69 protein-coding genes and 1 pseudogene are annotated in these 82,144 nt (G+C 70.9%); 30 read left to right on the top strand and 40 right to left on the bottom strand.

The window, feature by feature from the left end; translation table 11 throughout:
• Positions 1 to 160 precede the first annotated feature (160 nt).
• A complete protein-coding gene (locus tag ABT137_RS42565) occupies positions 161 to 1,468 on the top strand; it encodes an MFS transporter (protein ID WP_351717572.1) in 1,308 nt (435 codons plus the stop codon).
• Here the strand turns inward: ABT137_RS42565 and ABT137_RS42560 are convergent, their stop codons facing one another.
• Positions 1,469 to 1,702 (bottom strand): hypothetical protein, encoded by a 234-nt coding sequence (locus tag ABT137_RS42560; RefSeq protein WP_351717570.1) that lies wholly within the window; start codon positions 1,700 to 1,702, stop codon positions 1,469 to 1,471.
• A 58-nt stretch (positions 1,703 to 1,760) separates the two neighbouring features.
• On the opposite strand from ABT137_RS42560, the gene map reads away from it, so the two are divergent.
• Positions 1,761 to 2,618: a type I methionyl aminopeptidase gene (map, locus tag ABT137_RS42555; protein ID WP_351717568.1), complete on the top strand. Its 858-nt coding sequence runs from the start codon at positions 1,761 to 1,763 to the stop codon at positions 2,616 to 2,618.
• A 166-nt stretch (positions 2,619 to 2,784) separates the two neighbouring features.
• Positions 2,785 to 3,462, top strand: coding sequence for a biliverdin-producing heme oxygenase (locus tag ABT137_RS42550; RefSeq protein WP_351717567.1), 678 nt, complete (start codon positions 2,785 to 2,787; stop codon positions 3,460 to 3,462).
• Here ABT137_RS42550 and ABT137_RS42545 read toward each other — a convergent pair.
• Complete coding sequence (locus ABT137_RS42545) at positions 3,452 to 4,252, bottom strand: site-2 protease family protein (protein WP_350785125.1); 801 nt, start codon at positions 4,250 to 4,252, stop codon at positions 3,452 to 3,454. The genes ABT137_RS42550 and ABT137_RS42545 overlap by 11 nt on opposite strands.
• 170 nt (positions 4,253 to 4,422) lie before the next feature.
• On the opposite strand from ABT137_RS42545, the gene ABT137_RS42540 reads away from it, so the two are divergent.
• The gene (locus ABT137_RS42540) at positions 4,423 to 4,896 is read left to right on the top strand and encodes a DUF6578 domain-containing protein (RefSeq protein WP_351717564.1); all 474 of its coding nucleotides are present in this window, start codon (positions 4,423 to 4,425) and stop codon (positions 4,894 to 4,896) included.
• A 68-nt stretch (positions 4,897 to 4,964) separates the two neighbouring features.
• Entirely contained in the window at positions 4,965 to 8,240 is a 3,276-nt protein-coding gene (locus tag ABT137_RS42535) for an AfsR/SARP family transcriptional regulator (protein WP_351717562.1), read from the top strand.
• A gap of 23 nt (positions 8,241 to 8,263) precedes the next feature.
• On the opposite strand, the gene ABT137_RS42530 is transcribed toward ABT137_RS42535, so the two are convergent.
• The 4 genes from ABT137_RS42530 to panB all read right to left on the bottom strand — a co-directional run bounded on the left by ABT137_RS42530 (position 8,264) and on the right by panB (position 12,674).
• A complete protein-coding gene (locus ABT137_RS42530; protein WP_351717560.1) occupies positions 8,264 to 9,079 on the bottom strand; it encodes an ABC transporter permease in 816 nt (271 codons plus the stop codon).
• On the bottom strand, positions 9,076 to 10,083 hold the full coding sequence (locus ABT137_RS42525) for an ATP-binding cassette domain-containing protein (protein WP_351717558.1): 1,008 nt from the start codon (positions 10,081 to 10,083) through the stop codon (positions 9,076 to 9,078). Before ABT137_RS42525 ends, ABT137_RS42530 begins: the two co-directional genes overlap by 4 nt.
• A gap of 161 nt (positions 10,084 to 10,244) precedes the next feature.
• Positions 10,245 to 11,477, bottom strand: coding sequence for an MFS transporter (locus tag ABT137_RS42520; RefSeq protein WP_351717556.1), 1,233 nt, complete (start codon positions 11,475 to 11,477; stop codon positions 10,245 to 10,247).
• Positions 11,478 to 11,798: 321 nt separating this feature from the next.
• Entirely contained in the window at positions 11,799 to 12,674 is an 876-nt protein-coding gene (gene panB, locus ABT137_RS42515; RefSeq protein WP_351717555.1) for a 3-methyl-2-oxobutanoate hydroxymethyltransferase, read from the bottom strand.
• 242 nt (positions 12,675 to 12,916) lie between these two features.
• Between panB and ABT137_RS42510 the strand changes: the two genes are divergently transcribed.
• The 4 genes from ABT137_RS42510 to ABT137_RS42495 all read left to right on the top strand — a co-directional run bounded on the left by ABT137_RS42510 (position 12,917) and on the right by ABT137_RS42495 (position 17,914).
• Entirely contained in the window at positions 12,917 to 14,515 is a 1,599-nt protein-coding gene (locus ABT137_RS42510) for an MFS transporter (protein ID WP_351717553.1), read from the top strand.
• A gap of 173 nt (positions 14,516 to 14,688) precedes the next feature.
• Positions 14,689 to 15,312: a TetR/AcrR family transcriptional regulator gene (locus ABT137_RS42505; RefSeq protein WP_351717551.1), complete on the top strand. Its 624-nt coding sequence runs from the start codon at positions 14,689 to 14,691 to the stop codon at positions 15,310 to 15,312.
• 180 nt (positions 15,313 to 15,492) lie between these two features.
• Positions 15,493 to 16,545 (top strand): endonuclease/exonuclease/phosphatase family protein, encoded by a 1,053-nt coding sequence (locus ABT137_RS42500; protein WP_351717549.1) that lies wholly within the window; start codon positions 15,493 to 15,495, stop codon positions 16,543 to 16,545.
• Between the two features lie 148 nt (positions 16,546 to 16,693).
• Positions 16,694 to 17,914 carry an MFS transporter gene (locus tag ABT137_RS42495; RefSeq protein WP_351717547.1) on the top strand — a complete coding sequence of 407 codons (1,221 nt, stop codon included), beginning with the start codon at positions 16,694 to 16,696 and terminating at the stop codon, positions 17,912 to 17,914.
• 49 nt (positions 17,915 to 17,963) lie between these two features.
• Here the strand turns inward: ABT137_RS42495 and ABT137_RS42490 are convergent, their stop codons facing one another.
• The 3 genes from ABT137_RS42490 to ABT137_RS42480 all read right to left on the bottom strand — a co-directional run bounded on the left by ABT137_RS42490 (position 17,964) and on the right by ABT137_RS42480 (position 19,362).
• Positions 17,964 to 18,650, bottom strand: coding sequence for an alpha/beta hydrolase (locus ABT137_RS42490; RefSeq protein WP_351717545.1), 687 nt, complete (start codon positions 18,648 to 18,650; stop codon positions 17,964 to 17,966).
• 110 nt (positions 18,651 to 18,760) lie between these two features.
• Entirely contained in the window at positions 18,761 to 19,138 is a 378-nt protein-coding gene (locus ABT137_RS42485) for an ATP-binding protein (protein ID WP_351717543.1), read from the bottom strand.
• Entirely contained in the window at positions 19,135 to 19,362 is a 228-nt protein-coding gene (locus tag ABT137_RS42480; RefSeq protein WP_351717541.1) for a hypothetical protein, read from the bottom strand. The genes ABT137_RS42485 and ABT137_RS42480 overlap by 4 nt, the downstream gene beginning before the upstream one ends.
• A 112-nt stretch (positions 19,363 to 19,474) precedes the next feature.
• Between ABT137_RS42480 and ABT137_RS42475 the strand changes: the two genes are divergently transcribed.
• On the top strand, positions 19,475 to 20,359 hold the full coding sequence (locus ABT137_RS42475; protein WP_351717539.1) for a helix-turn-helix domain-containing protein: 885 nt from the start codon (positions 19,475 to 19,477) through the stop codon (positions 20,357 to 20,359).
• Positions 20,331 to 20,528, top strand: coding sequence for a DUF397 domain-containing protein (locus ABT137_RS42470; RefSeq protein WP_351717537.1), 198 nt, complete (start codon positions 20,331 to 20,333; stop codon positions 20,526 to 20,528). The genes ABT137_RS42475 and ABT137_RS42470 overlap by 29 nt, the downstream gene beginning before the upstream one ends.
• Before the next feature lie 68 nt (positions 20,529 to 20,596).
• Here the strand turns inward: ABT137_RS42470 and ABT137_RS42465 are convergent, their stop codons facing one another.
• The 3 genes from ABT137_RS42465 to ABT137_RS42455 all read right to left on the bottom strand — a co-directional run bounded on the left by ABT137_RS42465 (position 20,597) and on the right by ABT137_RS42455 (position 24,166).
• Positions 20,597 to 22,522, bottom strand: coding sequence for a S53 family peptidase (locus ABT137_RS42465; RefSeq protein ID WP_351717576.1), 1,926 nt, complete (start codon positions 22,520 to 22,522; stop codon positions 20,597 to 20,599).
• 335 nt (positions 22,523 to 22,857) lie between these two features.
• Entirely contained in the window at positions 22,858 to 23,493 is a 636-nt protein-coding gene (locus tag ABT137_RS42460) for a DUF305 domain-containing protein (protein WP_351717535.1), read from the bottom strand.
• A 1-nt stretch (position 23,494) separates the two neighbouring features.
• The gene (locus ABT137_RS42455; protein WP_351717533.1) at positions 23,495 to 24,166 is read right to left on the bottom strand and encodes a thioredoxin-like domain-containing protein; all 672 of its coding nucleotides are present in this window, start codon (positions 24,164 to 24,166) and stop codon (positions 23,495 to 23,497) included.
• A 169-nt stretch (positions 24,167 to 24,335) separates the two neighbouring features.
• On the opposite strand from ABT137_RS42455, the gene ABT137_RS42450 reads away from it, so the two are divergent.
• A complete protein-coding gene (locus ABT137_RS42450; RefSeq protein WP_351717531.1) occupies positions 24,336 to 24,779 on the top strand; it encodes an Rrf2 family transcriptional regulator in 444 nt (147 codons plus the stop codon).
• Positions 24,780 to 25,034: 255 nt separating this feature from the next.
• On the top strand, positions 25,035 to 25,559 hold the full coding sequence (locus ABT137_RS42445) for a hypothetical protein (protein ID WP_351717529.1): 525 nt from the start codon (positions 25,035 to 25,037) through the stop codon (positions 25,557 to 25,559).
• Between the two features lie 74 nt (positions 25,560 to 25,633).
• Here the strand turns inward: ABT137_RS42445 and ABT137_RS42440 are convergent, their stop codons facing one another.
• Positions 25,634 to 26,851 (bottom strand): globin domain-containing protein, encoded by a 1,218-nt coding sequence (locus tag ABT137_RS42440; protein ID WP_351717528.1) that lies wholly within the window; start codon positions 26,849 to 26,851, stop codon positions 25,634 to 25,636.
• A gap of 340 nt (positions 26,852 to 27,191) precedes the next feature.
• On the opposite strand from ABT137_RS42440, the gene glnA2 reads away from it, so the two are divergent.
• Positions 27,192 to 28,553 (top strand): gamma-glutamylpolyamine synthetase GlnA2, encoded by a 1,362-nt coding sequence (gene glnA2, locus ABT137_RS42435; protein WP_351717526.1) that lies wholly within the window; start codon positions 27,192 to 27,194, stop codon positions 28,551 to 28,553.
• 45 nt (positions 28,554 to 28,598) lie between these two features.
• Here the strand turns inward: glnA2 and ABT137_RS42430 are convergent, their stop codons facing one another.
• The 5 genes from ABT137_RS42430 to ABT137_RS42410 form a co-directional block, all read right to left on the bottom strand.
• Positions 28,599 to 29,765 (bottom strand): PP2C family protein-serine/threonine phosphatase, encoded by a 1,167-nt coding sequence (locus ABT137_RS42430; RefSeq protein ID WP_351717524.1) that lies wholly within the window; start codon positions 29,763 to 29,765, stop codon positions 28,599 to 28,601.
• Positions 29,766 to 29,861: 96 nt separating this feature from the next.
• Positions 29,862 to 30,881, bottom strand: coding sequence for a TolB family protein (locus ABT137_RS42425; RefSeq protein ID WP_351717522.1), 1,020 nt, complete (start codon positions 30,879 to 30,881; stop codon positions 29,862 to 29,864).
• Entirely contained in the window at positions 30,878 to 32,155 is a 1,278-nt protein-coding gene (locus ABT137_RS42420; protein WP_351717520.1) for an MFS transporter, read from the bottom strand. The genes ABT137_RS42425 and ABT137_RS42420 overlap by 4 nt, the downstream gene beginning before the upstream one ends.
• Position 32,156: 1 nt before the next feature.
• Positions 32,157 to 33,029, bottom strand: coding sequence for an alkaline phosphatase family protein (locus tag ABT137_RS42415; protein ID WP_351717574.1), 873 nt, complete (start codon positions 33,027 to 33,029; stop codon positions 32,157 to 32,159).
• Positions 33,030 to 33,171: 142 nt separating this feature from the next.
• The gene (locus ABT137_RS42410; protein ID WP_351717518.1) at positions 33,172 to 33,672 is read right to left on the bottom strand and encodes a pyridoxamine 5'-phosphate oxidase family protein; all 501 of its coding nucleotides are present in this window, start codon (positions 33,670 to 33,672) and stop codon (positions 33,172 to 33,174) included.
• 157 nt (positions 33,673 to 33,829) lie between these two features.
• Here ABT137_RS42410 and ABT137_RS42405 point away from each other — a divergent pair, with 157 nt between their 5' ends.
• Positions 33,830 to 36,853, top strand: a complete 3,024-nt coding sequence (locus tag ABT137_RS42405) for a bifunctional [glutamine synthetase] adenylyltransferase/[glutamine synthetase]-adenylyl-L-tyrosine phosphorylase (protein ID WP_351717516.1) — start codon at positions 33,830 to 33,832, stop codon at positions 36,851 to 36,853.
• Here the strand turns inward: ABT137_RS42405 and ABT137_RS42400 are convergent.
• The 3 genes from ABT137_RS42400 to ABT137_RS42390 form a co-directional block, all read right to left on the bottom strand.
• A complete protein-coding gene (locus ABT137_RS42400; RefSeq protein ID WP_351717514.1) occupies positions 36,841 to 37,974 on the bottom strand; it encodes a sensor histidine kinase in 1,134 nt (377 codons plus the stop codon). The genes ABT137_RS42405 and ABT137_RS42400 overlap by 13 nt on opposite strands.
• Before the next feature lie 70 nt (positions 37,975 to 38,044).
• On the bottom strand, positions 38,045 to 38,713 hold the full coding sequence (locus ABT137_RS42395; RefSeq protein WP_351717512.1) for a VanZ family protein: 669 nt from the start codon (positions 38,711 to 38,713) through the stop codon (positions 38,045 to 38,047).
• 86 nt (positions 38,714 to 38,799) lie between these two features.
• Positions 38,800 to 39,405: a TetR/AcrR family transcriptional regulator gene (locus ABT137_RS42390; RefSeq protein ID WP_351717510.1), complete on the bottom strand. Its 606-nt coding sequence runs from the start codon at positions 39,403 to 39,405 to the stop codon at positions 38,800 to 38,802.
• A 179-nt stretch (positions 39,406 to 39,584) separates the two neighbouring features.
• On the opposite strand from ABT137_RS42390, the gene ABT137_RS42385 reads away from it, so the two are divergent.
• Together ABT137_RS42385 and ABT137_RS42380 are read left to right on the top strand one after the other, a co-directional pair.
• Positions 39,585 to 41,036 carry an APC family permease gene (locus tag ABT137_RS42385; RefSeq protein WP_351717508.1) on the top strand — a complete coding sequence of 484 codons (1,452 nt, stop codon included), beginning with the start codon at positions 39,585 to 39,587 and terminating at the stop codon, positions 41,034 to 41,036.
• 77 nt (positions 41,037 to 41,113) lie between these two features.
• A complete protein-coding gene (locus ABT137_RS42380; protein WP_351717506.1) occupies positions 41,114 to 42,688 on the top strand; it encodes an amidohydrolase in 1,575 nt (524 codons plus the stop codon).
• A 118-nt stretch (positions 42,689 to 42,806) separates the two neighbouring features.
• Here ABT137_RS42380 and ABT137_RS42375 read toward each other — a convergent pair whose 3' ends face one another.
• Positions 42,807 to 43,664, bottom strand: coding sequence for a phosphatase PAP2 family protein (locus ABT137_RS42375; protein ID WP_351717504.1), 858 nt, complete (start codon positions 43,662 to 43,664; stop codon positions 42,807 to 42,809).
• An 82-nt stretch (positions 43,665 to 43,746) separates the two neighbouring features.
• A complete protein-coding gene (locus ABT137_RS42370) occupies positions 43,747 to 44,769 on the bottom strand; it encodes a LacI family DNA-binding transcriptional regulator (RefSeq protein ID WP_351717502.1) in 1,023 nt (340 codons plus the stop codon).
• Positions 44,770 to 45,152: 383 nt separating this feature from the next.
• Here ABT137_RS42370 and ABT137_RS42365 point away from each other — a divergent pair, with 383 nt between their 5' ends.
• From ABT137_RS42365 to ABT137_RS42345, 5 genes are all read left to right on the top strand, one after another.
• Positions 45,153 to 46,427 (top strand): extracellular solute-binding protein, encoded by a 1,275-nt coding sequence (locus ABT137_RS42365; RefSeq protein ID WP_351717500.1) that lies wholly within the window; start codon positions 45,153 to 45,155, stop codon positions 46,425 to 46,427.
• Positions 46,428 to 46,527: 100 nt separating this feature from the next.
• A complete protein-coding gene (locus ABT137_RS42360; protein WP_351717498.1) occupies positions 46,528 to 47,532 on the top strand; it encodes a carbohydrate ABC transporter permease in 1,005 nt (334 codons plus the stop codon).
• A gap of 13 nt (positions 47,533 to 47,545) precedes the next feature.
• Positions 47,546 to 48,457, top strand: coding sequence for a sugar ABC transporter permease (locus tag ABT137_RS42355; RefSeq protein WP_351717496.1), 912 nt, complete (start codon positions 47,546 to 47,548; stop codon positions 48,455 to 48,457).
• A 260-nt stretch (positions 48,458 to 48,717) separates the two neighbouring features.
• Complete coding sequence (locus ABT137_RS42350; RefSeq protein WP_351717495.1) at positions 48,718 to 50,379, top strand: glycoside hydrolase family 13 protein; 1,662 nt, start codon at positions 48,718 to 48,720, stop codon at positions 50,377 to 50,379.
• Between the two features lie 182 nt (positions 50,380 to 50,561).
• The gene (locus tag ABT137_RS42345) at positions 50,562 to 51,935 is read left to right on the top strand and encodes an alpha-amylase (RefSeq protein ID WP_351717493.1); all 1,374 of its coding nucleotides are present in this window, start codon (positions 50,562 to 50,564) and stop codon (positions 51,933 to 51,935) included.
• On the opposite strand, the gene ABT137_RS42340 is transcribed toward ABT137_RS42345, so the two are convergent.
• Positions 51,911 to 52,786: a helix-turn-helix transcriptional regulator gene (locus ABT137_RS42340; RefSeq protein WP_351717491.1), complete on the bottom strand. Its 876-nt coding sequence runs from the start codon at positions 52,784 to 52,786 to the stop codon at positions 51,911 to 51,913. The two genes, ABT137_RS42345 and ABT137_RS42340, sit on opposite strands and share 25 nt — an antisense overlap.
• Positions 52,787 to 52,872: 86 nt before the next feature.
• Between ABT137_RS42340 and ABT137_RS42335 the strand changes: the two genes are divergently transcribed.
• Positions 52,873 to 53,649, top strand: a complete 777-nt coding sequence (locus ABT137_RS42335; RefSeq protein ID WP_351717489.1) for an SDR family NAD(P)-dependent oxidoreductase — start codon at positions 52,873 to 52,875, stop codon at positions 53,647 to 53,649.
• 1 nt (position 53,650) lies between these two features.
• On the opposite strand, the gene ABT137_RS42330 is transcribed toward ABT137_RS42335, so the two are convergent.
• Both ABT137_RS42330 and ABT137_RS42325 read right to left on the bottom strand, forming a co-directional pair.
• Positions 53,651 to 54,265: a DUF4232 domain-containing protein gene (locus ABT137_RS42330; protein WP_351717487.1), complete on the bottom strand. Its 615-nt coding sequence runs from the start codon at positions 54,263 to 54,265 to the stop codon at positions 53,651 to 53,653.
• A gap of 135 nt (positions 54,266 to 54,400) precedes the next feature.
• A complete protein-coding gene (locus ABT137_RS42325; RefSeq protein ID WP_351717485.1) occupies positions 54,401 to 56,476 on the bottom strand; it encodes a carbohydrate-binding module family 20 domain-containing protein in 2,076 nt (691 codons plus the stop codon).
• 201 nt (positions 56,477 to 56,677) lie between these two features.
• On the opposite strand from ABT137_RS42325, the gene pulA reads away from it, so the two are divergent.
• The 3 genes from pulA to ABT137_RS42310 all read left to right on the top strand — a co-directional run bounded on the left by pulA (position 56,678) and on the right by ABT137_RS42310 (position 64,140).
• Positions 56,678 to 62,044 carry a pullulanase-type alpha-1,6-glucosidase gene (gene pulA, locus ABT137_RS42320; protein WP_351717483.1) on the top strand — a complete coding sequence of 1,789 codons (5,367 nt, stop codon included), beginning with the start codon at positions 56,678 to 56,680 and terminating at the stop codon, positions 62,042 to 62,044.
• A 73-nt stretch (positions 62,045 to 62,117) separates the two neighbouring features.
• The gene (locus ABT137_RS42315) at positions 62,118 to 63,740 is read left to right on the top strand and encodes a SpoIIE family protein phosphatase (RefSeq protein ID WP_351717481.1); all 1,623 of its coding nucleotides are present in this window, start codon (positions 62,118 to 62,120) and stop codon (positions 63,738 to 63,740) included.
• 34 nt (positions 63,741 to 63,774) lie between these two features.
• Complete coding sequence (locus ABT137_RS42310) at positions 63,775 to 64,140, top strand: 5-carboxymethyl-2-hydroxymuconate Delta-isomerase (protein ID WP_351717479.1); 366 nt, start codon at positions 63,775 to 63,777, stop codon at positions 64,138 to 64,140.
• A gap of 81 nt (positions 64,141 to 64,221) precedes the next feature.
• Here the strand turns inward: ABT137_RS42310 and ABT137_RS42305 are convergent, their stop codons facing one another.
• The 4 genes from ABT137_RS42305 to ABT137_RS42290 form a co-directional block, all read right to left on the bottom strand.
• Positions 64,222 to 64,911 carry a TetR/AcrR family transcriptional regulator gene (locus ABT137_RS42305; protein WP_351717477.1) on the bottom strand — a complete coding sequence of 230 codons (690 nt, stop codon included), beginning with the start codon at positions 64,909 to 64,911 and terminating at the stop codon, positions 64,222 to 64,224.
• Positions 64,912 to 64,967: 56 nt separating this feature from the next.
• Positions 64,968 to 65,999: a PDR/VanB family oxidoreductase gene (locus ABT137_RS42300; RefSeq protein ID WP_351717475.1), complete on the bottom strand. Its 1,032-nt coding sequence runs from the start codon at positions 65,997 to 65,999 to the stop codon at positions 64,968 to 64,970.
• Positions 65,999 to 66,895 (bottom strand): metal-dependent hydrolase, encoded by an 897-nt coding sequence (locus ABT137_RS42295; RefSeq protein WP_351717473.1) that lies wholly within the window; start codon positions 66,893 to 66,895, stop codon positions 65,999 to 66,001. The genes ABT137_RS42300 and ABT137_RS42295 overlap by 1 nt, the downstream gene beginning before the upstream one ends.
• Before the next feature lie 92 nt (positions 66,896 to 66,987).
• The gene (locus ABT137_RS42290) at positions 66,988 to 68,916 is read right to left on the bottom strand and encodes a hypothetical protein (RefSeq protein WP_351717471.1); all 1,929 of its coding nucleotides are present in this window, start codon (positions 68,914 to 68,916) and stop codon (positions 66,988 to 66,990) included.
• Between the two features lie 163 nt (positions 68,917 to 69,079).
• On the opposite strand from ABT137_RS42290, the gene ABT137_RS42285 reads away from it, so the two are divergent.
• A complete protein-coding gene (locus ABT137_RS42285; protein ID WP_351717469.1) occupies positions 69,080 to 69,487 on the top strand; it encodes a hypothetical protein in 408 nt (135 codons plus the stop codon).
• Positions 69,488 to 69,578: 91 nt separating this feature from the next.
• On the opposite strand, the gene ABT137_RS42280 is transcribed toward ABT137_RS42285, so the two are convergent.
• The 7 genes from ABT137_RS42280 to ABT137_RS42250 all read right to left on the bottom strand — a co-directional run bounded on the left by ABT137_RS42280 (position 69,579) and on the right by ABT137_RS42250 (position 77,203).
• On the bottom strand, positions 69,579 to 71,135 hold the full coding sequence (locus ABT137_RS42280; protein WP_351717467.1) for a DUF1996 domain-containing protein: 1,557 nt from the start codon (positions 71,133 to 71,135) through the stop codon (positions 69,579 to 69,581).
• Between the two features lie 173 nt (positions 71,136 to 71,308).
• Positions 71,309 to 71,959, bottom strand: a complete 651-nt coding sequence (locus tag ABT137_RS42275; RefSeq protein ID WP_351717465.1) for a response regulator transcription factor — start codon at positions 71,957 to 71,959, stop codon at positions 71,309 to 71,311.
• Positions 71,944 to 73,224 carry a sensor histidine kinase gene (locus ABT137_RS42270; RefSeq protein WP_351717463.1) on the bottom strand — a complete coding sequence of 427 codons (1,281 nt, stop codon included), beginning with the start codon at positions 73,222 to 73,224 and terminating at the stop codon, positions 71,944 to 71,946. Before ABT137_RS42270 ends, ABT137_RS42275 begins: the two co-directional genes overlap by 16 nt.
• Before the next feature lie 484 nt (positions 73,225 to 73,708).
• Complete coding sequence (locus ABT137_RS42265; protein WP_351717461.1) at positions 73,709 to 74,302, bottom strand: winged helix-turn-helix domain-containing protein; 594 nt, start codon at positions 74,300 to 74,302, stop codon at positions 73,709 to 73,711.
• 377 nt (positions 74,303 to 74,679) lie between these two features.
• On the bottom strand, positions 74,680 to 75,711 hold the full coding sequence (gene glnII, locus ABT137_RS42260) for a glutamine synthetase (RefSeq protein WP_351717459.1): 1,032 nt from the start codon (positions 75,709 to 75,711) through the stop codon (positions 74,680 to 74,682).
• A gap of 297 nt (positions 75,712 to 76,008) precedes the next feature.
• On the bottom strand, positions 76,009 to 76,713 hold the full coding sequence (locus ABT137_RS42255) for an SCO2207 family protein (RefSeq protein ID WP_351717458.1): 705 nt from the start codon (positions 76,711 to 76,713) through the stop codon (positions 76,009 to 76,011).
• Between the two features lie 121 nt (positions 76,714 to 76,834).
• Entirely contained in the window at positions 76,835 to 77,203 is a 369-nt protein-coding gene (locus ABT137_RS42250) for an arsenate reductase family protein (RefSeq protein ID WP_351717456.1), read from the bottom strand.
• 230 nt (positions 77,204 to 77,433) lie between these two features.
• Here ABT137_RS42250 and ABT137_RS42245 point away from each other — a divergent pair, with 230 nt between their 5' ends.
• Positions 77,434 to 77,754, top strand: a complete 321-nt coding sequence (locus ABT137_RS42245; RefSeq protein ID WP_351717454.1) for a hypothetical protein — start codon at positions 77,434 to 77,436, stop codon at positions 77,752 to 77,754.
• Positions 77,755 to 77,963: 209 nt separating this feature from the next.
• Here ABT137_RS42245 and ABT137_RS42240 read toward each other — a convergent pair whose 3' ends face one another.
• A complete protein-coding gene (locus ABT137_RS42240) occupies positions 77,964 to 79,148 on the bottom strand; it encodes a winged helix DNA-binding domain-containing protein (RefSeq protein WP_351717452.1) in 1,185 nt (394 codons plus the stop codon).
• Positions 79,149 to 79,298: 150 nt separating this feature from the next.
• Between ABT137_RS42240 and ABT137_RS42235 the strand changes: the two genes are divergently transcribed.
• Complete coding sequence (locus ABT137_RS42235; RefSeq protein WP_351717450.1) at positions 79,299 to 80,639, top strand: DUF2252 domain-containing protein; 1,341 nt, start codon at positions 79,299 to 79,301, stop codon at positions 80,637 to 80,639.
• A 28-nt stretch (positions 80,640 to 80,667) separates the two neighbouring features.
• Here ABT137_RS42235 and ABT137_RS42230 read toward each other — a convergent pair whose 3' ends face one another.
• Complete coding sequence (locus ABT137_RS42230; RefSeq protein WP_351717449.1) at positions 80,668 to 81,402, bottom strand: alpha/beta hydrolase; 735 nt, start codon at positions 81,400 to 81,402, stop codon at positions 80,668 to 80,670.
• Between the two features lie 252 nt (positions 81,403 to 81,654).
• Here ABT137_RS42230 and ABT137_RS42225 point away from each other — a divergent pair, with 252 nt between their 5' ends.
• Positions 81,655 to 81,939, top strand: coding sequence for a hypothetical protein (locus ABT137_RS42225; RefSeq protein WP_351717447.1), 285 nt, complete (start codon positions 81,655 to 81,657; stop codon positions 81,937 to 81,939).
• Between the two features lie 21 nt (positions 81,940 to 81,960).
• Here ABT137_RS42225 and pspAB read toward each other — a convergent pair.
• A pseudogene (gene pspAB, locus ABT137_RS51140) lies at positions 81,961 to 82,065 on the bottom strand (PspA-associated protein PspAB); the annotation flags it as partial.
• Positions 82,066 to 82,144 lie beyond the last annotated feature (79 nt).

Genomic DNA, 82,144 nt, shown 5'->3' with positions numbered 1-82,144 from the left:
TGATCCGCATCTTCGACCGCTTCTACCGAGCCGCCGACGCCCGCTCCCTCCCCGGCTCCGGCCTCGGCCTCTCCATCGTCCGCGAGGTCGCCCCCCACCGGGCCGCACCCGGGCGAAAAGTGTTTGCTGCCGCCGAGCGCAGCGTTCAGCATGGCCCAGCGTGAGCCTCCTCCCCGACCTAGCCCCCTGGAAGGCCTCCGTCGACTTCCGGCGGCTGTGGGTCTCCGGTCTGATCAGCACCTTCGGGAGCTTCCTGACGTTCGTCGCGCTCCCGGTGCAGATCAAGGACCTCACCGGTTCCGCCGCCGCCGTAGGAGCCGTCGGCGCCGTCGAACTGCTCCCGCTCATCCTCTTCGGCCTCTACGGCGGCGCCCTCGCCGACGCCCTCGACAAGCGCGCCCTGATCGTCCGGACCGAGGCCGCTCAGGGGCTGCTCAGCGCCGGGCTGCTGGTCAACGCCCTGCTGCCGCACCCGGCCGTATGGCCGCTGTACGCCGTCGCCGCGCTCTCGTCCGCGCTGGTGTCCCTGCAGCGCCCCGCCCTCGACTCCCTGCTGCCGAGGATCGTCGCCCACGACGACCTCCCGGCCGCGGCGGCCCTCAACTCCTTCCGCTGGACGGTCGGCGGCGTCGCGGGCCCCGCCGTCGCCGGCCTGGTCGTGGCGTACGCGGGCCTCGGCTGGGCGTACGGCGCCGACCTCGTCACGTTCCTCGTGTCGGTCGTACTCATCCTCCCCATCGCCCCGTCGCCCGCCTCCCACGAGGCCGCCGCCCCCACCCTCCGCTCGGTCGCCGAGGGCGCCCGCTACGCATGGAGCCGCAAGGAACTCCTCGGCACCTACGCCGTCGACCTCGCGGCGATGTTCCTGGCGATGCCGCTCGCCGTGCTGCCCTTCCTCGCCGACGAGTTGGGCGCCGACTGGTCGCTCGGCCTGATGTACGCGAGCATCCCGGCCGGTTCGCTCCTCGTGAGCCTGGTGAGCGGCTGGACCTCACGGGTGCGCCGGCAGGGGCGGATGGTGGTGCTGTCGGCCGCGCTGTGGGGCCTCGCGATCGCGGCCGCCGGCGCCGTGGCGAACGTATGGCTGGTCCTGCTCCTTCTCGCCGTCGCCGGCGGCTGCGACATGGTCAGCGGGATCTTCCGGGCCGCGATGTGGAACCAGACGATCCCCGACGAGCTGCGCGGACGCCTCGCCGGGATCGAACTGCTGTCGTACTCCGTGGGCCCCACCCTGGGCCAGGTCCGCTCCGGCGGCATGGCCGGATGGCTCGGCGTACGGACGTCCGTCGGCGCGGGCGGCCTGCTCTGCACCGGCGCGGTCGGCCTGCTGGCCCTGTGCCTCCCCGCCCTGATGTCGTACGACGCGCAGACGAACGAGCACGCCGTACGACTGCGCGCCCGGCGCACCGCCGAAGCCGCACCCGAAGCCGCACCCGAAGCCGCGGCCGGTCCCACCCAGCCCTCCTGATCAGTCCTCGTCCGAGGAGTCCTTCGCCGGCGCGTCGTGCCACCGCGGATCGTTCTCCCACTGGAGGTTGCGCTCCCGCGCGATCTCCATCGCGTGCTCGGCCTCCTCACGGGTGGCGTAAGGGCCGAACCGGTCCTTGGCGGGGCACTCGGGCCCTTCCTCGACCTTCTGATGCTGCAGGCAGTAGTACCACTCGCCCGCCTTCGCGACGGTCCGCTTCTTGAACAGGGCCATGACCGGCTCCTTTCGCCATCCACATGTTCCCGCATGCCTGCTGGTTAGACTCGCTGGCATGTCTGGCCAGTCGCTGCTCGTACCAGGGGAGCTCTCTCCCACCCGTTCGGTACCCGGAAACATCCGCCGCCCCGAGTACGTCGGCAAACCCGCGCCGACCCCGTACACCGGGCCCGAGGTGCAGACCCCGGAGACCATCGAGGCGATGCGGATCGCCGGCCGCATCGCCGCGCAGGCGATGGAGGAGGCCGCGAAGCTCATCGCGCCGGGTGTGACGACGGACGAACTCGACAAGGTGGCGCACGCGTACATGTGCGACCACGGGGCCTACCCGTCCACGCTCGGCTACCGCGGCTTCCCCAAGTCCCTGTGCACCAGCGTCAACGAGGTCATCTGTCACGGCATTCCGGACTCGACGGTGCTCCAGGACGGTGACATCGTCAACCTGGACGTGACCGCGTACATCGGCGGGGTGCACGGCGACAACAACGCCACCTACCTGGTCGGGGACGTCGACGAGGAGAGCCGGCTCCTTGTGGAGCGGACCCGGGAGTCCCTGAACCGGGCGATCAAGGCGGTCCGGCCGGGCCGGCAGATCAACATCATCGGCCGGGTCATCGAGTCGTACGCCAAGCGCTTCGGCTACGGGGTGGTCCGTGACTTCACCGGCCACGGCATCAACTCGTCGTTCCACTCCGGGCTGATCATCCCGCACTACGACAGCCCGCAGGCGACGACCGTCATGCACCCCGGGATGACCTTCACGATCGAGCCGATGCTGACGCTCGGGACGTACGAGTACGACATGTGGGACGACGGCTGGACCGTCGTCACCAAGGACCGCAAGCGCACCGCGCAGTTCGAGCACACGCTGGTGGTGACGGACACCGGCGCGGAGATCCTGACCCTGCCGTAACCCGGAACCGGTACCCCCTTGCCCCCTCGGCCGCCCGGCCCGTCCTCCCCTCGGAGGGCGGGCCTTTTTCCGGTACTCTTTTGCCGACAAGGTGTCGGTAACGTTACCGACGAAGCGTCGGCAAGAGCATTGACTTAGGTAAGCCTTACCTTAGAGGATGTTGCCCATGGACTCCTTCTCGACACTCATCCGCACCGCGTCCCACGAGCAGCACGTGGAGGCGGAGACCTCGACGTTCATGAGCGACCTGCTGGGCGGCCGGCTCGGCGTGGAGGCGTACGCCCGCTACACCGAGCAGCTGTGGTTCGTGTACGACGCGCTGGAGGGCGCGGCCGGGCGGCTGGCGTCGGACCCGGTGGCCGGGCCGTTCGTGCGGCCCGAGCTGTTCCGGCTGGCCGCACTGGAGCGGGACCTGGCACACCTGCACGGGGCCGGGTGGCGGACCGGGCGCACGGCGCTGCCGGCGACGGAGGAGTACGCGGCGCGGGTGCGGGAGTGCGCCGAGAGCTGGCCCGCCGGCTACGTCGCCCACCACTACACCCGCTACCTCGGCGACCTCTCCGGCGGCCAGATCATCCGCGACAAGGCCGAGCGGACCTGGGGTTTCGAGCGCAAGGGCGACGGCGTCCGGTTCTACGTCTTCGAGGGCATCGCCAACCCGGCCGCCTTCAAGCGGGGTTACCGCGAACTGCTGGACGCGGTGAACGCCGACGACCTGGAGAAGCAGCGCGTCGTCGCCGAGTGCAAGCGGGCGTTCGCCCTCAACACGGCGGTGTTCCGGGAACTGGGCGAGGAGTTCCCGCTGTCCGCCCGATCCCTGTCTTCTCCTGTCGTCACTGGCTGATCGAGCAGAACTCGTCCGACCCCTGCCAGAACCGGTAGAGCTGCTGACCGCAGTACTGGTCCAGGTCGCCGACGCCCAGGTGGCGCAGCAGCGCGTCGATCACGTCGAAGAACGCGCTGTTGATCGACGGCACCCACAGCAGCGCGAACACGAAGAGCAGACCGAACGGGGCGAACGGCTCCACCTGGCGCTTGATGTTGTACGACAGCCAGGGCTCGATCACGCCGTAGCCGTCCAGCCCCGGCACCGGCAGGAAGTTCAGGATCGCGGCCGTGACCTGGAGCAGGGCGAGGAAGGCGAGCGCGAAACGGAAGTCGCGCGGGACGCCGTCCAGGGCGTCGAGCCAGAAGGGGGCGGTGCAGACGGCGGCGAACAGGACGTTCGTCAGCGGACCGGCGGCGGAGATGAGGCTGTGCCGCCAGCGGCCCCGGATCCGGCTGCGCTCGATGAAGACCGCGCCGCCCGGCAGACCGATCCCGCCCATGATCACGAACAGCACCGGGAGCACGATGCTCAGCAGGGCGTGCGTGTACTTCAGGGGGTTCAGCGTCAGGTAGCCCTTCGCGCCCACCGTGATGTCCCCGCCGTGCAGGGCGGTGCGCGCGTGCGCGTACTCGTGCAGGCAGAGCGAGACGATCCAGGCCGCCGTCACGAACAGGAACACGGCGACCCCGGGCTGCTCGGCGAACCCGGACCAGGTGGCCCACCCGGTGACCGCGGTGACGGCGAGGATCCCGACGAACACGGGACTGATCCGCCGGTCACTGGGGCGGGTGGTGGTGGCGGTCATGGTGCGGGGCTCCTGGAGGACTGGGACGAGGGCTGCGGGGGGCTGGGACGGTCGACGCGGGTCCGACCGTACCTGGCGCGGCGGAAAAACGCCTCGGGTGCTGGGGAAATACCTCTCGGCGCAAGTGAAAACGGATCGCGACCGGCATTCGGTTCCTGGAGGCTGGGACCATGCGGCTGCTGAAGGTGTTCTACGAGGACTGGCAGATGGAGTGCTGCGGCACCCCGTTCACGGTCGGCGACGAGGTGACCTGGAAACTGGTCGCCTACGAGGCCGGAGCCCGGCGGGAGAACGCCGGTTACGGCGCCGAGGCCTGGGTGGAGAACCACGGCGGCCCGGACCGCCCCACCACCGGCCGGGTCCGCGCCGTCGAGCTGGTCCACGAGGAGTTCCGGTTCCGCCTGCGGGCGCCGGACCCGGTGGTCGCGGAACCGGGGGAGGGGGTCGTGATCCGGGCCGCCGGACGCGGCCGGGAGCCGGTGCCCGGCACCGTCGTGCTGGAGCCCGCCGACAGCTGTCCCAAGTGGTTCGGGGAGACGGACCTCGGCAGGGTGGACGGCCTGGGGCGGGTCCGCCGTACCTGCGGCGCCCTCGTCACACTCGACGCGCCGGACACCTCGGACATCCTGCACGTGCTGCCCTGACGCCCGCCGGCGGCCCCGACACCCCCGTCCGCGAAACCCCGTGACCGCTTCTGACGTCCCCAGGGACAATGGACCCCGTGCGCTACGCGATCCTCGGCACCACCCAGGCACTCCGCCCCGACGGCACGGCCGTCCCCGTGGGCGGTTCTCGGCTGCGTGCCCTGCTGACCGTGCTGGCGCTGCGGCCCGGCCGCGCGGTGCCCGCCGGGCTGCTCGTGGACGAGGTGTGGGGCGACGAACCGCCCGCCGACGCGACCGGCGCCCTCCAGGCGCTGGTCGGCCGGCTGCGCAGGGCGCTCGGCGCGGACGCGATCGGGTCCACCGACGGCGGCTACCGGCTCGCCGCCGCCCCCGACGACGTCGACCTGCACCGATTCGAGCGGCTCACCGGCGAGGGGCTGCGCGCCCTCGCCGACGGCGACCCCGCCAAGGCGGCCACCGTCCTCGACGACGCCCTCGCCCTGTGGCACGGCCCGGCCCTGGCCGACCTGCCCGACCGCACCGCCGAGGCGGCCCGCGTCGACGTCCGCCGCCTGGACGCCCTGCGCGCCCGCCACACCGCCGCCCTCGCCCTCGGCCAGGCCGAGCAGTCCCTGCCCGAGCTGACCGCCCTGTGCGACGCCCACCCCCTCGACGAACCCCTCCAGGCCCTGCGCCTGCGTGCCCTGCACAGCACCGGCCGCACCGCCGAGGCGCTGGCCGCGTACGACGACGTACGCCACCTCCTCGCCGACCGCCTCGGCTCCGACCCAGGACCCGAACTGCGCGCCCTGCACGGCGAGCTCCTCGACCCGGCGCCCACGGCGGACGCACCGGCCCGGCCCGGCAACCTGCGCGCCCGGCTCACCTCGTTCGTCGGGCGCGAGGCCGACATCAAGGCCATCCGGGGCGACCTCGCCGCCGCCCGGCTCGTCACCCTGCTCGGGCCCGGCGGGGCCGGCAAGACCCGGCTGTCGCAGGAGGCCGCCGAGACCGTCCGGTACGCCGCCCGGGACGGCGTCTGGCTGGCCGAGCTGGCCCCCGTCGACGACCCGGCCGACGTCCCCGAGGCCGTGCTCAGCGCGCTCGGCGCCCGCCAGGCCGTGCTGTACGGCGGCGGCGCCGAAGCCATGCGGGCCGCCGCCGACCGGCACGACGACCCGGTCGAGCGGCTCGTCGACCACTGCGCCCGGCGCCGGATGGTGCTCGTCCTCGACAACTGCGAGCACGTCGTCGACGCGGCGGCCGACCTGGCGGCCCGGCTCCTGGAGCGCTGCCCGGACCTGACGATCCTGGCCACCAGCCGCGAACCCCTCGGTGTCCCGGGGGAGTTGCTGCGTCCGGTGGAGCCGCTGCCCGAGCCGGTGGCGCTGCGGCTGCTCGCCGAGCGGGGCGCCGCGGCCCGCCCCGGCTTCACGGTCGACGCCGACGACGGGACCGCGGCGGCCTGCGCCGAGATCTGCCGCCGCCTGGACGGACTGCCCCTCGCCATCGAACTGGCCGCCGCCCGGCTGCGGATGCTGACCCCGCGCCAGATAGCCGACCGGCTCGACGACCGCTTCCGGCTCCTCACCTCCGGCAGCCGCACCGTACTGCCCCGGCAGCAGACCCTGCGCGCGGTCGTCGACTGGTCCTGGGACCTGCTCGACGCCGGCGAACGCGACGTCCTCGGCCGCCTCTCCCTCTTCGCGGGCGGCTGCGACCTGGCCGCCGCCGAGGCCGTCTGCGGCCCCGCCGCCCTCGACGCGCTCGGCACCCTGGTCGACAAGTCCCTGGTCGTGGCGGCCCCTTCGGGCGAGGCCGTGGACGGCGGGATGCGCTACCGGCTCCTGGAGACCGTCGCCGAGTACGCCGCCGAGCGCCTCGACGAGAGCGGCGAGCGCACCGCCGCCGAGCGCGCCCACCTCACCTACTACCGCGAACTCGCCCGCACCAACGAACCGTTGCTGCGCGGCCCCGGCCAGCGGGCCGCCATCGTACGGCTGCAGCTGGAGTACGAGAACCTGCGCACCGCACTGCGGCACGCCGTCGCCGTACGGGACGAGCACGAGGCGCTCTGTCTGCTCCACTCCCTGTTCTGGTACTGGCAGATGCACGACCAGCGGATCGAGACCCGCACCTGGTGCGCGGACGTCATAGCCCTCGGACCCGACCCGTTCGCCGCACCGCTGCGCCGGGCCGAGCCGGTGTGGCAGCGCTGCACCGACACCCCGCCGCCGTACGCCGGAGAGCTCCTCGCCGAGGCCCGGCGCGGCCTGCACCTGGCCCATCTGGCCTGCATGGACACCGAGTTGGACGTCTGGCAGACGCCCGAGGCCCAGGCGAAGCTGCACGCCGTCACCGAGGTCTACGAACCCGGCATTCCGCAGACCTGCCGGGCACCGGGCATGTTCTGGTTCTTCGCCGTGATGCTGACCGGCGGCATGGACCGGCTGCGCGAGATCCTCGACGCCGCCGTCCGCACCTGCCGCGAGACACCCGGCTACGAGTGGGAGCTGGCCGGGTCGCTCGCCATGCGTGCCAACCTGCTCGCCAACCGGGCCGCCTGGGCGGGCGACGCCACCCGGGACGCCGACGAGGCGCTGGAGATCTTCCGGCGCCTCGAGGACGACTGGGGCACCGCCGAGGCCTTCTCCGGGCGCGCCGAGGCCCGGGAGCGCAGGGGCGACTACCTGGCGGCGGCCGTCGACTACGAGGCCGCCATCGAGCGGGTCGGCCGGCTCGGCGCCCGCGCCCAGGTGGCCGTGCTGAACGCCCGCCTGGGCAGCGTGCTGATCGAGTCGGGCGACACCGAGCGCGGGGAGCGGCTGCTGCGCCAGGTCATCGCCGACAACGAGAGCCTGAGCAACGAGTCGATGCCCGCCGCGCGGCTCTTCCTCACCACCTGGCTCCTGCTGAGCGGCCGCATCGCCGAGGCCCGTGAGCAACTCCGGCTGCTGCGCGCCGAGTTCAAGATCTCCCACTTCATCGTCTTCGACGCCCTGATCCTCACCCAGGAGGCCTGGGTGGACGCCCTCGACGACCTGCACGCGGAGGCTCTGGCCAAGCTGCGGGACGCGCTGCGGCTCGCCGCCGACCCGCTGAGCGAGGCGATCACCCCGCATCTGCCGTCCGTCTGCCTGACCGTCGCCGCGGTCGCCCTGGCCGGCCTCGACGGGGGAGTGCGCGCCGTGGACGCCGCCCGCTGCCTGGGCGCCGCCGACGCCCTGGTGCCCCCCGGCCACGTCCAGGTCGGCCTGGAGCGCACGGCACGCGAACGGTCCGAGGCCCGGGTGCGGGCCGCCCTCGACGACGACCGGGCCTACGAGTCGGCGTACGCCGAGGGCGGTGGCCTCTCCCGCGCGGAGGCCACCGCCCTGCTCTGACGTCGGTCGTGCGTGGCTGGACGTCAGCTCTTCGTACGGAACTTGTAGATCGCGTACGGTGCCGCGATCGCCGTGATCCCCACCGACCAGGCCAGCGTGATCCACAGGTCGTGGGCGACCGGGCCGCCGACCATCAGTCCGCGCGCCGCGTCGGCGAGCGTGGACAGCGGGTTGTAGTCGGTGAAGGCCTGCAGCCAGCCCGGCATCGACTTCGTCGGCGCGAAGATCGACGAGCCGAACTGCAGCGGGAACAGCACCAGGAACCCCATGGCCTGCACGGACTGGGCGTTCTTCAGGATCACGCCCAGGGTGAGGAACACCCACATGATCGAGGAGGCGAACACCGCGGACAGGCCCACGGCGGCGAACAGCCCGCCCCAGTGGTTGATGTGGAACCCGACGAGCACGGCGACGATCATCAGCACGGCGGTGGCGAACAGCATCCGCACCAGTTCCACCGAGATCTTCGCGAACAGCACCGAGCCGCGCCCGATCGGCAGCGACCGGAACCGGTCCATCACACCGGAGTTGAAGTCCTGGCTGAACCCGGTGCCGACGCCCTGCGAGAGCGTCATGCTCATCATCGCGATCATGCCCGGGATGACGTACTGGACGTATCCGTCCTGACCGCCGCCGAGCGCCTGCCCGATCGAGCCGCCGAAGACGTACACGAACAGCAGCGTGAAGACGATCGGCATCAGCAGCGCGTCGAACATCGACTCCGGGTCCTGCCGGATCCACAGCAGGTTGCGGCGGATCAGGGCGCCGGTGTGCCGCAGGTGCCCGCGCAGCGGGATCCGGGCATCGGTGGCGGTGGCGGTTGCGGTCGTGGCGCTCATACGGCGACCTCCTGACGGTCGTCGGCGGTCTTGGCGTCCTGCGGGGCACTGGCACGGTGGCCGGTGAGGGACAGGAACACCTCGTCCAGGCTGGGCAGTTCGGTGACGATGGAGCTGATGGTGATACCGCGGGCGGTGACGGCGCCGACCACGGCGGTCAGCTGCTCGTCGCTGAGGATCGGCACCAGCAGCGTGCCGTTCTCGCCGTCCACGGTGGTGCCGGCGAGCCCGGTGATCCCCAGCTCGTCGATCATGGCGGCGAGCGGCCGGACCTGCAGCGGGTCGACGGGCCGCACCCGCAGCGTCCGCCCGCCGACCTTCGCCTTCAGCTCCTCCACCTTGCCGCCGGCGATGACCTTCCCGCGGTCCACGACGGTCAGCTCGGAGGCGAGGTACTCGGCCTCCTCCATGTACTGGGTGGTCAGCAGCACGGTCACCCCGTCGCCGACCATGGCCTTGACCTCCTGCCACACCTCGTTGCGGGTGCGCGGGTCGAGACCGGTGGTCGGCTCGTCCAGGAACAGCACCTGGGGGTGCCCGATCATCGAGGCGGCGAGGTCGAGCCGGCGGCGCATACCCCCGGAGTAGGTGCTCGCCGGGCGCTTGGCGGCCTCGGTCAGCGAGAACCGCTCCAGCAGCTCGTCGGCCCGGGCCCGGGCGTCCTTCCTCGGGAGGTCGAGCAGCCGCCCGATCATGTACAGGTTCTCCCAGCCGGGCAGCTTCTCGTCCACGGAGGCGTACTGCCCGGTCAGCCCGATCACCCGGCGCAGCTGGCGGGGCTGGCGCAGCACGTCGTACCCGGCGACGGTGGCCTCTCCCGCGTCGGGCTGCAGCAGCGTGGACAGGATCCGCACCAGGGTGGTCTTGCCGGCCCCGTTCGGACCGAGCACACCCATCACGGTGCCCTGGCGGACGTCCAGATCAACTCCGTCGAGTGCCTTGGTGTCGCCGTAGTGCTTCACCAGCCCCCGTACGGACACGGCGTTGTTGTCGATTCGCGTCATGGGAAGTACCGTGCCAGGCCCCACCGACAAACCACCGACAGGCCGCCGACACCGGCCTACAGTCCACCGATAGCCCGCCGATACACCATCGATAGCTCGCCGAGGGATCGGCGACGATTCGGCGACGATTCGGCGATAGACGGCACCGCAGGCCGGCGCCCTCAGTTCCCGGTCGGCTGTACCTCCGTCGTGCGCAGCAGGCGCAGACCGACGAGGCTCTGGAGGGTCAGTGCGGCGGCGGCCGCGGCGGTGACCGCGAAGCCACCGGCTGGCCCGAACGCGTCGACCGCCCGGCCGGAGACCGCCGCCGCGGCGGCCGAGCCCGCCGCGCTCGCGGCGCCGAGCCAGGAGAACGCCCTGGTCAGAACGGCCTGGTGGACGGTCGACTGGGTCAGCACGGAGAAGAGCACCAGCAGGGGCGGGATCGCGGCACCGGTCAGCACGACGACCAGTCCGAGCCCGAGCGGTGAGCCGACCGTGAGCAACAGCAGGGTGCCGAGCATCAGCGCACCGCCCGCCGCCGGCAGCTGCACCCGGGGTGCGGTACGCCACCGGCGCAGCCCGTACAGCCATCCGGACAGCAGCCCGCTGCAACCGGAGACGGCGAGAACCGGGGTGGCGGCGCCCGGCGCGCCGTGCGCCACGGAGAAGGCGGTCACCGACACCTGCATGGCCCCGAAGAACACGCCGATGGCGAGATTGAGGCCCATCAGCAGGACGACCTCGCCGCGCAGCAACGACCGGTCCTCGCGGACGGCCACCGGGTCGTCGTTCGTCGGGCCGTCGGCCATGGGCGGGGGTGCGCTGCCGTGCTGCGCCGCGAGGACCAGCCCCCCGGCCACCGAAAGGGAGGCGGCCAGCACCGTGCCGGCCACCGGACGCCCGGCCGCGGCGAGGGAGCTGACCAGCACCGGGCCCAGCAGGTAGCCCGCCTCGTTGCTGACGGACTCCAGGGCGAAGGCGCTGGGCAGTTCAGCCGCCCGGCCGGTGCGCAGCAGCGCCGCCCAGCGGGCCGCGGACATCGCGCCGAGCTGGGGAACGCAGGCGCCGGCCAGCACCCCGCCCAGAGCCAGCACGGCGGCGGGGGCGCCGGCGGCGACCAGCGTCACCAGGAGGGCCACCGCGAGCGCGTGGGCGAGCAGTACGGGCGGCAGGACGCGGGTCTGCCCGAACCGGTCCACGAGCCGGGCCACCTGTGGCGCCCCGAGCGCCTCGGCCACCGCGAAACAGCCGCCGACCAGGCCGGCCGAGGTGAAGGTGCCGGTACGGCTGTGGACGAGCCAGACGATGCCGGTGCCGGTCATCGCGACGCCGACGCGTCCGAACGACGCCGGCAGGAAGAAGGCTGCGGCTCCCGGGGTGCGCAGCAGGGCACGGTAGTTCGCCGAGGGCACGGCGAGTCCTGTTCGCTGCCCGGCGGGACGGCCCACCTGGGTCGTCGGTGCCCGGATGTACCGACCCGTGGTCTCCGTCTGGAACCGTCCAGTGCTGGCGCGGGGAGGGGACACGCGCCCCGCACCGACTCCGTCACCGGGCAGAAGTCTTGACGTGTTGTGAGCGGCCATTGTCTTCGCCGGCTCCGGCGATGTCCATCGGGTCCGGCGATGTCCGTCACGACGCGGGACAGCCCGCCGACGGGGGAAGATCGGCGGGCTGTCCTTGGTGTTGCCGCAGTGGCTCTGGGTGGTGCGGTGGTGCGGTGGTGCGCGGTGCGGCTAGTGGACGGAGTGCTCCTCCAGCGGGAACGTTCCGCCGACGACGTCCTCGGCGTAGGCCTTGGCCGCGTTGCCCATGACCTCGCGCAGGTTCGCGTACTTCTTCACGAACTTCGGGACCCGGCCCGAGGTCAGGCCGAGCATGTCCGTCCAGACCAGGACCTGCGCGTCGGTCTCGGGACCGGCGCCGATGCCGACGGTCGGGATGTGCAGCACCCGGGTCACCTCGGCCGCGAGCTCCGCCGGGACCAGTTCGAGCACGACCGCGAACGCGCCCGCGTCCTGGACCGACTTGGCGTCGCGCAGCAGCTGCTGGGCCGCCTCCTCGCCGCGGCCCTGCACGCGATAGCCCATCGCGTTCACGGACTGCGGGGTCAGGCCGATGTGCGCCATCACCGGGATGCCGGACTCGACGAGCAGGCGGATCTGTTCGTACGACCGCTCGCCGCCCTCCAGCTTGACCGCGCCCACGCCCGCCTCTTTCACCAGCCGGGTCGCCGAGCGCAGCGCCTGCACCGGGCCCTCCTGGTAGGAGCCGAAGGGGAGGTCGCCGACGATGAGGGCGCGCTGGGTGCCGCGGACCACGGCCGCCGACAGCATCGTCATTTCGTCGAGAGTCACGGGGACCGTCGACTCGTAGCCGAGGTGACAGTTGCCGGCCGAGTCGCCGACCAGCAGCACCGGGATGCCGGACTCGTCGAAGACGGAGGCGGTCATCGCGTCGTACGCGGTGAGCATGGGCCACTTCTCGCCGCGCTCCTTGGCGAGAGCGATGTCGCGAACCGTGATGCGGCGGGTGCCCTTCCCCCCGTACAGCGCCTTGCTGCCGTCGGAGGGGCTGTTCTGCACAGTCTGGGCAGCCGAAAGCTGCGTCATGACAACGGCTCCTTCAAGTCATCTCGAGGCACCCTCACGGTGTCCCCGGATCCCTCTCATGGTGGCACTTCGTGCCGCCGTCGGCCAGAGGACCTCCGTGTGATCCATCGGTCACCGTCCGCCGTCCACCGTCCGCCGCCCTCCCCGGGCGGACCGGTCCCCCTGTCGCGTTGTGTAAGGCCTGGGTAAAGGAATTCAGATACGAGACGGTGCCGTATTGAAATGGTCTTAGGCTCATCCGCATGACAACTCCTGCCGACGACGCTCCACCCGGCTCGCGCATACCTGAGGCGGTGTACCGGCGCCGCTGGGCGATCCTCGGCGTGCTCATGTTGAGCCTGCTGATCGTGGTGCTCGACAACTCGATCCTGAACGTCGCCGTCAAGACCATCTCCACCCCGGCCCCGGTAGGCCTCGGCGCCACCCAGAGCCAGCTGGAGTGGGCGATCAACGCCTACACCCTCGTCTTCGCCGGCCTGCTCTTCACCGCCGGCCTCGTCGGCGACCGCCTCGGCCGCAAGAAGGTGCTCATCGGCGGCCTCGTGGTCTTCGGCGTCGGCTCGGCCCTCGCCGCCGAGTCCGGCTCCGCGGACCAGCTGATCGCCTTCCGCGCGCTGATGGCCCTCGGCGCCGCCTTCGTGATGCCCGCGACCCTCGCCGTCCTGATGAACGTCTTCGAGCGCCAGGAGCAGCCGAAGGCGATCGGCATCTGGGCCGGCGGCGTCGGCCTCGCCATCGCCATCGGCCCGATCACCGGCGGTGTGCTGCTCGACCACTTCTGGTGGGGCTCGGTCTTCCTCATCAACGTGCCGATCGTGATCATCGCGCTCGCGCTGATGTTCTGGCTGGTGCCCGACTCGCGCGACCCGCGTCCCGGCCGCCTCGACCCCGTCGGCGTGGTGCTCTCCGTCGTCGGCCTCGTCCTGCTGGTCTACGGCATCATCAAGGGCGGCGAGCTCGCCGACTTCACCGACGCCAAGGTGCTCGCGACCACCTTCGCCGGCATCGCGGTCCTCGCCGGCTTCGTGATCTACGAGAAGCGCAGCGACCACCCGTCCCTGGACGTCACCTACTTCAAGAACAAGGTCTTCTCGGCCGCCATGGCCGCCATCGCGCTGGTCTTCTTCGCGCTGATGGGCGTGACCTTCTTCTCCGTCTTCTACACCCAGAGCGTGCGCGGCTACTCGCCGCTGCAGTCCGGTCTGCTGCTGCTCCCGCTGGCCGCCGCGCAGATGATCTTCGCGCCGCGGGCCCGGCTGGTGGTGGAGCGGATCGGCAACAAGGCCACCACCGCGGGCGGCCTGGTGCTGATCGCCGTCACCCTGGGCGCCTTCGCCACCTTCGAGGCCGACACGCCGATCTGGATCCTGGAGGTCGTCTTCTTCCTGATGGGCACCGGCATGGCGCACATCATGACGCCGACCTCGGTCGTCATCATGCAGGCCCTGCCCCGCGAGAAGGCCGGTTCCGCCTCCGCGCTCAGCAACACCTTCCGCCAGGTCGGCGGCGCCCTCGGCATCGCCGTGCTCGGCTCGGTGCTGTCGACGTCGTACCGCAACGGCATCGAGGGCAAGCTCGGCACGCTGCCGCCCGGGCTGCGCGAGACCGCCGGCGAGTCCATCGAGGCCACGCTCGGCGTCGCCTCGAAGCTCGGCGCGCAGGGCAAGGCCCTGGTCGCCCCGGCCAACGACGCCTTCCTGCACGCCATGCACACCACGGCCCTGTGCGGCGCGGGCGTCGCCCTCGTCGGCGCCGTGGTCGTGACCCTCTTCCTGCCGGGCAAGCCGCCGGCCGGTGAGCAGGGCGACCGGGAGCAGGAGTTGGTCGTAGCGGCGGAGTGAACATGAACGACTGAACGCGACTGAACGGACCGGCCGGCACCGGCAGGAACCACGGGGGGACACCGGGGGACACCCCGGAGCCACGGGGGAATCCCCGTGGGCAGACCACGGGGCGACGCTTCGGCTGCGGGAGAATTCCCGCAGCCAGTGCTGCACTGAGAGGACGGTACGACGTGACGCTTGCCGACAGCGGACCGCGGTCCATTACTCCGGCCCGCGGCCGCCCCCGCAGCGAGGCGGTGGAGATCGCCATCCTGGAAGGCGTGATGAAGCTCCTGGAGGACGGCGTTCCGCTCGCGGAGCTCTCCATCGAGCGGATCGCCCGGACCGCCGGCGTCGGCAAGGCCACCATCTACCGCCGCTGGAACGGCAAGGAGGAGCTCTTCGTCGACGTCATGCGCGCCGCCGAGCCCCCCGACCCCGAACTCCCCGGCACCTCCATGCGCGACGACCTCGTCGTCCTGCTCGAATCGCTGCGGCAGCGCGGCCTGATGAACCGTTCGTCGGCCATCCTGCACAACGTCTACGCCCAGATGAAGAGCAGCCCCCGCATCTGGAACGCCTACCACGCCAACGTCGTCAACCCCCGGCGGGAACTCGGCAAGGAAGTGCTGCGCCGGGGCCAGCGCAACGGCGAACTCCGCGCCGACATCGACATCGATCTGGCCAACGACATGTTCACCGGACCGATGCTGCTCAGGGCCATCCTGCGACCCGACGCGGAACTCCCCGAGGGCCTGGCCGAACAGATCGTCGACGAAGTGCTGGCGGGGCTGGGCCCCGTCACTTCACCGTAGCGAGTGTTCGCGTTTCGTCACAGACCCCGCCGACCCGCCGGTAACCGGAACCCTTCCCCTCACCTTGTTCGTCATCCTCTTCCGTACGGCCGTCATGTGACGGCGGGAGAGGAGCCGATCATCCCCTAGGGTCGTAACCGGGGGACGACGGTGTGCACGGCAGGTTGTGAGGCAGGCGGTATGGCGCAGCAGGCGTACATGACGGAGACGGACAACGGCGGCTCGGGACCCGAGCGCCGGGGAGACCGGTTCCGACGCCTGGTGGAACGGCTGCTGAAAGGCTGGCGGAACGATCCGCGCATCTGGCGCCGGGGCATCGTCACCGCCGTGGTGGCGCTGCTCCTCGCCGGTGTGATGCTGCTGCACTCCCGCATCCCCAACGCCGTCGGCAACCTCGGCAGTCTCACCGAGACCTTCCTGCCCTGGCTGGGCCTGCTGATCCCGTTCCTGCTGGTGATCGGCATCCTGCGCAAGTCGGCGACCGCGTTGATCGCGGTCCTCCTCCCGGCGATCGTCTGGCTGAACATGTTCGGCGGACTGCTCACCGACAAGCAGGGCACCGGCGGCGACTTCATGGTGGCCACGCACAACGTCAACGCCGACAACCCGGACCCGACCGGTACGGCCACCCGGCTCGCCTCCTCGGGCGCCGACGTGCTCGCCCTGGAGGAGCTGACGGCGACGGCCGTACCCACGTACGAGAAGGCGCTGGCGTCGACGTACAAGTACCACGCGGTCGAGGGCACCGTCGGCCTGTGGAGCAAGTACCGGCTCACCGGTGTGAAGGCCGTCGACATCAAGCTCGGCTGGACGCGCGCGATGCGGGCCACGGTCGCCACCCCGCACGGCCCCCTCGCCGTCTACGTGGCCCATCTCCCCTCCGTACGCGTCAAGATGAACGCTGGCTTCACCGCCCGGCAGCGCGACACGAGCGCGGACGCGCTGGGCGAGGCCATCGCCGACGAGAGCCTGCCCCGGGTGATCCTCCTCGGCGACCTCAACGGCACGATGAACGACCGCTCCCTCAACGGCGTCACCTCGCAGATGCGCTCCACACAGGGCGCGGCGGGCAGCGGCTTCGGGTTCAGCTGGCCGGCCGCGTTCCCGATGGCCCGCATCGACCAGATCATGGTCAAGGGCGTGGAGCCGGAGAGCTCGTGGACCCTCCCGAGGACCGGCAGCGACCACCTCCCGATCGCCGCACGTGTGAACCTGACCACATCGGGTTCGTAAAAACTCCTGGTCAGCGCAGCCCTGCTGTCTTTGTAAGGACAATCGGACACTGCGCCGTAACCTGGCGGAATACTTGGGCTGGGACACTTTGTTCCGTAGCTGAACTTAGAATGCACGGAACCCTGCTCCCCGAAAGGCAAAGCCCTTCATGCCTCTGGCCCTGCTCGCCCTGGCCGTCGGCGCTTTTGGTCTCGGCACCACCGAATTCGTGATGATGGGCCTGCTGCCCGACGTCGCCGACGACCTCCACATCTCGATCCCCGCCGCCGGCCACCTGGTCTCGGCGTACGCGCTCGGCGTCGTCATCGGCGCCCCGCTCCTGGCCGCGCTCACCGCGCGCCTGCCCCGCCGCAGGGTCCTGATCTCCCTGATGGCCCTGTTCGTCGCGGGCAACGCGCTCTCGGCCCTGGCCCCCGGCTACGACTCCCTTCTCGCCGCCCGCTTCCTCAGCGGCCTCCCGCACGGCGCCTTCTTCGGCGTCGGCGCGGTGGTCGCCACCAACCTGGTGGCACCGGAGCGCAAGGCCCGCTCGGTCTCCCTGATGTTCATGGGCCTGACCGTCGCCAACATCGCGGGCGTCCCGGTCGCCACCCTCATGGGCCAGCACCTCGGCTGGCGGGCGGCCTTCCTGGGCGTGAGCCTGATAGGCGTCGCGGCGATGGCCGCGGTGTTCTTCCTGATCCACCCCACCCACGCCCCGGCCCCCACCTCCGGCCTGCGCGGCGAACTCTCCGCCCTGCGCTCCCTCCCGGTCTGGCTGGCCCTCGCCACCACGGTCGTCGGCTTCGGCGCCCTGTTCTCCGCGTACAGCTACATCACCCCGATGCTGACGGACGCCGCCGGCTACGCCGACTCGAACGTCACCCTGCTCCTCGCCCTCTTCGGCGTCGGCGCCACCATCGGCAACCTGGTCGGCGGCCGCCTCGCCGACCACGCGATGCGCGGCACGCTCTTCGGCGGCCTGCTGTCGATGGTCGCGGTGCTGCTCCTCTTCCCGGTCCTGATGCGAACGGAGTGGAGCGCGGCCCTCGCCGTCGTCCTGCTGGGCGTGGCGGCCTTCATCACCGGCTCACCGCTCCAGCTGATGGTCATGGAACGCGCCTCCGCCGGCCCCTCCCTGGCCTCCTCCGCCAACCAGGCCGCCTTCAACCTCGCCAACGCCGGCGGCGCCTGGATCGGCGGCGTCGCCCTGGCCGCGGGCTTCGGCGTCACGTCCCCGGCACTGGCGGGCGCGGCCCTCGCCGTCCTGGGCCTGGGCGTGGCGAGCGTGGCGTACGCGGTGGACCGGCGCCTGGTGGTTCCGGTGGTGGGCCGGGAGCGGGTGGTCGCCTCGCACGTCCCCGAGCCTGCCGAAACCGTGCACTCCTGACGCACCGCCCGCCACCCCGCTCCGCGCGCCCCGGTCAGCCGGCCTGGCCCTAGGCGTCGAGGGACTTCGCGGCCTCACGGATCACATCGAGGACGAAGTCGGGATGCGAGAGCATGGGAACGTGACTGCTGTCCACGGCGCGGGTTTTGGCGCCCATGCGCTCGGCGGCGGACCGCTCCAGGTCGGGGTGCACGGTGTGGTCGTTGTTGGCGACGATGTACCAGCTTGGCTTCGTCCGCCAGGCGGTGCCGGGAACCTGCTGGTTGAACAGGTCCGCCACCGGCACGGCGCCCGTCGCCAGGACGAGCTTCTGCTCCGCTTCCGGGAGGTCGCCGCAGAAGTGCGGGACGCCCGAGGGCTTGAGCCACACGCGGCCGTCAGCGACCTCCACGTGTTCGAAGATGGGCGTGCGGGGGAACTTGTCCTGCTGTTCCTGGGACGTCTCGTCCTCGTCCGGGGCGAGCGCGGCGATGTACACCAGAGCGCCGACACGGTCGTGGGTGCCCGCTTTGGTGATCAGGGTCCCGCCGTAGGAGTGACCGACCAGCACGATCGGGCCGGGGACGTGGTTGAGCGTGAAGTTGACGCACGCGACGTCGCTTTCGAGCGAGTCGAGGCCGTGCTGTGAGGCGAAAACCTCGTGCCCTTCGGCCTGGAGTGTGGGGATGAGCTTGTTGAAGCACGACCCATCCGCCCAGAGTCCGTGGGCGAAGACAATGCTGGGTTTGCCCGCCATGGCATTTCCTTCCGGAGAGAGATTAAATATCCAACATTGCGCTATTTTGCATGTTTAGTGCCTATTTTCCGTGATGGCTGGGCATGTCGCCCCATCCGATATCGATGGGCCTACGAGGTCGGGGTCGTCGTCTTCGGCAGCTCGCACCAGACCGTCTTGCGGTCCCGCCCGTGCTCCACACCCCACCGGTCGGCAAGCGCGTCCAGGAGGAGCAGGCCCCGGCCGGACTCCTCCGCTGCGGTGGCGGACAGCAGGACGGGCGATGCGCCGGGGGCGGGGTCGGTCACCTCGATACGGGTGTGTTCGGGGGACGCCGTAGGGATGACGCGCACCGTCACGGGTGCACCCTCACCCACGTGGTCGATGACGTTCGTCAGCAACTCCGTTGCGCAAAGCCGCACTTCGAAGGTGTGGTCGCGGAGCCAGTGGCGCAGTTCCGGTGCGGCCTTCGGGGTGGCCTGCAGATGGAGTTCGAGGTGCGCCGTCATCGTTCTGCCGCCGCCGTCTTCCTGAGCGCGACGGCAAGGGCCCGTGCCGTGGCCGTGTTGCAGTTCCCGAGCGCGACGAGGCCGGCGGGCGGGGCGTACGTGCCCGCGAAGCTCGGCAGATCGACGCGGAGGGACGGCAGCGTGATGCCGTGCTCGGCGAGGGCGGTGCGGAGGTCCTCGACGCAAAGCGTGACGTCGTAGGCGGTGGGGGAGGGGTCGGGCATCAGGGCGGGCCACCTTCTGTGCGGCGTGTGACGAACACCTCACAGACTGTCGATCCCCTCGCTACCGTGGAAGAGCATTCGCGTCCGCGACGCGAACTGCGGAAACGGCCCCATGAGTTACGGCGGTGAGCGGGTGGCGCGGCGTAAGGACATCGACGGCTCTTCGAGCGTCCCCGGCCTCTACGGCAAGGAGTTGCGGTGGAAGCGGGAGGCGGCGGGGCTGTCCCTGGAGAAGCTGGTCGAGGGCAGCTTCTACGGCAAGTCCCACCTCAGCGACATCGAACGCGGCGAGCGGAGGATGCCGTTGGAGCTGGCCCGGCATGTGGATCGCGTGCTGGGGACGGACGGGTACTTCGAGCGGCATTGCGAGGATGTGCGGAGGGCGCGGCGGGGTGGTCACGCCGAGTACTTCGAGAAGGTCCTAGAGGCGGAGAAGCATGCCCTGACCATCGAGGAGTGGTGCCCGATCCTCATCCCGGGGCTGCTTCAAACTCCGGCATACGCGCGAGCTGTTGTCTTGGCGAGCCTTCCGTTGTCCCTCGACGAGGAGGTGGAGGAGAAGGTCAGCGGCCGGATGGCGCGTGCCGAACTCTTCGAACTGGATCACCGGACACCGGAGTACTGGGCGATCTTGCACGAGTCGCTCGTCACTGACCCGATCCTGCCGCCGTCGGAGATGGCAGAACAGCTCGACCGGATTGTGGAGTTGGCTGAGCGTCGTCGAATCACTCCGCAACTCATCCTGCGGAAGCTCGGTGCGCATCCCCTCATGACCGGCCCGGCGAAGATCATGACCTTCTTTGATGCGCCACCGCTGTTCTATACGGAGGCGCTTCACAGCGGCGACACCATCGATGATCCGGCGCTCGTAGCTGAGTACCGCAAGTCGTACGATCGGCTCAGGGCCGTCGCACTAGCGCCCAAGGCGTCCCTGGCCATGATCAAATCGGCGGCAGAGGATTACCGAAATGGCAAGCAACCGGATCGATTTGAGTGACGCGCTCTGGCTGAAGAGCAGCTACAGCAATGGGGGTGGCGGGGACTGCGTCGAGGTTGCCCACGGAGTGCCCGGCCTCGTCCCCGTCCGCGACTCAAAGGCCCCCGAGGGCCCGGTGCTCGTTCTCCCCGCCACCGCCTGGACCCCCTTCGTCGCCTCCCTCAAGTAGCCCAACGCAAAGAGGCGTGAGGTCCGTCAGGACCCCACGCCCCTCTGTCGGCCAAGCCGCGCAGCGCGTCAGTGCTTGCGGTGTGCCTTCGTCGCCTTGTACGACTCGACGTAGCCGTTGGCCGGGGTGCCGACGCCGGTGACGTCGTCGTAGCCCTTGACCGCGGACAGGGAGCTGTCCTTGCCGAGGCTGCGGACCGAGGTCAGCAGGCCGTTGGTGGCGTCGAAGCCGTTGGCGAAGTCGACGCGGGCGACCGCGAGGCCCTTGCCGGTCGGGTTGTCCGTGACGTCGTGGTAGGCCTTCGTGCCGTACTTGGAGTAGATCAGCGGGTTGGCGAAACCGATCGCCTGACCGCCGCGCGCCTCCTGGGCGAGGGCCTGGACCGCGGCGATGACCGGCGCGGCCAGCGACGTGCCGCCGATGCGGTACTCGCTGTACGCCTCGGTGCCGTCCGCCTGGGTCTGCGTCTGGCCGACCTTGAAACCGGTGTTGGGGTCGGCGATCGCGGAGATGTCCGGGACCACGCGGTTGCCGGTGGCGCTGTTGGCCTTCGCGAGGGAGTCCGGGACGACGCTCTTCTGGTAGTACGGCTCGGTCACCGTCTTGCTGGTGCCGCCGCCCGCGCCCGAGGTGTACGCGCCGGGGAAGCCGGTCCAGCTCTTGCCGTCGGCCGACAGCGAGGCCTTCTCGGTGCCCCAGCCGGTCTCCCACAGGTACTTGTCGCCCTTGCCGACGGCGAGGGAGGTACCGCCGACCGCCGTCACCCAGGCGGAGTTGGCCGGGGTGTCGACCTGCTTCGTACCGGTGTTGGCGACCTCGTCGCCGTTGTCACCGGAGGAGAAGTAGAAGCCGATGCCCTGCACCGCGCCCAGCTGGAAGACCTGGTCGTAGGCGGCCTGGACGTCCGGGGTCTCGTTGGCCTCGATGTCGCCCCAGGAGTTGGAGACGATGTCGGCCAGGTGGTTGTCGACCACCTTGCTGAGGGCGTCGAGGAGGTCGTTGTCCATGCAGGACGCGGCGCCCACGTACGTGACGTCCGCGTCCGGCGCGACCGCGTGCACGGCCTCGACGTCGAGGGTCTCCTCGCCGTACCAGCCGGAGGCGTCGCACTCGTCGGCCCCGGTGTTCGTGTAGTTCGAGGGCAGCACCTGGTGCAGCTGGCTCGTCTTCCACGAGGCGTCGCCGTGCGCCTTGGCGTAGGTGCCGGCGTCGTAGGCGATGGTCGGCGAGGCGAACGCGTCGGTGATCGCGACGCGCACGTGCTTGCCGGTGTACTTGCCGGCGCCGTAGGCGGCCCGCAGCTGCTTGCCGGTGTAGCCCTCGATGGCGTACGGGATCTTCGTGCCGTACGCGTCCGGCAGCGTGCTCGCGGTGTTCGAGCCGTAGTACGACGAGAACGGCCCGGAGTTCTTGAACACGGTGGCCGGGGGCGGCAGCGTGTCGTCGTGGGTGGCCTTGTGCGGCGCGTTGTCCAGGCCGGTGACGGTCAGGACGGCGTCGCTGACGGAGGTCGGCACGGTCGCCGTCGTCGCCGGGGCGCGGTAGGTCTTCGAGCCCTTGGCGTAGTTGTGCAGCTGGGTGCCGAACGCCTTCTCGGCGGCGGACACGTCGCCGGAGACGGTGATGTAGTGCTGGGTGACCTCGGTGACCTTCAGGCCGGCCGCGGTCAGCCAGGACTTGACGGCCTTCACCTGGGCCTTGGTGGCGCCGTAGCGGGCCTGCACCTGCTTGGCGCTGAGGTACTTGCCGTAGAGCGGCGAGCTGGGGTCGGACACCGCCTTCGCGTAGGCCGCGAGGCCCTTGGCGTCCTGGCCGGCCAGGTAGACCCGGGCCTTGACCTGCGCGCTGTTCGAGGTGGCGCCCTTGTCCGCCTTGGCCGTGGCCCAGGTGGGCTTGGTGCCCTTCAGGCTGTCACGGGCCGGGCTGTCCGCGGCGTGCGCCGCGGGTATGCCGAGTGCGAGCGCGCCGGCGATCATCGGCAGTGTCGCTGCCATGCTCACGCTGGCCCGCACCTTGGCACGGTTGGATCTCATACTGCCCCCTGCTATGCGGTTCGACGCATGGAGTGGTCGGTCATCCGTGATCACCAGGAGGCCTGCGGCGGAACGGCCCGTGAATGGATCACACGGTCGACGTCACTCTTTCGGTGAACTGTTCATGCCAGGGGAATGAAAAACCCAAGGAAGTCCCAAGGGGGCGTTGATTAGGGGCTTTTGGGTCGCTTTCGGCAGCGCGCAGAACATTACAGATCGGTTGCGATTGTTGTTGAATGCTTGCGGTGCCGTTAAGTCGACAAATCCCCCATCCTGTAAGGCGCGTTGGGGGTTGCTCAGTCGCGCGGCTTCGCGCCCCGCTCCGTCAGCATCTGCTTCATCGTCGTCAGCTCCGACTGCTGCGCGTCGACCATGCCCTGGGCGAGGCTCTTCTCCACCGCGACGGTGCACTTGGCCACGCACCCCTCGGCCATGTGGATGCCGCCCTTGTGATGGTCCGTCATCAGCTGGAGGTAGAAGATCTCCGCCTGCTTGCCGTTCAGGGTCCCCAGCTTCTTCAGCTCGGTGTCGGTCGCCATGCCCGGCATCAGCGAACCGTCCCCGCGCTCGGGCATGTCGCCCATGCCCATCCAGGACATCGGCGGCTTCGCCGACACCTTCGGCAGGTCCCACAGGTCCAGCCAGCCCAGCAGCATGCCGCGCTGGTTGGCCTGCGTCTGCGCGATGTCGTAGGCGAGCCGCCGTACTTCCGTGTTCTTCGTGCGGTCGCGGATGATGTAGGACATCTCCACGGCCTGCTGGTGGTGGACGGCCATGTCCCGGGCGAACCCCGCGTCCGCCCCGTCCGCGCTCGGGACCTTCAGGCCGCCGCCACCGCCGTCGCCGTCCTCGGCGACCGCGTAGGTGATCGCGCCGGCCGCGACGAGCACCGCGGCCGTCGTCCCGGCGACCCAGCCGATGTGCTTCTTCACGTCACATCGTCCCGCCGGTGCAGGAGGCCCCCGGCTCCGGGGTCTGCTTGCCCTGCACGTACGTCTCGAAGAACTTGCCGACCTTCGGGTCGTCCGCGCTCGTCACGCTCAGCTGGTGCCCCCACGCCGACAGCTCGATCGGCGAGGTCTGGTTCGCGTACGGGCTCATCAGCGAGTACGGGGTCGCCTTCACCTTGGCCGCCAGCGTGTCCACGTCGGACTTCTTCGCCTTGTCGGTGTACGTCACCCAGACCGCGCCGTGCTCCAGGGCGTGCACGGCGTTCTCGTCCTTCACGGCCTTGGTGTAGACGTTGCCGTTGCAGTTGAGCCACACCGGGTTGTGGTTGCCGCCGACCGGCGGGTGCATCGGGTACGTCACGGTCCCCGTGACGTGGGTGCGGGACAGCTTGCCCGTCCAGGTCCGCACGCCGTCGCTGCCGGTGACGAAGTGCCCGGAGTCCCCGGAGCCGCCCTTCGCGTCGCTCGCGCTGTCGCTCTTGTCCGACTGCGAGTTGACGAGCACCACACCGCCGACGACGAGACCGGCCACGACCACCGTGCTGGCGGCGATGGTGAGGATCCGGTTACGGCGCTCGCGGGCACGCTCCGCCCGCCGCATCTCCTCTATGCGCGCCTTGCGCTCGGCGTTGCTGCTCTTCTTCGCGGAACCCATGGAATGTGTCCTTCTGGGGGAAAGAGACGTGGACGGTGGGGCTCGCTGATCGTAAGGGGGGAGATGGGGTCAGCCGTAGGCAGGGCACAGGAAAGTCCTGTAAAGACCCGGGATCCGACAGGAAACCGATAATTTGAATGACGGATGCGTATTACCTACCCTGACCGGTATGCGGCTGCTGCGCTCCACCGACCTGGCTCTACGCCTCCTGATGCGGCTCGCCGTCGCGGGCGACGCCAGCCCCACGACCCGCGAGGTCGCCGAGGACATGGACGTGCCCTACACGCATGCCGCGAAGGTGGTCGCCGAACTGCAGCACCTGGGGCTGGTGGACGCCCGGCGCGGCCGGGGCGGCGGGCTCTCGCTGACCGGGAAGGGCCGTACCGCTTCGGTGGGCGCGCTGGTGCGGACCTTCGAGGGCGAGGGGGACGTGGTGGACTGCGAGGGGGCGACGCCCTGCCCGCTGAACTCCGGCTGTCGCCTGCGGGGTGCCCTGCGCCGGGCCCAGGAGGCGTTCTTCGCGGCGCTTGACCCGGTGACGGTGGCGGACATGGTGGCGGAGCCGACGGGGCCTTTGCTGCTCAGCATTTCCAAGGGGCCGGGGGCGGTTTAGCGCCTGTCGCGCGCACGCGGCGGCGGCCGCATGTCGGATCGGGGGTCGGCGGGGCCGCGGCCGAAGCCGGCGCGTGATGCCGACAACCAAGCGCGGGCCATGACTTGGCCTCCGTAAGACCCGCCGTGTTCAAACATTCAACAAAGGGATCTCCGCGACCGACAAAGAGCTCTACCCGCATAGATGATCCCGGTGCTGTCATGCCCACGACCGCCCGGAATTCCTGCCGGGCACCGCTCCGGGAGATCCCCCCCCATGCCCCGAATATCCCGCTCCCTGGTCACCGCCCTCTCCTCCCTCGCCCTCGCCGCCGCCGGCCTCACGGTGGCCGCCGGCACCGCGCACGCGCAGAGCTGCAGTCAGGACTACCTCCCCCTCCCCGACCCCAGCTGCCAGCCCGGCGACTTCAACCCGGACGTCACCCAGTCCACCATCGACTCCACCATCTGCGTCGCCGGGTGGACCGCGACCGTCCGGCCGTCCAGCTCCTACACCACCGCGCTGAAGAAGAAGCAGATCGTCGAGTACGGCTACACGGACACCAGCACCTCGGACTACGAGGAGGACCACTTCGTCCCCCTCGAACTCGGCGGTGCCCCCAAGAGTGAGCTCAACCTCTGGCCCGAGCCGGAGTACGGCACCAAGACCGCCGGCAACAAGGACACCGTCGAGAACAAGCTCAAGAAGGCCGTCTGCGCCGGCACCGTCACCCTCGCCGACGCCCAGGACGCGATCGTCACGGACTGGACGACCGCGCTGTCGAACCTCGGTCTGAGCTGATCCCGTCCGCCCGACGCGAGGGCCGGCCACCTCCTCCGGGAGTGGCCGGCCCTTCTCGGCTCCTGCCGCGGGGATCAGGCCGCGCCCGCCGCCCGCCACAGGTCCGGCCCGAAGACCTCGTAGTGGATGTCGGCCGCGGGGACGCCCTGGGCGAGCAACTGGGTGCGCACCGCGCGCATGAAGGGGAGCGGGCCGCACAGGTACGCGCGCGTGCCGTTCGCGACCTCGATGCCGGCGAGATCCACCAGCCCGGTGTGGCTGCCCGGCTCCGCGTCCCGCTCGTAGAAGAAGTGCACGGAGGCGTCCGGGAGTTTGGCCGCGTAGCCCGTGTGGTCGGTGCGCAGGGCGTGGTCGGCGGGGGAGCGGTCGCCGTGTACGACGGTCACCGGGGCGCGGTGGCCGTCGGCCGAGAGCGCGGCCAGCATCGCCACCATCGGGGTCACGCCGATGCCGGCGGAGGCGAGCAGGAGAGGGCGGTCGGCGGTGTCGCCCGTGCTCCCGCCGAGCACGAGGTCGCCGTACGGCTCCGACAGTTCGAGCACGTCGCCCTCGCGCACGCGCGCGTGCAGGTGACGGGAGACCTCGCCGTCGGGCGTCGTACCGCCCGGATCGCCGTGCACGCGCTTGACGCTGAACTGGCGGACCGGCTCGCCCGGCGCGCCGGACAGGCTGTACTGGCGTATCTGGCGGGCGCCGTCGGGGAGGGTGACGCCCACGGAGACGTACTGCCCGGCCCGGAAGCCGCGCACCGCCGCGCCGCCGTCCACCGGCCGTACCCGGAACGTCACGACGTCGGCGGTCTCCACCACCCGCTCGACGACCTTCCAGGGCCGCAGCCCCCGGCGGCCGCCGCTCTCCTCGTACAGCCGCTTCTCGATCGCGACGAGCGCGTTCGCCATCAGCCAGTAGACCTCGTCCCAGGCGGCCGCGACCTCCGGGGTGACGGCCTCGCCGAGCACCTCGGCGATGGCGGCGAAGAGGTGCTCGTGCACGACGTCGTACTGCTCGGGCGCGACGCCCAGGGAGGCGTGCTTGTGGGCGATGCGGCTCAGCAGGGCGTCGGGTCGCTGGTCCGGGTGGTCCAGCAGGTGCGTGGCGAACGCGGCGATGGAGCCGGCGAGGGCCTGCCGCTGGGTGCCGGCGGCCTGGTTGCCGCGGTTGAAGAGGTTCCTCAGCAGCCCGGGGTGGGCGGCGAAGAGGCGGGCGTAGAACCGCTCGGTGATCTCGCCGATGGCGGCGCCGACGGCGGGGAGGGTGGCGCGGACGGTGGCGGCGGAGGGCTCGGACAGCATCGGGGCTCCTTGTGGCTCGGCGTGGCTCGGCCGAACGGCTCGTTGTCCCGCACGCTATTAAAACTTGCATCTGAGATTCAAATTTAAGAGGCGTGGTGTCGGTCACCTGCCTGACGCCCGGGAAACCGAATCGCCCATTACGGATGTCGCTGCGAGCAGGCAAGATGGGCGGCAGGGCAGGACACCTGCCGTACGGGAGCCGTTCAGGCCGAGGTCGCTCGGGCGATCAAGGTGCGCAACGCGCGTGAAATGCTGTTGTGGTGTGATGCTCAGGTGCCCGACCGCCTCCTGCGCGACAGGAAGACAGGCGGCCTGACCAGCAAGGATGGGGAAGCGGAAGATGGACAAGCAGCAGGAGTTCGTGCTCCGGACCTTGGAGGAGCGCGACATCCGGTTCGTACGCCTGTGGTTCACGGACGTGCTGGGCTTCCTCAAGTCCGTCGCCGTGGCCCCGGCCGAGCTTGAACAGGCCTTCGACGAGGGCATCGGCTTCGACGGCTCCGCCATCGAGGGCTTCGCCCGCGTCTACGAGTCCGACATGATCGCCAAGCCGGACCCGTCCACCTTCCAGGTCCTCCCGTGGCGCGCGGAGACCCCCGGCACGGCCCGGATGTTCTGCGACATCCTCATGCCCGACGGCTCCCCGTCCTTCGCGGACCCCCGGTACGTCCTGAAGCGGTCCCTCGCCCGCACCTCCGACCTCGGCTTCACCTTCTACACCCACCCCGAGATCGAGTTCTTCCTCCTGAAGGACCGCCCGCTGGACGGCTCCCGCCCCACCCCGGCCGACAACTCGGGCTACTTCGACCACACGCCCACCAACGTCGGCATGGACTTCCGCCGCCAGGCGATCACCATGCTGGAGTCGATGGGCATCTCGGTCGAGTTCTCCCACCACGAGGGCGCGCCCGGCCAGCAGGAGATCGACCTGCGCTACGCCGACGCGCTCTCCACGGCCGACAACATCATGACGTTCCGGCTGGTCATGAAGCAGGTGGCGCTGGAGCAGGGGGTGCAGGCGACCTTCATGCCGAAGCCGTTCTCCGAGCACCCCGGCTCCGGCATGCACACCCACCTCTCCCTCTTCGAGGGCGACCGCAACGCGTTCTACGAGTCGGGCGCGGAGTTCCAGCTCTCCAAGGTCGGCCGCTCCTTCATCGCGGGCCTGCTGAAGCACGCCGCCGAGATCTCCGCGGTCACCAACCAGTGGGTGAACTCCTACAAGCGCATCTGGGGCGGCTCCGAGCGCACGGCCGGCGCGGGCGGCGAGGCCCCCTCCTACATCTGCTGGGGCCACAACAACCGCAGCGCCCTCGTCCGGGTCCCGATGTACAAGCCCGGCAAGACCGGCTCCGCGCGCGTCGAGGTCCGCTCCATCGACTCCGGCGCCAACCCGTACCTGGCCTACGCCGTCCTGCTGGCCGCCGGCCTCAAGGGCATCGAGGAGGGCTACGAGCTCCCGCCGGGCGCCGAGGACGACGTCTGGGCCCTCTCCAACGCCGAGCGCCGCGCCATGGGCATCGAACCGCTCCCGCAGAACCTCGGCGAGGCCCTCACCCTCATGGAGAACAGCGACCTGGTCGCCGACACCCTCGGCGAACACGTCTTCGACTTCTTCCTGCGCAACAAGCGCCAGGAATGGGAGGAGTACCGCAGCGAGGTCACCGCGTTCGAGCTGCGGAAGAACCTGCCGGTGCTGTAGGCGCGGGCAGTACCAGGTAGCCGCAGGCCGGGGCTTTCCCGCTGGTCAGGACGCCGTCCGGTCGCGCTGGAGGACGACCATGGCCATGTCGTCGTTCAGCTGGCCGCCCGTGTATGCCCGGACGTCGGCGGCGAGCTGCTCGACGAGCGGGTCGGGCGCCTGGTCCGCCCAGGCCGTGGCGCGTTCGGCGAGCGGGTAGAAGTCGCCGTCCGCGTTCCGGGCCTCGCTGACGCCGTCCGTGTACAGGACCAGCCTGTGGCCGTACTCGAACGGGAAGGTCGCCGGTACGTAGCAGCCGCCGGCACTCTCCGCGCAGTCCACGCCGGCGGGCCACACGCCGAGGCCGAGCGGGGGCGACGGTTCGGGGACCGTCAGCGCCAGCGCCGTCCGGGTGCGGCCCCGCAGCAGGAGGGGCGGCGGGTGCCCGCAGCTGATCAGGTGCACCACGGGCTCGTCGTCCGGGATGTCCATGACGGCGGCGGTCACGAAGCGCTCGGCCGCGTCCTCGTTCGGCTCCGAGAACTCCGCGAGTCCCCACCGGGCGGCGTCCTCGATGTAGGCGACCAGTTCCGGCAGCGGGATCCGGCGGTGTGCGGCGGCGCGGAAGGCGCCCAGCACGATCGCCGTGTCGCTGATCGAGGGGAGCCCCTTGCCCCGGACGTCCCCGATCAGCAGCCGCGTGCAGCCGGGGACCCGGGCGGCGGCGTACAGGTCGCCGCCGATCGTCGAGTCCGCTTCGGCACTGCGGTAGTGCGAGGCGAGAGCCACGGGTCCGGCCTGCTTCGGCAGCGGCCGCAGAACGACCCGCTGTGCCGCGTCGGACACCGACCGGGCCCGGACGAGTTCCCGCTCGCGACGGTCCCGCAGCCGGGTGAAGAGGACGAGGAAGGCGCAGACGGCGACCAGGGCGGAGAGTTCGACGAGGACGTTCTCGGTGACCAGGGTCTGCCGCTCCAGGCCGGCGCAGAGCAGGGCGAGCACCGCCAGCGCCCCGATCAGCGCGGTGGCGCGCGGCCCGCTGCCGACCGCGGTGACCGCCACGGCGACGACCAGGAGGTGGGCGAGATGGATGTCCGGCGGCAGGAACCAGTCGGCCACCGGGATCGCGATGATCAGCAGGAGCGGTCCGGCCAGCCGCACCGGCCCCGGCGCGGCACGGTGCCATGCTCGCAGGGTGTCGACCACAGATGTCGTGATCGGGGCAGCGCTCACGTCGTGCTCCGGTGCTCGTCTGCTCGTTCTCTCGTCGTACTTGCACCCACCAACACATGGTGACATGTCGCCCATTCCCGGGATTCCCGACCGGGGTCAGTCCACGTACGCCGGCGACACCGCCGAGATGCTGATCCGCCGAGGCTTCCCCGTGCCGTCCGCCGGGACCTGGTACAGGTCCGCCCCGTAGTCGCCCGGCAGGGCGTAGACGATGGTGTGCGGGTCCTTCCACACCGCCTGGTCGTCCACGCTGCGGGTCTCGGCGAGCGGGGTTTCGCGCATCGTCCGGAGGTCGAGGACGTAGAGGCGCCAGGGCGCGTCCTTCGGCAGGCCCTTCACCCGTTTCTTGTACGCGATACGGGTGCCGTCGGGGGAGAGGGACGGGCATTCCACGTTCGGGTGGAGGGTGGTGACCGTGCGGGTGTGCAGGTCGCCCCGGACCAGGTAGGTCGAGCCCTTCGTCGCCAGGGTCGCGTAGAAGGTGTTGTCGTCCGACGCGAACGTCACGCCCCAGAAGTTGATGTCCGCTCCCTGGTAGGGACGGCCGTCCCTGATGATGTGGAACGCCTCCAGGGAGGGGATCAGGGCGCCGGTGCGGGTGTCGGCGATCGCCGTGCGGGTCGAGAAGTTCGTGCCCGCGTACGAGTCGCCGCCCACGAACGCCGTCCAGGCAGCGAAGTGACCGGTGGGGGAGACGCGGGCGCGGGACGGGATGCCCGGGACGTCGTAGCGGGCCCGTTCCTTCAGGTTCGCGTCCAGGATCAGGGCCCGGTAGGTGTCCGAGACCGGGCCGTGGACGGCCTGGAGGCAGACGCCCGTGCCCGCGGCGGCGTAGAAGCGGAGGCATTTCACGCCGGAGGCGGTGCGGGGGCCGGCGGGGGCGGCGGCGGGGACCGTGCTCAGTTCGTCGCGGTGCGGGCCCCAGGCCATGTTGCGGAAGACCATGCGGCCCGGGGCCGTCAGCGTCACCGTCCCCGGGGTGACCTTCGGGCCGCCCGCCTGGGTGTGGTCGCGGCGCTCCGCCCGGGCGGAGGCGTGCAGGACGGAGGCGAGGGCCACGGCCGCCAGGACCGCGAGCGCCGAGAGGAGGATCAGGAGGCGGGAGCGGACGGTCATGCGGCGGCCTTCCGGAAGGGGCGGAGGGTGAGGGCGTAGGCCGCGCACACCGCCAGGGCCACCGCCGACACGCTCAGCGCCGTACGGTCGCCCCACAGCGTCCAGGCCGCCCCGAACCCCAGTGAGCAGGCGAACCGCGCCCCCGCCTGGCCCGTCTGGACCAGCGCCAGGCCCGACGAGCGCAGCGCCTCGGGGACGCTGTCGGACGCGGCCGCCATCAGGACGCCGTCGGTCGCCGCGTAGAACGTGCCGTGCAGGGCCAGCACCGCGTAGGGGAGGGCCGTGCCGTGCCAGGACGTGAGGAGCAGGACGTAGGCCAGGAGCAGGGCGCCGTGGCCGGTCAGGAAGACCCGCCAGCGGCCCCAGTGGTCCGCCAGGCGGCCCAGCGGGACGGCCAGCAGGAGGAACGCGGCGGCGGTGCCGAGCGGGAGCAGGGCGAACCAGCGGTCCGGGACGCCGAGCCGGCGTTGCAGCAGCAGGTAGACGAAGGAGTCGCTCACCGTCGCGAGGCCCAGGAGCAGGGCGCAGACGGTGACGCGGCGCAGGTCGCGGTGGGACAGGAGGCCGAGGGCCGCGCGCAGGGTCGGGCGTGCGGTGGGAACGCCGGCCGCCTCGGTACGGCCGCGGCCCGGTACGAACAGCACCAGGATCAGCACACCCAGGACCGCCACGCAGAAGCTCACCGTGAAGACCGCGTCGTAGCCGTCCACGGTGGCCCGGAGGATGAGAAACGCGGCCAGGGGGCCGAGCAGCGCGCCCGCCGTGTCCATGGCGCGGTGGACGCCGAAGGCGCGGCCCCGGGTCTCCGGGGTGCTGGAGAGCGAGATCAGGGCGTCCCGGGGAGCCGTGCGCAGGCCCTTGCCGGTGCGGTCCGCCGCCAGGACCAGGCCGATGGGGGTGAGGGTGTGGGCGACCAGCAGCAGGGGTTTGCAGAGGGCCGAGAGGGCGTAGCCCGCGCCCGCCACCCACTTGTGGCGGCCGCCGCCGCGGTCGGCCAGGTGACCGCCGACCAGGCGTACGACGGCCGAGAAGCCGTTGTAGACACCGTCGAGGAGACCGAAGCCCAGCGGGGACAGGCCGAGGCCGGCCACCAGGTACAGCGGGAGGACCGCCGTGACCATCTCGGAGGACACGTCGGTGACCAGGCTGACCGTGCCGAGGGCGAGGACGGTGGGCGCGATCGTGGTGCGGTACCGCCCGGCCCGCGAGGGCCGGGCGGTACCTTCCACGGACGCCGTCGTCGGAGTGCTCGCGCGGCTGTCCGCTACGTACACGTCAGGACGCCCAGATCCCGGTGATGTCGGACGAGGACGCCGCGTTGCCCGCGTGCGCGCTCAGGCCCTGGCTGTCCTCCAGGGTGCGCAGCAGGTCGTAGTGGTCGTAGGTGGTGGACGAGGTCGAGCCCGCGGCGACCGGCTGGCCGTACAGGACGGTCGGGATGCGGTTGCCGGCCAGGCGATTGTCCTCGTCCATGGTGACGACGAGGAGGCTGTTGTGGGTCTTCGCCCAGGTGGCGTAGGCGCCCAGGTTGTTCTTCAGCCAGGTGTCACCGGTGGACACCGAGCAGTCGTGCATGTCGCTGCACAGGTTGGGGGTCACGAAGGACAGCTGGGGGAGGGTGGAGTAGTCGGTCGGGAACTGGGCGAACGTTTTTGCGGTCGAGGTCGGCACGTTGCTGAAGCCGAACCAGGGGTTGTGCTTGCGCGCGTAATTGCCGCTGCTGCACGTGGTCGAGCCCTGGCTGGGCAGGGTCTCGTTGTAGCTGGCCCAGGTGCGGCCGGCCGCGAGCTGCTCGGAGGCCAGGTTCGCCGCCGAGGAGAAGCCCGCGGTGTAGCAGCTGTCGTCGGTGATGCCCTGGGTGGAGCCGGAGAACAGGGCGAAGTAGTTCGGCTGGCTCGGGTGGGTCTCGGCGTACATCTGGGTCAGGTTGGCGCCGCCGGTCGCCAGCGAGTTGATGTACGGGGCGCTGGAGGAGCCGATGACCTGGCTGTAGGCGTGGTTCTCGAAGACCACGACGATCACGTGGTCCGGGGTCGGTACGGCACTCGCGGCGTGCGCGGACGCGCCGCCGAGCCCGGTCCACAGGCCGACCGCGGCCGCGGTGAGGGCGGTGGCGGACGCCATCGCCGTACGGGCACGGCGCAGCATCCCGGAACGTGCGGAACTGCCGGACACATCAACCTCCGGTAGTGGGGGAAGGGAGGGATCGGTGGCGGTGCGGACTGAGCATGCACACGCCAATAATCCTCGCCCCCACCGCGCTCGGCCAGACAGGTGAAGACCGGATGAACTACTCCCACTTCGTCTGGCTGAACGGCTCGCCCTTGCCGAAGCCGAGGACCTTGCGGGGCCGCACGGCGAAGACCAGGGCGCGTCCCGGCCCGTGGTGGAAGCAGCCGCCCTCCACCTCGTAGTGCCAGAACGGGCCGTACTTCGCCTCCCAGGCCGCCGCCAGCTCGCGCAGCCGGCCGTCGTCGGTCACGCGTACCGCCTCGCCCTCGACCGTCACGTCGTACCCGCTGGTCCAGCTGTTGGTGCCGGTGGTCAGGACGACGTGCGGGTTCCCGGCGAGGTTCGCCGCCTTGCGTTCGCCGGGGCCGGTGCCGAAGTGCAGGGCGCCGTCGTGCCACACCGCGAGCAGCGGGGTGACGTGGGGGCGCCCGTCCGGGCGTACCGTCGAGATCCAGAACAGCTCGGACTCCGTCAGAACCTTCTCCGCTTCGGACCAGTCGTGGGCCGAGGTGCCCTCGCTGCTGTAGCGGGCGTCCAGCTCGCCCGCGGGTTCGCGCATGATGCCTCCCTGGGTTCGTTGCCGGTACGGACCACGATCCCGCCGGAAACTCATCGGCGCTCGTGACGGGGTCTCCGGTTAGGCTCGGGCAGGGACGACCTTGATCCGAATCTTGATCCGAATCTCGATCCGAGTCTTGATCCGAGGGGAGCCGCGGATGACGCCGGGGCGCAGGAGCAGTACCTTCACGCGACTGCTGCGGCACGGCTTCACCGATGCCTCGGCCGCCGAGCGGCTGCTGGACAGCGCCGAGCTGGCCGCCGTGCGCGACGACCCGGTGCTCCTGGAAGCCCTCGGTGCCACCGCCGACCCCGACCTCGCCCTGCACGGCCTGGTACGGCTCCTGGAGGCCCAGCCCGGCCCCACCGCCCGCCAGGAGCTGCTCGACACCCTGATAGCGGCCAAGCCGCTGCGGGACCGCCTGCTGGGCGTCCTCGGCGCCTCCGCCGCCCTCGCCGACCACCTCGCCCGGCACCCGCGCGACTGGGAGGCCCTGGTCACCTACGAGCCCCGCGACCTGCACCCGGGCGTCGCGGAGTTCGAAGGCGGGCTCGCCGAGGCCGCCGACCCGGTCTCCCTGCGCGTCGCCTACCGGCGCTGCCTGCTGTCCATCGCCGCCCGCGACGTGTGCGGCACGACGGACGTCGCCCAGACCGCCGCCGAACTCGCCGACCTGGCCACCGCCACCCTGCGCGCCGCCCTCGCCCTCGCCGAGGCCGCCGCGCCCGAGGACGCCGCCGCCTGCCGGCTCGCCGTCATCGCCATGGGCAAGTGCGGCGGCCACGAGCTGAACTACGTCTCCGACGTCGACGTCATCTTCGTCGGCGAGGCGCTGGGGGCACCCCCAGGCCCTTCAGGCACTGGGGGAGGTGCCGACGAGGCCAAGGCGCTGCGGTCCGCCACCAAACTGGCCTCGCACATGATGCGGATCTGCTCCGAGACCACCGTGGAGGGGTCGATCTGGCCCGTCGACGCCAACCTCCGCCCCGAGGGCCGCAACGGCCCCCTCGTGCGCACCCTCAGCAGTCATCTCGCCTACTACCAGCGCTGGGCCAAGACCTGGGAGTTCCAGGCCCTGCTCAAGGCCCGCCCGGTCGCCGGCGACCTCGACCTCGGACAGGAGTACGTGGCCGCGCTCGAACCCATGGTCTGGAAGGCCGCAGAGCGCGACAACTTCGTCGCCGACGTGCAGAAGATGCGCCGGCGCGTGGTGGAGAACATCCCGGTCGCCGAGATCGACCGCGAGCTGAAGCTCGGCCCCGGCGGCCTCAGGGACGTCGAATTCGCCGTCCAGCTCCTCCAGTTGGTGCACGGCCGCACCGACGCCACGCTGCGCTCCGGCACCACCCTCGACGCCCTCCAGGCCCTCGCGGCCGGCGGCTACGTGGGCCGCGCCGACGCCGTCCAGCTCGACGACGCCTACCGGTTCCTGCGCTCCATGGAGCACCGCATCCAGCTCTACCGGCTGCGCCGCACCCACCTGGTCCCCGAGGGCGAGGCCGACCTGCGCCGCCTCGGCCGCTCGCTGGGCCTGCGCGCCGACCCGGTGACCGAGCTGATCCGCGAGTGGAAGCAGCACACCGGCGTCGTACGGCGCCTGCACGAGAAGCTCTTCTACCGCCCGCTGCTCGACGCCGTCGCTCAACTCGCCCCCGTCGAAGCCAGGTTGAGCGCCGAGGCGGCCCGGGAACGCCTGGAGGCGCTCGGCTACGCCGACCCCGCCGCGGCCCTGCGCCACCTGGAGGCCCTCGCCTCCGGCGTCACCCGCAAGGCCGCCATCCAGCGCACCCTGCTGCCCGTCCTGCTGGGCTGGTTCGCGGACTCCGCCGACCCGGACGCGGGCCTGCTGAACTTCCGCAAGGTCTCCGACGCCCTCGGCAAGACCCCTTGGTACCTACGGCTGTTGAGGGACGAGGGCGCCGCCGCCGAGAACCTCGCGCGCGTGCTGTCCGCCGGCCGCCTCGCCCCCGACCTGCTGATGCGCGCCCCGGAGGCGGTGGCCCTGCTCGGCGACGGCGACGGGGGCGGCCTGGAGCCGCGCGGCCGCGCCCAGCTGGAGCAGGAGATCCTCGCCGCCGTCGGCCGCGCCGACAACGCCGAGGACGGGGTGCGGGCGGCGCGCGGCGTGCGCCGCCGCGAGCTGTTCCGTACGACCGCCGCCGACATCGTGGACTCCTACGGCACCGACACCAAGCCCGTCGAGGCCGACCAGGGCGCCCTGGTCGACCGGGTCGGCGGCGCGGTCTCCGACCTGACGGCGGCCACGCTGGCGGGGACCCTGCGCGCGGTGGTGCGGGACGGCTGGGGGGACACCCTGCCGACCCGGTTCGTCGTGATCGGCATGGGCCGGTTCGGGGGCCACGAGCTGGGCTACGGCTCCGACGCCGACGTCCTCTTCGTGCACGAGCCGCGGGAGGGCGTGGCCGAACGGGAGGCCGCCGACGCGGCCAACAAGGTCGTCGCCGAGATGCGCCGGCTGCTGCAGATCCCCAGCGCCGACCCGCCGTTGCTCATCGACGCGGACCTGCGCCCCGAGGGCAAGTCCGGGCCGCTGGTGCGGACGCTGAACTCCTACGAGGCGTACTACCGCCGCTGGTCGCTGGTGTGGGAGTCGCAGGCCCTGCTGCGCGCCGAACCGGTCGCCGGGGACGAGGAGCTGGGGCTCCGGTTCATCGAGCTGGTCGACCCGCTGCGGTACCCGGCGGAGGGGCTCGGCGAGGACGCGGTGCGCGAGATCCGGCGGCTGAAGGCGCGGATGGAGTCCGAGCGGCTGCCGCGCGGCGCCGACCCGAAGCTGCACACCAAGCTCGGGCCGGGCGGTCTTTCCGACGTGGAGTGGACCGTGCAGCTGCTGCAGCTGCGGCACGGGTGGGCCGAGCCGGGGCTGCGCACCACCCGGACCCGGGAGGCGCTGGCCGCGGCACAGGCGGCCGGGCTGCTGGGGACCGAGGAGGCCGCGATACTGGACGAGGCCTGGGTGCTGGCGACGCGGGTGCGCAACGCCGTGATGCTGGTGCGGGGGCGGGCCGGCGACACGTTCCCCACCGAGCCCCGGGAGCTGGCGGCCGTGGGGCGGTACCTGGGGTACGGGGACGGGCACGCCGGGGACATGCTCGACGCGTACCGGCGTACCACGCGCAGGGCCCGGGCCGTCGTGGAGGAGCTCTTCTACGGGGCCTGACGGGGCTTGGCGGCCGCTGCGCAGGAGGCGGGAAGCCGAACGGTGACGAGGAGACCGCCGCCGGTGCGGGGCGCGAGGTCGAGGGTGCCGTCGTGCGCCCGGACGACGCTGTGCACGATGGCCAGCCCGAGGCCGACGCCGGCGTGCTCGTCGGTGCGGACGCGTTCCGTTCCGCGCTGGAAGGGTTCGGTGAGGGTCGGCACCAGTTCCGGCGGGAGCGGCCGGCCCGTGTTCTCGACCCGCAGCACGCTCACGTCGTGCTGCCGTTCGGTGTGCACCGTCACGGTGCCGCCGGCGGGGAGGTTGTGGACGACGGCGTTCTGGACGAGGTTCGTCACCATCCGCAGGATCAGCGCCGCGGAGCCGACGGCATGCGCTGTCCCGCCGGTGACGTCGAGTGTGATCCGGCGCCTCTCGGCGAGGGGAAGCAGCGTCTCGGCGGCTTCCTCGGCGACGAGGGAGAGGTCGACGGGCTCGCGGGCGAAGCTCCTGCCGTCGGCGCGGCTGAGCAGCAGAAGGGCCTCGGTGAGGTCGATCGCCCGCGTGTTGACGGTGCGCAGGCGTTCGATGAGTTCGCCCTGGTCCCGCGTGGGGTCGTTGCGGGCGGCGTCGAGGAGCGTCCGGGAGACGGCCAGCGGGGTGCGCAGCTCGTGGGAGGCGTTCGCGGCGAACCTCTGCTGCTCGGCGACGTGGGATTCGAGTCGTTCGAGCATGGTGTCGAACGCGTCGGCGAGTTCACGGAACTCGTCTCCGGGGCCCGCCATGCGGATCCGGTGGGAGAGCGACCCGTTCGAGGCCATCCGGGCCGCGGACGCGATCCGGGTGAGGGGTGCGAGCATCCGGCCGGCGAGGATCCAGCCGCCCAGCAGGCCGAAGACGAGGAGGAAGGCCAGTGCCGTGGCCGCGGCGGGGGCGAAGCCGTTCAGCAGGTCGGAGCGCTTGGGCCCGATGATGATCACGGCGCCGAACCTCTTCTGGATGGACCTGGCGTCGTCGTTCGGCACCCAGCGCAGTACGAACACCCACATCACGGCCAGCAGGAGAACGCCGGCGACCAAGAGGAATCCGGCGTAGCTGAGGGTGAGCTTCAGTCGGGCGCTGAGGTTCGGGCGTCTGTTCACGGTGCCCCCAGCGTAGGCAGCACAGGAAACCGCCGACGTAGGCAAGGCGGCGTGGGCACCGGCACGTGACTCAGCCCGTCGGCGTGAGCGCGCGGCGCGGCCGGTCCGACGGCGCCGGTGCCGTCGTACGCCACCAGGGGCGCGACGCCAGCCCGGCCAGCAGGGCGCCGACGGTGTTGACCAGGACGTCGTCCACGGAGGACACCCGGTCGAGGCGCAGGACGTACTGTGCGGTCTCCACCAGGACCGAGCAGCCCGCCCCGAGCGCCAGGATCCGCGGCACGGACGCCAGCGCCGCGAACCGCATCGGGGCGAAGAACCCCAGCGACGCGAAGACCAGCAGGTTGCCGACGATCCCGAGCGACCCCATCGTGACCAGGTCCCGCAACGGCACGAGGCTCACCCGGGCGGGGGCGGTGCCGGCCGCCTCGCCCGGCATCATGGTCAGCCACACGAACGGCACCGTCCCGTGCACCATGCCCACCTCGGCCAGCGACGTCCGCCACGCCCACGGGACACCGGCGGCACGCCGACGGTGCGCCAGCGCCCACGCCGCCAGCGCGGCCAGTGGCAGCGTCACCAGCGTCATGAGCACCACGCCGTTGAACGTGTCGAAGCAGCCGTGCCACTGCCCGGCCATGCACCTCGGGGCGGACATCATGAGCGGCCGCCGTAGGAAGAACGCGGCGCTCGCCACGCCGATGACCGCCAGGCCGAGGAAGGATGCGTTTCGGTTCACGCCTCCATGGAAGACGGCGGGCGGTTGCGGCGGCGTATGCGATTTTCGATACGCCCGCGATACACGGAGTCTGCTAGAGCAGGAGGTCAGTGCGGGAGCAGGGTCCGGGCGTGGTTCATGAGGCCCGTCAGGCCCACCTCGAACGCGCGGTCCGCCCTGCCGTCCCCCACCGCCGCCAGGGCCTGTGCCAGGTGCGGGGTCGGGGTCCGGTCCGTCAGTTCCCACATCGTCTCCGGGGCCGCCAGGTCCAGCGCCGAGCCGAGCACCAGGTTCTCCAGGGCGATCAGCAGGGGCATCACGTCCGCCGGGGCGAAGCCCGCCGTCAGCAGCACCGTGACAGCGCGCTCGTACTGTTCCAGGACCCGGGGTGCCCGCACCGGCGAGGTCATCAGGAGCGGGATCGCCCTCGGGTGGGCGGCGAACGCGGCCCGGTAGGAGCGGGCCCAGGACTCCACGGCGGTGTCCCAGGGGGCCAGGTCCAGGGTCGCGGGGTCGATCGCGGCCGCGACCCGTTCACGCAGCAGCTCGACGATGCCGTCCCGGCCGTCCACATGGTGATACAGCGAACCGGCCTGGGTGCCGAGCCGCTTCGCGATCTGCGGGACGCTGAAGTCGCCCTGCTCGTCCACGAGTTGCAGCGCGGTCGTGGTGATCCGCTCCCGGTCGAGGAGCGGGGTGCGCGGCCGTCCCATGCGTGTGTTCTCTCCCGGTGGTGTGAAACGGGTCTTCCCGGATGTCCAGGAGGAGGCTACATTGCCGAAACCGAAAGGCTTTAGATTTACGGGTCCGGGGCAGCTCCTGCCCTGGTAGCGCCGGTCATCCCGCACGCCCGGAACCCTCCCGTCCGTCGCGCTCGAAGGGCTCCCTCCCCATGTCCGTCACCGCTCGCGAGGAGAGCACGCCACCCGCCGTGGCCACGCTCCGCTCCGGCTCGCTCGGCACCGCCGACATCGCCTTCTTCGTCATCTCCGCCGCCGCCCCGCTCACCGTGATGGCCGGCGTCGCCCCGCTCGCCGTCCTGCTCGGCGGCATCGGCGCCCCGGCCGGCTACCTCATCGCCGGCATCACCCTCGCCGTCTTCGCCGTCGGCTTCACCACCATGAGCCGGCACGTCAAAAGCGGCGGCGCCTTCTACGCGTACATCACCCGCGGCCTCGGCCGCCCCGTCGGCATCGGCGCGGCGCTGCTCGCCCTCGTCGGCTACAACGGCATGGAGATCGGCGTCTACGGCCTGCTCGGCAGCGCCGGGCGGGACACCGCCAAGGCCCTCTTCGACGTCGACGTCCCCTGGCTGCCGATCGCCCTCGCCGGTCTCGTCCTCATCGGCTACGGCGGCTACCGCTCCATCGAGTTCGGCGCCAAGCTGCTCGGCGTGCTGCTGGTCGCCGAGACCGGGATCCTCGTGCTGCTCGCGGGCGGAGTGCTGGTGAAGGGCGGCGCGCACGGCCTGTCCGGCGCCTCCTTCGCCCCGCACCACGTGTTCGTCTCCGGCACGGCCGTCGTCCTGGCCTTCGCCTTCGCCGCCTTCACGGGCTTCGAGTCGACCGTCATCTACCGCCGCGAGGCCCGCGACCCCGACCGCACGGTCCCGCGCGCCACCTACGTGGCCGTCGCGTTCCTCGGGCTCTTCTACGCCTTCATGGTGTGGATCATCATCCAGGCCTTCGGCAACCAGGACGTCGTCGCGGCCGCCGCCAAGGACCCCGGCGGGCTCTTCTTCACCGCCATCACCACCTACGTGGGCGGCTGGGCGGCCGACCTGATGCACGTCTTCATCGTGACCAGCATCATCGCCTCCCTCCTCGCCTTCCACAACGCGATCAACCGCTACGCCCTCGCCCTCGCCGAGGAGGGAGTCCTGCCCAAGCCACTGGGCACGATCCACCCGCGCCACCGCTCCCCGTACCTGGCCGGTGCCGCGCAGACCGTCCTCGGCCTGGCGGTCGTGCTCGCCTTCTGGGCGGCGGGCGCGGACCCGTACGACCAGCTGCTGCTGTGGGTCAACACTCCGGGAATGATCGGCCTGTTCGCGCTCCAGCTGCTCGCCGCGATCGCGGTGCCCTGCTACTTCCGGCGGGTACGGCACGAGGAGGGCACCCTGCGCACCGTGGTCGCCCCGACCGTCGCCGCCGTCCTGCTCGCCACCGCGATAGGGCTCGTCATCACCCACATCGACCTGTTCACCGGGGCGTCCAGCACGGTGAACACCCTGCTGATCGTCATCGCCCCGGCCGTCTTCGTCGCGGGCCTCGGCCTCGCGTGGTGGCTGCGCCGCGAACGGCCCGCGGTGTACGCGGACTTCGCGTCCGAGCCGACCGAATAGCCGAATAGCCGAATAGCGGAATAGGCGAATAGGCGAATAGGCGAATAGCCGTACTGAACAAGGGAGTTCACCGCACCATGACCGCCAGCCCCGACCTGATCCTGACCGGCGCCGAGGTCCGCACCCTCGACCCCGCCCGGCCGTACGCCACCGCCGTCGCCGTACGCGGCGGGGTGATCGCCGCCGTCGGCGACGAGCGGGACGTACGCGACTGGCGGGGGCCCGGCACCGAGGTCGTGGCGCTGGACGGCGCGCACCTGGTGCCCGGCCTGGTGGACGCGCACAGCCACCCGGTGTGGGGCCTGGACATGGCGACCGGGACCGACCTGTCGGGCGTCCGCGACCTGGCGGGCCTGCGGGCGGCACTGTCCGGGGCCGACCGGATCGACGGCTGGGTGATCGGCTTCGGCCTCGACCACAACGCTTTCGAGGGCCGGCCCGTCGACCGCGCGCTCGTCGAGGACGTACTCGGCGGCGCGCCCGCCTTCCTCCGGCTCTACGACGGTCACTCCGCCCTCGCCAGTGGCGCGGCGCTGGCCGCGGCGGGAGTCACCGGGCCGCGAGAGTTCTCGCAGCGGGCGCAGGTCGTCTGCGATGCCGAGGGGCGCCCCACCGGGCACCTCGTGGAGCACGCGGCGATGCAGCTGGTCGAGCGGGCGATGCCCCGCCCGTCGTACGCGGCCCGCCGGGCACGCCTTGTCGAGCTGCTCGCCGCGATGGCGGCCACCGGGCTGACCGGGGCGCACGTCATGGACGCGGGGGACGCGGAGCTGGTCGGGGCGGTGGCCGAGGAGACCGTGCTGCCGCTGCGGCTGCGCTTCGCGCCCTGGTGCATGCCGGGCGTGACCCGGGCCGGTCTGGAGGAACTGGTCGCGGCGCAGGGGCGGGGCGGGCGGCACTGGGTGGTCGACGGGGTCAAGTTCTTCATGGACGGGACCGTGGAGGGCGGCACCGCCTGGCTGGAGCACGCGGACTGCCACGGGCAGGGCACGGAGGCGTTCTGGCCGGACCCCGAGGCGTACGCGGCCGCCGTACGGCAGCTGCACGCGGCCGGGGTGCGCACGGCCACGCACGCGATCGGGGACGCCGCGGTACGGCACGTCCTGGACGTGGTGGCGGGGCTGGGGTCCGGCGCGGCCGGCCGGCACCGCGTCGAGCACATCGAGACGGCACCGGACGCGCTGCTCCCGCGGTTCGCGGAGCTGGGGGTGGCCGCGTCGATGCAGCCGCCGCACACGGCGTACACCCGGGCCGACGGCACCGACGAGTGGTCGCGCCGCCTGGGCGCCGACCGCGCCGGACACGCCTGGCGGCTGCGCGACCTCCGCGACGCGGGCGCGACGGTCGCCCTCGGCTCGGACTGGCCGATCGCCCACTACGACGCACGCTCCGTCCTGGCGACGGCCCGCGCACCGCGCGGCGCGGCATCGACGGGCCCGGGCCTGACCGCCCTGGAGGCGCTGGAGGGCTGCACGAGCCACGCGGCCCGGGCGGCGGTCGAGGCGGCCGTCGCAGGCCGCATCGCGGTGGGCTACCGCGCCGACCTGACGGCGTTCGCCCTGGACCCCGTCGAGTCCCCGGCGGACGAACTGGCAGAGTCACCGGTACGGCTGACGGTGACCGGGGGGTACGTGGTGCACCGGGGGGAGTGAGGCGCCGGTGGGCTGAGCAGGGTCCGGCACCGCCGGCGACCGCGGTGGAGGCCGGCGATGCCCAACCGGCCGTACGCCCCGGACCGAAGTCGGCCCCGCCCGCCCGCGGGACCCCGCCTCAGCCGCTCGCGGGGCTTCCCAGCAAGGGCACTCCCGACGGCCGGCGTGGGAGTGCGTACGGCAGGGCGCCGTACCACAGCCGTACCACCATGAAGCCGAAGGCCAGGCACAGGGCGCCGCCCACCGCGTCGAGCCAGAAGTGGTTGGCGGTGGCGACGATGACGAGGAGGGTGGCCGTGGGGTAGAGGAGGCCGAGGAGCCGGACCCAGGGGACCGAGGCCAGGGCGAAGATCGTCAGGCCGCACCACAGCGACCAGCCGATGTGCATGGACGGCATCGCGGCGTACTGGTTGGACATGTGTTTGAGGTCGCCGGAGGCCATCGAGCCCCAGGTGTGGTGGACCGTCACCGTGTCGACGAAGCGGCCGCCGTTCATCAGTCGGGGCGGGGCGAGCGGGAACAGGTAGTAGCCGAGGAGGGCCACGCCCGTCGTCGCGAAGAGGGCGAGGCGGGCCGCCGCGTAGCGGCCGGGGTGGCTGCGGTAGAGCCACACCAGGACGCCCAGCGTGACCAAGAAGTGCAGCGTCGCGTAGTAGTAGTTCATGCCGACGATCAGCCAATTCACCGAGTTCACGGCGCGGTTGACCGAATCCTCGACGGCGATCCCCAGATGCTGCTCGGCCTTCCAGATCCAGTCGGCGTTGCGCAGCGCCTGCGCCTTCTGCTCCGGGACCGCGTTGCGGATCAGCGAGTAGGTCCAGTAACTCACCGCGATCAGCAGGATCTCGAACCAGAGCCGGGGCCGCCGCGGCGTCCGCAGCCGACCCAGGAACCCCTGTTCTCCCTCGCCCGTGACGGTCCGCGGAAGGGTCTGTTGTGCGCGACCTTCCGGCTCTGTCACGGTCGAGTCACTCATAGGCACAGAGTCTGCCAGAAAAGACGTTGTCGACAGATCATCCCAAGGTTGGGTTCACGGTGCATGTTCTACGGCAGGGCGACTACTTCCCAGGTACTGCCGCCGTGGAACCGCGTACCACCAGTTCCGGCATGAAAACGAACTCGCTGTGCGGAGCCGGGGTACCGCCGATCTCCTCCAGCAGGGTGCGCACCGCGGCCTGGCCCATCGCCGGGACCGGCTTGCGGATGGTGGTGAGCGGCGGGTCGGTGAACGCGATGAGGGGGGAGTCGTCGAAGCCGACGACGGAGACGTCCCGGGGGACGTCGAGGCCGCGCTGCCGTACGGCCCGTATCGCGCCGAGCGCCATCATGTCGCTGGCGCACACGATCGCCGTGCAGCCACGGTCGATGAGCGCCGAGGTGGCCGCCTGACCGCCCTCCAGGGTGTACAGGGAGTGCTGGACGAGCTCGGACTCGATCGTGTCCGCCCGCAGGCCCAACTGGTCCTGCATCGCCCGCACGAACCCCTCGATCTTGCGCTGCACGGGCACGAACCGCTTCGGACCGAGGGCGAGCCCGATCCGGGTGTGGCCCAGGGAGACGAGGTGGGTGACGGCCAGCGTCATCGCCGCCCGGTCGTCGGGGGAGATGAACGGCGCCTGCACCTTCGGCGAGAAACCGTCCACCAGGACGTACGGCACGCCCTGCGCCCGCAGCCGCTCGTAGCGCTGCATGTCGGCGGTGGTGTCCGCGTGCAGCCCGGAGACGTAGATGATCCCGGCGACCCCGCGGTCCACCAGCATCTCGGTCAGCTCGTCCTCCGTGGACCCGCCCGGGGTCTGGGTGGCGAGCACCGGGGTGTAGCCCTGCCGGGTCAGCGCCTGCCCGATGACCTGCGCCAGCGCCGGGAATATCGGGTTCTCCAGCTCGGGCGTGATCAGGCCCACCAGGCCCTCGCTGCGCTGCCGCAGCCGCACCGGACGCTCGTAGCCGAGGACGTCCAGGGCGGCGAGCACGGACTGACGGGTGGTGGCGGCGACGCCCGGCTTCCCGTTCAGGACCCGGCTCACCGTCGCCTCGCTCACCCCCGCCTGCGCTGCGATGTCGGCAAGCCGTGTGGTCACGGCACTGGACTGTACCGGCCGTATGTCCCCTTGCACACCGATCGGGCGCCTGATGCGGCCTGGGGGGCGGCCCGCTGTGGGCTGCTGCGTCATCGCACTCCCTACTGAAACATGATGGCAAGAGCTTGCAGAGTCTTGCACAAGTGGCCGCCGTAGCGCTCTACCGCCGTAAACAAGCGTCTCACGGTGGTCGCCGAGAGGTCACGCCCGGATAACTTCGGAGATCTCTTGCACTTTTTTGCTGCAAGGTCTTTCGTAAGGCTTACATCGCTGTTACGTTCCCTGACGCCCGGCCGCCGCAGCAACGGCGCAGTCGGCACGACAGCGGGACGGTGGACGGGACCGCCCCCGCATCACTCGGGCTTAACCCTCAAGGAGAACTCATGCGGCGTGGCATAGCGGCCTCCGCACTGGTGGCGTCCCTCGCCCTCACGGCGACGGCGTGCGGCGGGAGCGGAAGCGACAGCAAGTCGGACGGGCCGGTCACCATCACCTGGTGGGACACCTCCAACGCCACCAACGAGTCGCCGACGTACAAGGCCCTGGTCAAGGAGTTCGAGGCCGCGAACAAGGGCATCAAGGTCAACTACGTCGACGTCCAGTTCGACCAGGCGCAGAACAAGTTCGACACGGCCGCCCAGTCCGGCAAGGGCGCCCCCGACGTGCTGCGCTCCGAGGTCGGCTGGACCCCCGCCTTCGCCAAGGCCGGCTACTTCGTGCCGCTGGACGGCACCGCCGCCCTCGCCGACAAGGACAAGTTCCAGTCCAGCCTGATCACCCAGGCCCAGTACGAGGGCAAGACCTACGGCGTCCCGCTGGTCACCGACACCCTCGCCCTCGTATACAACAAGGCGCTGTTCAAGAAGGCCGGCATCACCGCCGCCCCCGCCACCTGGGACGAGGTCAAGGCCGACGCCGCCAAGATCCAGGACAAGGCCAAGACCACCGGCTACTGGGGCCCCGAGGCCGCGTACTACACCCAGCCCTTCCTCTACGGCGAGGGCACCGACATGGTCGACGCCTCCGCCAAGAAGATCACCATCACCTCGGCGGCGGCCAAGAAGGGCTACCAGACCTGGCTGGACCTCTACTCCGGCAAGGGCCTGCACAAGGCGGACGTCACCGCCGACGCCTACGCCCACCGCCAGGACGCCTTCGTCAACGGCAAGGTCGCCATGACCATCGAGGGTCCCTGGGAGATCACCAACTTCTACAAGGGCTCCGCGTTCAGCGACAAGTCCAACCTCGGCATCGCCACCGTCCCGGCCGGCTCCACCGGCAAGGCGGGCGCCCCGACCGGCGGCCACAACCTCTCCATCTACGCCGGCATCGACAAGGCCCACCAGGCCGCGGCCGAGAAGTTCGTCGCCTTCATGACCTCCGCGAAGTCCCAGACGGAGATCGCCCTGAAGAACTCCACCCTGCCGACCCGCTCCGACGCCTACACGGCCGAGGTCAAGGCCGACCCGGGCATCGCCGGCTACCAGGCCGTCCTCTCCTCCGCCCAGCCGCGCCCGGCGCTCGCCGAGTACTCGTCCCTGTGGGGTCCGGTCGGTACCGAGCTGACCAAGATCGCCGGCGGCAAGGAGTCCCTGGACAAGGGCCTGAGCACCGCCGAACTCGGGGTCGAGAAGCTCGTCCCCGACTTCAGCAAGTAAGTGCCGGCCGGCCGCCGGAGCGCCCCGTTCAGGGGGGAGTGCTCCGGCGGCCACCGGCCTGTGCCCAGCCCGATCCCGGAAGACCAGAAGGTGTCGAACCATGACAGTCGCCATCGACCGCGCGACCGGCAAACGCCACGGTGACCGCGCGCCCCGCCCCGGGCTGGGCCAGCGGCTGAAGAACAGCTACCAGAAGTACTGGTACGCCTACGCGATGATCGCCCCCGTGGCAGTCGTCCTCGGGGCGCTCGTCGTCTACCCGTTGGTGTACGGCTTCTACCTGACGCTGACGGACGCCAACAGCCTCAACACCGCCCGCACCATCGGCGTCAACCACATCGACGCCACCTACAAGTTCATCGGCCTGGACAACTACAAGGACATCCTGTTCGGACCGACGTCCTACGACCGCTTCTGGTCCCACTTCGTGTGGACGATCGTCTGGACCGCGCTCTGCGTCACCCTGCACTACACGATCGGTCTCGGCCTCGCCCTGCTGCTCAACGAGAAGTTCCGCGGCCGCACCTTCTACCGCATGGTCCTGGTGCTGCCCTGGGCGGTCCCGACCTTCGTCACCGTCTTCGGCTGGCGGTTCATGCTCGCCGACGGCGGCATCATCAACGCGACCCTGCACTTCCTCCATCTGCCGCAACCGGCATGGCTGGAGGACACGTTCTGGCAGCGGGCCGCCGCGATCCTCGTCAACACCTGGTGCGGTGTGCCGTTCATGATGCTCTCGCTGCTCGGCGGCCTCCAGGCCATCGACGGCACGCTCTACGAGGCCGCCGAGATGGACGGCGCGAGCGCCTGGCAGCGCTTCCGGTACGTCACCCTGCCGGGCCTGAGGTCCGTCAGCTCCACCGTCGTCCTCCTCGGCATCATCTGGACGTTCAACCAGTTCGCCGTCATCTTCCTGCTCTTCGGCGACACCGCCCCCGACGCGCAGATCCTCGTGACCTGGGCCTACTACCTCGGCTTCGGACAGCAGCCGCGTGACTTCGCCCAGTCCGCCGCCTACGGCATGCTGCTGCTGGCCATCCTGATCGTCTTCACCTCCTTCTACCGCCGCTGGCTCAACCGCAACGACCAGCAGCTCGCGATCTGAGACAGGAGTTTTCATGAGTACGACCACTGTCCAGACCTCCGCCCAGGTCGCCGAGGAGGCCCCCGTGACCGGCAGCCCGCGCCGCGCCCGCGGCCGGAGCGAGCGCGGCCCGCTCGCCACCACCGTCACCCACGGCATCCTGGGTGTCGCGAGCCTCGTCGCGTTCTTCCCGGTCGGCTGGCTGATCTTCCTCTCCCTCGGCCCGGACAAGGACGACTACCTGCACCCGAGCGGCATCTGGCACAAGATGACGCTGGACAACTACTCGTTCGTCCTCCAGCACACCGGGTTCTGGGACTGGTTCAGGACGACGATGATCGTCGTCGGCGGTACCACGGTCATCGGCCTGATCCTCGCCTCCACCACCGGCTACGCGGTCTCCCGCATGCGCTTCCCGGGCTACCGGAAGTTCATGTGGCTGCTGCTGGTGACCCAGATGTTCCCGATTGCGGTACTGATCGTGCCGATGTACCAGATCATGTCCCGGCTCGGCCTCATCGACAGCTACCTCGGCCTGATCCTCGTCTACTGCACCACCGTCGTGCCGTACACGGCCTGGCTGCTCAAGGGCTACTTCGACACGATCCCCTTCGAGATCGACGAAGCCGGCCGCGTGGACGGGCTCAGCCCCTTCGGTACCTTCGGCCGGCTGATCCTGCCCCTCGCCAAGCCCGGCCTCGCGGTCGCCGCGTTCTACAACTTCCTCACCGCCTTCGGCGAGGTCGCGTTCGCGTCGACGTTCATGCTCAGCGACGACAAGTACACGTTCGCCGTGGGGCTGCAGAGCTTCATCAGTGAGCACGACGCGCAGCGCAACCTGATGACCGCGACGGCGGTGCTGATCGCGATACCGGTGGCCGTGTTCTTCTACCTCGTGCAGAAGAACCTGGTGACCGGCCTCACGGCCGGCGGAACCAAGGGCTGACCGTTGGTTGAGCCACGAGGGTCGTCGTTCGTCTGCGGCGCCGTCGTGGCTGGTCGCGCGGTTCCTCCCCCAGCCTTCGGCTGGGGGTACCCCCAGCGCCCCTTCGGGGCGCTGCCCTCGGGGCGCGGGTAGGCGGCCGCGGTCTCCTCCCCCAGAGGGGGGACCCCCAGACCCCGCTGTGACCGCGGCCGCCTCGTCACCACCCCACCGCCGTATCCATCTCTGACCCGATGACCCTGTTACGACGCATCAAGGACGCCATGAGCCAGCAGCCATCCGCCGCACCGGCCCCCGCCACCGTCACCGTCGCCCGTCGCCGCGACTGGTGGCGGGACGCGGTGATCTACCAGGTCTATCCGCGCAGCTTCGCCGACAGCAACGGCGACGGGATGGGTGATCTGGAGGGCGTGCGCTCCAGACTCCCGTACCTGCGTGACCTGGGTGTCGACGCCGTGTGGCTCAGCCCGTTCTACGCCTCCCCGCAGGCCGACGCCGGCTACGACGTCGCCGACTACCGGGCCGTGGACCCCATGTTCGGCAACCTGCTGGACGCCGACGCGCTCATCCGGGACGCGCACGGGCTGGGGCTGCGGATCATCGTCGACCTCGTGCCCAACCACTCCTCGGACCAGCACGAGTGGTTCAAGCGGGCGCTGGCGGAGGGCCCCGGCTCGCCGTCGCGCGACCGCTACCACTTCCGGCCGGGCAAGGGCGAGAACGGCGAACTCCCGCCCAACGACTGGGAGTCCATCTTCGGCGGCCCGGCGTGGACGCGGGTGGCGGACGGCGAGTGGTACCTCCACCTCTTCGCCCCGGAGCAGCCCGACTTCAACTGGGAACACCCGGCCGTCGGCGACGAGTTCCGCTCCATCCTGCGGTTCTGGCTGGACATGGGCGTGGACGGCTTCCGTATCGACGTCGCCCACGGCCTGGTGAAGGCGGAGGGGCTGCCGGACCTCGGCGGCGCCGACCAACTCAAGCTGCTGGGCAACGATGTCATGCCGTTCTTCGACCAGGACGGTGTCCACGAGGTCTACCGGCAGTGGCGGCTGGTCCTCGACGAGTACGCCGGTGAGCGGATCTTCGTCGCCGAGGCCTGGACGCCGACCGTCGAGCGCACCGCCAACTACGTGCGCCCGGACGAGCTCCACCAGGCGTTCAACTTCCAGTACCTGAGCACCGACTGGGACGCGAAGGAACTGCGGGCCGTCATCGACCGCACCCTGGAGGCGATGCGTCCGGTCGGCGCCCCGGCCACCTGGGTGCTGTCCAACCACGACGTGACCCGGCACGCCACCCGCTTCGCCAACCCGCCCGGCCTCGGCACCCAGATCCGCACGGCCGGCGACCGGGAACTGGGCCTGCGCAGGGCACGGGCGGCCACCCTCCTGATGCTCGCGCTGCCCGGCTCGGCCTACGTCTACCAGGGTGAGGAGCTGGGTCTCCCGGACGTCGTGGACCTGCCCGACGAGGTCCGCCAGGACCCCGCGTACTTCCGGGGCGCGGGTCAGGACGGCTTCCGGGACGGGTGCCGGGTGCCGATCCCGTGGACGCGGGAGGGCTCGTCGTACGGCTTCGGGTCCGGGGGCAGCTGGCTGCCGCAGCCCGCGAGCTGGGGCGAGCTGAGCATCGAGGCGCAGACCGGGGTGGCCGGGTCCACCCTGGAGCTGTACCGCGGCGCGCTGCGCGTCCGGCGTGAGCAGGCCGACCTCGGCGCGGGCGACGCGGTGGAGTGGCTGCGCGCCCCGGAGGGCGTCCTCGCCTTCCGGCGCGGGGAGTTCGTGTGCGTCGCGAACACGAGTGGGGAGTCGGTGACGACTCCGGCCTACGGCAGGGTGCTGCTGGCCAGCGGTGAACTGACCGAGGCGGACGGCGAGGCGAAGCTGCCGGCCGACACCACCGTGTGGTGGACCACCGCCTGATCAGCGCCAGATCAGTGCCTGATCACCGCTTGACCGTCGCCTGACGGGGCGTCACCCGGTAACTTCTTGCAGCAACTTCACAGGGCCCGCTACCCATCCGGGGAGCGGGCCCTTAGCATCTGCGCAACCGCAAGGTTTCAGCAACGTTTCTGCAAGAGCCTTCAATGGTGAAGGAACCCCACATGGCACGTAAGACACTCTCCGCCGCGCTGGCGCTGGCCGCCTGTAGCGTTGTCATGACCCCGTCCGTCGCGTCGGCCTCCCCGCCCGGCACGAAGGACGTCACCGCCGTCCTCTTCGAGTGGAACTACGGCTCGGTCGCCAAGGAGTGCACCAACACCCTCGGCCCCGCGGGCTACGGATACGTCCAGGTCTCCCCGCCCGCCGAGCACATACAGGGCTCGCAGTGGTGGACGTCGTACCAACCGGTGTCGTACAAGATCGCGGGCCGGCTCGGTGACCGCACCTCCTTCCAGAACATGGTGAACACCTGCCACGCGGCCGGTGTGAAGGTGGTCGTCGACACCGTCATCAACCACATGTCGGCGGGCAGCGGCACCGGCACCGGCGGCTCGTCGTACACGAAGTACAACTACCCCGGCCTGTACTCCTCCTACGACTTCGACGACTGCACCTCCCTCGTCTCCAACTACGCCGACCGCTGGAACGTCCAGCACTGCGAACTCGTCGGCCTCGCCGACCTGGACACCGGCGAGGAGTACGTCCGCAAGACCATCGCCGGCTACATGAACGACCTGCTCGGCCTCGGCGTCGACGGCTTCCGGATCGACGCGGCCAAGCACATCCCGGCCGAGGACCTCGCCAACATCAAGACCCGGCTGACCAACCCCTCCGTGTACTGGAAGCAGGAGGTCATCTACGGTTCCGGCGAGGCCGTCCAGCCCACCGAGTACACCGGCAACGGGGACGTCCAGGAGTTCCGGTACGCCTACGACCTCAAGCGCGTCTTCAACGACGAGAACCTCGCCTACCTGAAGAACTACGGCGAGGGCTGGGGGTACATGAGCAGCTCGGTCGCCGGGGTCTTCGTCGACAACCACGACACCGAGCGCAACGGCTCCACGCTGAACTACAAGGACGGCGCCAACTACACCCTGGCCAACGTCTTCATGCTCGCCTACCCGTACGGCGCCCCGGACATCAACTCCGGCTACGAGTGGTCGGACGCCGACGCCGGTCCGCCCAACAACGGTGTCGTCAACGCCTGCTGGCAGGACGGCTGGAAGTGCCAGCACGCCTGGCCGGAGATCATCCGCATGGTCGCCTTCCGCAACGCGGTGCGCGGCGAGTCGATGACGAACTGGTGGGACGACGGCGCCGACGCGATCGCCTTCGGGCGGGGCGCGAAGGGCTACGTCGCCATCAACCACGAGTCGGGCTCGCTCACCCGGACGTACCAGACGTCGCTGCCGGCCGGGACGTACTGCAACGTGCAGGCGAACACGTCGGTGACGGTCAATTCGAGCGGCCAGTTCACGGCCACCCTGGCCGCGAACACCGCCCTCGCGGTCTACGCCGGGAAGTCCACCTGCTGAGGGGTCTGAGGGGTCATTCGCTGCGTCCCGATCACCGACAGCAGCCGCAGCGCCTCCTCGGACCGTGAGCCAGGGGTCGCGGTGTAGATCACGACCTGCTGGTCCCGGTCGGTGATGTCGAGGGCGTCGCAGTTGACGGTGACCGGGCCCACCACCGGGTGCCGGAAGGTCTTGACCAGGGTGGGCTCGGCGGACACGTCGTGCGACTCCCACAGCCGCCTGAACTCCTCGCTCCCGGCGAGGAGTTCGGCCACCAGGCCGGTCACCTCGGGCGCGTCGGGGTGCCGGCCCGCCGCGGCCCGCAGGCGCTGCGCCGAGTGCCGGGCGAAGGCGTCCACGTCCGACACCCCGTACAGCCGGCTGCCCGCCGGGCGCGGGGTGAGGAAGGCGCGGCGCATGAGGTTGCGATCGCGCGGGGGCAGCGCGGAGAAGTCCTCCATGAGGGCGGCCGCCAGATCGTTCCAGGCCAGTACCTCGAAGGTCGCCGACGTCACGAACGCGGCGGCCTGCGGCAGCCGGTGCAGCAGGTCGAGCAGGCTCTGCCGCACCTCGCGGGAGGGCCCGGGCGGCGGCCCCGGCGGAGCCCCGGCGAGATGGTGGAGATGCCCGCGTTCGGCGTCGGACAGCCGCAGCGCCCGTGCCAGCCCGCCCAGCACCTCACGCGACGGCCGCGGCCCCCGGGCCTGCTCAAGCCGCGTGTAGTACTCCGTCGAGATGAACGCCAGCTGCGCCACCTCCTCGCGCCGCAGCCCCGGCGTCCGGCGGCGCGGACCATGCGGCAGCCCCACCTCGGCGGGGGAGATCCGCTCACGTCGGCTGCGCAGAAAAGCCGCGAGTTCTTGCCTGTCCACGCGTCCAGTGTGCCCCGGGCGCCCGACCCCATCCAGGTACCGCCGGTGCCTGGATGGGCCCCGCGCCCGGACGCAGGCTCGAAGCCATGGACAACACAGCGAACACAGGCCTTCTGACCGGCAAGGTCGCCTTCATCAGCGGAGCCGGGCGCGGGATCGGCGCGGCGGCTGCTCGGCTCTTCGCCCGCGAGGGCGCCAGGGTGCTGCTGGCGGCCCGCACGGAGGACCAGCTCAAGACGGTGACCGAGGAGATCCGCGCGGCCGGCGGCACCGCCGACTACACGGTGTGCGACCTGGCCGACGCGGCGAGCGTCCGCGCCGCCGTCGACCGCACGGTGGAGCTCTACGGCCGTCTGGACATCGCCTTCAACAACGGCGCCACGATCCAGCACCCCGGCCCCATGGACGAACTCCCCGAGGCCGACTTCGACCGGATCACCGCGGTGAACCTCAAGGGCGTCTGGCGCGCCATGGCCGAGGAGGTCAGGGCCATCCGCGCCACCGCCTCGGGCGGCGCCATCGTCAACAACTCGTCCGTCGGCAGCCTGGGCGCCAACCCCGTCCTGCCGGTCTACGGCGCCCTGAAACGGGCCGTCAACAGCCTCACCGAGTCGGCCGCCGTCACCTACGGCCCCGAGGGCATCCGCGTCAACGCGATCGCCCCCGGCGGCACGCTCACCGCGATGGTCCGCGCCTGGGAGGAGGCCACTCCCGGCGTCATCGACCGCATGAGGTCCACGACCCCGCTGGGCCGCACGGCCGACCCCGCCGAGATCGCCGAGGCCGCCGCCTGGCTGCTCAGCGACCGCGCCTCCTATGTGACGGGCACGGTGCTGCGGGTGGACGGCGGGGCGCGGGCCTAGGTCACGGAGTGACGTTGATGTGCCTGGCCAGCGCCGTGACGGAGAGGTCGGCGTGGTCGACCCACTGGGGGAACGCCAGCGTCTTGTGCTTGGTCGAGGCGGGCGGCGTGATCTCCAGGTAGGAGGCGTGCACCGCGCCCGAGGTGCCGGTGTTGGCGTGGGTCCAGGCGACGACGGCCTCGGCGCTCTGGCCGTCCTTGAGGACCAGGGTCTTCTTGCCCGGGTCCTTGGCGTACCAGGTGTTGCCCCAGTGCGTGTGGGTCGTGATCGCCTTGTGCGCGGAGTTCTCCAGGCCCAGGCCGGGGTAGCCGCGCAGCGCGCAGGTCTTCCCGCTGAGGTTGCGCAGCGTGATGACGACACCCTGGTGGTTCATGCCGCCGGCGAGCTGCTTGCCGAAGGTGGCCTTGAGCGCGGCGGCGGAGCAGGTGGGCGTGGCCTTGGCGGCGGCCGGGGTCGCCGCATTGGCGGTACCCGCCCAGACGAGGCCCAGACCCGCGAGGGCGGCCGCGCCTCCGGCGAGCTTGGCGCGGCTGATCCCGCGGCGGGCACGGTGCCTGCCCGCGGACCCGGCGGTGTCGGCGGTGTCGGTGCTGTAGGTGTTCAGGTCTTCGTTCACGGCGACGACGCTCCACTCGTGTCGTGAGGCACGGGGCGTGGTCTGCGCCCCGTGCCGTCCTCTGGTGCCTTACACGAGGTTCGATGCACGACACCGCGGATTTGTTCGCGCCGTGCCGCGGGAATCTTTCCGGGCCTACTTCCAGGTGTCGCTTGTCGTGTAGCCGGACGAGGTACCCGTCGTGTAGGAGCGGTTCGTGCCCGACTCCCACGTCACGTTCCCGGAGCTGTCCTTCTTCACATACTTGTACGTGAAGGCCGTGCTCTTCGGGACGATGACGAGCTTGCTCCACGTCGGGTACGACGCCGACGACAGCGGGATCGCGTCGCTGGTGTTCCAGGAGCCGAGGGAGGCGATGGAGCCGACGACGTAGACGTTGGTGCCGTAGGTGGTGGTGGCGTACTCGTTGAAGGTGACGTCCGTGGCGTCGGTGTTCGCCACGTTCCAGGAGTTGTCGAGGTCGAGCGCCGAGGTGGTGGTCGTAGCCGACCTGTCGGCGTTGGACTCCCAGGTCACATTGCCTGAACTGTCCTTCTTTATGTATTTGTAGGTGAAGGACGTGTTGACCGGCACGCTCACCTCACCCGACCAGACCGGGTACCCGGAGGACGACAGCTGGACCGCCTTCGAGGTGTCCCAGCCGCCGAGGGCGGAGACGGAGCCGACGACGTAGACGTTCGTGCCGGAGGTGGTCGACGCGTACTCGTTGAAGGTGGCGTTCACGGTGTCGCCGGAGCTGCCGCCGCCCGTGTCGTCGCAGCCGACCGTGCAGGTGTAGGAGGAGTTGTAGAAGGCGACCGCGCTCTTCGCGGGGATGGTGAGGGAGGCGCTGCCGCCGGAGACCGTCACCTTCGTCGCGCCGCCGTCGACCACGTTGGAGTACGTGCCGTCGGCCATGCCGGTGGTGAAGGTGTAGGTGGCCGACGAGGTGCCGTTGTTGAGGGCGAAGAAGCCCGCGCCGCTGCGGCCGAAGCCGATGACGTTCGAGGATATCGTCTGCCAGTTGGAGACGGCCGCCGTGTCGACCGCGTTGTGCCAGGCGACCATGCCGACGACCGCCGTGTCCCGGTCCAGGCAGTACCAGTCGCCGTCCGAGCAGTCCGTGTCCGTGACGAACCCGGACGAGTTCGGCGGCGCCTGGTCGCTCTGCGTCCACTCCCAGCTGGCGTAGACCGTCGGCGTCGACCACTTGTAGGCGAGCTCGAAGAGGTTCGCCAGCTTGTAGGTGTCGCCGTCCTTGTACGACATGTGCAGGCCGTTGCGCTCGGTGTCGTGGTTGGTCACGAAGGACACCGAGTTCGCGGCCGGCAGGATGCCGCTGCTGGAGAGGGACGAGAGGTCGCTGACGTTGCCCTGGAAGGACGACTTCAGCTTGCTCGCGTAGGTGAAGTCGAGGACGTCGCCGGAGCCGTAGTAGTCGCTGGGCTGCGGGGTGGAGCCCGGGTAGACCTCGTCGAAGACGTACGGCGCCGCGCCGGACGTCGTGGTGTTCAGCTTGGCGACGATGGCCGCCAGGTCGGTGGCCGGGATGTGCTTGGCCGAGTCCACCCGGAAACCGTCGACGCCGAGCGCGATCTGCTTGTTGAGGAAGGCGGCGAGGCCCGAACGGACGTTGTCGGCGCTGGTCTTGAGGTCGGGCAGGCCCAGCAGTTCGCAGTTCTGGACCTGGGTGAGGTTCGAGTAGTCCTGGATGGTCAGGTCGGAGGTGGGGCAGTCGGCGGAGGTGTGGTAGTCGCTCGGGTCCCAGTCCGGGGTGTCGTACTTGTTGGTGATCGTGGTGCCGTCGTAGCCGGTGCCGGTCTGCGCGGCCGTGTGGTTGATGACCGCGTCGGTGTAGACCTTCACGCCCGCGCTGTGGCAGGCGGTGACCATCGCGGCGAACTGCGTCGCCGTCCCGAAGCGGCTGTTCAGGGTGTACGAGTAGGGCTGGTAGACGTCCCACCAGTAGTAGCTGGACTGCTTGAGGGATTCGGACGGCGGGGCGACCTGCACCGCGCCGTACCCGGCCGGGCCGAGCACGTTCGTGCACTCGGACGCGATCGAGTTCCAGTTCCATTCCCACAGGTTGGCGATCACATCGCCCTTGGCGGTGGTGTCCGCCTGTGCAGAGGTGGCCGGCAGGGCGATCACACCCGCGAGCGCCAGGGCGCCTGCGGCGACTGCTCCGGCCGTGCGTCGGAAGACACCCGGGGGGTGGTGTCTGGTGGTCATATGCGGCTCCGAAACGAGATCCGATACGAACGGGACAGGTTTCAACAACCCGTGAGAGTGCGGCAGTTGAGACAAGCCGTCAATACGCCCCGTGAAAGTTCTTGCTGTGAGTTTCAAGCCTCTTGCTGTAAACCTTTCGTTAGCGATACGGTCGCGCCGGGTCGGACCCAAGAGAGCCGCTATCGCTAGGAGTTCATACCGGTGATACATGTCAGACGGGTCGCGGCCGTCGCCGTCGCCGCCCTCGCCGCCGCGCTCGTGCAGCCGGTCGCCGCACACGCCGCCGCCCCGCCCGCCCCGCCCTCCGACGCGAGGCTCGCCGCCGAGCCCGCCCGGCACGACGACACCCGGGAGCAGTTCTACTTCGTCATGCCGGACCGTTTCGCCAACGGTGACACCGGCAACGACAAGGGCGGCCTCACCGGCTCCCGGCTCTCCACCGGCTACGACCCCACCGACAAGGGCTTCTACCAGGGCGGCGACCTCAAAGGGTTGACCCGGCGGCTCGACTACATCAAGGGGCTCGGCACCACCGCCATCTGGATGGCGCCGATCTTCAAGAACAGGCCCGTGCAGGGGACCGGGAGCAACGCCTCGGCCGGCTACCACGGGTACTGGATCACCGACTTCACCCAGGTCGACCCGCACTTCGGGACCAACAAGGACCTTCAGACCCTCATCTCCAAGGCGCACGCCAAGGGCATGAAGGTCTTCTTCGACGTCATCACCAACCACACCGCCGACGTCGTCGACTACGAGGAGAAGTCGTACGACTACCTCTCCAAAGGTGCCTTCCCCTACCTGACCAAGGACGGGCAGCCCTTCGACGACGCCGACTACGCGGACGGGAAGAAGAAGTTCCCGGCCGTCTCCACCGCCTCCTTCCCGCGCACGCCGACCGTCGCCAGCCGGTCGAAGGTGCCGTCGTGGCTCAACGACCCGACGATGTACCACAACCGGGGCGACTCGACGTTCGCCGGCGAGTCCGCGACCTATGGCGACTTCTCCGGCCTGGACGACCTGTGGACCGAGCGGCCCGAAGTCGTCAGCGGCATGGAGAAGATCTACGAGCGGTGGGTGAAGGACTTCGCCATCGACGGCTTCCGGATCGACACCGTCAAGAACGTCGACATGGAGTTCTGGACCCAGTGGGCGACCGCGCTGGACACGTACGCGGCGCGGCACGGCCGTAAGAACTTCTTCATGTTCGGCGAGACGTACTCCGCGGACACGTCCGTCACCTCCCCGTACGTCACCCAGGGCCGTCTCGACGCGACCCTCGACTTCCCCTTCCAGGACGCGGCCCGCTCCTACGCCTCCCAGGGCGGCAGCGCGCAGAAGCTGGCGAGCGTCTTCGGCGACGACTACAAGTACACGACCGACAAGGCGAACGCCTACGAGCAGGTCACCTTCCTCGGCAACCACGACATGGGCCGGATCGGGTACTTCCTGGAGCAGGACAACCCGAAGGCCACGGACGCGCAGCTGCTGGCCAAGGACAGGCTCGCCAACGAGGTGATGTTCCTCAGCCGGGGCAACCCGGTCGTCTACTACGGCGACGAGCAGGGCTTCACCGGCTCCGGCGGCGACAAGGACGCCCGGCAGACGATGTTCGCGTCGAAGGTCGCCGACTATCTCGACGACGACGAGATCGGCACCGACCGGACCGCCGCCGGCGACTCCTACGACACGAGTGCGCCGCTCTACAAGCAGATCAGTGCTCTGAGCAAACTCCGCGCGGCCAACCCCGCTCTCGCCGACGGCGTCCAGACCGAGCGGTACGCCGCCGACGGCGCCGGCGTCTACGCGTTCACCCGGACGGACGCGAAGACCGGCCAGGAGTACGTCGTCGCCTTCAACAACGCCGACACGGCGCAGACTGCGACCTTCGCCACCGGCTCCGCCGGCATGCGCTACCGGGCCGCCTACGGCACGGACGGCCCCCTCACCTCCGACGGCTCGGCCGAGCTGACCGTCACCGTGCCCGCCGAGTCCGCCGTCGTCTACAAGGCGGCCGGCCCCCTCGCCAAGCCCGCCACCACCCCCACGATCACCCTCCAGGCCCCGGCCGCCGGCGCCACCGGCACCGTCGACCTCACCGCGAACGTCACCGGCGGCCGGCTCAACCGCGTCGTCTTCGCCGCCCAGGTCGGCAACGGCAGGTGGACCATCCTCGGCTCCGCCGACCACGCCCCCTACAAGGTCACCCAGACCCTCGCCACGGACGTCCCGGCCGGCACCGCCCTGCGCTACAAGGCGGTCGTCGTCGACTCCGCCGGGCACACCTCCAGTGCCCTGGCCGCGAGCACCAGCGGCACCGCGCCTGCCGCCGAGACGCCCACCGCCTCCTCCCGCGACTACGCGGTCGTCCACTACAAGCGCACCGACGGCGACTACGACAACTGGGGCCTGTACGCCTGGGGCGACCTCGCCGACGGCGAGGCGACCACCTGGCCCGCCGGCCACCCCTTCACCGGCCGTGACGCGTACGGCGCCTTCGCCTACGTCAAGCTGAAGCCCGGCGCCACGAACGTCGGCTTCCTCGTCGTCGACAAGGACGGCAACAAGGACGTCTCCGCCGACCGCTCCATCGACGTCACCAAGACGGGCGAGGTGTGGATCGAGCAGGGGAAGACGGACGTACTCACCACACGGCCCGACCACCCCGCCCAGGACACCACGAAGGCGATCATCCACTACCACCGTGCCGACGGGGACTACGACGGCTGGGGCCTGCACGTCTGGACGGGCGCCGCGAACCCCACCGACTGGTCGAGCCCCCTGCAGCCGGTGAAGACTGATGCCTATGGCGCGGTCTTCGAGGTACCGCTCACCGAGGGTGCCACCAGCCTCAGCTACATCATCCACAAGGGCGACGAGAAGGATCTCTCCGCCGACCAGTCACTCGACCTCAAGTCCCATGGCTATGAGGTGTGGCTGTTGAACGGCCAGGAGAAGTACCTGCTCCCGCAGCCCGCCGGCAGCGCGGCCGCGCTCGACCTGGCCACCTCCAAGGCGGTCTGGATCGACCGGGACACGGTCGCCTGGGACGGCGTCGACGGCGCGGTCTCCACCCAGCTGGTGTACTCCCGCGACGGTTCGATCGCCGTCAAGGACGGGACCCTGACCAGCGACGACGAGCGGTGGCTGCGGCTGACGAAGACCACCCTCACCGACGCGCAGAAGGCCGAGTTCCCGTACCTGAAGGACTACACGGCCTGGTCGGTCGACCCGCGCGACCGGGACCGGGTGCGCGAGGCGCTCGGCGGACAGCTCGTCGCCTCCCAGCGGGCCGCCAACGGCGCCGTACTGGCCGCGACCGGCGTGCAGATCGCCGGCGTGCTGGACGACGTGTACGCCAAGGCCACGACGGCGGACCTCGGGCCGGTCTTCCACCACGGAAAGCCGACCCTCTCCGTCTGGGCGCCGACCGCGCAGTCCGTCGCCCTCGAACTCGACGGCACGCCGAAGACCATGCACCGTGACTCCGCCACCGGCGTCTGGTCCGTCACCGGCCCCGCGTCCTGGAAGAACAAGCCCTACCGGTACGTCGTGAAGGTCTGGGCGCCCAGCGTCCGGAAGGTCGTCACCAACAAGGTCACCGACCCCTACTCGGTCGCCCTCACCGCCGACTCCGAGCGCAGCCTCGTCGTCGACCTGAACGACAAGTCCCTGGCCCCGGGCGGCTGGTCGACGTACACCAAGCCCAAGGCCGTGCCGATGAAGGACGCCCAGATCCAGGAGCTGCACGTCCGGGACTTCTCGGTGGCGGACTCCACGGTCCCGGCCGCGGACCGGGGCACGTACCTCGCCTTCACCGACAAGAACAGCGACGGCTCGAAGCACCTCAAGGCGCTTGCCGAGTCCGGGACTTCCTACGTCCATCTCCTCCCGGCCTTCGACTTCGCGACCGTGCCCGAGAAGAAGGCCGACCAGGCGAGCCCCGACTGCGACCTCGCCTCCTACCCGGCCGACTCGGAGAAGCAGCAGGCGTGCGTCTCCGCGGTGGCCGCGAAGGACGCCTACAACTGGGGTTACGACCCGTACCACTTCACGGTCCCCGAGGGGTCGTACGCCACCGACCCGGACGGCACCGCGCGTACCGTCCAGTTCCGGAAGATGGTCAAGTCGCTCAACGACGACGGGCTGCGGGTCGTCATGGACGTCGTCTACAACCACACGGCGGCCGGCGGAGAGGCGGACACCAGCGTCCTCGACCAGATCGTGCCCGGCTACTACCAGCGGCTGCTCGCCGACGGCAGCGTCGCCAACAGCACCTGCTGCGCCAACACCGCGCCCGAGAACGCCATGATGGGCAAACTGGTGGTGGACTCGATCGTCACCTGGGCGAAGGAGTACAAGGTCGACGGCTTCCGCTTCGACCTGATGGGACACCACCCGAAGGCCAACATCCTGGCCGTCCGGAAGGCGCTCGACGCGCTGACGCTGAAGAAGGACGGCGTCGACGGCAAGAAGATCATCCTGTACGGCGAGGGCTGGAACTTCGGCGAGGTCGCCAACGACGCCCGGTTCGTGCAGGCCACGCAGCAGAACATGGCCGGCACCGGCATCGCCACCTTCTCCGACCGCGCCCGGGACGCGGTGCGCGGCGGCAGCCCCTTCGACGACGACCCCGGCATCCAGGGCTTCGCGTCCGGCCTCTACACCGACCCCAACTCCTCGACGGCCAACGGCACCGAGGCCGAGCAGAAGGCCCGGCTGCTGCACTACCAGGACCTGATCAAGGTCGGGCTGACCGGCAACCTCGCCAAGTACCGGTTCACCGACACCGACGGCAAGGAGGTCACCGGCGCCGAGATCGACTACAACGGCTCGCCCGCCGGATACGCCGACGCGCCCGGCGACGCCCTCGCCTATGTCGACGCGCACGACAACGAGTCACTGTTCGACGCACTGACGTACAAACTGCCGTCCGGCACCTCCGCGTCCGACCGGGCCCGGATGCAGGTCCTGGCGATGGCCACGGCCGCCCTCTCGCAGGGTCCTTCGCTCTCCCAGGCCGGCACCGACCTGCTGCGCTCCAAGTCCCTGGACCGCAACTCCTTCGACAGCGGCGACTGGTTCAATGCCATCCACTGGAACTGCGCCGACGGCAACGGCTTCGGCCGCGGACTGCCGACGGCCGCCGACAACCAGTCCAAGTGGTCGTACGCCAAGCCGCTGCTGACCTCGGTGAAGGTCGGCTGCGCGCAGATCGACGGAGCCTCGGCCGCCTACCAGGACCTGCTGAAGATCCGCACGACCGACAAGGCGTTCTCGCTCGGCACGGCCGCGCAGGTGCAGGCAAAGCTCGCCTTCCCGCTGTCCGGGAAGGACGAGACGCCCGGCGTGATCACCATGGAACTCGGTGATCTGGTCGTCGTGTTCAACGCGAGTCCCGAGCGGCAGGAGCAGCGGGTGGGCACCCTGGCCGGAACCGGCTACCGGCTGCACCCGGTGCAGGCGTCGGGCGCGGACTCCGTCGTCAAGTCGGCATCGTACGAGCGGGAAACGGGTACGTTCGAGGTTCCGGGGCGCACGGTGGCGGTGTTCTCCCGGACGTCGTGACCGAGGCCTTACGTTGGTGGGGCAGGCCCGCCACCGGGTACTGCCCCACCGGTGTTGTCCAGGGGCTGGGAGAATGGACGTCAACGGCAAGCTGACAGACACGACCGTGCTGGTCGTGGACGACGAGCCCGCGAGCCGGTACGCGATGGGCACCATACTGCGGCGGGCCGGTCACCAGGTCGTCGCGGTCGCCGACGGTCGGCAGGCGCTCGGCGAGCTCGACGTACGGCTGCGCAAAGGCGCCCTGCCCGACGTGGCCCTCATCGACGTGAACCTGCCGGACATGAGCGGCTTCGAGCTGTGCCGTCGGCTGAAGGAGCGGCCGCACATGGCCGGTCTGCCCGTCGTGCACTTCTCGGCTCTGCGCACCGCCCCGCTGGACCGCTGCCCGGGGCTGGACACGGGGGCCGAGGCGTATCTGACGGTGCCCGCCGAGCCGGAGGAGATCGACGCGGCGGTCCGGGCCGCGGTGCGCGCCGCCCGGCTGCGCGCCGACGACCAGGCACTGGTACGGCGGCTGAAACTGCTGTCGGAGACGATCGTCACCATCCAGGCGGCACGCTCGCTGCACGAACTGGCCGACGCCGCCGCGGACGGTGCCGCACGCCTCCTCGGCTGCCCCGCCGCCGTCTTCGTCCTCGACCAGGACGACGAGCTGTACCGCGGCCTGTACCGGGAGCGCACCTCCCTCGCCCTGCCCGACGAGGGCGCCCACCGGGACGTGGCCGGTCTGCTGCGGCGGCTCACCCGCGGGCAGTCCGGGGTCCGGATCACCACCGTGCCGACGCCGCTGTGGCCCACCGGTTTCTTCCGGCCCGGGGTGCAGCACGACGCCCGGCTGACGCTGGTCCTCACCCAGGACGGCAAGGTGCCGGTGTGCGTGGCCACCCCCACCCGCGGACAGCGCAGGGTCGACCCCGAGAACGAGGCGCTGCTGGCCCAGCTGGCCCAGGCCACCGCGCTCGCCGCCGAGCCACTGCTCATGTACCAGGTGGAGCGGCATGTCGCGCTCACCCTTCAGCACAGCTTCCTGCCCCGCCCGCACCAGCTGCCCGAGCTGCCGGGCGTCGACATAGCGGTCCGTTACGAGCCCGCCTCGCAGGAGACCGAGATCGGCGGCGACTTCTATGCCGCGCTGCGGGTCGGCGACGGGGTGCTCACCGCGGTCGGGGACGTCGTGGGGCACTCGCTGGACGCGGCCACCGTCATGGTCGAACTGCGGCACGCACTGCGCGCCTACTGTCTCACCGAGAGCGACCCGTCCGCCCTCGCCGAACGGCTCGACCAGCTGCTCCAGCACTACCACGCCGAGGTCACGGCCACCGTCTGCCTGGCCCTCATCGATCCGCGGACCGGGCGCACCCGCGTCGCCAACGCGGGCCACATCCCACCGCTGATACTGGGCGACGACGGCAGCGCCGAGTACGTCAAGGCGTCCGGTCCGCTGCTCGGGGTGGGCCTGCCCCATCCGCCGCCCACCGAGCTGGTCCTCGAACCCACCGACCGGCTCCTCATGGTCACCGACGGCCTGATCGAGACCCGCGGCACCGACCTCACGGTCTCGATGGAACACCTCCGGGCCGCCGCCGGCGGTGCTCTGCCCGGCCTGGAGGCGCTGTGCGACACCCTCCTCGCCTGCTTCGGCCGGGACCGCGAGGACGACATCGCACTCCTTGCACTGAACCTGGCGAACTAGGCTGAGCCCCAGTAGCCGTAGAACAGGAGCGCTGATGCCGCAGATCACCGTCGACTACACCGCCGTGCTGACCGACGAGGGCGTCTTCGACACGGACGGTTTCGTACGCGCGCTGCACGAGACGGTCGTCGAGATCGCCGCCGCCAAGCCGGAGGCCTGCAAGACCATGTTCCGGGACGGGTACTCCGCGTACGGATACAACGCCATGGACCAGAGCGACGCCCTCGTGCATGTGACCATCGCGCTTCTCGCCGGACGCACCGAGGAGACGAAGGCGAAGCTCACGGAGGCCGTGCTGGAGTTGGTCCGCAGCCATGTGACGCCGACCGACGGGATCACCCTGCACGCCTCCGCCGAGGTACGGGACCTGGACCCGTCCTACCGGAAGTACGAGGGCTAGCTTCAGCGCCCCAAAGGGGCGCGGGGAACTGCGCGACCAGCTACGACGGCGCCGCAGTCGCCCGACCGCCTGTACGGGGGGCTAGCCCGCCAAAGCGATCAGCCGAGCGGCGAGGTCGGCGAACGGCCCGTCGGTCGGCTCCCCCTGCACCATCCGCTTCACCAGCGCCGTCATCTCCTCGTCGTACGCCGCACTCACGGCGGTCAGCGCCGCGAAGTCGTGGACGAGCTGCACCTCCAGCTCGGCGCGCGGGATGCGCCGCCCGTCCAGCCAGATCAGTGCCGTCGACTCGGCGAGCGAGATCCAGGAGCGGATGACCAGCTCCAGGCGGGCCGGCGCCTCGGTGATGTCGAGGTGGGAGAGGATCTGCTCGTAGGCGACCTGCCGTACGGAGTCGATGAGCGCGTTGGTCGCCGAGGAACCGACCGCGGGGCCGCCGCGCATCAACGCGGCGAAGCCGGGCCCGTGTTCGTCGACAAAGTCGAAGAAGCGGCGCATTACGCGCAGCAGCCTGGCTCCGAGCGGGCCCTCGTGCGGCTCGTTGAAGCGGCCCGCGAGATCCTCCGAGGCCCGCTTCAACGCGGCCTCGTACAGGCTGAGTTTGCCGGGGAAGTAGTGGTAGACCAGCGGTCGCGAGATGCCCGCGGCCGAGGCTATCTCGTCGATCGAGACCTCGTCTGGCGAGCGACGGCTGAACAGTTCGAGGGCGACGCCGATCAACTGCTGCCGCCGCTCCTCGACTCCCATCCTGCGGCGTACCCCGGTTGTCATGCGAACACCTTACCGATCGGATCCGGCCTCCCACGGACCCGACCCTTCACGGATGTTCACAGATCCAGCACAAGTCTCCCACTTCGGGCCCGCGACACACAGATGAGCATCGAGTCGGCACGCTCCGTGTCCGTGAGGAGCTCGTCCCGGTGCTCCACCTCCCCTTCCAGCACGCGCTGTTGGCAGGTCCCGCAGAACCCCTGCGCGCAGGAGTACGGCGTGTCGGGTAGCTCTGCCCGTACCGTGGCCAGCACGGACGAGTCGGCCGGGACCGTCAACGTCCGTCCGGTGCGCCGGAGTTCGAGTTCGAAGGCGTGGTTGCCGCCGGTGTCGGTGCGCGGCGCGAAACGTTCGAGGCGGACCGCCGGGAACCGCTCCGCCACCGCCGCCATCAGCCCCTCCGGACCGCAGCAGTACACCGCCGCGTCCTCCGGGACGGCCAGCGCGTCGAGGTCCGGGCGCCCGTCCTCGTCCTCCGCGACGACCGTGACCCGCTCGTCCCCGGCCAGTTCGTCCAGGAACGGCATGGACCCGCGCGTCCGCCCGCAGTACAGCAGCCGCCACGCCACCCCGTCCGGCACGGCCCGCACCATCGACAGGATCGGTGTGATCCCGATGCCTCCGGCCACGAACACGTACGAGGCGGCCTCGACGAGCGGGAAACGGTTGCGCGGCCCGCGCACCTCCAGCTCCATGCCCTCCACGACCTGCTCGTGGACCTCCCGGGAGCCGCCCCGCCCGTCCGCGACCAGCCGGGCGGCGACCGTGTACGACGAGGGGTCGGCCGGGTCCCCGCAGAGCGAGTACTGCCGGACCAGCCCGGACGGCAGCACCACGTCGAGATGGGCGCCGGGCTGCCAGGCCGGCAACTGCCTCCCTTCCAGGCGCAGTTGGACAACCCCGTCGGCGACCGTCCTGCGCGAGGCGACCTGGAGCCGCAGCGCCCGGGAACGCGGCTGCCCGGAGGTCGGCGGATCCAGGGCCGGCATCGGCCACAGCGGGGAGGCCTCGATACGGCGGCGCAGGGCCCGCTTGACGAGCAGCGCGGCGCCCGCGACGGCGACGACGGTCCGCAGCCTCGGCGTCATCACCTGCCCTCCTGCTCGGCGGCGAGCGCGGCGGGGGAGGAGGCCAGGTAGGCGACGGCCTGTTCGGTGGAGCCTTCCTGCGAGGGGTGGTAGGTGCGGCTCAGGTAGCGCGGGATCGACTTCAGCATGTCTCCGGTGGCGGGCAGCGTGCCGCGCCGGCCGGCGAGGTAGAAGTCCCGGAGCCTGGCCCGGCCCTCGGCGAGCGTCGGGTCGTTCGCCATGAAGAAGCGGGCGCCGCGCTGCCACAGGAACACGATCGCCGTGAACGCCGTCGCCCAGGTCCGCACCCGGCGCCGGTAGCCGCCGTCGAGGTGCAGGAACAGGTCGAAGGCGACCGACCGGTGCTCGACCTCCTCGGCGCCGTGCCAGCGCAGCAGGTCCAGCATCATCGGGTCGGCACCGCGCCGGTCCAGTTCCTCGGCGTTGAGCACCCAGTCGCCGAGGAAGGCGGTGTAGTGCTCGATGGCCGCGATCAGCGCGACCCGTTCGAGGAGCCACCAGCGCCTGGCCTTCCCGGGCGGCAGGGTCCGGTCGCCGAGCAGCTTCTCGAAGAACCAGTCGACCTGCGCGGTGTACGGCGTCGGGTCGAGACCCTGTTCCCTGAGGTGGGGCAGCACCTCGTCATGGGCCTGGGAGTGCATCGCCTCCTGCCCGATGAACCCGACGACGTCCGCGCGCAGCCGCTCGTCGCGGATCAGCGGCAGCACCTGCTTGTAGACGTGCACGAACCACCGCTCGCCGGCGGGCAGCAGCAGGTGCAGCACGTTGATGGTGTGCGTCGCGAAGGGATCGCCGGGCACCCAGTGCAGAGGGGTGTCCTCCCAGGCGAAGGACACGTTGCGGGCCTTGAGCGCGATGTGCTCGGACGGCACCGGCTGCGGCTGCTTGTTGGACATGGCGTCAATGTACTGACGGGTAGGTGGCCTGAGAAGACCTCCGGCCCACCTTGTTTACGCGAACGTCAGCAAGAGTCTCCGGCGGTGCCGGCTCACCGCAGCCCGCTGATCGCGCTCCCGTCCTCCAGTGTCCCCGCCAGGTCGGCCTGCGCCCCCTGCTTCGCCTTGGCCACCAGCTGGGTCCCCTGCGCCGACGCCGTGACCCCGCCGGTCGCCCGGACCGACGCGGTGTCACGGCTGCCCGCGGCCAGCAGGTACCACTGGCCGCCCCCGGACTTCCACAACACCCCGGCCAGCACATGCGGATCGCGCGGACCGCAGGCCGTCACGTCGGCCCCCTTGGCCGCGACCGCCCCGTACCGGCTGCCCGGCGTCCGGAACTGGGCCAGCGACACCGTCCCGTCGCCCCGCCAGGTCTCGGTGCGCGTGCACACCCACGACCCGCTGCCACTGGCGTCCGGCAGCTGCTGCTCGGCGAACGCCCACGCGTTGACACTGCGCACCCCGGCCGACCGCTCCGCGGCCAGCGAGCAGGCGAACGGCGCCCAGTCGCGCCGCGCCGCCGCCCCCGAGACCTCGCCGGTCTCGCCGGGCCGCCCGGCGGTGAGCCGGGCCGGCATCAGTTCGCCCAGGTCGGTCGCGAGGTGCACGCCCTGCGCGTCGGTCAGCTGGAGCACGTTCCAGGACGTGCACGCCCCCTGCTGCAGCGCGGGGCTGGCCAGCGGACCGGTCACCCCGTCGGTCAGCCCGAGGTCCAGCGCCCCGGTGTCCGGCTTCATCAGGTCCCGCTCGGCCGCCTTGGTCACCCAGGGCGCGGTCAGATAGCGGACGTTGCCGTCGGAGCGGCCCAGGACCAGGGCGCTCGCCTCCGCGCCGGTCGCGCCGTCGGCCCGGGCGAAGTCCAGGGCCGCGCCCTGGGTGCCGTCCTTCGGTTCGGCGTAGCGGGCGATGCGCAGACCGTCGTAGAAGATCACCACCCGGGCGCTGTCGACCACGCCCGCGTACAGCAGCTGGGGCGGCCCGGCCGGGCCGCCGGTCTGGGTGCCGGGGGTCGCCGAGACGCGGACGGTGTCGCCGGGGCGGGCCCAGACGGCGAGGGCGCGGCGCAGCAGCGCGGTGTCGCCGGTGAGGGCGCCACGGGCCGGCCAGACGGAGAAGTCGGTGCGCGCGGCGGTCTTCCAGACCGTGGCCGGGACCTTCGCCAGCTGGGCCGGGTCCAGGGCGGCCTGGGCGGCCGGGTTCTGCGCGTACACCGGGGCGGCCGCGCCGTCGGCGCCCCAGCCGCCGCCCGGCAGCGCGACCAGCGCCCCGCACACGGCGAGGGCGGCAGCGGCGGCGAGCGCGGCCTTGGTGTGCTGGCGGCGGCGCATCAGATCGGTGGGCCGGGCCTGCAGCGAACAGGGGTCGAACTCGGGGGAGTCCAGCAGCGGGTACTCGGCCGGGACGCCGTTCGCCTCGGCGAGCGCGACCTCGGGGTGCTCGACGCCGGCCGCCCGGAGGAGCCCCCGCACGTCGCCGTCGGGAAGCTGTTCGAGGCCGCGCAGCGCGTAGGCGGCGCGGGCCGGGGCGGAGAGGCCGGCGAGCCGCTGGTCCAGGGCGAGTTCGTCGGCGCCGCCGGAGCGCGGGAAGAGCCTGAGGCCCCACACCTGGGGGAGCAGCGGCGGCAGCTGGGCACGCCGGGGCCACGCGGTGAGCCGGAGCGGCCGGCCCGCCTCCAGTGCCGTACGCACCACTTCGAGGCGGACCAGGGAGTACCCGGGGTCGGTCTGCCGCCCGTTGGACTGGGCCGGGACCACCGGAACCTGCTTCCGGCCCCGGGGCAGCGCCCGCTGGACCAGGGAGTGCGCGGTCAGGACGCGGCGGCCGCGCGCGAGCCCCGGCGGCAGCACCAGGTAGGCGAGCCGGACCAGCCGGGGGTAGTGCTCGACGAGCGCGGCCTCGGCCTGCTCGACATCGACGGCCGGATGCGGGGCTCCGGCGGAGGCGGCTGCGTGACGCTGGGCTACATCCTGTGACTGCACGTCCTGAAGAACGAGCGACCCGTTGGTTGGTCACCGCCACACGGGTGACACTGCGGTGTCCGCACGATGTGAGCCGATGTGAGTGCTTCGCGGCCCGCAGCCGTATCGAAGGGGACGGGCCCCCTGAAGGCACCCGGGGCCGGCAATGCGACCGGAGGAACAGATGAGGACGACCCGACCGATGCTCGCCGTGGCCGGCGCCGTGGCCGTACTGGCGCTGGCGGGCTGTGGATCCGGAGACGGCAAGGCGGAGACCAGGATCCCGGTCACCGCGACCGGCAGCCTGGAGAGCCTGGCCGCCAAGGTGAAGTGCACCCCGGACATGCAGATCGACTCCGACGAGGTCCGCCAGGCGATCTGCAAGGTCCCCGCCGGCAAGTTCGTCTTCGCCACCTTCGCCACCGACCGCGGCCAGCGCGAGTGGATCAACGACGCCAAGGACTACGGCGGTTTCTACCTCGTCGGCCGCAAGTGGGTCGCCGTCGGCACCGACAAGCTCGTCAAGTCGCTCCGGACCACGCTGGGCGGCGAGGAGGAGATCGGCACCGACCACAGCAAGCACACCAGCTGAGGTTCGCGTCCCGTACGGCACATACGAGAGCGGGCGGTGGGAGATTCCCACCGCCCGCTCCGTGTTACCGGCGTTGCCGGCTAGCTCCTGCTCACTGGCACTTGCGGCCGGTGTTGATGCAGTTGGCGATCTTCGCCGCCAGGTTGTTCTTGGTGATGCTGATGAAGTCGTCGTGGTCGGTCGCGGCCTTGTGCAGCTGCTCCGGGAAACCGTCCACCGCGTAGGCGTTCTTCACCTGGCCGTTCTGCACGGTCGGCGGGGTGATGTTGTACACCAGGCGCATGGTCAGCTGCGGGATCGCCTTGAAGCCGTTGCCGCAGACACCGCTCGCGGGGTCGGCGAAGGCCACGTGCGTACGGTGGTTGGCGCTGTCGATGTTCGTGCCGTCCCAGCAGCTCTGGAAGGCGAACGTACGCACCACCTGGCTGCCTTGCGGGCAGATCGGGTACTGCTCGGTCAGCTGGACCTTGTTCTCGAAGCCGGTGCAGCTCCAGTGCGCGTTGGCGTTGGCCAGACCGTTGGTCGTGGTCTTGGCGTCACCGGTGATGATGCGCAGGAACTGGGGCATCGCGACGACCTTGCTGGCCGGGCTGCCGACGTACTTGATCTGCGCCTGGACCGGCGTCAGGATCTTGCCGACGTTGCCCTCGGTGCCACCGCCGAGCGCGTTCTGGTCGAAGTCCTGCGTGCCGTTCTGAATACGCACGACCGGCCAGTAGTACGACGACAGGTCGCTCTGGTTCTGGCAGGAGCTCGGCGCCGCCAGCATCGAGTCGTTGGTGGCGAAGGCGTTGACCTTCTGGTTGCCGACGTAGTCGTGCAGGTGGTGCGCGCCATTGTTCACGCCGGGCGCCACGATGACGTTGTCGGTGTTGTGGTTCTTGTTCTGGTTCGTGCCACAACGGGTGGTGAAGGTACCGGTCGAGGCCTGGCCGGTGTTCTGCGGCTTGGCCAGGACGTTGTTCGCGACCTTGGTGATGTCCACGAAGTCGGCCGCGGTGGGGCCGTTGCCGGCCTGTCCGCCGATACCGACGTCGACCGGGGTGCTGGCACTGGCACTCGGGGCGGCGCTGGCCTGGCCGTTGTTCCCGTTGTTGTTCTGGCCACCGTTGTTGTTCTGGCCGCCGTTGTTGTTCTGACCACCGTTGTTGTTGCCCTGCCCGGCGGTGGTCTGGTTGGCGGTCTGCGTGGTGCAGGCGGCGAGCTGAGACAGCGCGCTGTTGAACTGGCCACCGACCCGCGTGATGTCGATGCGGATCCGGTCGATCGTGGCCGCCCGCTTCTCCTTCAGGGGGCCGATGATCGCGTTCTGCACGAAGTTGGCGTCGTTCGCCTGCGCTTGGCGCGTGGAGGCGAGCCGGGAGTATGCCTCGGTGATCTGCTTGTCGAGGTTCGCCAGCTCCTTGGCCACCCCCATCTTGGCGTTGGCCGGCACGTTCGTCAGCTTCTGGCCGACGTCCGGGCAGGAGATGGTCGCCACCGTCGCGGAGGCGGCCTTCGTGTAGTTCTGCGCCGAGTTGTTCGACTCGTGAGCCGAAGCGTTCATCTGCGCATAGAGCAGCCCGCCCCCGCCGAGTGCGACAGCCGCCGATGCGGCTATGACCTTGACGGTCAGCGGCGAACGGCGTTTGCGTATGTTGCGTCCCATGGAACTCCTCAGACCTTCCTTGCGGGGCGGCATCGAGGCGCCCGACAGGAGTGAAGCGGCGTCCATTCATACGCAGCCCGTCTCAGACGTGTTCAGGCGTCTCACAAATTCATCAGAGATTTGTTACGCACTTGGGGCACAACTGCCGTTTGAGCAGGGAGATTTCTGGAAAATCAGCGGTCGCGGTCCAGATACGCGAGCACCGCCAGGACGCGCCGATTGTCGTCGTCCGACACCTCGAGTCCCAGTTTGGTGAAGATGTTGGAGGTGTGCTTGGCGATGGCCCGTTCCGTGACGACGAGCTGCCCGGCGATCGCCGCGTTCGACCTGCCCTGCGCCATCAGCTCCATGACCTCCAGCTCCCGCGGTGTCAAGCCCCCGAGCGGCCGGTCGTCGGCCCGCCGGGACAGCAGCTGCTGGATCACCTGCGGATCCATGGCCGTACCGCCCGCCGCGACCCGCCGTACGGCGTCCACGAACTGCTCCGCGTCGAACACCCGGTCCTTCAGCAGGTACCCCACCGCGCCGCTGCCGTCGGCCAGCAGCTCGCGCGCGTACAGCTGCTCCACGTGCTGCGAGAGCACCAGCACCGGCAGCCCCGGCCGGTCCCGCCGCGCCCGGAGCGCGCACTGCAGCCCCTCGTCGGTGTGGGTGGGCGGCAGCCGGACGTCGACCACGGCCACGTCCGGCCGCAACTCGGCCAGTGCGCGGTCGAGTTCGGGTCCGGACTCGACGGCGGCCGCGATCTCGAAGCCGTAGGCCTCCAGCAGCCGGACCAGTCCGTCGCGGAGCAGGAACAGGTCTTCGGCTAGGACAACGCGCACGGAATCTCCATGGTGACCATGGTGGGGCCGCCCGCGGGGCTGCTGACGGCCAGGACGCCGTCGAATGTACCCAGCCGCCGCTCCACCCCCGTGAGCCCCGACCCGGCCCCGATCACCGCGCCGCCCCGGCCGTGGTCGGTGACGGAGATCCGCAGCATGCCGCCGCCTTCCTGCACGTGATGCAGGTCCACCCAGATCCGGTCGGCCCCGGAGTGCTTGACCGCGTTGGTCAGCACCTCGCTCACCGCGAAGTACGCGGCCGACTCCACCGGCGCGTCCGCCCGCCCCGGCAGCTCCACCGTCACCTCGGTCGGCACCGGCAGGCGCAGCGCCAGCGCCCGTACGGCGTCCCCGAGCCCGCGCTCGGCCAGCACCGGCGGATGGATGCCCCGGACCAGGTCCCGCAGCTCGCCCAGCGCCTCCACGGACGCCTGCCGGGTCTGCGCGAGCAGCTGCTTCGCCTTCGCCGGGTCCTTGTCCAGGAGCATCTCGATCGTCCCGAGGTCCATGCCCATGGCGACCAGCCGGGCCTGCGCCCCGTCGTGCAGGTCCCGCTCGATCCGGCGCAGCTCGGCCGCCGAGGCGTCCACCGCGTCCTTCCGGGTCTCGGTCAGCACCCGCACCCGCTCGACGAGTTCGCCCTTCCCGGGGTCGAGGACCGCGCGGGTGAGCCGGAAGTGGGCGGTGAGCAGCCGCGGGCACAGGTACCAGGCGCCGACCAGCAGCACGGCGGCGGTGGCCGCGGCGCCGAACGCGGTGGCCTGGTTGGTGACCGGCACGAAGCCGTACCAGTAGGTGCCACTGAGGGTGAGCACCCGCCACAGCCCGGCGGCCACCGCGAACCCCTCGAACGGATAGAACAGCAGCACCGCCGGCAGCAGCGCGGTCACGAACCCGGCCGTCATGTCGACGAACAGCCACAGCACGTCCCGCCCGACCTGCGGGTCGCGCAGCATCCCGAAGGTCCTGGCCCACGGGTTGGCGTCCGCCGGGATCGCCCGGTACGCCGACCGGATCCGCACCCCGCACCACTCGTACGCGAGCCGCCGCCGTACATCCGCCACGTCCCGCACCCCGCCGAGGATCCACGGCGTGGTGACGATCCCGACCCCGATCGGGATCAGCGCCACCGAGACCGCGGCCAGCGTGAAGCAGAGCACCGAGACCGGCAGAATCACCAACGCCAGCACCAGCCCCCGCACGGCGGCGAGCACGGTCTCCCGCGCCCTGGCACGGAAGCCACCGCTGTCTGTGTTCGTCGTCATACGACCAGTCTCCCGAACCTCCCGGGAGAGGGTCACTGGCCCGAAGCCCCATGTGAGGGGGTGGTGCTGGATACACCCCGGGAGCTCTGAGCGCTCCGCCGGAAGTGCCGCGACCTGCCGTCTGCCGACTGCGGCGCCGTCGTGGCTGGTCGCGCAGTTCCTCCCCCAGCCTTCGGCCGGGGTACCCCCCGCGCCCCTTCAGGGCGCTGCCTGAGGCCCCGTAAGGGGCGCGGGGAACTGCGCGACCAGCCCTCACCGGCCCGCAGCTCAGATCAAACCCCTGCCGGCGGATCCCCGAGCGCCCGCGCGCTGCCCCGGTGGAAGACGGTCACCTTCCAGCCGCGGCCCGAGCGCCGCCTCGACGACCGCCCGCTCCACGAACTCCGTACCGCCGGCACCAGAGCCTCATGCCGTTGATCGTGTCCCCGGGGGATGCCGGACGTAACGGGGTTCAGCCGAGGGCGGAGCGGCCCGTCGTGGCCCCTCAGCGGCCTGTCGGCGGGGTGTACTTGTATCCCACCCGGCGGACCGTCTGGATCGCCCTGCGGTGCTCCGCGCCGAGCTTGCGGCGCAGTCGGGCGACATGGACGTCGACCGTGCGGCCGTCGCCGACGTGGCCGTAGCCCCAGACCGTGGTGACCAGCTGGTCGCGGGTGTGCACCCGGCCCGGATGCGCCACCAGATGGGCGAGCAGCTCGAACTCCAGGTAGGTGAGGTCGAGTTCACGCCCGTCGACCTGGGCGGTGCGCTCCACGGTGTCGATGGTGACGAGCGGCCGGTTGCCGGCTGCGGTCGCGGCGGGTTCGGCGGCCGGCTCCTCCGGGTCCGGGTCCGGGACCGCGACCGGCAGGAAGGGCGGCTGCTGGTCCGCCGGGACCAGGACCAGGTAGCCGATCATCGGCGGCTGGCCCGGCAGGGTGGGCAGGGCGTGCTGCGGGGCGGGCAGCCAGGTGGCGCCCGGTGGCAGCAGCTCCGTCATGTCCACGACCTCGTCCCGGTCGACGGCACGCAGCCGGTGCCGGCCGGGCGAGGAGGCGGTGAGGGCGGAGGTGGGGGAGAGGGAACGAGTGGTCGCCATGAGACGTCAGCTCTTTCGCGCGAGGAGTCAGTCGGTCGAGGGCGACGGCCACGATTCGTGGTCGGGCGCGCCGCGGGGACGTACTGCGTTCCGCGCTGGCCGAAGGCCGGGGTGTACGGCTTTAGAGGGCCCGCGCGTTCGTCGCGCGGCAACACACCCGGTCGAAGTCGTGGTGCTGACGAGAAGGCCAGAACGGCTCAAGGTCCTGGCGACCCGTCGCGCTGCACTTCTGGAAGCTGGCCATGCGCCCATTGAAGCAGACACAGCCGGGAAACAGGACCCTCCTCTCACTGCTTGGACGCTTCTTTGACACGACGCCATGCCGAAGGGGCGCCCACCGTCACGGTGGGCGCCCCTTCGGGAGAGTCGTCCGCGGATCAGACCTGGCCGGCCTTGTCCAGGGCGGTGCAGCAGGTGTCGACGATCAGCCGGGTCACGACGTACGGGTCGACGTTGGCGTTCGGGCGGCGGTCCTCGATGTAGCCCTTGCCGTCCTTCTCGACCTGCCACGGGATACGCACCGAGGCACCGCGGTTGGAGACGCCGTAGGAGTACTCGTTCCACGGGGCGGTCTCGTGCAGACCGGTGAGACGGTCGTCGATGCCCGCGCCGTAGTTCTTGACGTGGTCGAGCGGCTTGGAGCCCTCACCGAGCGACTCGCAGGCGGTGATGATCGCGTCGTAGCCCTCGCGCATCGCCTTGGTGGAGAAGTTGGTGTGCGCGCCGGCGCCGTTCCAGTCGCCCTTGACCGGCTTCGGGTCGAGGGTGGCGGAGACGCCGAAGTCCTCGGCGGTGCGGTAGAGCAGCCAGCGGGCCACCCACAGGTGGTCGGAGACCTCCAGCGGGGAGACCGGGCCGACCTGGAACTCCCACTGGCCGGGCATGACCTCGGCGTTGATGCCGGAGATCGCCAGACCCGCCTTCAGGCAGTTGTCCAGGTGCGCCTCGACGATCTCGCGGCCGAAGATCTCGTCGGCGCCGACACCGCAGTAGTAGCCGCCCTGGGGGGCCGGGAAGCCGCCCTCGGGGAAGCCCAGCGGGCGGGAGCCGTCGAAGAAGGTGTACTCCTGCTCGATGCCGAAGATCGGCTCCTGGGCGGCGAACTTCTCCGCGACCTCGGTCAGCGCGGCGCGCGTGTTGGAGGAGTGCGGGGTGAAGTCGATGTCCAGGACCTCGCACAGGACGAGGACGTCGTCGCCGCCGCGGATCGGGTCCGGGCAGGTGAAGACCGGCTTGAGTACGCGGTCCGAGGAGTGCCCCTCGGCCTGGTTGGTGGAGGACCCGTCGAAGCCCCAGATCGGCAGCGCGTCGAGACCGGCGGGGGCGCCCGCGATGATCTTCGTCTTCGAACGCAGCTTGGCCGTCGGCTCGGTGCCGTCGATCCAGATGTACTCAGCCTTGAAGGTCACGGGCCACATCCTTCGGGGTGGGTCGGGCGCACTTGCGGGTGCAGTGGCGCTACGGCACTGGGGCGCCTCGGTGTTGCCCGGCAGCCTGTCAACAGGCGATTTCCCGATCATTGCTCGAATGTGAACCCGGTGTTACCTGGTGGTTCTGTGGTGCGACTCACGTTGTGAGACCCGGGCGGGCGGGGTACGAAGCCCAATTCGGGCAACGTGCCCGCCCCTTCGCGGCGGCCGCCGGCCTTCCCTCCGTGAAAGCCGGCAGCCGAGCCTCGACCCGTCGCCTCGACCCGTCGTTCCGGGTCAGCCGACCTTCTCGATCAGCGCACGGCGGATCAGGAACTTGCCGGGCTCCCGGACCTGTTCGAAGGCCGCGTTGTTGAGCAGCACGCAACTGCCGGAGACCGACGTGACCTTCACCGTCGTGGACTTGTTGTTGTCCAGGTTGGTGACCTTCAGCGTGGTTCCCGCCGGGAACTGGTTGCTGGAGGCGGCCGGCGCGCCGGCCTCACCGGACAGCGTGACCGTCGAGCCCTTGCAGACCTGCTGCCCGGAGGCGGCGGCGCCGCCGGTGTTACCGGTGTTGCCGGTGGCCGCGCTCTTCGAGGGCGCTGCCGTGGCGGTCTGCCCGGTCTGCCCGGTCTGGCCCGTCTGCGTCCCGCTCGCCGCCTGGGAGCCCTGAGCCGACTCCCCAACGACGCAACCGGACGCCTTCTGCTGGACCTTGATCTGCTCGATGACCGCCTCGCGGTTGGCGATCCGGGCCGACGACTGCGCGTCCGGGTTCGCCTTCTGGTCCGCGATGAACTTCTGGTTGTTGCCGAGGGCCGTGGCCAGCCCCGAGCAGACGGTCGAGTCCGCCGCCGACGACAGTGTCTTCGCGCTCTGCGAGGTCTGCGCGGCGTTCGAGGTGGACGCCAGGACGAAGGCCCCGCCGCCGGCCACGGCTGCGGCGCCGACCAGCAGTGCGACGGTCTTCTTGGCGCCGAGAGTTCTCCTACGCGACATGCGCGCCTCCTGAAAGGGGGTGGGGGAACGTACGCCGATAGGTACGAGATGCCGAACGTCGTTACTCAGCGGTTACAGGAGTCACTGAAGTAACCTGCGTCACACTGGAGTTGAGGGCTGTTCAGCTCTTGCTCCTGGCCAGCGCTTCCTGTACGGCCTCGTCGGTGCGGGCGATCACCGCCGTGCCGTCGTCGGCGGTGATGATCGGCCGCTGGATGAGCTTGGGGTGCTCGGCGAGGGCCGTGATCCACCGCTCGCGCGCGCCCGCGTCCCGCGCCCACGCCTTCAGTCCCAGTTCCTTGGCGACCGCCTCCTGGGTGCGGGTGATGTCCCACGGTTCGAGCCCGAGCCGTCCGAGCACGGCCCTGATCTCGTCCTCGCTCGGTACGTCCTCCAGGTAGCGGCGGACGGTGTAGTCGGCCCCCTCGGCATCGAGCAGGCCGATCGCACTGCGGCACTTCGAGCAGGCGGGATTGATCCAGATCTCCATGCGGGGAACGGTACGCGAGCCGCCGTCCGGAGCCGATCTGTTCGAATTCCGGGGATGTCGTGAGAGCCCCTCCCGTACATCGCGCCCCACCTGAAATACCTGTCTCCACCTGGGTGTTCGGCGCCCTCGCGGTCTGTCTCGTTGTCAGTGCCGGCCGGTACACTGGGAGCAGTGTTCGAGAGAGTCGCCGGGAGGTCCGGGGGCGCTCCGACCGCGACAGGAGGATGCCTGTGCCCACTGCCGCTCTGAAGCCGAAGCCGAAGTCCTTGCCGACCCAGTCCACCGCGAAGCGCGCGGTGCTGCTCGACTCGCCGTATGCGCCGGCGGAGAAGCGTCCGCTGCCGGCCGGGCGGCCACGCGAGTGGTACGTCACCCACAACCGCCGCCTGAAGGCCATGCGCCTCGCCATCGCCCTGCTCGACTCCGGCGTCTATCTGCCCAACCAGGCGCGCAACGAGACGATACGGAGCACGGCGGAGAGCATCGGGATCCACCCGCCGTCGGACACGACGTGCCACATGGTGCGGGCGCTGATGCGATATTCGCGGTGAGCCGGTGGTGCCGGGTGCCGTGTGTTCCGCGCGGCGCCCGGCGCTCGGCCGACCGGGGGCTGCCGCCCCCAGGCCCCCGCATCGGGGGCGCGGCCCTTGTGCTCCGGCTGCGGGCCGGTGGGGGCTGATCGCGCAGTTCCCCCCCAGCCTTCGGCCGGGGTACCCCCAGCGCCCCTTGCGGGGCGCTGCAGCCGCCGCTCCTTTCCAGCTCAGCCGCTCAACTCCCGTTCCACCGGCGTCCGGAACCGCGGGGTGACCTTCGCGGTTCCTGCCCAGCCGCGCAGCCGCTCCGCCTCCGCCGCGACCGCCTGCTCGGCCTCTCGCCGGATGCCCGGATCGAGGATCCGCCAGACGATCTCACCGTCCCGGCGCTGCGCCCAGCCGCCCACCACCAGCCCGTTCCACCACACCGTCGGCCCGACGTTGCCACTTCTGTCGAAGAGCAGCGGCCGCAGCTCCGGCGGCAGGTACCAGTCCCGCCGCTGCCATGCCATGGCCGTCGGGTCGAGGGCGGGGAGGAGGGCCGCCCAGGGGCGGGACGGCCCGGTGACCGCCGGCAGATCGCCGGCCGTCACGTACCCCGTGTCGTCCTCGTCCAGGGTCACCGGCTCCGCTCCGATCGCGGTCAGCGCCCGGCGGACCTCGGTCACCCGCCATCCCGTCCACCACTTGAGGTCCGCTTCCGTGGCCGGGCCGCAGGCGTGCAGCCAGCGGTTCAGCAGGACCGCCTGGGCCTCGGCCGGGTCCAGGTGCGGATGGACCGGGGCCGGAGCCCAGCGGAACTGGCTCGACGTCCAGGAGCCCAGCGGGCGGCCCCGCACCACCTTGCCCTCCACGCCCAGGACCCTCAGCAGGCGCGTCGAGACGGTGTGGATGCCCTCGTAGCTCTTGCCGACGGCGTACGGGAACTGCTCGCGCAGGCGTGGCTCGCCGGCCGTCAGCTCCGTCGCCGTCGCCTGCCCGAGCCGGGCCAGCTCGGCCAGCGTCGAGGACTCGACCTCCGCGAGCCAGGCCGCGTCCGGGGCGCCGGCCCGTGCCATGTCCTTCAGCAGAGCGGCGCGCTCGCGGGCGGCCACCGTCAGGCCCGTCGAGGCGTGGACGACCGCCGTGAGATCCGCGGGGAAGACGAAGACCGTGTGCCGCATGCCGTGCATCCGCACCAGGGTGCGGTCCTCGTACAGGGCCCGCTCCGTCTCCGGCACGGTCTTCGCCGCGTCGGCCAGCCGCGCCCCCACCGCGAGGAACACCGTCGCCGGATCCGAGCCGTGCAGCGCCACCAGCGCCTCGGCGACCTCCTCCGGCGTCGTCGCCCGCGCCGGGCCCGCCAGCCGATGGCGCAACGCCAGCCTGGCACGCCGCTCCGCCACCCCGATGTGCCGCCGCCCGCCGCTCATGCCGACCTCCCCATGGACTCCTGACCGCATCCTGCCCGACGCCACTGACAATCACCTGTTCGCCGGACTCGGCGTGCGGGCGCCCCCGCTCCTCCCTTTCACTGCGATCAGCAGGTCAAGGAGGGAGCAGTCGACCGAGGGGAGCGCCGTATGTCCACACCCGCCGACCGTGCCGCCCGCGGCAAGGCCGCCCGCAAGCGGGCTTCCCGCTCGGCGCACGCCTGCTGGCTGGCCGCCGTCGACCGCCCCGACCCCGTCGCCGTACTGGAGCGGCAGGGCCGTGACCGGCTGCCCGAGCTGCTGCCGATCCGGTACGGGCGGATGGCCGCCTCGCCCTTCGCCTTCCTGCGCGGCGCGGCCGCCGTGATGGCCGCCGACCTCGCCGCCCGGCCGCACACCGGGCTCACCGTGCAATTGTGCGGCGACGCGCATCTGCTGAACTTCGGGCTGTACGCGTCCCCGGAGCGGACCCTGGTCTTCGATCTCAACGACTTCGACGAGACGTTCCCGGGGCCCTTCGAGTGGGACGTCAAACGGCTCGCCGCGTCCGTCGCCGTCGCCGCCCGCGAGAACGGGCACAGCGACCCGGAGGCCCGCGCCGCCTCCCGGGCGGCCGTGGCCGCGTACCGGACCGCCATGCGGCGGCTGGCGGGGCTCGGGGAACTCGCCGTCTGGTACGAGCGGGTCGACGCCGACTGCCTGACGGCCCTGGTCCGCTCCGCGCGCCCCCGGCGCCGGATCGAGGACACCCTCACCCGGGCCCGGCGCCGCACCAGCCTGCACGCGCTCGGCCGGCTCACCGAGACGACCGGCGGACAGCGCCGCATCATCAAGGACCCGCCGCTCCTCGAACCGGCCGGCGCCTCCGACATGGCCTCCCTGCGCAAGATCTTCAGCGACTACCGCTCCACCCTCGCCGGGGAGCGCAGGCTCCTCCTCGACCGCTACCGCTTCGTCGACGCGGCCCGCAAGGTCGTCGGCGTCGGCAGCGTCGGCACCCGCTGCTTCCTCGTGCTGCTGGCCGGCCGGGACGCCGACGACCCGCTGTTCCTGCAGATCAAGGAGGCCCGGACGTCGGTACTGGAGCAGCATCTGCCTAGTGGCCCGTACGCCCACCACGGCCATCGGGTGGTCGCCGGGCAGCGGCTGCTCCAGGCCGCCGGGGACATCTTCCTGGGGTGGCTGACCGGGCCCCAGGGACGAGCCTTCTACTGGCGGCAACTGCGCGACACGAAGGGGTCCGCCGAGGTCGCCGGCATGGACCCGAACGGCCTGCGCGGCTACGCCACCCTGTGCGGTGCGGCCCTGGCACGCGCCCACGCCCGCTCCGGTGACCGCATCGCCATCGCCGCCTACCTGGGCGGCACCGACACCTTCGACCACGCGGTCACCGACTTCGCCCTCGCCTACGCCGACCAGACCGCCACCGACCACGCCGCCCTAGGCGCGGCCGTCACCGCGGGTGTCCTGACGGCGCTGCCGGGGGTCTGAGCCGGCCGTTTGAGCCGGCCGTTCCGGGTCAGCCGTGCCGCTTCAGCAGCAGCGTGACGAACTCCCGCCGGTCGTCCGGGTGGTCGTGGAACCAGAGGCCCAGACGGTGCTCCGCGTCCGGGAGTTCGAAGCGGGTGTACCGGGACCGGGTGCGCAGGGCGTCCTGGACGGCTTCCGTGACCTGCGGCGGGATCACCTCGTCCGTGCCGGGCACCGCGAGGACCGCCCGGCCCCGGTAGGAGCCGAGCACCTCCAGGGCGGGTGAGGTACGCCAGGCGTCCGGGGTGCGGATGAGCTCGGTGAAGCGGCCGGTGCCGTCGCCGAAGGGAACGTCCCAGGCCTCCGGGGTGTAGACCGCGGGGGAGCAGAGGCCGATCGCCGAGGCGCGGTCGCCGTAGTGCCGTACGAGATCCCCGACCGTCTGGCCGCTCATGCTGAACCCCACCAGGATCAGCGGGCGGTCCGGCTCCACCTGGGCGTCGATCACCGCCGTCGCCTGCTCGAAGCGGCGGCGCAGGCTCAACTCGCCGAGCGCGCCCGTGCTTTCGCCGTGGCCCGAGAAGTCGAAGGCCAGGGCGGGGCAGCCGTGGGCGGTGAACTCCGCGAGCAGCGGGCGCAGTCGCCGCTCGCTGCCGTTGCCGGCGCCGTGCAGCAGGACGGCGACCGGTCCGTCCGTGCCGTCCGTGCCGTGTGCGGCCGGGGTACGGACCCCGCTGAGGCGTTCGCCGTCGTACTCGTGGGTGAAGCCGGTGAGTTGATCCATGCCGCACATTCACCCACGGGTGCACACCCGTACGCACCCGCACCCGCCCGCACGGAAAACGGGATGCACGCCGAGTGACCGGCTCCCTACGCTGGAGAGGCGTTGCGGAGTGGTCCACCACCGCTTTCCCAAGGGCAGGCCGCGCCCCCGGGACTCGGGACTACACTGCCGCGCACTGACGGAGGGCCGCCCGTCCCCCGCGCGCCGTCGGATCCGTCGACCGCTCACACACCCACGCCACGGAGGCCCGTCATGGGCACCATCGTCCTATCCGGAACCGTCGTCCTGGTCATCCTCGGATTCGGCAACCACAGCTGGTGGCTCGCCGCCGTCGCCCTGCTCTTCCTGTACGTGCAGTACGGGCGGGGCTCGTCGTCGGCCTCCTCGTCGGGCGGTTCGTCCGGCGGGGGAGGGGGCATGGCCGGCGACTACAAGACGTACCGCGACCGCCGCGACCAGCAGGCCAAGTGGGAGCGCCGCTACCGCCGCGAGCGCCCCCTGGAGTCCCGTCGCCAGCAGAACGAGAAGGGGAAGTAGGCCGCGAGTGCCTCCGGCCGGTCAGAGGCCGGGGGCACCCCAGACCGGGAACCAGCGGCTGAGGTCCTGCTCGATCCGCAGATCGCCCGCGAGCACCGCCTTCACCTGCAACTCCAGCGCGCTGTCGCTTAATAACCGTATTACTTCTCGGCGGGTTGGATCAGCAATTGCTTGAAATACATCATATTTCGCTGCCGATGAGGNC

It is taken from the genome of Streptomyces sp. NPDC001980 (genome assembly GCF_040296885.1).
Lineage (GTDB): Bacteria > Actinomycetota > Actinomycetes > Streptomycetales > Streptomycetaceae > Streptomyces.
The sequence above is the reverse complement of the archived record's forward strand: the minus strand, read 5'-3'. Positions and strand labels throughout refer to the sequence as shown.

Coding starts and splice junctions, on each gene's coding strand:
- ABT137_RS42560 (WP_351717570.1), bottom strand. CDS start 1,702: ATGGCCCTGTTCAAGAAGCGGACCGTCGCGAAGGCGGGCGAGTGGTAC.
- map (WP_351717568.1), top strand. CDS start 1,761: ATGTCTGGCCAGTCGCTGCTCGTACCAGGGGAGCTCTCTCCCACCCGT.
- ABT137_RS42550 (WP_351717567.1), top strand. CDS start 2,785: ATGGACTCCTTCTCGACACTCATCCGCACCGCGTCCCACGAGCAGCAC.
- ABT137_RS42545 (WP_350785125.1), bottom strand. CDS start 4,252: ATGACCGCCACCACCACCCGCCCCAGTGACCGGCGGATCAGTCCCGTG.
- ABT137_RS42540 (WP_351717564.1), top strand. CDS start 4,423: ATGCGGCTGCTGAAGGTGTTCTACGAGGACTGGCAGATGGAGTGCTGC.
- ABT137_RS42535 (WP_351717562.1), top strand. CDS start 4,965: ATGGACCCCGTGCGCTACGCGATCCTCGGCACCACCCAGGCACTCCGC.
- ABT137_RS42530 (WP_351717560.1), bottom strand. CDS start 9,079: ATGAGCGCCACGACCGCAACCGCCACCGCCACCGATGCCCGGATCCCG.
- ABT137_RS42525 (WP_351717558.1), bottom strand. CDS start 10,083: ATGACGCGAATCGACAACAACGCCGTGTCCGTACGGGGGCTGGTGAAG.
- panB (WP_351717555.1), bottom strand. CDS start 12,674: ATGACGCAGCTTTCGGCTGCCCAGACTGTGCAGAACAGCCCCTCCGAC.
- ABT137_RS42510 (WP_351717553.1), top strand. CDS start 12,917: ATGACAACTCCTGCCGACGACGCTCCACCCGGCTCGCGCATACCTGAG.
- ABT137_RS42500 (WP_351717549.1), top strand. CDS start 15,493: ATGGCGCAGCAGGCGTACATGACGGAGACGGACAACGGCGGCTCGGGA.
- ABT137_RS42495 (WP_351717547.1), top strand. CDS start 16,694: ATGCCTCTGGCCCTGCTCGCCCTGGCCGTCGGCGCTTTTGGTCTCGGC.
- ABT137_RS42490 (WP_351717545.1), bottom strand. CDS start 18,650: ATGGCGGGCAAACCCAGCATTGTCTTCGCCCACGGACTCTGGGCGGAT.
- ABT137_RS42485 (WP_351717543.1), bottom strand. CDS start 19,138: ATGACGGCGCACCTCGAACTCCATCTGCAGGCCACCCCGAAGGCCGCA.
- ABT137_RS42480 (WP_351717541.1), bottom strand. CDS start 19,362: ATGCCCGACCCCTCCCCCACCGCCTACGACGTCACGCTTTGCGTCGAG.
- ABT137_RS42475 (WP_351717539.1), top strand. CDS start 19,475: ATGAGTTACGGCGGTGAGCGGGTGGCGCGGCGTAAGGACATCGACGGC.
- ABT137_RS42470 (WP_351717537.1), top strand. CDS start 20,331: ATGGCAAGCAACCGGATCGATTTGAGTGACGCGCTCTGGCTGAAGAGC.
- ABT137_RS42465 (WP_351717576.1), bottom strand. CDS start 22,522: ATGGCAGCGACACTGCCGATGATCGCCGGCGCGCTCGCACTCGGCATA.
- ABT137_RS42455 (WP_351717533.1), bottom strand. CDS start 24,166: ATGGGTTCCGCGAAGAAGAGCAGCAACGCCGAGCGCAAGGCGCGCATA.
- ABT137_RS42450 (WP_351717531.1), top strand. CDS start 24,336: ATGCGGCTGCTGCGCTCCACCGACCTGGCTCTACGCCTCCTGATGCGG.
- ABT137_RS42445 (WP_351717529.1), top strand. CDS start 25,035: ATGCCCCGAATATCCCGCTCCCTGGTCACCGCCCTCTCCTCCCTCGCC.
- ABT137_RS42440 (WP_351717528.1), bottom strand. CDS start 26,851: ATGCTGTCCGAGCCCTCCGCCGCCACCGTCCGCGCCACCCTCCCCGCC.
- glnA2 (WP_351717526.1), top strand. CDS start 27,192: ATGGACAAGCAGCAGGAGTTCGTGCTCCGGACCTTGGAGGAGCGCGAC.
- ABT137_RS42425 (WP_351717522.1), bottom strand. CDS start 30,881: ATGACCGTCCGCTCCCGCCTCCTGATCCTCCTCTCGGCGCTCGCGGTC.
- ABT137_RS42415 (WP_351717574.1), bottom strand. CDS start 33,029: ATGCTGCGCCGTGCCCGTACGGCGATGGCGTCCGCCACCGCCCTCACC.
- ABT137_RS42410 (WP_351717518.1), bottom strand. CDS start 33,672: ATGCGCGAACCCGCGGGCGAGCTGGACGCCCGCTACAGCAGCGAGGGC.
- ABT137_RS42405 (WP_351717516.1), top strand. CDS start 33,830: ATGACGCCGGGGCGCAGGAGCAGTACCTTCACGCGACTGCTGCGGCAC.
- ABT137_RS42390 (WP_351717510.1), bottom strand. CDS start 39,405: ATGGGACGGCCGCGCACCCCGCTCCTCGACCGGGAGCGGATCACCACG.
- ABT137_RS42385 (WP_351717508.1), top strand. CDS start 39,585: ATGTCCGTCACCGCTCGCGAGGAGAGCACGCCACCCGCCGTGGCCACG.
- ABT137_RS42380 (WP_351717506.1), top strand. CDS start 41,114: ATGACCGCCAGCCCCGACCTGATCCTGACCGGCGCCGAGGTCCGCACC.
- ABT137_RS42375 (WP_351717504.1), bottom strand. CDS start 43,664: ATGAGTGACTCGACCGTGACAGAGCCGGAAGGTCGCGCACAACAGACC.
- ABT137_RS42365 (WP_351717500.1), top strand. CDS start 45,153: ATGCGGCGTGGCATAGCGGCCTCCGCACTGGTGGCGTCCCTCGCCCTC.
- ABT137_RS42360 (WP_351717498.1), top strand. CDS start 46,528: ATGACAGTCGCCATCGACCGCGCGACCGGCAAACGCCACGGTGACCGC.
- ABT137_RS42355 (WP_351717496.1), top strand. CDS start 47,546: ATGAGTACGACCACTGTCCAGACCTCCGCCCAGGTCGCCGAGGAGGCC.
- ABT137_RS42350 (WP_351717495.1), top strand. CDS start 48,718: ATGAGCCAGCAGCCATCCGCCGCACCGGCCCCCGCCACCGTCACCGTC.
- ABT137_RS42345 (WP_351717493.1), top strand. CDS start 50,562: ATGGCACGTAAGACACTCTCCGCCGCGCTGGCGCTGGCCGCCTGTAGC.
- ABT137_RS42335 (WP_351717489.1), top strand. CDS start 52,873: ATGGACAACACAGCGAACACAGGCCTTCTGACCGGCAAGGTCGCCTTC.
- ABT137_RS42325 (WP_351717485.1), bottom strand. CDS start 56,476: ATGACCACCAGACACCACCCCCCGGGTGTCTTCCGACGCACGGCCGGA.
- ABT137_RS42315 (WP_351717481.1), top strand. CDS start 62,118: ATGGACGTCAACGGCAAGCTGACAGACACGACCGTGCTGGTCGTGGAC.
- ABT137_RS42310 (WP_351717479.1), top strand. CDS start 63,775: ATGCCGCAGATCACCGTCGACTACACCGCCGTGCTGACCGACGAGGGC.
- ABT137_RS42305 (WP_351717477.1), bottom strand. CDS start 64,911: ATGACAACCGGGGTACGCCGCAGGATGGGAGTCGAGGAGCGGCGGCAG.
- ABT137_RS42300 (WP_351717475.1), bottom strand. CDS start 65,999: ATGACGCCGAGGCTGCGGACCGTCGTCGCCGTCGCGGGCGCCGCGCTG.
- ABT137_RS42295 (WP_351717473.1), bottom strand. CDS start 66,895: ATGTCCAACAAGCAGCCGCAGCCGGTGCCGTCCGAGCACATCGCGCTC.
- ABT137_RS42285 (WP_351717469.1), top strand. CDS start 69,080: ATGAGGACGACCCGACCGATGCTCGCCGTGGCCGGCGCCGTGGCCGTA.
- ABT137_RS42280 (WP_351717467.1), bottom strand. CDS start 71,135: ATGGGACGCAACATACGCAAACGCCGTTCGCCGCTGACCGTCAAGGTC.
- ABT137_RS42270 (WP_351717463.1), bottom strand. CDS start 73,224: ATGACGACGAACACAGACAGCGGTGGCTTCCGTGCCAGGGCGCGGGAG.
- ABT137_RS42265 (WP_351717461.1), bottom strand. CDS start 74,302: ATGGCGACCACTCGTTCCCTCTCCCCCACCTCCGCCCTCACCGCCTCC.
- ABT137_RS42255 (WP_351717458.1), bottom strand. CDS start 76,713: ATGTCGCGTAGGAGAACTCTCGGCGCCAAGAAGACCGTCGCACTGCTG.
- ABT137_RS42250 (WP_351717456.1), bottom strand. CDS start 77,203: ATGGAGATCTGGATCAATCCCGCCTGCTCGAAGTGCCGCAGTGCGATC.
- ABT137_RS42240 (WP_351717452.1), bottom strand. CDS start 79,148: ATGAGCGGCGGGCGGCGGCACATCGGGGTGGCGGAGCGGCGTGCCAGG.
- ABT137_RS42235 (WP_351717450.1), top strand. CDS start 79,299: ATGTCCACACCCGCCGACCGTGCCGCCCGCGGCAAGGCCGCCCGCAAG.
- ABT137_RS42230 (WP_351717449.1), bottom strand. CDS start 81,402: ATGGATCAACTCACCGGCTTCACCCACGAGTACGACGGCGAACGCCTC.
- ABT137_RS42225 (WP_351717447.1), top strand. CDS start 81,655: ATGGGCACCATCGTCCTATCCGGAACCGTCGTCCTGGTCATCCTCGGA.